Below are 114,163 nucleotides of genomic sequence, written 5' to 3'. Positions count from 1 at the left end.
CGGCGGAAACGGCGCCGGCGGCGGCGACGGCGCGGCGGCGTCGCACAACGGATTGCAGCGTGGTCATGGCCGAAGGCTATCGGGCGCCCGTGTCCGACCGCCCACGCGGGGTGCGGCGTGCCCGGTTCGTTACGCCGCGCGTGCCCGCGGCCGGGCCTCCGGTACCCGATCGTTACGCCACCTGGGCCCGGGCCCGGGTGCCGTGCCGGGCCGAGGCGAGCAGGCCACGCAGGGTGCTCAGCCAGCCGACGGCCACGAACGCGGCGCCGGTCAGCAGCCCCACCGTGCCGTTGAGCGGCATCACTATGCCGACCGCGCCGCCGAACACCCACGCCATCTGCAGCAGCGTCTCGGAGCGGGCGAACGCCGAGGTCCGCACCGCCTCCGGCACGTCCCGCTGGATCAGCGCGTCGAGCGCCAGCTTGGCCAGCGCCTGCGCGAACCCGGCGACCGCGGCCAGGCAGGCCACCAGGAACGCCCCGAAGAACACGGCGGCGATCACCGCGGCGCCGAGGACCACCGCGACCACGGTCACGATGATGATCTCCGGGGCGCGCGACTTCAGCCACGCCCCCACGGCCGTCCCCAGCGCGTTGCCCGTGCCCGCCGCGACCCCCACCACGCCCAGCGACACCGCCGCGCTCTCCCCCGTCAGCGGGTGCTCACGCAGCAGGAACGCGAGGAAGAAGATCAGGAAGCCGGACAGGCAGCGCAGGCCGGCGTTGGCGCCGAGCGCGTGCGTGACGGCGGGCCCGACGGTCCGCAGTCCCGGCCGCTTCGGCGGGGTGCGGCGCGAGCTGTGCCGGTGCTCCTCGTCGGCCGCCAGCAGCGCCCTGCTCTCGCCCTTGGCCGAGTCGACCGAGGTCGGCAGGGAGAACGACAGGATCGTTCCGCCTACGAAGATCACGAAGGCGCCGTACAACGGCCACGGGTCGCCCATGGCGTGCAGCCCCGCCCCGACCGGCGCGGCGGCACCGGTGGCCAGCAGCCCGGCGAGCGTCACCCGGGAGTTGGCCTTCACCAGCGAGAACCCGCGCGGCAGCAGCCGGGGCACGACGGCGCTTCTGACCACGCCGTACGCCTTCGACGCCACCAGCACGCCCAGCGCCGCCGGATACAGCTCCAGGCTGCCGGTCGCCACCGCGCCCGAGATGATCAGCGCGAGCAGCGCCCGCGCGAGCATCGCCCCGGCCATCGCCGCCCGCCGCCCGTGCGGCAGCCGGTCGAGCAGGGGTCCGATGACGGGGGCGAGCACCGTGAACGGCGCCATCGTGATGGCGAGGTACAGCGCGACCCGCCCGCGTGCCTCGTCGGTGGGCACGGAGAAGAACACGGTCGAGGCGAGCGCGACGGTGATCATCACATCGCCGGCGCCGTTCACCGCGTGCAGTTCGATCAGCTTGCCCAGGCCCGACTCGCCGGCCCCGTGCGCGTGCGTCACCTTGCGGATGCCGCGCGCCGTACCGGTGACCGGTAGGTGCAGGGCACGCCCCATCGAGCGGACGGCACCTCCCACCCGGCCCGAACCGCCGCCCCGATCCTCTACCTTGTCCGCGGCTGCCACGACGTTCATAGTGCCCCGAGATCGGCTTTGATAGTGCCCTCCGTACGCGTGTGGCGGCGTACAAAGCTCTGATCGCGGCCCGCCGGGGCTTCGGAAGGGGGTCCCGCGACCGGCACTCGGCCCCGGCGGGTGGCCGGGTCGGGGAATCGACGAATCCCGCCCGGTGTAGCGTGCCTATCTCAGCCATAACGCAGAATGGATGGCAGAGGTGCGCCCGGGCGCGCGGATGCAGACGTCGATGCGGTCCCCTGGTCCGCTCCGTAGGCGAAACCGCCGGAGGCAGCCGCACTCGATGAGACGGCGTAGGAGAGAAGCGATACCTGTGAGCGCAGCGACCACGCGAAGCCGCACCCCCGACCGCCTGTGCGCCGAGGCCGTCGACCTCGCACGTGCCGCCGCCGAGGAGGCCGCCGCGCCCGGCGTGGTCGGCGAGCACAGCGGCCTGGTGTCCGAGGGCGACCGCGTTGTCACGCACTTCTTCGACTGCGAGGAGCTGGGCTACCGGGGCTGGCGCTGGGCCGTGACGGTGGCCCGCGCCTCCCGCGCCAGGGCCGTCACCCTCGACGAGGTCGTCCTCCTGCCCGGACCCGATGCCCTCCTGGCCCCCGAGTGGGTCCCGTGGAGCGAGCGCCTGCGTCCCGGCGACCTCGGCCCCGGCGACCTGCTCCCCACCGACCAGGACGACCTGCGCCTGGAGCCCGGCTACACCGGCGAGGAGGAGCCGCTGCCCACCGCGGCGGTCTCCGAGGAGATGCGGGAACTGGCCGAGGCGGAGGACGCCGACGTCACCCCCGGCACCCCCGCCGTCCAGCAGGCCGTCCCCGCGCGGGGGACGATCGCGGCCGTCGCCGAGGAACTCGGCATGCGCCGGGCCCGCGTCCTGTCCCGCTACGGCCTGCACAGCGCCGCCGACCGATGGGAAGAGGCCTTCGGTCCCAAGACCCCCATGGCCGAGGCGGCCCCCGCCAGCTGCGTCAGCTGCGGCTTCCTCACCCCCATCGGCGGTTCCCTCGGCCAGGCCTTCGGCGTCTGCGCCAACGAGTTCTCGCCGGCGGACGGCCGCGTGGTCTCCCTCGCCTACGGCTGCGGCGGCCACTCCGAGGCGGCGGTCATGCCCAAGCCCCCGCAGCCGGCCGCGCCGGTCATCGACGAGACCCGCGTCGACCCCTTCCCGCTCCGCCCCGCCCGCGACTCCGGCTCCGTCCCGGACATCGGCGACGACGAGACGGCGGAACTCGGGCACTCCTGATCCGCGGCCGCCGCCGGGCAGCCCCCTGACCGCAGGCACACCTGCGCCCGCGCGGTCTTCCCCGGCGGCGGCCCCGGCGTCGGCAGCGATCCGGCACCAGCCGCATCCGCGACGCCGAGCGGACCGGCGGAGCCGTCCTGGCCGTGGCGCCCGCGGCCCGGACCGACGTCGTCGGGCACGCGGCCGCCGGCTGAACTACCCGCGTGTCAGGGTGGTTTCGTGCGCCGTGCGCAACTCCGCCTCCGCAGTGGTCAGTTCCAGGCGGAGGTGGGCAGCGCGGCCGCGCAGGGTCAGGGTCATGAGCTGGTTGCCGAACCACGGCCCGCCCTGCTTGCGCCAGGTGACCGGAGGCCGGTCACAGCGGCCGTGGCGGGCGAGGAGGCGTCCCAGCAGGCGGGCCGGGGCGCTCCAGCCGAAGCGGAAGCCGACCCGCATCGACCGGGGCACGGAGTTGTGGACGGGTGAGCAGGTGAGCTGGACGACGGGGATGCGGGGTCCGTCGGTCGGCCAGGAGGCCCGGGCGAGGTAGCCGTGGTGCACGTCCCCGGAGAGCACGCACACGCTCGCGGGGGCGTCCGGCGCGGTCCCGGTCTCGGCGATGAGCGCGGCGAGGGAGGCGAAGGAGCGGGGGAAGGCGGCCCAGTGCTCCAGGTCGGCGCGGCGGCGCAGGTACTCGCCGAAGCGGGCCCAGCGCGCCCCGCGTTCCCCGGCGCACAGGGCGGCGTCCCAGTTCTCGGCGTCGTGCACGAGGTGCGGGAGCAGCCAGGGCAGGGACGTGCCGATGAGCAGGTGGTCGTACGACCCGGGGTCGGACAGCACCTGGTCGCGCAGCCAGTCGGCCTCGCCGGGGGTGAGCATGGACCGGCGGTCCTCGTCCAGGACGCGTGCCGCCCGGGAGTCCACCATGACCACCCGGACGCGGCCGAAGTCGCGCCGGTAGCTGAAGCGGACCGCGGCGGGGTCGGCGTCCGCCCGGGTGGCGAGGTCGCGCAGCGCGTCGGTGCCGTCCGGGGTGGCGCGTACGGCGGCGTAGGCGGGGTCCTCGGCCAGTTCGGCGGGGGAGAGGTTGCCGAGGTGCTGGTGGACCCAGTAGGACATCAGGCCGCTGAGGATCCGCTCCTGCCACCAGTCGGTGGCGCGCATGTCGGCGAGCCAGGCGGCGGAGGTGTTCCAGTCGTCCACGATGTCGTGGTCGTCGAAGATCATGAAGCTGGGCACGGTGGACAGCAGCCAGCGGATCTCGGGGTCGAGCCAGGACTCGTGGTAGAGGTGGCAGTACTCCTCGTAGTCGGTGACCTCGCTGCCGGGTGCCTTGTCCAGATCGCGGCGGCCGGCCAGCCAGCGCCGGGTGTCCTCGGAGGTCTCGTCCGCGTACACCTGGTCGCCCAGGAGCAGCAGGACGTCGGGGCGCCGGGCGCCGGGGTCGGCCGCCAGCCGGGTGGCGAGGGTGTCGAGGGCGTCCGGGCCGACCGGGTCGGTGCCGTCGGCCGGGGGCGCCGCCCAGCGGCAGGACCCGAAGGTGACCCGGACGGCGTCGCCGGCTCCGGGTGCCCGGATCACGGAGGGCGGGAAGCGGGAGTCGGGCAGGGGCCACACCGGGGCGTCGTCCAGGAACACCTCGTACGACGGTGAACCGTCCGGCCGCAGCCCGGTGACCGTGACGAGCGCGTAGTGGTGTCCGGCGACCTGGAAGGTGGGGGCCGTGCCGCCCGCACCGTCCGAGCAGCGCACCCGCACCGTGCAGGGCCGGCCCGTCTCGACCCACACGGTCGCGCATGAGCCGTCGGTGTACCTCAGCACTGGTCCCAGAAGCAGTTCCGGCACGTGAGGGCCCTCCGGTCTCGCACTGTACGGATAGGAACGACCGTAGCGACCGTACAGGGCGCCCCCGGCGGCGGTCGGCCCCCGGGGTCAGGTCGTGCGTCTGGGTCCGGTCTTCGCGGGCACGTGGGAGAGGACCGCGACGGGGTCCGGCGGGGTGGCCCCGGCGAGTGGCCAGGCGGGAGAGGCGGTCCATGGCCGAGCACGAGCAGGTGACGGAGACACGGGACACCCACGGCCCGGCGCGGGAGGACGACCTGCTGCGGGGTCTGGAGGTGGACGACCGGCAGCCGGAACGCCCGGTGCTCCTGGGCGCCGGCGGCGGGCCGGTCGAGACCTGGCGGGAGAACCACCCCTACGACAGCAGGCTCGGCCGGCGCGAGTACGAGCGGACCAAGCGGATACTCCAGATAGAGCTGCTCAAACTCCAGCGCTGGGTGAAGGAGACGGGCCGGCGGATCGTCGTGGTCTGCGAGGGCCGGGACGCGGCCGGCAAGGGCGGCACCATCAAGCGGATGACCGAGCGGCTCAACCCCCGCGGGGCCCACGTGGTGGCGCTGGACAAGCCCACCGAGCGCGAGGCGGGACAGTGGTACTTCCAGCGGTACGTGACGCACCTCCCGGCCCGCGGCGAGATCGTCTTCTTCGACCGATCCTGGTACAACCGGGCCGGAGTGGAACGGGTCATGGGCTTCTGCACGGACGCCGAGTACGAGCAGTTCCTCGCGCAGACCCCGATGTTCGAGCGGCTGCTCACCGACGACGGCATCCTGCTGGTGAAGTTCTGGTTCTCGGTGTCCCGCGCCGAGCAGCGCACCCGGTTCGCGATCCGCCAGGTCGACCCGGTGCGCCGCTGGAAGCTCTCGCCCACCGATCTGGCCTCCCTCGACCGCTGGGACGACTACACGGCGGCCAAGGTCGAGATGTTCCGGGCGACGGACACGGCCCACGCGCCCTGGACGGTCGTGAAGAACAACGACAAGCGGCGGGGCCGGCTCGAAGCGATGCGCAGCCTGCTCGACCGCTTCGACTACCTCGCCAAGGACGCCGCGGCGGTAGGCACCCCCGACCCGCTGATCGTCGGTGCGGCGGACACCCTGCTGGAGCCGGGTGAGGAACCCACGGCACTGTCGCCGACACCGCTGGCCGGGCCCGGCAACGGCCCCGGGAACCATCCGGACCCGCGGTGACGGCCGGCCGCTTCCACACCTGAGGAGACGCAGACCATGGGGACGGTGGTCCACGTCCCGCAGACGCGGGACATGATCGGGGAGGAACTCTCCGGCGACGAGGCCTTCACCGCGCTGCGGCGCTACGGAGGCGTACGGCTGCTGCTCGACGCGTTCTCCCGGTTCCGCTACGCCGACGGTTTCACCAACGCGCGGGCCCTCGGCTTCCAGATCGTGCTGGGCATGGTGCCGCTCCTCATCGCGCTGGTCGGCCTCGCCACGGCCGCGCACACGGAGAGCGTGGGGCGCGTCATCGAGCTGACCCTGCGCAGGATCGTGCCGGGGGGCGGCTCGGACGTCATCCAGGACGCGCTGCGCGGCACCCGCCGCACGGCCGGCTCCGACCTGTGGGGCAAGGTCGCGCTCTGCCTGGGCCTGGCGTTCTCCGTCCTCAACCTGGCCTCGGCGATGGGCCAGGTCGAGCGGGGCGCCAACCGCATCTACGGCATCGAACGGGACCGGCCATTCCCCCGCAAGTACGGCAGAGCCGTGCTCCTCGCGTTCGCGGCCGGGGTGCCGATGGTGCTGGGCTTCCTCGTCCTCGTCGCGGGCGAGGCCGTCGGCGCCGCGACGACCGAGGCGCTCGGCCGGTCCGCGCCCCCGGCGTGGTGGGGCGCCCTGGAGGTGCCCGTGGGCACGGCCCTCGCCTGGGTGGCGTCCGCCGTCATCCTGCGCTGGTCGCCGCGCCGGGACCAGCCCGGGTACACCTGGCTGGCGTTCGGTTCCGCCGTCCACCTGGTGCTGTGGGTCGTCGCGACCTGGCTGCTGGCCCTCTACGTCTCCCGCAGCGGCTCCTTCGGCGCCGTGTACGGGCCTCTCACCGCCTTCGTGGCCCTGCTGCTGTGGGCCAACCTGACGGCGGTCGCCCTGTTCCTGGGTATCGCGTTCGCCGCCCAGCTGGAAGCCGCGCGCGCCGGTCTGAGCCGGGCCGTCAACCCCGATCCGGGGCCGGGACCCTGACGCGGAGGCACGGCAGCGCCGAGGGGTGTTCCCCCTGGCCACCGGCGTTCCCGTGCCCGGGCGACCGGCCCCGGCCCGGTGGCCGCCCCGCCCCTTCGGCCTCCCGCCCGCCGGCGCTGTACCTTCGACCTCACGTCGACGAGGAGAGTGAACGTGAGCAAGTTCGTCCGGCCGGCGGCCGAGGGCGCCGACCCCTTCGGCACCGCCCGTCTGCGCCGCGGGGTTCTCGACGCCTGGGCGACCAGCCCCGCCCGGTTCCGTGAGGACGCCAACGCCGAGGAGGACCTCGTCCTGGGCGGCTACCGCGACCGGCTCGTGGTGGAGCTGGCCCAGAACGCCGCCGACGCCGCCGCCCGGGCGGGCGTGCCGGGGCGGCTGCGGCTCACCCTGCGCGACGGGGTGCTGGTGGCCGCGAACACCGGCGCGGCCCTGGACGCGGCCGGTGTCGAGTCGCTGTCCACGCTGCGGGCCTCCGCGAAGCGGGACGCCGGGAGCACGCACGGCGCCGTCGGCCGGTTCGGCGTCGGTTTCGCCGCCGTCCTCGCGGTGACGGACGAACCGGCGGTCGTGGGACGGCACGGCGGGGTGCGCTGGTCCCTCGCCGAGGCGCGGGAGCTGGCCGCCGGCACCGCCCGGCACAGCCCGGGACTCGGCGACGAGGTGCGGCGCCGCGACGGACACGTGCCGCTGCTGCGGCTGCCCTTCGCCGCCGAGGGCACGGCCCCGGACCCGTACGACACCGCCGTCATCCTGCCGCTGCGGGACGCCGCCGCGGCCGGTCTCGCCGAGCGGCTGCTCGACGCCGTCGACGACGCGCTGCTCCTCGCCCTGCCCGGCCTGGAAGAGGTCGTGATCGAGGTCGAGGCCGCACCGGCCCGCACCCTGCGCCGGCGCGCCGAGGGCGGCCTCACCGTCGTGGAGGACTCCCGGCAGGGCGCGACGGCGTGGCGGACCGCGTCCGCGCACGGCCCGCTCACCCCCGACCTGCTCGCCGACCGGCCCGTGGAGGAGCGGCTGCGGCCCCACTGGTCGGTGACCTGGGCGGTGCCCGCCGACGAGCGGGGACGGCCGGTGCCGCCCCGCACGAGCGCCGTCCTGCACGCGCCGACCCCCAGCGACGAACCGCTGGGCGTGCCGGCCCTGCTCATCGCCTCCTTCCCCCTCGACACCACCCGCCGGCACGCGGCGCCCGGCCCCCTCACCGACTTCCTGGTGCAGCGCGCGGCCGACGTCTACACCGAACTCCTCGCCGGCTGGCGGCCGGTGACCGACGCGGTCATCGGCCTCGTGCCCGGGCCGCTGGGCCGCGGCGAGCTGGACGGGGCGCTGCGGCAGGCGGTCCTGGAGCGGCTGCCGCGGACCGCCTTCCTGCCGCCGGCCGTGGAGGCGGACGGCGACGACGAACTGCCCGAGGCCTTGCGGCCCCGGGACGCCGAGGTCGTGGAGGGCGCCGGGGCCGGCACCGTACGCGTCCTCGCCGAGGTGCTGCCCACGCTGCTGCCCGCCGGGCTGGAGCGGCGCGCCGAACTGCGCACCCTCGGGGTCGCCCGGCTGCCGCTCGCCGACGCCGTCGACCGGCTCGCCGGGCTGGAGAAGGAACCCGACTGGTGGTGGCGGCTCTACGACAGCCTCGCCGGCATCGACCCCGACCGGCTCTCCGGCCTGCCGGTGCCCCTCGCGGACGGACGTACGGCCGTCGGGCCCCGGCAGGTCCTCCTGCCCACCCCCGACGCCGCGCCCGTCGACCCCGACGTCCTCGGGCGGCTCGGACTGAAGGTCGCCCACGAGGACGCCGCGCACCCGCTGCTGGAGAAGCTGGGCGCGCTGCCCGCGTCACCGCGCGCGGTGCTGACGACGCCGCAGGTGCGGGCCGCCGTGGCCGGTTCCCTGGACGAGGGCGGCGGGGCCGGCTGGGAGGATGACGCGCCGGACGCCGAGGAGCTGGCCGAGACCGTGCTCGCCCTGGTCCGCGACGCCGGGCTGGAGCCGGGCGACGAACCCTGGCTGGGTGCCCTGGCGCTGCCCGACGAGGACGGGGAACTCGCGCCCGCCGGTGAACTCGTCCTCCCCGGCAGCCCGTTCGCCCGGGTGATCCGGGAGGACGAACTGGCCGCCGTGGACGCGGGCCTGGCCGAGCGGTGGGGTGCGCAGCCGCTGGCCGCGTGCGGGGTGCTCGCCGACTTCGCGCTCGTGCGCGCCACCGACGTCGTCCTCGACCCGGACGAACTGGAGCCCCGCGAGGGCGACTACGCCGAACCCGACGACGCCGGCCTGCTGGACGCCGTCGACGTGTGGTGCGAGGACATCCTCGACCGGTTCCCGGACAGCCCGGTGCCGCCGGTCGCCACCGAACTCGTCGCCGTCCGCGACCTGGACCTGGTGGACGACGCCCACTGGCCCGAGGCGCTGGCCCTGCTGGCCCGGCCGCCGCTGCGGGACGCCCTGACCCAGCCGGTGCGGATCCTGCTGCCCGACGGCACCCACGAGGCCGTGCGGCCGTACACCGCCTGGTGGCTGCGCGGGCACCCCGTCCTGGACGGGCGGCGCCCGGCCGGTCTGCTCGCCGCCGGCGGGGACCCGCTGCTGCGCGGGCTGTACGACGAGGCCGACGCCACCGGGTTCGAGGACGAGCAGGTGCTGCGGGCGCTCGGCGTGCGCACCTCCGTCGGCGCGCTGCTGGACGAGCCCGGCGGCGCCGCCGAACTGCTGGACCGGCTCGCCGACCCGGACCGCCCGGTCACGGCCGCCCAACTGCACGGTCTGTACGGGGCGCTGGCGGACCTGGACCCCGAGCAGGTGACGCTGCCGGACGAGCTGCGGGCCGTGGTCGACGGGCGGGTGGAGGTCGTGGACGCCGGTGCGGCCGTCGTGGTCGACTCCCCGGACCTGCTGCCGTTCACCGCCGGGGTGCCGCTGCTGCCGGTCCGGCCCGCGCGGGCCGCCGAGTTGGCCGAGCTGCTCCAGGTGCGGCGCCTGAGCGAGTCCGTCACCGGCGAGGTGCACTCGGAGGGGACCGAGCACGAGGTGCCCCGCCCGGTGCGGGTGCTGCTCGGACCGCGGACGCCCGGCACGTACGTCGAGCACGGCGAACTCGTCGTGGACGGCGTCGGGATCGACTGGCGGCTCACCGACGACGGCGTGCTGCACGCGGCCACCCTGGAGGGCGTCGCCGCGGGACTGGCGTGGGCGGCGGGACAGTGGCCGCGGCGGTTCGAGGTGGCCGCGCTGCTGGAGGACCCGTCGCGGACGGAGGAACTGGCGCGGGACCGGTGGTTCGACTGACGGTGGCCGTGCCGGCCTCGACGGGCCCGCTGGAAGAATCCGAGCAGTAGTACAACCTTTCACGATGTCCCCACGTCACATGTCCGGAGTCACACGACTCCCCTGATCCGAACGTGGGGACACCACATGCGCATCCGAGTCTCTGCCGCCGTCGTCGGCGGTGCTCTGGCCTTGACCGCCCTCGCCGTGCCGGCCGCGCAGGCCGACGGCAGCCAGGGCGACACCAAGATCACCAAGGTGGTCGTGGACGGGGACAACAAGGTGTCGGTCGGCACCTCCAGCGCCGTCACCGTCAAGGTCAGCGTGACCGCCACGGACGCCTCGGGGATCAAGGGCGCCGACGAGTTCGACCTCTACGGCCCCGACAACGGGTACGCGACGACCGCCAAGCCCACCTGCGCCAAGGTGAGCACCACCACCTCCACCTGCACCGCCTCGGTGACGATCGATCCGAAGACGGACTACCTCACCGACAAGAGCGCCGGCACCTGGTACGTGGACGCGTGGGTCGACGCCAACGACGACGGCTACATCTGGAAGGAGAAGGCCGGCTCCTTCTCCTTCCAGCGCGCCGCCAAGCTCACCGCCGACGCGGCCCCCGAGCCGGTGGCGAAGGGCAAGACCCTCACCGTCACCGGCGCCCTCACCCGCGCCAACTGGGAGTCCCTGAAGTACGGCGCCTACGGCTCGCAGGCCGTCAGGCTCCAGTACCGCAAGAGCGGCTCCAGCACGTACACCACGCTGAAGACGGTCACGGCGGACTCCAAGGGCAACCTGAAGACCACCACCACCGCCTCGGCCGACGGCTACTACCGCTACTCCTTCGCGGGCAACTCGACCACGGCCGCGGTCAGCGCCACCGGCGACTTCGTCGACGTGCGGTAATCGCCGCTCGCCCGGGCCGACGGCCGCGCCACCGGAGTCGTACCGGTGGCGCGGCCTTCGCCTCAGGTGGCGTCCCGCTCGGACAGGAAGGCGAGCAGCAGGGCGAACAGGTGGCTCACGGCCTGCTGTTGCCGGTCGTCGGTCAGCTGCGACCAGTGGCGGATACCGGCGTCGGGGAAGGCGTCCTCGAGGACGAGCAGGATCCAGACGAAGCTGCTCTCCTCACCCTTGCGGGCCAGCAGCCATTCCCGGAATCCGTCCAGCAGCCGCCCCGACCTGCCCAGGTCGATCCCTGCGACGAGCATGGCAGCCGCGTAGTAGCTGCCGTCCAGGCAGTACATCCCCGGCCGGTCACGGATGCTCGCGATCAACTCCGTGTCAGTCACGGACCACCTCAGAATCCGAAGTCGATGACGTCGTTGTACAGCCACTTGGACTTGTACTCGGCTATGGTCTCGCCGCCCTTCGGGCCGAAGCCGTCATAGACCCGGCCGTTGTACACCAGGACGACGTGCTCGCCCCAGAACGTGTCCTGGTCACGGTACTTGCCAAGGGCATTGAAGCCGGGCTTGGGCCTGATCACCTTGAGCTCGCCGCCGCCGAGGTTCTCGCGGATCCGTTCCGCACAGGCACGGCAGTCCGAGCTGTCCGGGATCTTGCTCGTGGGCCGGGGCAGCCCGGGGACCTTGTGCTCCCCGCACGGTATGCCGCCCGACCGGGCGGCAGAGAGATGCACCGACGCGGAACGGACCGACGAGGCCGACCGCAACGGCGCCTTGTCCAGGATCCGGCAGCCCTTCTTCAGCACCTTGATCTTGTCGTACAGCCGGTCCAGGAGCTTCAGCTTGCCACTCAGCAGGGCATCGACCGCCAGGCCCTTGCAGGAGTCGAAGTCCTTGTTCCGCATGCACTCCTCGTACTGGCCGAGGCCCAGCAGTTCCTTCTCGACGTTCCAGATGCTGTCCGCGGCGTCGCTCAGCTCCTTGGAGTGGGCGAGGATGTCGCAGTACGTCTCCTGGTGCTGGCACCAGCGGGCGAAGCCCTGCGGGTCACAGGGGATGAGGCCCTGCCCGCAGCGGTACATCTCCCGGGCGCGCGCGCCGGCTTCGTCCTTGGCCTTCTCCTTGGCGTCGACGGCCGCCTTGCGGCGGGCCTTCTCCTCCTCCTGGTACTTCTTCAGAGACACCTCGTACGCGTCGGTCAGCGCCTTCAGTGCCGCGTCGGAGTCCTTGCCCGCCTCGACGGCGGACCTGTAGGCCTGATCGGCGTAGTACTGCGCCTCCGACGCCGCGGCCTGCGCGGTCTCCGAGGACAGCGTGGCGTCCGCCGCGGACCTGGCGGCGTCCGACGCGGCGGCGTCGGCACGGTTCGCCGCGTCCCGGGCGGTCTTCGCGGACGCGGCCGCCTTGGCCGCCGACGCCTCGGCGTCCTTGGCGTACTGGTCGGCCTGCTTGGCGTAGGTCTGCGCGTCGGAAGCCGCGGCGTTCGCCTTCTTCGACCATTCGGCGGCCTCGGTGTCCGCCCTGCGGGCGGTCGCGGCGACCTTCTGGGCGGCGGCGGCGTCCTTCCGGGCGGTGGCCGCCACCTTCGCCGCGTCGGCGATCATCTTCTGCACCTGGGCCGCGTGGGTGGCGGCCAGGTTGTCCTTGCGCAGCGCCGTGTACTGCCCGGAGACGATGAACGCGTGCAGCGCCTGCGGCGAGCCCTCCAGGGCGATCCGCGCGGCGGCCTTCACCTCGGGCGGGCCGCTGTCGATCAGCTGCGCCGCCCGGACGCGTTCGTCCTGGGTCCGCGCGGTGTGCTGCGTGTCGAGCAGGAACCGGCTGTACTGCTTCGGGTCACCCGTGCCAAGTGCCTTGCGCCCGGCGTCCGTGAGTACGGGACCGGCGCCGTCCAGCGTCTGGGCGATGGCTACGCGCATGCCCTCGGCCGCCACCTGGTACTGGCCCTTGTCCACGAAGTCGGCGACGGCGGCCGCGTCACCGTCCAGGGCCTTCTCGGCCGCGTCGCGGACCGCCTTGTCCTCGCTCTCCTCGGCGAGACGCGCGACGTAGGACCGCTGGTCCTGCTCCTCGGCCGTCCTCCAGCCGTTGCGCAGGTAGTCGACGACCGTTTCATCGGTGCCGCCGAGAGCGGCCTCCGCGGCGGCGCGTGCCCACGCCGTACCGCCGTTCTTCATCACCCGTACGGCCAGGGCGCGGCCCTGTGCGGCCACGGCGCCGAGATCGGCGCCGGGTTCGGCGGCCCGGGCCACCAACCGGTCCCGCTCGGCGCGCTGGTCTCCGGCCTCCTTCTGCTGCGCGGACTGCTCGGCGGTCCTGGTGTCGTCCTCCGCCTTGTCGTCCTTGGCGCGTTCGATGCCGGCGTTGGTGCGGGTCAGCAGTTCCGCGGACTCGACCTCGCGGGCGAGCTTGTAGATCTGCTGTGCCTTGGTGACGGCGGCCGTGGCCTCGTTGGCCGCGTCGGTGGCGGCGTTGGCGTGCTGCGTGGACCTGGTCGCCGCCTGGCCCGCGTTACCGGCCTGCTCCGCCGCCTCCCGGGCGGCCTTGCCGGCGTTGCGCGCGTGGGTGGCGGCGGACGTCGCGGCGTCCCGGGCGTCCCGGGCGGCGGTGGCCGCCTTGCGCGCGAGGGCCTCGGCGTCGGCCGCGGCCCGGTTGGCCTCCGCGGCGTGCCGACGGGCGGCCGCCGCGGCGGCGCGTGCCTCGGCGGCCTCGGCGCTGGACTGGCCGGCGTAGCTGCCGGCCTCGTCGGCGGCGTCGGCGGCGGCATTGGCGTTGGCACCCGCACTGGCCGCCGAGTGCGCGGCGTCACCGGCGGCGTCGGCGGCCTTGGCGGCCTGATCGGCGGCCTGGGACGCCTTGTCGGCGCCCTGCGCCGCCTTGTCGGCGGCCTCGGCGGCCTTGCGGGCCGCGTCCGCGTTCTTGGCGTCCACCGCCGCGTCGGCGGCGGCGTTGCGGGCGCGGGTGGCGGCCTGTGAGGCACCCGCCGCGGCGGCGGCGGCCTGCGCGGCGGCGTTCGCGGCCACCCGGGCCGAGTTGTTCGCCGCGTTGGCTGCTTCGATCGCCCGCTGGGCGGAGGCCGCGGCCTGGGACGCCGCCGTGGCGGCCCGCTGGGCGGCGCGTCCGGCCCGGGCGGTGTCGTTCTTGGCGGCCTTCGCCTCGGCCTGAGCCTCCAGTGCGGCGTTCTTGGCCAGCTCCGCCGCCTTGACGGCCTTGGCCGACTCGGTCTTGGCGGCGGCGGTCTCCTTGGCGGCCTGCCGGCCCGCCTCCTTCGCCTGTTCGGCGAGCTCGGCGACCGAGGCGTTCTCCTCGTCCTTGTCCCGGGCGACGAACTGGCCGACCTGGAGGAACTCGTGGATGTCCGCGGCGGTGCCGTCCAGCGCGATGCGGCCGGCGGCCCGTACGTTGGTCCCGCCCACGCTGATGATCTGGACGAGCTGTACCCGCTCGTCCTCCTGCTGCTGGGCGTACTGGCCCGTGCTGAGGAACTTCTGTACGTCGTCGGAGGTCCCGGAGAGTGCGGCCCGGCCCGCGCTCTGCACATTGGGGCCGCCGGTGTCGATGATCTGGGCGACGCGGACCCGGTTGTCCTCCTGCAACGGGCTCTCCCAGCCCCAGCTGAGGAAGCTCTCCAGATCCTCCCGCGTCCCGGCCAGCGCGGTGCGCGCCGCGGTCAGCAGCTCCGGGCCGCCGACGGAGGCGAGTTGGGCGGCCGAGACCCGTTCGTCCTGGAAGGAGAGGTCGTCGGCGACGGCCAGGAACGCCTGGACATCGGCGTCACTGCCGGTGAGCGCGGCCTCGGCCGCCGCCTTGACGCCGGGGCCGCCCCGCTCCCAGTAGTCGACGACCAGACCGCGCTGCTCCGCGGTGGTCACCGACTGCTGCGCGGCCGCCCGCACGCCTGCTCCGGCAGCCTGGGCCCCCGCGGCGGGTGCCGCGCCCAGCAGGCCGGCGGTGAGCGCGAGCGGCAGGAGGCCCAGTGCCGTCCGGCGTATCAGACGCGACGTTTTTCCGGTGTGATCGAGCTGGTCAGTTCTTCGATTCACTGAACACCTGTCATGGTCCTCGGCGACTTCCCCGAATATGAGTCGCCGAATGATGGAGAGGGCAGCATAACTTGGCGTTAGTTCGAGCTTCGATCGACTTCTCAGCCGTTGCGGCGGCGACGTGCGGGGCACCGATCACCTGTCCCATTTGAGCCGATACGCGGGGTAACGCGGCGTAGATAAAGGGGTGTTGGTGTGGAGCATGTGAAGCTACGGCGTTGACGTGACCGCGACGCTTTGTCTAACCTGTGCACTGCCTTTACCGCTGCCTGACCAGCAGTGTGTCGTTCATTCCAAGGCTTTTTTGCCCACGCCTTCCTGTCTGTGAAGCGTCGGCTCCGGGGGCCTTTCATTTATTACGGGGGTTTGTTTTTGGCGTCTTCATCAGCCTCGGAATGAGGCAATCGCCGTGACGAACAATGATTTCTGAAGGGGCTCCTCAGTGCCTTTCCCTGCCCGAAAACTCCTCGTGTCCGCGGTCGTGGCCTCCGTCGCCACACTGGCCGGCGTCTCCGTGGCCGTCGCCGACGACCCGCCCCCTCCTCCGGCTCCGTCGGCCCCGCCCGTCGCCGTCGAGGACTACGGATATCCGCAGGCCGACCGGATCCTGACCGAGAAGGGGATCAAGCTGAAGAAGGGCGACGGCCACATCCTGCTCGCCGACTGCGACCAGGCGGCCCAGCAGATCCGGGTGCTCACGGTCCAGGACGACTCCGTCGGGCGGAAGGGTTCCTACTGCTTCCGGGCGACGGCCAAGACCGGTCGCCTCACCCTGGAACTGCCCCGCGTCTTCGCCGTCGAGGCGGCCGACCACCCGGTGAGCGCCGACCTGACCGCGGACGGCAGGACGACGACGGTCAACGTCCCTCAAGGCGGTTTCGAGTCCGTCGGTGAAGGAACCGTCGGCGGTGCCAGGTCCGTGCTGGTCGAACTCCGGGTGACCGGCTGACCGGCTGCTCCGCACAGCCACCGCCCCCTATCCGCGTGTCGGACGACCCGCGGACCCGACACCTTCTGTACGCGCAGAACAAGCCTTGTGATGAGGGAAACGTGACACATCCCCGTTCGCGCGGGACGCGCATGGCGTGGACCGCCGGGATCCTGACGGCCGGTCTGGCGACCGGGCTCCTGGGCGCCGTGCCGGCCCAGTCCGTCAACGGCGACCAGAGCCAGGACGGCACCGACCAGTTCGCCGTGAAGCTCCACATCGGCTACGGCACCGACAACGAGCGCGCCTGCTCCGGCACTCTGGTCGACGCCCAGTGGGTGCTCACCTCGGCCAGCTGCTTCGCGGCCGACCCTCAGCACGCCACCAAGCTCTCCGCGGGGAAGCCGCCGTACACGACGGTGGTGACCCTCGACGGTAACCATCCGTCCGCGGAAGCGCTCGTCAAGCAGAAGGTGCAGGAGATCGTCCCGCACCCCGACCGCGACCTGGTCATGGCACGTGTGTCCGACCCGGCCACCATGGACAACCCGCTGGACGGGCCTTTCCGCGACAACCCGGAGGCCACCGTCGGCACGACCGCGCCGACCGCGGGTAACGAGTTCAGGGCCGTCGGGTTCGGCCGCACCCGGGGTGAGTGGGTGCCCGGCCGGACGCACACCGGCTCGTTCCGCGTGGACGCCGTCGGCAGCTCGACCCTGTCCGTCTCGCCGGCCGGCGGTGGCGGTGCCCTGTGCCAGGGCGACGCGGGTGGCCCTGTGCTGGACGCGACGGACCACCTGGTCGCTGTGGTCACCGCGTCCTGGGGCGGCGGCTGCTTCGGCACGGACGAGACCCGCACCGGTGCCGTCGCCACCAGGGTCGACGACATAGCGGACTGGGTGCAGCGGGTCCGGCTGAAGAGCCGGCAGGACTACGTCACCGACGCCGTGACGGCAGCCGACTTCAACGGTGACGGGCGCACCGACATCGCGGCCGTCCTGACCCGCGGTCCCGCGCACGTCTTCTACGGCCGTGCCGACGGCACCCTTCAGTACGGAGCCTCTCTGCCCGGCCTCGGCCGCACCGGCCAGCGGCAGATCGTCGCCGGTGACTTCAAGGAGGGTGCGGGCCTCGAGGTGGTCACCGTCGAGGACGAGGGCAAGCTCTACCTCGGCCAGAGGAACTCCTGGGCCCACAACCTGTGGACGCTGGCCGGCCTCTGGAACGACGCCACGTGGAAGGACGGCCTTCCCGTCGCCACCCTGCACAGCGCTGCCCCCGGGCACGACACTCCGCTGTTCCAGTGGCCCGACGGCTCCCTCTACACGTACAAGAGGGACGCCGACGGCAACCTCGTCAACCAGAAGAAGTCCATGTGGCCGGACAAGACCTGGAAGAAGAAGTACATCGCCACGGGTGACTTCAACGGCGACGGCCGTGACGACATCGCCGCCGTCGCCACGGACGGGTCGCTGAGCCTCTACCCGGGCAAGGCCGACGGCACCTTCGACAAGGCGCGCTCGATGTCCACCAGCAAGTCCTGGGCGGGCAACCGCGCGGTGCTGGGCGGTGACTTCGACGGTGACGGCAAGGACGACCTCGCCGCCCTCGGCAGTGACGGTGACCTGCGCTGGTACGCGGGTGACGGCAAGGGCGGGCTGGCGGCCGGCAAGTCCATGTGGCCCAAGGTGTGAGTCCGGTGACGGGCCCCGGGAGCGACGGTGCTCCGGGGGCCCTCCACCGTGAGGCGGTGTCGTCTCAGGCCGGGAACCGCCGGCCCACCCACCGCCAGGCGAACTCCAGCAGCGCCGCCGCCCCCGCCGCCACCCCCGCCGCCGTCCACGGCATCGGCACGCCGACCAGGTGGAGCGCGAAGAAGTCCCGCAGGGCCGGTACCACGAGGACGAGCAGGAACGCCCCGCCCATCGCCGCCACCAGCGCCAGCCGCCACCAGGTGTAGGGCCGCGCGATGATCGCCAGCACCCACAGGCAGACCAGGAACAGGGTCAGGGTGGCCGCGCTGGTCTCCGCCGCCAGGGCGCCCGGGCCGGTGTAGTGGTGGCGGGCGAGCAGGTACGTCACGAAGGTCGCGCCGCCGGCCACCACGCCGCCGGGGACCGCGTACCCCATCACCCGGCGCACGAAGTGGGGCTGTGCCCGCTCCTTGTTGGGTGCCAGGGCCAGGAAGAAGGCCGGCACGCCGATGGTGAGGGTGGAGAGCAGGGTCAGATGCCGGGGCAGGAAGGGGTACTGCACCTGCGCGCACACCACCAGCACCGCCAGCAGCACCGAGTAGACGGTCTTGACCAGGAACAGCGTCGCCACGCGCGTGATGTTGCCGATCACCCGGCGGCCCTCGGCGACCACCGAGGGCAGGCTCGCGAAGCTGTTGTCCAGCAGCACGATCTGGGCCACCGCCCGGGTGGCCTCCGAACCCGAGCCCATGGCGACGCCGATGTCCGCGTCCTTCAGCGCCAGGACGTCGTTCACGCCGTCCCCGGTCATCGCGACCGTGTGCCCGCGTGACCGGAGCGCGCCGACCATGTCCCGTTTCCGGCGCGGGCCGACCCGCCCGAAGACGGTGCCCGTGTCGAGGGCCTCCGCCAGGGCCGGCCGGTCGTCGGGCAGCTGCCGCGCGTCCACCGCCGTGCCGTCCAGCCCCAGTCTCGCGGCGACCGCGCCGACCGACACCGCGTTGTCCCCGGAGACGACCTTGGCGCGGACGCCCTGCTCGGCGAAGTAGCGCAAGGTGTCGGCCGCGTCGGCGCGCAGCCGCTGTTCCAGCACGACGAGCGCGGTGGGGCGTGCGCCCCGGGCCGGCTCGGCGTCGTCCAGGTCGCGGCCCGCCCGGGCCAGCAGCAGCACCCGCAGCCCCTGCTCGTTCAGCCGCCCGGTCTCGGCCAGGGCCGGGGTGCCGGGGTCGAGCAGGACGTCGGGGGCGCCCAGCAGCCAGGTGCTGACCTCGCCGTCGCCCTCGCTGAACGCGGCGCCGCTGTACTTGCGGGCCGAGGAGAACGGCAGCGACTCCACGCACCGCCACTCCTCGGTGTCGGGGCAGGCGTCGATGATCGCCCGGAGGGAGGCGTTGGGGTGCGGGTCGGACTCGCCGAGCGCGCCGAGGACCTTGCGTACGTACGTCTCGTCCGCGCCGTCCAGCGGCCGCAGCCCGGTGACGTTCATACCGCCCTCGGTGAGCGTGCCGGTCTTGTCCAGGCAGACGGTGTCGACGCGGGCCAGCCCCTCGATGGCCGGCAGCTCCTGCACCAGGCACTGTCTGCGGCCCAGCCGGATGACGCCGATCGCGAAGGCCACGGAGGTGAGCAGCACCAGCCCCTCCGGGACCATCGGCACGATCCCGCCGACCGTGCGGGCGACGGCGTCGGCGGGGGTGTCGCTCTTGACGACGAGCTGGGTGACGACGAGTCCGACGGCCGCGGGGACCATCATCCAGGTGACGTACCTGAGGATGGTGGAGATGCCGGTGCGCAGCTCGGAGTGGACGAGCGTGAACCGGGACGCCTCCTCGGCGAGCTGGGCGGCGTAGGCCTCACGGCCGACCCGCGTCACGCTGAAGGCGCCGCCCCCGGCGACCACGAAGCTGCCGGACATCACCCGGTCACCGGGGCGCTTGCCGACGGGGTCGGCCTCGCCGGTGAGCAGCGACTCGTCGATCTCCAGGCCGTCCGCCTCCGCGCACACCCCGTCGACCACGACCCGGTCACCGGGGCCGATCTCGACGACGTCGTCCAGGACGATCGCGTCGGTGCCCACCTCGGTGGCGGCCCCGTCCCGCCGCACCGTCGGCCGCGCCTCCCCGATCACCGCCAGCGAGTCCAGGGTCTGCTTCGCCCGCCACTCCTGCACGATGCCGATACCGGTGTTGGCGATGATCACGAAGCCGAAGAGGCTGTCCTGGAACGGCGCGACGCACAGCATGATCAGCCACAGGACGCCGATGATCGCGTTGAACCGGGTGAGGACGTTCGCCCGGACGATCTCCCGCAGCGACCGGCTGCCGCGCACCGGCACGTCGTTGACCTGCCCCCGGGCGACGCGTTCCGCGACCTCGGCCCCGGTCAGCCCGCCCGGCCGGGGCGGGGGTGCGGGCGCGGGCGCGGGGTGCGCGGGGTCGAGTTCCGCACCCGCGTCCATGGGGGTCATGTTCCCGACGGTACGTGCGGTCGTGTCCCGTCGCCCGCCGGACCGGGCGGTTACCCGGCGGCGGCGCGCTTGAGTGCCGCGTCCCGCCCGCGCACGTACCAGACCCCGATCAGGCCCAGGCCGCCGCCCGCCAGGCACGTCCACAGCCACCACAGGTGCCCGTGGTCCTGGAGCCAGCCGTAGAAGGGCAGCTGGACGAGGAAGAGCACGAACCACGCGATCGTGATGCCGGTGATGGTGGCGACCACGGGCCCCTCCAGGGGCTCCGGCGCTTCGTGCTGAGGGGTCCACTTGGCCATGGGGACAGCTTACGAGGCGGTGGGGACGCGACGGCCGGTACGGACGCGGTCACCGGACCCGATCAGTTCTACGCGCGGAGATAGCGATCTTCTCTCTCATACCTTCATACTGAAACCGTTTGTCTCTGACCACTTCCGCTCGTACGAAACTCCAATGGGGCTCGGGGGAACCCCGCTGGTGATGAGGTTGCGCATGTCCACCTCGGCCCCCGCCAAGGTCCCCACCCCCGAGAAGCCGGGCGGTGCGTCCGGCTTCGGTCCCCTCGACCGCTACTTCAAGATCTCCGAGCGCGGCAGCTCCGTCGCCCGTGAGGTCCGCGGCGGCTTCGCCACCTTCTTCGCGATGGCGTACATCATCGTGCTGAACCCGATCATTCTGGGCAGCGCGAAGGACATGTACGGCCACCACCTGGACAACGGCCAGCTGGTGACCGCCACCGCGCTGACCGCCGCGTTCACCACGCTGCTGATGGGTGTCATCGGCAACGTGCCGATCGCGCTCGCCGCCGGCCTCGGCGTGAACTCCGTCGTCGCGCTCCAGCTGGCACCCCGGATGTCCTGGCCGGACGCCATGGGCATGGTCGTCCTGGCCGGATTCGTGGTCATGCTGCTGGTCGCGACCGGTCTGCGCGAGCGGGTGATGAACGCCGTGCCGTTCGGCCTGCGCAAGGCGATCGCGATCGGCATCGGCCTGTTCATCATGCTGATCGGCCTGGTCGACTCCGGGTTCGTCACCCGGATGCCGGACGCGGCCCAGACCACCGTCCCGCTCCAGCTGGGCACCGGCGGTCACCTCACCGGCTGGCCGGTGCTGATCTTCATCCTGGGCGCGCTGCTCACCTTCGCGCTCATCGTCCGCAAGGTGCCGGGCGCCATCCTGATCTCGATCGTCGGCATGACCGTCCTCGCGGTCGTCATCAACGCGGTCGCCACCGTCCCGTCCTGGGGCCTGACCGTCCCGAAGTGGCCGGGCAACCCGGTCTCCACGCCCGACTTCGGCCTGGTCGGCCAGGTCAGCCTGTTCGGCGGGTTCTCCAAGGTCGGCGTGCTGACCGGCATCCTCTTCGTCTTCACGGTCCTGCTGTCGTGCTTCTTCGACGCGATGGGCACGATCATGGGCATCGGCGACGAGGCCAAGCTGACCGACGCCCAGGGCTACATGCCCGGCATCAACAAGGTCCTCTTCGTGGACGGCCTCGCGGTCGCCGCGGGCGGTGCCAGCTCCTCCTCGGCCACCACGGCCTTCGTGGAGTCCACGGCCGGCGTCGGCGAGGGCGCCCGCACGGGCCTGGCGAACGTCGTCACGGGCGGCCTGTTCGCGGTGGCGCTGTTCCTCACCCCGATCGCCACGATGGTCCCGTCCCAGGCGGCCACCCCGGCGCTGATCGCGGTCGGCTTCCTGATCCTGTCGAACTCGGTCAAGGAGATCGACTGGGCCGACTACACGATCGCCATCCCGGCCTTCGTGACGATGCTGATGATGCCGTTCACGTACTCGATCACGAACGGCATCGGCATGGGCTTCATCACCTTCACGGTGCTGCGCCTGGCCGCCGGGCGGGCCCGGGAGATCCCGGTGGCGATGTACGCCGTCTCGGCCGTCTTCGCGTTCTACTACCTGATGCCGGCGCTGGGTCTCACCTGAGTCCTCGCCTGCCTCAGGTGACCCCGTAGAACCTCTCCGTCTCCTCGACGGCGGCCCGGAACCGCTCGTCGAAGTCACCGTGAATGAGCGTCCGGACGACATAGTCCTGGACGCTCATTCCTCTTTTCGCCGCGTGCTGCCGGAGCCGTTCGAGCAGCTCCCCGTCCATCCGCAGGCTGAGCACACTGGTCCCCATGCGTACGAGGGTCGCCACAGGCGGCCCGCCGGTGCGCCGCTTTCCGCGAGCGGCTCACCCGTACGGGTGATGGATACGCGCAGTGGCGGGCGTCACGGCCGGCACGGCGGTCCCGAGTGGTCTTTAGCTAGAGTAATGAGTTACGCTAAAGAACATGCCGGACCTTACCCATGGCGACGACGCTGCCGCCGTGAACTCCCTGCGCTCCGCCGTGATGCGGCTGTCCCGTCGGCTCAAGCACCAGCGGGTCGACGAGTCGCTGAGCCCCACCGAGATGTCGGTGCTCGGCACCCTCGCCCGCTGCGGCTCGGCCACCCCGGGTGAGCTGGCCCGCAAGGAGCACGTCCAGCCGCCGTCGATGACCCGCATCGTCGCGCTCCTGGAGGCCAAGGGGCTGGTCCGGCTCGAGCCGCACCCCGAGGACCGGCGGCAGAAGGTCGTCACCCAGACCGAGCAGGCCGAGGCCATGCTCGAGGAGAGCCGCCGCAAGCGCAACGCGTTCCTGGCAGGCCTGGTCGAGGGACTCGGCGAGGACGAGTGGGCCGCCCTGCGCGCCGCCGCCCCCGTACTGGAGAAGCTCGCACATCTGTAAGCAAGTCACCGGAGGAGGCGAACCCTTTTGAGTACGGGATCCGGAGCACCTTCCGCCCCCGCACCGACCGCCACTACTGCCCCAGCTCCTCGCGCGACGTCGATGTTCAGCTCCCTGAAGATCCGGAACTACCGCCTCTTCTTCATGGGCCAGGTCGTCTCCAACACGGGCACCTGGATGCAGCGCATCGCCCAGGACTGGCTGGTCCTCTCGCTCACCGGCTCCTCCGCGGCGGTAGGCATCACGACCGCCCTGCAGTTCCTGCCGATGCTGCTGTTCGGCCTCTACGGCGGAGTCCTCGTGGACCGCCTGCCCAAGCGGCCGACCCTGCTGGGAACCCAGTCCGCCATGGCCGTCACCGGTCTGGCACTGGCCGCGCTGACCCTCTCGGGCCACGTCCAGGTCTGGCACGTCTACGTCGCCGCGTTCGCCGTCGGCCTCGCCACCGTGCTCGACAACCCGGCCCGCCAGTCCTTCGTCTCCGAGATGGTGGGCCCCGACCAGCTCCAGAACGCGGTCAGCCTGAACTCCGCGAACTTCCAGTCCGCCCGGCTCGTCGGCCCCGCCGTCGCCGGCCTGATGATCACCGGCGTGGGCACCGGCTGGGCGTTCCTCGCCAACGGCCTGTCCTTCGCCGCGCCCCTCGCCGGCCTGCTGCTGATGCGGGCCCGCGAGCTGCACGTCGTCCAGCGCGCGCCGCGCGGCAAGGGCCAGCTGCGGGAAGGGCTGGACTACGTCGCCAAGCGGCCGGAGCTGATCTGGCCGATCGTGCTGGTCGGCTTCATCGGCACGTTCGGCTTCAACTTCCCGGTGTGGCTGTCGGCCTACGCGGACGACGTCTTCCACGCCGGCGCCGGCGCCTACAGCCTCTTCAACACCCTGATGGCCGTCGGCTCCCTCGTCGGCGCCCTGCTGGCCGCCCGGCGCGGCACGGCCCGGCTGCGCGTCCTGATCGGCGCCGCGCTGGCCTTCGGCACGCTGGAGGCGGTGGCCTCCGCCGTCCCCCAGTACTGGCTGTTCGCGCTGCTCATGGTGCCCATCGGCGTCTGCGGCCTGACGGTGAACGTCACCGCGAACACGGCGGTCCAGATGGCCACCGACCCGGCCATGCGCGGCCGGGTGATGGCCCTGTTCATGATGGTCTTCATGGGCGGTACGCCGCTCGGGGCGCCGGTCGTCGGCTGGATCACCGACACCTACGGCGCCCGGATCGGCTTCGCGGCGGGCGGTGTGGTGTCGGCCCTCGCGGCCGGTGCCGTCGGACTGGTCCTGTCCCGCATCGGCGGCCTGCGCCTGTCGGTGGGCTGGCACCACGGCCACCCGCGGGTCCGTTTCGTCCCGCGCGAGCCGGAACGGCTGGCTACGGCGGCCTGAACGGCCCCGGGGGCCCCGGGGCGGCTGAGGGCTCCCGGGGCCTACAGGACCCGCCGGGCCAGCACCTGCCCGGGCCACGCGTCCTCACCGTAGGTGAAGGGCTCGGTCCGGATGAAGCCGTTGCGCTCGTAGTAGGCGACCAGCTTGCCGTCGTCGCCCGCGTAGCAGTCCACCCGCAGCAGGGAGATCCCCTCCGCCCGGGTCGCCCGGGCCGCGTGCGCGAGGAGGGCGGCCCCGGCGCCCCGCCCCTTGAAGCGGCGGTCGGAGGCGAGCAGGTTGATGTACCGCTCGGGTTCGTCGGCGGGCTCCAGGTACGGGCCGGGGGCGTCGGTCAGGGTGAGGGTGGCGGCCGGGACGCCGTCCACCTCGGCCACGTACGGCCGGCCCCGGGTGGCGTACCGCTCGACCATGGCGACGGCCCGGGGATTGTCCGACCACGGCTCGGTGCCCCACTGCCGGGTACGGCCCTGTGAGACCAGCCACTCCACGGAGCTGTCCAGCATGCCCAGGATCAGGGGAACGTCGTCGGGGCCGCCTTCGCGGATCGTGATCGGCATCGGATCATCATGCCCCCCGGGATTTGGGATCGTGAAGACATGAGACTCTTCGCCGCCGTACTGCCCCCGGAGGTCGCCACCGAGGAACTCGCCGTCGTGGCGGCCCGGTTGGGGGAACTGCCGGGTGCCGGCGGGCTGCGCTGGACCGGCCGCCCCGGCTGGCACCTCACCCTCGCCTTCTACGGCGAGGTCACCGACGACCTGGTACCCGCCCTCTCGGACCGCCTGGCCCGCGCCGCCCACCGTACGGCCCCCTTCGCCCTGAGCCTCGCGGGCGGCGGCCGGTTCGGGCAGGGCCGCGCGCTGTGGACGGGCGTCCGGGGAGACGTGCAGGCCCTGCGGCTGCTGGCCGGGCGGGCCGAGGCGGCGGCACGGAAGGCCGGGGTGCCGATGGGGGAGCACCGGCCCTACAAGGCCCATCTCACGCTGGCCCGCGGCCGGGAGGCGGTGGACGTACGGCCCTTCGTCACCGCGCTCGCGGAGTTCGCCGGCACCCCCTGGACGGTCGCGGACCTCGCCCTCGTGCGCAGCAGCCTGCCGAGGTCCGGCGTGCCCGGCGAGCAGCCCCGCTACGAGGCGGTCGCCCGCTGGGCACTCGGCGCGGGCAGCTAGGCTCGACGGCGTGGACCCGAAGACGCGGAACCGGATCATGGCCGGTGTGCTGGTGCTGATGTTCGTGGTGGTGGCCTTGGCGGCGGCCGTCAGGTAGTGACCCCTGCGACCGTCCGGCACCCCGCCGGCTGCCGGGAGGTGACGGCGCCGCGGTGACCGCCGGGAGGCGGCGGCGCGATGACTGCCGGGAGGCGGCGGCCGCCGGCCGTCCCGGGGCCCGCAGCCGCCGATCCCCGTGCCCCCGGCGGAGCACCGGTGGCTGTCACCAGGCGAAGGCCTCCGGGGACGGGCCCGGCCCCGGGAAGATCTCGTCCAGGCCGGACAGCACGTCCTCGCTCAGCTCCAGCTCCACCGCCCGGAGCGCCGACTCCAGCTGCGCGGCCGTGCGCGGGCCCACGATCGGGCCGGTGACCCCGGGCCGGGTCAGCAGCCAGGCCAGGGCGACCTCGCCGGGCTCCAGGCCGTGCTTGTCCAGCAGGTCCTCGTAGGCCTGGATCCGCGCGCGGGCGGCCGGGTCACCGAGGGTGTCCGAGGCCCGGCCGGAGCCCCGGCGACCGCCCTGGACCTCCTTCTTGAGGACCCCGCCCAGCAGGCCGCCGTGCAGCGGCGACCACGGGATGACGCCGAGGCCGTAGTCCTGCGCGGCCGGGATGACCTCCATCTCGGCCCGGCGCTCGTACAGGTTGTACAGGCACTGCTCGCTGACCAGGCCGATGGTGCCGCCGCGGCGGGCGGCCGTCTCGTTGGCCTGGGCGATCTTGTAGCCGGGGAAGTTGGAGGAGCCCGCGTAAAGGATCTTGCCCTGCTGGACGAGGACGTCGATGGCCTGCCAGATCTCCTCGAACGGGGTGTTCCGGTCGATGTGGTGGAACTGGTACAGATCGATGTGGTCCGTCTGGAGCCGCCTCAGGCTGGCGTCCACCGCGCGCCGGATGTTCAGCGCGGAGAGCTTGTCCTGGTTGGGCCACACGGACGCGCCGTCCTGCCCCATGTTGCCGTACACCTTGGTGGCGATGACGACCTTGTCGCGCCGGTCACCGCCCTTGGCGAACCAATTCCCGATGATGGACTCGGTGCGGCCCTTGTTCTCGCCCCACCCGTAGACGTTCGCGGTGTCGAAGAAGTTGATGCCCGCGTCCAGCGCCGCGTCCATGATCGCGTGGCTGTCGGCTTCGTCCGTCTGCGGGCCGAAGTTCATCGTCCCGAGGACGAGCCGGCTGACCTTGAGTCCCGTGCGTCCGAGCTGTGTGTACTTCATGGTTCACCAGCCAACGACCTGGAGTGCGCTCCAGGCAAGGCCCCGGGCCGCGAGTCCGGCGCCGTGGTCCACGACGCGCCTGGCCGCGGGAACCCGGTCAGGCCGTTTCGGCCGCGTACGGCTGTCCGACGCCCCACGCCTGCCACATCGCCGCCGCGAACGCCCCCGCGATCCGGTGTTCCCCGTGCGCGTTGGGATGGGTGCCGTCGTACGTGTCGGTGTGGATGTCGTACGCCTCCGGCGGTGAGGCCGACAGCAGGTGCGAGCGCGGTTCGTCCAGGTCTGCCACGGCCTTGGCGAGCAGTTCGTTGAACCGGGCCACCTGCTCGGCGAAGGCCGGGTCGGCCGCGGCCCGGATGTTCGGGATCACCGGCAGTAGCACCATGCGGATGTGCGGGTCGGCCTCGCGGGCCGCGGCGACGAAGGCCCGTACGTTGTCCGCCGTCTGCTCGGCGTCGGTGTAGAAACCGAGGTCGATCAGGCCGAGGAAGACGAGGAGGACGTCGGGGCGGTGGGCCCGCACGGCGTCCCCGATCAGGGGGACCATGTGCAGCCAGCCCTCGCCCCAGCCCGCCAGGTGCGCGCGGGGAAAGTCGGGCTCGGCGTAGGCGAGGGACGTCGGGGCGTCGTCCTGTTTGTCGTACAGCGTCTCGCGCGGGCCGACGAAGGTGAACGGGCCGCCGTGCGACGCGCACAGGTGCCGCCACAGCCGGTAACGCCATGTGTGGTCGCCCGAGCTCCCGATCGTCATGGAGTCGCCCACGGGCATGAACCTAAGCATCCGGTCATGATGGACGATCGCGGGAGCCCGCGGGATCCGGGGAGCGTGTGAGGCGGGCCACGTCCCCCGAACACCCGGCGGGGATGGCAGGCTTGGGGCATGCGTCGATCGTTCGCCGTCCTCGCCGGGGTGCTGCTCGCCGGCGCCTGCGCGCTGCCCGCCTCCGCCGCCGACGGCACCGGTGACCGGGGGTTCACCCTCAAGGATCCGCGGATCACCGAGTCCAGCGGGCTCGCCGCCTCCCGACTGCACCCCGGTGTCTACTGGACCCACAACGACAGCGACGACGGGCCGTACCTCTACGCCGTCGACAGCGCCACCGGCAGGACCGTCGCCCGGATCACCCTGCGCGGTATCGGCTCCCCGCGCGACGTCGAGGCCGTTTCCGTCGGGCCGCACAACGAGATCTACGTCGGGGACATCGGCGACAACTTCGGCGGCCGGTGGCCGTACGTGTGGATCTACAGGTTCCCCGAGCCGAAGCGGCTGACGGACCAGGCGGTCACGGCCACGCAGTACGTCGTGAAGTACGCGAACGGGCCGCGCGACGCCGAGTCGCTGCTCGTCCACCCGAGGACCGGGCGGGTCTACATCATCGACAAGAAGCAGGACGGCGGGCACCTGTACGAGGGCCCGGCCACCCTCTCCGCCTCCGGCGCCAACGTCTTCCGTCCCGTCGCCGCCGTCGATCTGTGGGCCACCGACGCCGCGTTCTCCCCGGACGGCCGGCAACTCGCCGTCCGCGGGTACTTCGGCGGCGTGTACTACGGCTTCGACGGCGGCCGGATCAAGCGCGAGGGCACCCTCGACGTGCCGTTGCAGGGGCAGGGCGAGTCGGTGTCGTACTCCGCCGACGGCACCAAGCTGATGTACGGCAGCGAGGGCGCCGACAGCGCTGTCCGGGCGGAGGACGCCCCGGCCCGCCCCGGAGCGAAGTCCCCGTCGGCGAACGGCGGTTCCCGCGCGTCGCAGGACAACGGCGGCGGTGCGAGCCTCAAGGTCGGCGCCGGGATCGTCGTGGCGGGACTGGCGGCCCTGTTCGGCCTGCGGTGGCTGCGACGCGGCTGAACGCGGTGGGCGGAGGGAAAACAGCCCGTCCGGGTTCTCCTCCGCACGTCCATTTCCGCCTCCTCCGTGAGGTGGAGCAAGACTGTTCCGCAGATGGATCCGATGGCATCCGCGACACGAAATGGTGTTCCCGTCCCGGAAGTTGACGGAAAGGAACGGCCATCGTGCGGAAAGGACGCTTGGCGCCCATGCTTGCCGTGGGCGTCACGGCAACGCTGGTCCCCGCTCTCGCGCCGGCGCAGGCCTCCGCGGCGGAACCGCTGGGGAAGTACGAGAACCAGAAGCCCGCGTGGCACAGATGCGACGCGTCCGAGCCCGCCGCGTACCAGTGCGCGACGATCAGGGTTCCGCTCGACTACGGCCGCCCGAACGGCAGGACCATCAAGCTGGCCATCTCCCGCATACGGACCAGCGTCCCCGGCAAGCGGCACGGCGCGCTCCTCTTCAACCCCGGAGGCCCGGGTGGCGAGGGCCTGGGCATGCCCGTCATGATGAAGGACGCGCTGCCCAAGAAGGTCCGCGAGCAGTACGACCTCATCGGGTTCGATCCGCGGGGCGTGGGGCGCAGCAGCCCGGTCACCTGCCGTCTCACGGAGACGGAGCAGAACACCGAACACCCCTACAAGCGCGAGACGTTCAGCCACGACGTCAAGTGGGCCCGTACCGTCGCCGACAAGTGCCGTACCCGCAACGGCGACAAGCTTCGGTACATCACCACGCGCAACACCGCCCGCGACATGGACGTCGTCCGCGCCGTCCTCGGCGAGAAGAAGATCTCCTACCTGGGTTACTCCTACGGCACGTACCTGGGGGCCGTCTACGCGCAGTTGTTCCCCGGGCGCACCGACCGCTTCGTGCTGGACAGCGCGGTCGACCCGGCACGTGTCTGGCGCGGCATGATCCAGATCTGGGCGGAGGGCAGCGAGCCGGCGTTCACCCGCTGGACGAAGTGGACCGCGCAGCACCACCGCACCTACAAGCTCGGCACCACCCCGGCCCAGGTGCGCAAGACGTTCTGGGATCTGGTCGCCCGGGCCGACCGCACCCCCATCGACGACGGCGGCGCGAAGGTCACCGGTGACGACATCCGCGCGGGCCTGCGCGGTGCGTTCTTCAGTCCCAAGTACGCGGCTGAGGCCGTCGTCCAGCTCGAGAAGGCCGCCGACGGCCATGCCCCCTCCCGCCACGCCCTCCTCCCGGGCGGGCAGCAGCCGCCGCGCTGGTCAGCGACCCACGCGGGCTCCGGGGCTGCCGCCGCCTCCGCCGCGCAGCCTCCGGCCGACAACGGCAGCGCCGCCTTCTGGACCGTGGTCTGCGGCGACACCGGGGCCTGGCCGCGCGACCCGGAGCAGTACCGGCGTGACGCCATCCGGGACAAGGCCAGGTACCCGCTCTACGGCGACTTCGCCTCCAACATCACGCCCTGCGCGTTCTGGGACCAGCCGGCCGAGCCCGTCACCTCCGTCCGCAACCACGTCGGCCTGCTCACCGTGCAGAACCAGTGGGACCCCCAGACGCCCCTGGCCAGCGGCCTGGGCATGCACCGCGCCCTGAGGGGATCGCGCATGGTGTACGTCAAGGGCGGTGAGGGCCACGGCGTCTACTCCATGGACCCGCGCTCCTGCGCCGACCGCACCGTCAACGCCTACCTGAGCACCGGGAGGCTCCCGGCACGGGACGTCACCTGCGCGGCGTCCGGGAGCCAGGGCCTCGGTGGGAAACCGCAGATCGTCCCGGCACCCCGCCAGACCCCCGGAAACCCCCGCTTCTGACCCGTCGGTGCACATAGGGCGCCCGGTGGCCACCGGGCGCCCTTCCCCGTCAGACGCCCAGCGGGCACGGCAGGGTGGGGAGCTGACGGTTCGGGGCGCAGCTCACCAGCGCCAACGAGAGGTACGCGGGACGTTCGAGGTAGAAACCGAGCGAGACGTCGCCTCCCGCTTCCAGCCGCTCGGCCGCGGAGGCGACGAGGGCGCTCAGACGCGTGCCGCTGCGCTGCGACTCGGAGGCGAACCGGGGTGCGTACTCGGTGAGACGGTCACTGAGCCAGGCTGCCGCGGCCTTCGCGTCCTGCCATGTCCCCCGGACCAGCGAGCCCGGTTTGACCAGCCAGTACGCCGTCTCCAACGGGGGCAGGTCGCAGGCCGGGAACTCGACGGCCGCCGTGCGGTACCGCTGGATCAGTTCCGCGCTGCTGCCGGGCGGGGGCGGCTCGGCATGGGGAGGGCGCCGCAGGGCCTCCTGGTCGAAGCGGGCCTTGGGGCCGGTCCAGAGGTAGGCGTGGTGGTGCATGGGGTGTCCCACTCGGTGCGTAGGAGGAGGGCAGCCGGTCCCTGGTGGGGCTGTGCCACGTGGGGACCGGCTGGTGGCTCAGACCGACAGGCCGAACCGCGCCGGGTCGAGGCCGGCGGCCTCCAGTTCGGCCGAGGTGAAGCGCAACGGCTGCGCGTCGGGCCGCTTGCTGTCACCCAGGGCCCAGGCGTCCTCGCCGATACGGGCCAGGGTCACGCAGGCCTCGCCGTCCGGATGGGTGTTTCCCCCGCACGCCTTCACGAACGAGGCGCCGTCGAGGTCGAGCGCGTACAGGTCACTTCCGTTCACCATCGGTGCACCTTCCTGCTCCGCTGTCGCGGCCGTGTCCGACCGCCGCCGCCCTGGACGGGCGGGAGTCGATGGGGGAGAGGGGCGGTCGTGGACGCCCTGCGGGTGGTCCCGGATCAAGTACGCCGAGTGCGTCGGCTGTGCGTTCACCGTGGGCTTCACCGTGTCTCCCCAGTGGGTGTGGCTTCGGGGATGACCGTAGGGACGGGAAGGGGGCCGAGGAGTCGAATATTCTCCAATATTCTTGCGCAGTCACTCAGAATGCATGGACATTCACTCTCAGGTACCGACATGCTGGCGCACGAACATCGTCGACACACAGGGGTGGTTCGCGTGGCACGCAGGTTGCGGTTCAACGGGACGGGCAGTGGCGTTACGGGATGCCCGGCAGTGCACGAGGATGTGGATAGTGGGGAGGTGATCGTCCACGGTCCTCCGCTCACCGACCCGGAGGACGTCGCACAGCTTCAGCGCCTCTCGGAGGGGGAGGTCGCCGTGGTGGTGCCGCGGGACCTTCTGGTGGACTGGACGCCGAAGGAGCGGACACGGCAGGTGCGGACGATCGACCTGGAAGAGTTCCACACCCTGTTCGAGAAGTTCGAGCACACGGCGTGGCGGCTGGAGACGCGCCGTCGGTACGCGAGTGACGAATCGGGCGACCGGTGGGCTCGGTTCATCGAGAACGGAACGATCGGCGAGGACGCGGACTCCGGCTCGGTCTACAGCTGGTGGGCCGAGACGATTCGCGCGCACACCGCACAGGGCAGGCGGATCGAGCGCGTACGCATCGTGGATCAGCCCGCCACCACAGGCCAGCGGTATCTTCTCGACAGTGCCAGGTGGAACGTCGGTCTCGGTGAGGACATCCGCAATATGTGGCGCGCCGACGCGGACCGACTCCGTCTGCCTGCCGAGGACTTCTGGCTGTTCGACAGCCGCCTCATCGCACTCCTGCGCTTCGACGACGACGACCAGCTCACGCACGTGGACCTGATCACCGAGCCCGCAGAGGTGGTGCGCTGCTGCATGGTGCGGGATGCTGCTTGGCACCACGCCGTAGCGTGGGAACAGTTCATGGGTGAGATGCGCGACGACGCATAGGAGCAAGAGCGGATACCGGTGAGCACGGACTATCAGAGGGCGCGCGAGGAACTGGGTCGCAAGCTCAGGGAACTGCGTGTCGAAAGTCCAGACGGCCGGCTCACCGGTATCCAGCTTGCCCAGCGCTTGGGCTGGCCCCAGTCGAAGGTCAGCAAGCTGGAGAACGGCAGGCAGACCCCTACGGACAACGACCTGCAGGCATGGGCCGACGCCGTGGGGCAGCCGGCTGCGTTCCCCGAACTCCGCGCTCGGCTCAGGGGCTTTGAAAGCCATATCCGCTCCTGGCGTCGCCAGTTGTCGGCTGGTCACCGTCCCGTGCAGGAGACCTGGAACGCGCTCGTTGCCGAGTCCCATGTCCTTCACATGTGGGAGAACAACTTGGTCAGCGGCATGCTCCAGACCGCTGAGTATGCCCGGTACGTCTTCGAGTGCTACACGGATCTCCGCTGCTCCCCACAAGATATGGACGAGGCCGTGAGGGCTCGCATGAAGCGGCAGGAGTGGCTGTACAGGCGTGGCAAACGGCTGAACCTGCTCATGTGGGAAGGGGCGCTACGGGCCCAGGTCTGTCCGGCGGAGGTGCTGATCGCCCAACTGGACCGCCTGCTGGGCGTAGTGGGTATGGATACGGTGCGGCTTGGCATCCTGCCCCTCGATGCCGAACTGCGCATCCCTCCGGGCAACCCCTTCTCCATGCTTGACGACCGCCTGGTCGTGGTCGAGGACTGGCACGCCGAACTCTGGCTGGATGACGCAGAAACGATCGCCCTGTACCGCCGCGTCTGGGACACCCTCGCCGAGTCGGCCGTCTTCGGGGCCGACGCCCAGCAGGTGATCGCCCGTGTCCGCCGGAGCATCAAGGTCTGAGGACGTACGGGCGTACGACCTCGTCGGATGTCTCCCACAGAGGTGCCGGTGCCGGGCGCGGAGTCTGCCAGCACTCCTCGTCGCGGAGATGCGGGAGCCGGTGGCCGGCCGCGCGGGAGCGTCTGGCCCAGCGGCGCCAGCGGGCGTCGTGGGGGTTCGGCAGCCGCCATACGTAGGGGTCAGGAAGGCGCACCTCCCGCCCGAGGTCCTGCCGGCTGGGCGCGGCGCCGGGGGAGAGGCGGGCGAGGGCGTTACGAACAGTCCGGAACACGGGTCGCCTCCGCAGGGATGAGCGTGAAGCGGGCCCACACGGTCTTGGTGTACGGCCCCTGCCGATGCCCCCAGGCGTCGGCCAGCGCGGCCACCATCGCGAGTCCGCGTCCGCCCTCCTCGTCCGGGCCGGGGTCGCGGGGCAGGGGGAGCCGGTCCCGGTCCGGGTCGGAGACCTCCAGGACGAGTTGCGGGCCGCAGAGGATGAGCGTGACGCGGACCTGGGCGGAGGACACCCGGCAGTGGCTCACGGCGTTGGTGACGAGTTCGTTCGCCGACAGGGCGGCGTGGTCGGCGACTTCGCCGGTGAATCCCCAGGCCGCGAGAGTCGTGTGTACCCGCTGCCGGGCCAGGGGCACGTGTCGTCGGTGCTTGGGGATGCAGAAGGTTGCCATTGCGAGCATGCGGTGAAGCTACGAGCGCATTCACGGACAGTGCAATAGAAAAAGGCGAATACATGCAGATGTCTCACTCGTTAGTGTGATGTCTGCCCAATCGGATATGCCCGTGTGACATGGTTCCGCCTGGAGAGGGGAGATCTCATGCCCGCAGGTGGACGGCCGACCGTACGTAGTAGGCGCCTTGGCACGGCACTCAGGCAGTACCGACAAGCGGCGAAGCTCGACCAGTTGGAGGCCGCCGAGGTCATCGCGACGAGCCAGGCCAGGGTCAGCCGCCTTGAGAGCGGACACGTCACCGCCCGCGTCATCGAGGTACGGCTCCTGCTGGACGCGTACGGCGTCACCGACCCCGAAGTGCGCGACAAATTGGAGGACTTGGCCAAGCACAGCAAGAATCGAGGCTGGTGGCTGGAGCACGCCGCACATCTGCGGCCCGATTACCTCGACCACATCGCGCTGGAGGACGACGCGACGTACATCCGACAGTGGCAGCCCGCTCTGGTGCCGGGCTTGTTGCAGACGCCGGCTTACGCGGAGGCGGTCATCGCGGCGGGGCCTGATTATGTGGCCCCGGAGGTGCTCGAACAGCTGGTGAAGGTTCGCGAGGGACGCCAGGTGAAAATCGGTGAAGGGGGTGCTTCGTACACCGCCATCTTTTGGGAGGCGGCCGTCGCACACCCCATCGTGAGCGCCGAGGTCCACAGGGAGCAGTTGGCCGCCATCCTCGCTGTCGCCAAGAGGAAGAACGTCACCGTGCAGGTGCTGCCCTTCAGCGCGGGTGTCCTGGTGGCCTCGATCCCTGCTTTCTCCTCCTTCAGCTTCGACTCCGAACCGGCCGTCGAAGCCGTGTCGATGGAGAATCTGCGTGGCACCTCGGTCCTGGAAGCGCCCGAGGACCTCGCGGCTTACGGCAACGCGTACGACCTACTACGATCGGCGGCGTTGGCGCCGGACGCGAGCGCGAGGCTCATCCGGGACATACTGCGGAACACGAAAGAAGAGTGACGTGACCGAGGTTGTGGGCACCTTCCGAAAATCGTCTTACTCCGCACAGCAGGGCGATTGCGTAGAGGTGGCCGACACAACCGACCACGGCCGCGCCGTCCGCGACAGCAAGTGCCATGGCGGTCCCCTCCTTACCGTCTCCCGCGGAAGCTGGGACGCCTTCCTGGGGCAGTTCCGGCACAAGCCCTGACGGCCGTGCGGTAAGCACCCGTCCCCCCGGCCTGTCGGCGTCTACGGTGGCGACCAGCGAGAACGAGACTCAACGGCGCTGGGTACCGCAATGCCGGGCTCATCGCCCCGTGTCCCGTGGTGAGGCCGCCACCCGGCGGGAGCGGGCTACGACTGACGCAGGAACGGGTCGATCGCCGCCCAGGTGGCGTCCGGTGCTTCGAGGTGCGGGAGGTGTCCGGCCAGCTGGATCTCGGTGAACCGCGCACCGGGCACCGCGTCGGCGACGGCTCGCCCGTACGCGGGTGTGGCGATCCGGTCGCTTTCGCCCCACACCACGAGCGTCGGGACGTTCACCGCGCCGAGCCGTCCGAGCAGCGTCGGGTCGCTCATGCTCGTACCGGCGATGACCGCCATGGTGTGACGGTTCGCCTGCTGGATCGCGCGCTGCTCATCGGTGAACCGGGCCGGGTCCACGTATCCGCGCTCGGGGTCGTGCCAGGCGGCCTCCGCGAGCCCACGGGCGTCGAGGGCGAAGAAGTCCGCGACCGGCTCACCGGCGACGACCACGCCGACGCCGTCGATGTCGACCACGGCCCCGATCAGTCCTGCGTACCGCTCGTCGTGCGCTGCCTGCACCGCCATCTCCAGGGCGATCCAACCGCCGATCGAGGAGCCGACCAGCACGACGTCATGCTCCCCCTGGTCGAGCAGGCGTGTGAGGTAGCCGGTCGCGAGGTCCGCGACGGAGGTGATGGAGTCGGGGCGCGTCGTGCCGTCCCAGCCGGGATGGGTCGGGGCGCACGCGTGCATGGAGGCTGCGAGATGTCCCACGATGGGCGCGACGGTCTGCGGACCGCCGCCGCCGTGCAGCACGAGCGCCGTACGCGACGCGGGGTCGCCGGCTTGGATGACAGGAAGGTCGTCGGGGAGGGCGGTGTTCATGAGACTCCTTCTCAACATGTTTATATAACGGTGTTGATAACGTAGCACCATGACAACGGACCTGGAAACCCTCGGGCAGGCGATCAAGCGCGCGCAGTACAGGAATCACCGCGCCGCTGATACGGCCCTGCGTGACATCGGGGTCAGCCTTGTGCAGTGGGACGCGCTACGCGCTGTCGACCGGATGCCTGGCGCCTCCGGGCATGAACTCGCCGTCGCGACGTTCCAGAGCGACCAGGCGTTCGGCACGCTGGCGAGCCGGCTCGTCGCTCGTGGGCTCATCGCTCGGTCCGCCGGTCGCGGGCGCCGCCTGGAGCACACCCTCACCGACACGGGGCGCGCCACGCTGGAGGCGGGCCGGCAAGTGATGGGCGGCGTGCTTCAGGGGCTTTTCGCGCAACTCGACGAGGCGCAACGTCTGGCGCTGCTTCAGACGCTCCAGGTCCTCACCGAGGACGCGTGACACGCGAGGGGCGCCCGGCCGATGCCGGGCGCCCCTCGTCGTCGTGAGCGGGTGACGGCTACAGCTTCTCGATCACGTAGTCGACGCACTTCGTGAGCGCCTCGACGTCCGCCGGGTCGATCGCCGGGAACATCGCGACGCGCAGCTGGTTGCGGCCCAGCTTGCGGTACGGCTCGGTGTCCACGATGCCGTTGGCGCGCAGCACCTTGGCGACGGCGGCCGCGTCGATCTCGTCGGAGAAGTCGATGGTGCCGATGACCTGCGAGCGCTCGGCCGGGTCCGCGACGAACGGGCTGGCGTACTTGGAGTCCTCCGCCCAGCCGTACAGACGGGTCGAGGAGTCCTTCGTGCGGGCCGTGGACCAGGCGAGGCCGCCCTGGCCGTTGAGCCACTCCAGCTGCTCGTTGAGCAGGAACAGCGTGGCGAGGGCGGGGGTGTTGTACGTCTGGTTCTTGCGGGAGTTGTCGATCGCCGTCGGGAGGCTGAAGAACTCCGGGATGTGGCGGCCGGAGGCGTGGACGCGCTCGGCGCGCTCGATCGCGGCCGGGGAGAAGACGCCGATCCACAGGCCGCCGTCGGAGGCGAAGGACTTCTGCGGGGCGAAGTAGTAGACGTCCGTCTCGGCGATGTCGACCGGCAGGCCGCCCGCGCCGGAGGTGGCGTCGACCAGGACGAGGGCGCCCTCGTCGGCGCCGGCCACGCGCCGGATCGGCATGGCCACACCGGTGGAGGTCTCGTTGTGGGTGAGGCCGTAGACGTCCACGCCCTCCTCGGCCCGCGCCTCGGGGTGGGTGCCGGGGTCGGCGGCCACGACGGTGGGTTCGGCCAGCCAGGGGGCGAGCTTGGCCGCCTTGGCGAACTTGGAGGAGAACTCGCCGAAGGTCAGGTGCTGCGACTTGTTCTCGATCAGGCCGTGGGTGGCGATGTCCCAGAAGGCGGTGGAGCCGCCGTTGCCGAGGACGACCTCGTAGCCCTCGGGGAGGGAGAACAGCTCGGAGATGCCCTCGCGGACCTTGCCGACCAGGTTCTTCACGGGCGCCTGCCGGTGAGAGGTGCCCAGCAGGGAGGTACCGGTGGCGGCGAGGGCGTCCAGCGCCTCGGTGCGCACCTTGGAGGGGCCCGCGCCGAAGCGTCCGTCGGCGGGCTTGATGTCAGCGGGAATCTGGATGTCGGCCACGGAACGAGGTTAGCCCGTGGCCCGGGCTGGGGGAGGGCCGTGTCCGTCGGATGAGACGAGACGCACCGGACACGGGCTTGTGGGCTTGTACGACGATACGGGTGGGGTTGTGGAAAAGAGGCGGTGACTGTGCGTGATCGGATGCATCCTGGACGCATGACAGATCTTGCGGGTGAGCTGCGCGGGGCCGTCCGGGGCGAGGTCCGCTTCGACGCCGGGGCACGGGCGCTGATGACCATGGACGCCTCCAACTACCGGCGCGTTCCCTTGGGCGTGGTGGCCCCCCGGGACGCCGACGACGTCGCCGCCGTGCTGGAGGTGTGCCGGGCGCGCGGGGTGCCGGTGGTGGCGCGCGGCGGGGGTACGTCGATCGCCGGGCAGGCGACCGGAACGGGCGTGGTGCTGGACTTCACCCGCCACATGAACGCGTTGCTGGGGCTGGACCCGGTCGGCCGTACGGCCGTCGTGCAGCCGGGGCTCGTGCTCGACCGGCTCCAGGAGGCCGCCGCCCCGCACGGACTGCGCTTCGGCCCCGATCCGTCCACACACAGCCGCTGCACGCTCGGCGGAATGATCGCCAACAACTCCTGCGGCTCCCACTCGGTCGCCTGGGGCACGACCGCGGACAACGTACGGGAGCTGTCCGTCCTCACCGCGCGCGGGCAGCGGCTGCGCCCCGGCCGGGACTGGGCGGGCGCCCCCGACGGTCTGCGGGAACTGGTGGCGGGCGAGCTGTCCCGGCTGCGCACGGGCTTCCCGGACCTGCCCCGCCGCATCTCCGGCTACGCCCTGGACGCGCTGCTGCCCGAGCGGGGCGCGGACGTCGCCCGCTCCTTCTGCGGCTCCGAGGGCACCCTCGGCATCCTCACCGAGGCGGTGGTCCGCCTGGTCGAGGACCCGCCGGCGCGTGCCCTGGCGGTCCTGTCGTACGCCGACGAGAGCGCCGCCGCCGAAGCCGCCGCGGGCCTGCTGCCGTTCGGCCCGCTGACCGTGGAGGGCATGGCCGCCGACCTCGTCCCGCCCGGGGCCGGGCTGCCCCCGGGCGGCGCCTGGCTGTTCGTGGAGAGCGGCGGGGAGACGGCGGCGCAGGCCCACGCGCGCGCCCGGGAGATCGTGCGCGCCGCCGATGTCGTGGATGCCCTGGTGGTCACCGACCCGGCGGCCCGGCGCACCCTGTGGCGCATCCGTGAGGACGCCGCCGGCACGGCCACCCGGATGCCGGACGGCACGGAGGCGTGGCCCGGCTGGGAGGACTGCGCGGTGCCGCCCGCCCGGCTCGGCGCCTACCTGCGCGACTTCCGTGTCCTGCTGACCGCCCACGGGCTGCGCGGCACGCCGTACGGCCACTTCGGCGACGGCTGCATCCATGTCCGCATCGACTTCGACCTGCTCACCGGCGTCGGTGTCGGACGCTTCCGCCGCTTCTCCGAGGAACTGGCCGACCTGGTGACACGGCACGGCGGTTCGCTGTCCGGGGAGCACGGGGACGGCCAGGCCCGCGCGGAGCTGCTGCCGCGGATGTACGGCGCGCAGACGGTCCGGCTCTTCGAACGCGCCAAGTCCCTCTGGGACCCGGACGACCTGCTCAACCCCGGCATGCTGGTCCGCCCGGCCCCGCTGGACAGCAACCTCCGCTTCTCCGTCCTGCCCCGCCGGCCGGTCGACGTGACCTTCGGTTACCCGGCCGACGGCGGTGACTTCCGCTCGGCCGTCAGCCGCTGCGTCGGCGTCGCCAAGTGCCGTACGGCCTCCGTGGCCGGCCCCGCCGTCATGTGCCCCTCCTTCCGGGCCACCGGCGAGGAGGAGCACTCCACCCGCGGCCGGGCCCGCCTGCTGCACGAGATGCTCGCGGGCGAACTGATCACCGACGGCTGGCGCTCCACGGAGGTCCGGGACGCCCTCGACCTCTGCCTGTCCTGCAAAGGCTGCCGCTCGGACTGCCCGGTCGGCGTCGACATGGCCACGTACAAGGCGGAGTTCCTCCACCACCACTACGCCGGCCGCCGCCGCCCGGCCGCCCACCACAGCATGGGCCGGCTTCCCGAGTGGCTGCGCTGGGCCGCCCGCACCCGCACGGTTCCCCTCGTCAACGCGCTCGCCTCGATACGGCCGCTCGCGGCCCTCGGTAAACGGCTGGGCGGGATCGCGGCGGAACGGCAGATCCCCCGGCTGGCGGCACGGACGTTCACCGCGTGGTGGCGCCGCAGGAAACCCGCCCGGGGCACCGGGGACCCGGTCGTCCTGTGGCCGGACACCTTCACCGAGCATCTGACCCCGTCCGTCGGCCGGGCCGCCGTCCGCGTCCTGGAGGACGCCGGCCTGCGGGTGGCCCTCCCGCCGACGCTGCCACCGCACCGGGGAGTCATCGGCGACGGCCGGACCAGGGCGGCGACCGCACTGCTCACGGCCCGCCGGGCCCGGGTCTGCTGCGGTCTGACCTACATCTCCACCGGCCAGCTCGACCGCGCCCGCACGGTGCTGCGCCGCACCCTGGACCTGATGGAACCGGTGCTGCGGGCCGGGCTGCCGGTCGTCGTGCTGGAACCGAGCTGCGCCGCCGCCCTGCGCGGTGACCTCCCGGAACTCCTCCACGACGACCCGCGTGCCGCCCGGCTGGCCGCCGCGGTCCTCACCTTCGCCGAGGTGCTGGAGCGGCACGCCCCGCAGTGGACCCCACCCGCCGTCGACCGCCCGGCGGCCGGCCAGACCCACTGCCACCAGCACGCGGTGCTCGGCGACACGGCCGACCGCCGGCTGCGCACCGCCGCGGGCCTCACCGGCGACCTGAGCGGAGGCTGCTGCGGCCTCGCGGGCAACTTCGGTTTCGAGAAGGGCCACTTCGAGGTATCCCGGGCCTGCGCGGAGGAGCAGCTCCTGCCGGCCGTACGGGCGGCGCCCGAGGGCACGGTGATCCTCACGGACGGCTTCTCCTGCCGGACCCAGCTGGACCAGCTCGCGGGAGTCCGGGGCAGGCACCTGGCGGAGGTCCTGGCGGAGGCGTTGGACAGGAGAACGGGAGCGACGAGACCGGCACCGTGACCGGAGCACGGCCGCACGGCCCGCCGGTCACCCGGCGCGGCCCGGCTGTGCTCCATCCCCTGGGGGTCGCCTCGCCGGGGTCGGTCGCCCGGGTCCGAGCGTGCCGAGGCAGCCCTGTCCCGGGGCGGGGGCGACCGGGGTCGGTCGCCCCGGGGGTGGTGTGCTCGGGGTCGATCACCTGGGGGTGTCGCCTGCCCGGCGTCGGTCGCCCGGGGGTGGCCTGCCCGGCGTCGGTCGCCTGGGGGTGGCCCGGCCGGCTCGGTCGCCTGGGGGCGGCCTGCCCGGGGTCGGTCACCTGGTGGGGCCGAGTCAGGCGGGCGTCACTGCCCCTCGACGGGAAGAGGCGGGAGTTTGCCTCGGGCTACCTGGGTGCGTACCGCGCCGATGCTCGCCGCGATGACCAGGGCGATCGCGGCGGCCTCCGTGGCGGACAGGGCCTGGCCGAGGATCAGGAAGCCGGCCGTGGCCGCGATGGCCGGTTCCAGGCTCATCAGGATGGCGAAGGTGGAGGCGGGCAGCCGGCGCAGGGCCAGGAGTTCGAGGGTGTAGGGCAGGACGGACGACAGCAGCGCCACCGCCGAGCCGAGGGCGATCGTGGTGGGGTTCAGCAGGCGGGTGCCCGCCTCGGCGATGCCGATGGGGAGGAACAGCAGGGCCGCGACCGCCATGGCCAACGCCAGGCCGTCCGCCTGGGGGAAGCGGCGCCCCGTACGGGCGCTGAAGACGATGTAGGCCGCCCACATGGCACCGGCGCCCAGGGCGAAGGCCACACCTGTGGTGTCCAGTTCGCCGAAGCCTCCGCCGCCGAGCAGGAAGACGCCTCCGAGGGCCAGGCCCGCCCAGAGCGCGTTGACGGCACGGCGGGAGGCCAGGACGGACAGGGTGAGCGGGCCGAGGACCTCCAGGGTGACCGCAGGGCCCAGCGGGATGCGGGCGACCGCCGAGTAGAACAGCCCGTTCATCGCGCCCATCGTGACACCGAAGACGATCACCGTCCCCCAGTCGGTGCGCGAGTGTCCGCGCAGCCGGGGCCGGCAGACCACCAGGAGGACGATCGCCGCCGCGAGCAGGCGCAGGGTCACCACACCCAGCGCGCCCGCCCTGGGCATCAGGGTCACCGCCAGCGCCCCGCCGAACTGCACCGAGATGCCGCCGGCCAGGACCAGCCCGACGGGGCCGAGCGTGCCGAGGCGGCCCTGTCCCGGGGCGGGAGCGACCGGGGTCGGTATGGCAGTGCTGGATCTGGCGGTCACGGGCTGTCCTGTGGCTCGGCTCGGGGAGCGGGTACGTTCGCGGAGGTGCATCTCGATGTACTTTCTCGTCCAGGGTAATGGACTTCGACAGGTGCGTGAACCCCTTAAGGGACTGTCCCGGATGCTGGGATCGGGGCCGGGCCGCTACGGATCAGCTGCCCGGCGGCCGGCGTCGGCTCCGATGCGGGCACCCGTCCCCATTTTCCCGCATATGTGACGTCATGCGCGGCTCGCCCATGCCCGGCATGGCGTCGATCCGGCGGGGAGGGGACTCAGCGTCGGGCCATGTAGACGTTCAGCGCCTTGTGCAGCAGGCGGTTCAGCGGGAAGTCCCACTCACCGACGTACTCCACGGCCTCGCCGCCCGCGCCCACCTTGAAGCGCAGCAGGCCGAGCAGATGGTCGGATTCCTCCAGGGTGTCGGTGATACCCCGGAAGTCGTAGACGTGGGCGCCGAGTTCATGGGCGTCGCACATCATGCGCCACTGCATGGCGTTGCTGGGCTGGACCTCGCGCTTACGGCTGGTGGAGGCGCCGTAGGAGTACCAGACGTGGCTGCCGACGACCAGCATGGTGGCCGCGGCGAGCACATCCCCGTCGTGGTGGGCGAGGTACAACCGCATCCGGTCGGGATGTTCCGCGGTGAGCGCGCTGAACATGCGCTGGAAGTACGGCAGCGGGCGCGGCAGGAACCGGTCGCGCTCGGCGGTCTCGGTGTACAGCTCGTAGAAGGCCGGCAGGTCCTCCGCACCGCCCCGGACGACCTTCACGCCCGCCTTCTCGGCCTTCTTGATGTTGCGCCGCCACTGCTGGTTGAGCCCACGCCGGATGTCCTCCAGCGGCCGTCCGGCGAAGGGGACCTGGCACACGTACCGCGGCTGCCCGGCGGCGAAGCCCCCCTCGCCGCCCGGTTCGCTGCGCCGCCAGCCCATGCGGCGCAGCCGGTCGGTGAGATCGATGCCACCCGGCTCCTCGGACGTCGCGGGCACGTCGCGCAGGCGGTGCGCGTCCGGGTCGGCGATCGCCGCCTTCACCGCCTCGGGGCTCCACCGCCGGGTCACCACGGGCGGCCCCATCTTCACCGAGAAGGCGCCCCGGTTCCTGAGGTGGGCCAGCATCGGTCCCAGCCAGCGTTCCAGGTCGGGCGAGTGCCAGTCGATGACCGGACCCTCGGGCAGATAGGCCAGGTACCGCTTCGTCCGGGGCAGCGGGCGCAGCAGCGCCAGGCCGACCCCGGCGAGCCGCCCGTCCTCCTCGAACCACCCCAGGCTCTCGGCCTGCCAGTCGGGCTTCACGTCCCCCCAGGACGGCACCTGCATATGGCTGGCCGAGGAGCGCTCCGCCACGAACGAGAGGTGTTCGGCGCGGGACACGGGGCGGACGGTGAGGCGCATGCGCGGGCTCCTTCGGTTCGGCTCCTCCGGTCACTGTAGGAGTGCGCCGGCGCCGACCTCGGTTCCGCTCGCCCACCTGGAGCACCGCCCGCGCCCCCGGCGGCCGCCTGGCCAAATTAATGCAAGCATGCTTGATTGTTTCTCCCCCCGCTGCCATGCTCCCCCCATGTCCGATCCGACGCCCGTCTTCGGTGATCTGCGTGAGGAAGGCGAGCAACTCGACCTGCTGGTCGCCGAGTTGCCCGAGGACCGGTGGGCGCTCGACACGCCCGCCCCACGCTGGACCATCGCCCACCAGATCGCCCACCTGCACTGGACGGACCGGGCCGCGCTGCTCGCCGTGACGGACGAGGTGGGGTTCCAGGCGGTCCTCCGTACGGCCGTGACGTCACCCGACGCCTTCGTGGACGAGGCCGCCGAGGAGGGCGCCCGGCTGCGGCCCGCCGAACTGCTGGCCCGGTGGCGGGAGGGCCGGGCCGCGCTCGACACGGCGCTGCGTGCCGCCCCCGGCGGCAGCCGCTTCCCCTGGTTCGGGCCACCCATGTCGGCCGCCTCTATGGCCACCGGTCGTCTTATGGAGACCTGGGCCCATGGACAGGATGTGGCGGACGCCCTGGGTGTGGTCCGCACACCCACCGACCGGCTCCGGCATGTGGTCCGCATCGGGGTGCGAGCCCGGGACTTCGCCTTCGGGGTACGGGGGCTGCCCGTACCGGCGGAGGAGTTCCGCGTCGAGGTGACCGCACCGTCCGGGCAGGTGTGGGCCTACGGTCCGCCGGACGCCGCCCAGCGGGTCACCGGCCCCGCCCTCGACCTCTGCCTCCTCGTCACCCAGCGCGCCCACCGCGCCGACCTCGCCCTGCGCGCCGAGGGCCCCGACGCCGACCGCTGGCTCGGCATCGCCCAGGCCTTCGCGGGCCCCCCGGGCACGGGCCGCCCGCCGAACCACCCCGGCCACCCCCGCGCCGCGCCCAGGGACTCCGGCCGTTCCCCCGGTGCGTGCGGCCCCCGCCCGGACGAGGGGACCGCCCCCTGCCCGGACTCTGGGACCGTCCCCCGCCCGGACGAGGGGACCGCCCCGTGACCGTGTCAGGCGGGTCCGAGCCCGCGGCCCCGGCCGTGCCCGGCGCGCCAGAGCCGGTGGGGCCCCTGCGCGTCGGCAACTTCTCCGGCTTCTACGGTGACCGCGCCGACGCCCTGCGCGAGATGCTCACCGGTGGCGACGTGGACGTCCTCACCGGTGACTACCTCGCCGAACTCACCATGCTCATCCTCGGCCGCGACCGCCTGAAGGACCCGGCCGCCGGGTACGCCCGCACCTTCCTGCCCCGGCTGGAGGACTGCCTCGGCCTCGCCCACGAGCGCGGGGTGCGGATCGTCACCAACGCGGGCGGCCTGAACCCGGCCGGACTCGCCGGGGAGATACGGAAGCTGGCGGACCGGCTGGGCATCCCCGTGCGGGTCGCCCATGTCGAGGGCGACGACCTGGGCGCGGCCCACCCCGGGACGCTCGCCGCCCACGCCTACCTCGGCGGTTTCGGGATCGCCGCGTGCCTGCGGGCCGGCGCCGACATCGTGGTCACCGGCCGGGTGACCGACGCGGCGCTCGTCACCGGACCCGCCGCCGCCCACTTCGGCTGGCGGCCCGGGGAGTACGACCGCCTCGCCGGTGCCGTCGTCGCCGGACACGTGCTGGAGTGCGGCACCCAGGCGACCGGCGGCAACTACGCCTTCTTCACGGAGGGCGACGTGCGCCGGCCCGGCTTCCCGCTCGCCGAGATCCACGCCGACGGCACCAGCGTCGTCACCAAGCACCCCGGCACCGGCGGCTTCGTGGACGTGGGCACGGTCACCGCCCAGCTTCTCTACGAGACCGGCGGCGCCCGGTACGCCGGTCCCGACGTCACCACCCGGCTGGACACCGTACGGCTCGCCCGGGAGGGGCCGGACCGGGTGCGGATCGAGGGGGCACGCGGGGAGGCGCCCCCGCCCACCCTCAAGGTCGGGCTCAACCGGCTCGGCGGCTTCCGCAACGAGGTCGTCCTCGTGCTCACCGGACTCGACATCGAGGCCAAGGCGGCCCTGGTGCGCGAGCAGCTCGACGAGGTGCTCGCCGCGTCACCGCCGCGGGAGGTCCGGTGGGAGCTGGTGCGCACCGACCGGGCCGACGCCGGCACCGAGGAGACGGCCAGCGCGCTGCTGCGCCTCGTCGTACGGGACCCGGACCAGCGGGTGGTCGGGCGTGCGCTGACCGGGGCCGCCGTGGAGCTGGCACTCGCCAGCTACCCCGGCTTCCACCTGCTGTCCCCACCCGGAAAGGGCGCCCCTTACGGGGTCTTCGAGGATGTGTACGTGCCCCATGGGGCCGTAGACCATGTGGCCGTCCTCCATGACGGGCGCCGGATCCCCGTGCCGCCGCCCCAGGAGACGCGCCCGCTGGACGCCGTACCGCCCCCGCCCCTCCCGGAGCCCCTCCCGCCCGGCCCGGTCCGCCGCGCGCCCCTCGGCCTGGTCGCCGGGGCCCGCAGCGGGGACAAGGGCGGCAACGCCAACGTCGGCGTGTGGGTACGGACGGACGAGGCCTGGCGGTGGCTCGCGCACACGCTGACCACCGACCGCCTGCGCCGGCTGCTCCCCGAGGTCCGGGACCTGCCCGTCACCCGGCACGTGCTGCCGCACCTGCGCGCCGTGAACTTCGTCGTCGAGGGCGTCCTCGGCGCCGGCGTCGCCGCACAGCACCGCTTCGACCCGCAGGCCAAGGCCCTCGGCGAATGGCTGCGCTCCCGCCACCTGGACATCCCGGAGACCCTGCTGTGACGGTTCTGCGAACGGCCCTCGACCCCACCGGCCCCGACTACCGGGCCCACCGCGAGGCGATGCTCGCCAAGCTCGCCGACCTGGACGCCGAACACGCCAAGGCGCTCGCCGGCGGCGGCGAGAAGTACGTCAGGCGGCACCGGGAACGCGGCAAGCTGCTGGCCCGCGAGCGCGTCGAACTGCTGCTGGACCCCGACACCCCGTTCCTGGAGCTGTCCCCGCTGGCCGCCTGGGGCAGCGCGTACCCCGTCGGCGCGTCCCTGGTCACCGGCATCGGTGTGGTGGAGGGCGTGGAGTGCCTGATCACCGCCAACGACCCGACCGTACGCGGCGGCGCCAGCAACCCCTGGAGCCTGAAGAAGGCCCTGCGGGCGAACGACATCGCGCTCGCCAACCGGCTGCCCTGCATCAGCCTGGTCGAGTCCGGCGGCGCCGACCTGCCCTCCCAGAAGGAGATCTTCATCCCCGGCGGCGCCGTCTTCCGGGACCTCACCCGGCTCTCCGCCGCCGGCATCCCGACGATCGCGGTCGTCTTCGGCAACTCCACCGCCGGCGGTGCCTACGTCCCCGGCATGTCCGACCACGTGATCATGGTCAGGGAACGGGCGAAGGTGTTCCTCGGCGGGCCGCCGCTGGTCAAGATGGCCACCGGTGAGGAGAGCGACGACGAGTCCCTGGGCGGCGCCGAGATGCACGCGCGCGTGTCCGGCCTCGCCGACCACTTCGCCGTGGACGAGCCGGACGCGCTGCGTCAGGCCCGACGGGTCGTGGCCCGCCTCCACCACCGCAAGGCCCACCCGGACCCCGCCCCGGCCGAGCCGCCCCGCCACGACCCGGAGGAGCTGCTGGGCATCGTCCCCGGCGACCTGAAGGTCCCCTTCGACCCGCGCGAGGTCGTCGCACGGATCGTGGACGGCTCCGACTTCGACGAGTTCAAACCGCTGTACGGCACGAGCCTGGTCACCGGTTGGGCGGCCCTGCACGGCTACCCCGTCGGCATCCTGGCCAACGCCCAGGGGGTGCTGTTCAGCGCCGAGTCCCAGAAGGCCGCCCAGTTCGTCCAGCTCGCCAACCAGCGCGACATCCCGCTGCTCTTCCTGCACAACACCACCGGCTACATGGTCGGCAGGGAGTACGAGCAGGGCGGGATCATCAAACACGGCGCCATGATGATCAACGCGGTCGCCAACAGCCGGGTCCCGCACCTGTCGGTCCTCATGGGGGCGTCCTACGGTGCCGGGCACTACGGCATGTGCGGCCGGGCCTACGACCCCCGGTTCCTGTTCGCCTGGCCCAGCGCCAAGTCCGCCGTCATGGGCCCGCAGCAGCTCGCCGGCGTGCTGTCGATCGTCGCCCGGCAGTCGGCGGCGGCGAAGGGGCAGCCGTACGACGAGGACGCGGACGCGGCGCTGCGCGCCATGGTGGAGCAGCAGATCGAGTCGGAGTCGCTGCCCATGTTCCTGTCCGGGCGGCTGTACGACGACGGCGTCATCGACCCGCGCGACACCCGCACCGTCCTCGGCCTGTGCCTCTCCGCCCTGCACACCGCCCCCTACCAGGGCGTGCGCGGCGGCTTCGGCGTCTTCCGGATGTGAGGGATCCCGTGATTTCCAGTGTGCTCGTCGCCAACCGGGGCGAGATCGCCTGCCGCGTCTTCCGTACCTGCGCCGGACTCAGCATCCGCACGGTCGCCGTGCACTCGGACGCCGACGCGGACGCGCTGCACGTGCGCGTGGCCGACACGGCGGTACGGCTGCCGGGGGCGGCGCCCGCCGACACCTACCTGCGCGGCGACCTGATCGTGGAGGCGGCACTGAGCGCCGGCGCGGACGCCGTGCACCCCGGGTACGGCTTCCTGTCGGAGAACGCCGGCTTCGCGCGCGCCGTCCACGACGCCGGCCTGACCTGGATCGGCCCGCCCCCGCAGGCCATCGAGGCCATGGCGTCCAAGACCCGCGCCAAGCGGCTGATGGGCCTCGCCCCCCTCGACGCGGACCGGGTCGCCGGCGCCGACCTGCCCGTCCTGGTGAAGGCGGCGGCGGGCGGCGGGGGGCGCGGCATGCGGATCGTGCGCCGTCTGGAGGAGCTGCCGGCCGCGCTGGAGGGCGCACGCGCGGAGGCCGCGAGCGCCTTCGGTGACGGCGAGGTGTTCGTGGAGCCGTACCTCGAACACGGCCGCCATGTGGAGGTGCAGATCCTCGCCGACACCCACGGCACCGTGTGGCCGCTCGGCACCCGCGACTGCTCCCTCCAGCGCCGCCACCAGAAGGTGATCGAGGAGGCCCCGGCGCCGGCCCTGCCGGCCGCGCTCACCGAGGAGCTGTACGCGCTGGCGGTGCGCGCCGCCCGGTCCGTCTCCTACGTCGGCGCCGGCACGGTCGAGTTCCTGGTCGCCGACGGCCGCGCGCACTTCCTGGAGATGAACCCCCGTCTCCAGGTCGAACACCCCGTCACGGAAGCGGTGTTCGGGCTCGACCTCGTCGCGGAGCAGATCCGGATCGCCGAGGGGCACGCCCTGGACACCGTGCCGCCCCGCGCGAGCGGCCACGCCGTCGAGGCCCGCCTGTACGCCGAGGACCCCGCCCGCGACTGGACCCCCCGGACCGGCGTCCTGCACCGCCTCGCCGTACCGGCCGGCGTCCGCCTGGACACCGGCTACACCGACGGCGACCCCATCGGCGTCCACTACGACGCGATGCTCGCCAAGGTCGTCGCCCACGCCCCCACCCGCGCCGAGGCGATCCGCCGGCTGGCCGGCGCGCTGGAGCGGGCCACCGTGCACGGCCCGGTCACCAACCGCGACCTGCTGGTGCGCTCCCTGCGGCACGAGGAGTTCACGTCCGCCCGCATGGACACCGGCTTCTACGCCCGCCATCTCGCCGCGCTGACCGCGTCCGCCCCCGACCCGTACGCGCCCCTGGCCGCCGCCCTCGCCGACGCCCGCGGCCGCTCGCGCTTCGGCGGCTGGCGCAACGTGCCGTCGCAACCCCAGGTGAAGCGGTACGCGATGGCCGGCGAGGAGCACGAGGTCCGCTACCGGCACACCAGGCAGGGCCTCACGGCGGACGGGGTGGAGGTCGTGCACGCCGACGCCCGTCTGGTCGTCCTCGAAGTGGACGGTGTCCGGCGCCGGTTCGAGGTGTCCGTCTACGGCGACCAGGTGCACGTGAACGCCACCGCCCTCACCGCCCTGCCCCGCTTCCCCGACCCCGCCGCCCGGCTCGCTCCCGGCTCCCTGCTGGCCCCGATGCCCGGCACGGTCGTACGCCTCGCCGACGGCCTCGCGGAGGGCGTGGCCGTCGAGGCGGGCCAGCCGCTGATCTGGCTGGAGGCGATGAAGATGCAGCACCGGATCTCCGCGCCGGCCGCCGGAACGCTCACCGCCCTGCACGCCAGGCCGGGACAGCAGGTGGAGCCGGGCCTGCTGCTCGCCGTCGTCCGAGAATCCTAGGAGCGCCATGACCGCCGTCATCGAATCCGAAGAGCACCAGGCCCTGCGGTCCGCCGTCGCCGCCCTGGGCGGGCGCTACGGCCGCGACTACCTCACCCGGACCATCGCGGCGGGCCGCCACCCCACCGAACTGTGGTCCGAGGCCGGGAAACTCGGCTACCTCGGCGTCAACCTGCCCGAGGAGTACGGCGGCGGAGGCGGCGGCATCGCGGAACTGTCCATCGTGCTGGAGGAACTGGGAGCGGCGGGCTCGCCGCTGCTGATGCTCGTCGTCTCGCCCGCGATCTGCGGAACGGTGATCTCCCGCTTCGGCACGCGGGAACAGAAGCGGGCCTGGCTGCCCGGGCTCGCCGACGGCACCCGCACCATGGCCTTCGGCATCACCGAACCCGACGCCGGGTCCAACTCCCACCGCATCACCACCACCGCCCGCCGTGACGGCGCCGACTGGCTCCTGACCGGCCGCAAGGTGTTCGTCTCCGGCGTGGACCAGGCGGACGCCACGCTCATCGTGGGCCGCACCGAGGACGCCCGCACCGGCACCCTCAAACCCTGCCTGTTCATCGTCCCGCGCGACACCGCGGGGTTCGCGCGCCACCCGATCGACATGGAACTCACGGCCGCGGAGAAGCAGTTCGAGCTGGTCCTGGACGACGTACGGCTGCCCGCGCAGGCACTGGTCGGCGACGAGGACGCCGGACTGCTCCAGCTGTTCGCCGGGCTGAACCCGGAGCGGATCATGACGGCCGCGTTCGCGATCGGCATGGGCCGCTACGCGCTCGCCAAGGCCGTCGCCTACGCCCGCGACCGCACCGTGTGGAAGTCGCCCATCGGCGCCCACCAGGCCGTCGCACACCCCCTGGCACAGGCGCACATCAGCCTGGAACTGGCCCGGCTGATGATGCAGAAGGCGGCCCGTCTGTACGACGCGGGCGACGACGCCGGTGCGGGCGAGGCCGCCAACATGGCCAAGTACGCGGCCGGCGAGGCGTGTGTGCAGGCCGTCGACCAGGCCGTGCACACCCTCGGCGGCAATGGGCTCACCCGGGAGTTCGGGCTCGCCTCCCTCGTAACGGCCGCACGCGTGGCCCGTATCGCCCCCGTCAGCCGGGAGATGATCCTCAACTACGTCTCCCACCAGACCCTGGGCCTGCCCAAGTCGTACTAGGCGTCGCCGTCCTGGAGGAACCGTGTTCCGCAGTGAGTACGCAGACGTCCCGCCCGTCGACCTGCCCATCCACGACGCCGTCCTCGGCCGGGCCGCCGCCCACGGTGACCTCCCGGCCCTCGTCGACGGCATCGACGGCACCACCCTCACGTACGGGCAGGTGGACCGGCTCCACCGGCGCCTGGCCGCCGGGCTCGCCGAGGCGGGTGTCCGCAAGGGCGACGTCCTCGCCCTGCACAGCCCCAACACCATCGCCTTCCCGACCGCGTTCTACGCGGCCACGCGCGCGGGTGCCACCGTCACCACCGCGCACCCGCTCGCCACCGCCGAGGAGTTCGCCGGGCAGCTCGGCGACAGCGCGGCCCGCTGGATCGTCACCGTCTCCCCGCTGCTGGAGACCGCCCGCCGGGCCGCCGGGCTCGCCGGCGGCGTACGGGAGATCCTCGTGTGCGACAGCGCGCCCGGGCACCGCTCGCTGACCGACCTGCTCGCCACCACCGCCCCCGGACCCCGCGTCGCCGTCGACCCGGCCGAGGACATCGCCGTGCTGCCGTACTCCTCCGGCACCACCGGCACCCCCAAGGGCGTCATGCTCACCCACCGGCAGATCGCCACCAACCTCGCCCAGCTGGAACCCGCCGTCCCGGCCGGCCCCGGCGACCGCGTCCTCGCCGTCCTGCCGTTCTTCCACATCTACGGTCTGACCGCCCTGATGAACGCGCCGCTGCGCAACGGCGCCACCGTCGTCGTCCTGCCGCGCTTCGAACTGGAGACGTTCCTCGCGGCGATCGAGAAGCACCGCATCACCGGCCTGTACGTCGCCCCGCCGATCGTCCTCGCCCTCGCCAAGCACCCCGCCGTCACCCGCTACGACCTCTCCAGCCTGAAGCACGTCATCAGCGCCGCCGCCCCGCTGGACGCACGGCTCGCCCTCGCCTGCGCCGCCCGCCTCGGCCTGCCCCCGATCGGCCAGGCCTACGGCATGACGGAACTGTCCCCCGGCACCCACGTCGTCCCCCTGGACCGGCTGCGCGAGGCCCCCGCGGGCACGGTCGGCAGGCTCATCGCCGGCACCGAGATGCGGATCGTCTCCCTGGACGACCCCGCCACGGACCTCGGCACCGGCGAAGCGGGCGAGATCCTGATCCGCGGACCCCAGGTGATGAAGGGCTACCTCGGCCGCCCCGACGCCACCGCCGCGCTGATCGACGGCGACGGCTGGCTCCACACCGGGGACGTCGGGCACGTGGACGCGGACGGCTGGCTGTTCGTCGTGGACCGGGTGAAGGAACTCATCAAGTACAAGGGCTTCCAGGTGGCCCCCGCCGAACTGGAGGCCCTCCTGCTCACCCATCCCGGCATCGCCGACGCCGCCGTCGTCGGCGCCCGCACCGAGGACGGCAACGAGATCCCGCACGCCTTCGTCGTCCGCCGCCCCACCGCAGGTGACCTGAGCGAGAACGACGTCCTGCTGTACGTCGCCGAACGCGTCGCCCCCTACAAACGCGTCCGACGCGTCACCTTCACCGGCACCGTCCCCCGCGCCGCGTCCGGCAAGATCCTGCGCCGGCAGCTCAGGGAGCACACATGAGCGCACCGCTCGGACGCACGCGCGCGCGTGGCGTCGACACCCTCAGCCTGGACGCCACCGCCACCCGCAACGCCCTCTCGGCGCCCTTGGTGTCCGCCCTCGCCGAGGCCCTGGCCGACTGCGGCCGGGACCCGGACGTACGGGCCGTGGTCCTCACCCACACCGGTACGACGTTCTGCGCCGGCGCCGACCTGCGCGATCCGCCGCACCCCGACGCCCTGGTGGCCCTGCTGCGGCAGATCGTCGAACTGCCCAAACCGGTCGTCGCCCGCGTCACGGGACACGTCCGCGCCGGCGGCCTCGGCCTGCTCGCCGCCTGCGACATCGCCGTCTCCTCCACCGCGGCCACCTTCGCCTTCACCGAGGTACGCATCGGCGTCGCCCCCGCGGTGATCTCCCTGCCGGTGCTCCCGCGCGCCGACCCACGCGCCCTCGCCCGCCACTACCTCACCGGCGAGCGCTTCGACCCCGCGGAGGCCGTCCGCACGGGCCTGCTCACGGCGTGCGCCGACGACGTGGACGACGCCCTCGCCCGCGTCCTGGACGGTCTGCGCCGCTCCTCCCCCGCGGCCCTGGCCGCGACCAAACGGCTGCTCACGGCTAGGGTGCTGGAGACGTTCGACCGGGACGCGGCGGAGCTGACCGCGCTCTCGGCTCGGCTGTTCTCCTCCGCCCACGCCCGGGAGGGGATGACGGCCTTCCTGGAGAGACGGGACGCGGCATGGGTGGTGTGAGTACGACGGAACGCGAGCGCGTGCCCAAGCAGGACCGCAGCCGGGCCACCCGGCAGCGGCTGCTGGAAGCCGCCGTGTCCTGCCTCGCCGAGCACGGCTGGGCCGGCTCCACGGTCGCCGCCGTCGCCGAGCGGGCGGGTGTCTCCCGGGGCGCCGCCCAGCACCACTTCCCCACCCGCGAAGACCTGTTCACCGCCGCCGTCGAATACGTCGCCGAAGAACGCTCCACCGCTCTCAGAGCCCTCTTCCCCGACGGCCCCGCCGACCGCCGCGCCGTCGTCGCCGCCCTCGTCGACCTCTACACCGGCCCCCTCTTCCGCGCCGCCCTGCACCTGTGGGTCGCCGCCTCCAACGAGGAGCAGCTGCGTGGCCGGGTGACCGAGCTGGAGGCCCGCGTCGGCCGCGAGACCCACCGCATCGCCGTCGACCTCCTCGGCGCCGACGAGACCCGCCCCGGCGCCCGCGAGAGCGTGCAGGGCCTCCTCGACATGGCCCGCGGCCTCGGCCTCGCCAACCTCCTCACCGACGACACCGCCCGCCGGCAGCGGGTCGTGGCCCAGTGGGGCGCCCTGCTGGACGAGAGCCTGGGCGCGAACGCGGGCTGAGACCCGGGCCGACGGGCCCGGACGCATCCGCGGCGCCGGGGGTTACCCTTGGGCCCATGCCTCCGATGCTCGTCCGCCGCCGCCACGTGGACTACGTGCGCGTCACGAGCATGGGCTGTCGGCGCTTCTCCGCCTGACCCAGCCCCCTTCTCCCTTCCTTTTCCGGCACCCGGGGGCCGCTCTCCACCCCTCGGCGGCCACCCGTGCCCCGTACACCCTGCGGACGCACCATGACGATCCACCCCGCGACGGCGCACACCCCCGCGACCCCGTCGTACGACCAGCTCCCGATCATCGACCTGTCGGCGGCCGGCCGCGGCCCCCAGGCCCGCGCCCTGCTCCACGCCCAGCTGCACAGCGCCGCCCACGACGTCGGCTTCTTCCAGCTCACCGGGCACGGCGTGACCCCGGCCGAGACCGACGCCCTGCTCACCGCCATGCGCGCCTTCTTCGCCCTCCCCGAGGCCGACCGGCTCGCCCTGGACAACGTCAACTCCCCGCACTTCCGCGGCTACACGCGTACCGGCGACGAGCGCACCGGCGGCTCCCGCGACTGGCGCGACCAGCTCGACATCGGCGCCGAACGCCCCGCCCGCGTCCCAGGCCCCGGCGAACCCCCGTACTGGTGGCTCCAGGGCCCCAACCAGTGGCCGGCCGCCCTGCCCGCGCTGCGCACGGCCGCCCTGGCCTGGATCGACCGGCTGAGCGCGGTCGCCCAGCGCCTGCTGCACGAACTGCTGACCGCCATCGGCGCCCCCGCCGACTTCTACGACCCCCTCCTCGGCGCCCACGCCCACCCGCACCTCAAACTCGTCCGCTACCCCGGCAGCGCGGCCGACGGCACCGGCCAGGGCGTCGGCGCCCACAAGGACTACGGCTTCCTCACCCTGCTCCTCCAGGACACCGTCGGCGGCCTCCAGGTGCAGCGCGAGGACGGCCGCTTCCACGACGTGCCGCCCATCGAGGGGGCCTTCGTCGTCAACCTCGGCGAACTCCTGGAGGTGGCGACCGACGGCTACCTCCTGGCCACGAACCACCGGGTCGTCAGCCCGCCCGGCGCCACCGAGCGGTTCTCCGTCCCGTTCTTCTACAACCCGCGCCTGGACGCGAAGGTCGAGCCGCTGCCCTTCCCGCACGCGCCGAAGGCCCCCGGCGTGACCGACGACCCGGCCAACCCGCTGCACGCCGAGTACGGCTACAACGAGCTGAAGGGCAAGCTCAGGGCCCACCCGCTGGTCGCCGGACGGCACCACGCGGACCTGCTGACGCCGGCGTGACACCACGCCCCGAAGGGCGCGGAGCCGCACCGCCGGGCGGCTCCGCCCTCTAGCGGGTGATGTCCGCGATATCCGCGTACCCCTCGATCTCCCGCGGGCGGCGCGGCCCCGGGCCCACGTACCGTGCGGAGGGCCGCACCAGCCGCCCCGTGCGCTTCTGCTCCAGGATGTGCGCAGACCAGCCCGCGGTCCGCGCACACGTGAACATCGACGTGAACATGTGCGCCGGCACCTCGGCGAAGTCCAGCATGATCGCCGCCCAGAACTCCACGTTCGTGGCGAGCACCCGGTCCGGGCGGCGGTTGTGCAGCTCCTCCAGCGCGGCCTTCTCCAGCGCCTCCGCGACCTCGAACCGCGGCGCCCCCAGCTCCCGGGCCGTGCGCCGCAACACGCGCGCCCGAGGATCCTCGGCCCGGTACACCCGGTGCCCGAACCCCATCAGCCGCTCGCCGCGGTCGAGCGTCCGCCGGACGTACGCCGCCGCGTCCCCCGTCCGCTCGATCTCCTCGATCATCCCGAGCACCCGCGACGGCGCGCCGCCGTGCAGCGGCCCGGACATCGCACCCACCGCGCCCGACAGCGCGGCGGCGACGTCCGCTCCGGTGGAGGCGATCACCCGGGCGGTGAAGGTGGACGCGTTCATGCCGTGCTCGGCGGCGGACGTCCAGTACGCGTCCACGGCGGCGACGTGCTTGGGGTCCGGCTCCCCCCGCCACCGGATCATGAACCGCTCCACCACCGAGTGCGCCTTGTCGATCTCCCGCTGCGGCACCATCGGCAGCCCCTGCCCGCGCGCGGACTGGGCGACGTACGACAGGGCCATCACGGCGGCCCGCGCCAGGTCCGCCCGCGCCTGCCGCTCGTCGATGTCGAGCAGCGGCCGCAGGCCCCACACCGGAGCGAGCATGGCCAGCGCCGACTGCACGTCCACCCGGATGTCGCCGGAGTGCACCGGGATCGGGAACGGCTCGGCGGGCGGCAGACCGGGGTTGAACGCACCGTCGACCAGCAGCCCCCACACGTTCCCGAACGAGACGTGCCCGACCAGGTCCTCGATGTCGACGCCCCGGTAGCGCAGGGCGCCGCCCTCCTTGTCGGGTTCGGCGATCTCCGTCTCGAACGCGACGACTCCCTCGAGTCCGGGTACGAAGTCGGACATCTGGCGGCTCCTCGTGATGTGCGGCCGGCGGTCACCCCGGTGATGCCCCGATCGGTGGGTGGTCACCCGTGGTGAACCCAACCGCAAGGGGATCAGCACGATAGCTCCCGGTGCCGCGCTTGGGGAGACCACACGACACCCGGTGCCATACCCGTTCGATACGGCAAGATGACCGCGTGACCGACCGCGACCCGTTCCTGGACCCCGTCCTCGATCCCGCCGCCATGCGCAAGCAGTACCGGGCCGACGGCCTCGCCCTGGAGGACCTCGCCACCCACCCCATGGACCAGTTCGCCCGCTGGTTCGAGGAAGCCGCCCGGGCAGCCGTCCACGGCACGCTCTACGAGGCCAACGCGATGGTCGTCTCCACCGTGGACCCGACGGGCCGGCCCAGCTCGCGCACGGTCCTGATGAAGCACTACGACACCGACGGCTTCGTCTTCTACACCAACTACGACTCGCCCAAGGCCCGGGACCTCGCGCACAACCCGCGCGTCGGTCTGCTCTTCCCGTGGCATCCGCTGGCCCGCCAGGTGATCGTCACCGGTACCGCCCGCCGCACCGGCCGCGACGAGACCGCCGCCTACTTCCGCACCCGCCCGCACGGCTCCCAGCTGGGCGCCTGGGCCAGCGCGCAGTCCGCGGTGATCGCCTCCCGTACCGAACTGGACACCGCCTATGCCGCGCTGGAGGCGCGCTACCCCGAGGGCGAACAGGTCCCGGTCCCGCCCCACTGGGGCGGCTTCCGCGTGGCGCCGGAGACCGTCGAGTTCTGGCAGGGCCGCGAGAACCGCCTGCACGACCGCCTGCGCTACGCCGCCCGGCCGGACGGCACCTGGCGCGTGGAACGCCTCAGCCCCTGAGGAGAGCGGCACGTGGAACGCGGACGACCCGCGGGCTGGGTTCCTCGGGGAGGAGCCGGCCGGACGTACCGGCAGCCCGCGGGTCGGGTGACTGCGTTGGATTGGCCGGCCGCGTGGTGCACACGCCGGTCCGGCACCGCACTGGGTGTGGTGGCGGGCCGCTAGCCCGCAGCCACCTCGCGCGTCCGGGTTTCACTCATGTACCCGATCACCTCCTTTCCTACGTGGCTCCAGAGTAGGAAGGCGGGCCCGGGGGACTCAACTGTTTTTCCGGCGTCTCGCGCACCCGGTCCCGTGCGCCGGGACGGGGAACTTCCCGGGGCCGGGATTTCCGCTGACAGGCGGGGGGCACGGATGGTAGACGTGCCTGCGTGACCGGACTCCGGATCGTCGCCGTCGACGGCGACGACATGCTCGAACACTGGCGGTACGTCCACAACGCGGTCGTCCCGCCCGCCGCCCTGTCCCCGGAGGACGCCCGGCGGCGGTCGCAGTGGTACCGGCTGGCCAACGCCTACCTCGGGGACGTGGTCGTCGGATGTTCCACGGTGCGGCCACCGGCGGACCGGGGCGGCGTGGCGACCGTCATCGCACGCGTGCTGCCCGCGTTCCGGGGGCGCGGGTTCGGGACGGCGGTGTGGGAGGACGGGCGGGCCCACGCGCGCGTGCTCGGCGCCGCCGTGATCGAGACGTGCGTGCTCGCGGCGAACACCGACGGGCTGCGGTTCGCCCTGCGGCGCGGGTTCGTGGAGGTCGAGCGGTACGTGCTGGACGGGGAACGGGACGAGTGGGTGGACTTGCGGCTCCCGCCGGACGGGACCGCGGATTGATTGCCGCAATCTTGCGGGAACAGGATGTGGGCTGTGTCACGTTCCAGTTGAATGAAGGCCAGTGAGCGGACCGAGCGCCGTACGTGCGCGGACGCAGCCTCCAGGGGGTCCAGGTGAGTGCTTCGCGGCGGAGTGGGACCACGGACGAGCTGGGGCCGGACGAGCCCGGTGAGCCCGGGGGGGCCGACCTGCTCGCCGCGCTGCTGGACGGCATGGACGCCGCCCTGTGCGCCTTCGACGCCGACGGCGTGGTGACCCATTGGAACCGGGAGGCCGAGCGGATCCTCGGCTGGACGGCCGGCGAGGCCGTCGGCAGGCACGGGTTCGCCGGCTGGGCGGTGCGCAGCGCCGACGCCGAGGACGTGCACGCCCGGCTGATGTCGGCGATGCGGGCGCCCGGGCGGCAGGTGCACGAGTTCGCGTTGGTGACCAAGGACGGCGGCCGGGTGCTGGTGCGGACCCAGTCCGCCGCCGTACGCGGACCCGACGGGAAACCCGCGGGCGTGTACTGCGCGTTCAGCGAGGTGCACGCGCAGATCGACCTGGAGCGGTCGATCGCGTTGAGCGAGGCCCTGTTCGAGACCGCGTCCTGGGGTGTCGTGCTCGTCGACGCCGACCTGCGGCCCGCCGTGGTGAACGCGCACGCGGCGCGGGCCCTGGGCGTGGGGCGCACGTCCGTGCTGGGACGCCCGCTGGGCGAGCTGCTGGGGCGGGGCGTGGAGGAACTGGAGGCGGCGCTCACCCACGTCCTGGCCGAGGGCGCGCCGCCCGCGCCCGCCGACCTGTGGGTCGGCGTACGCACACCCGAGGGCGAGAAACGGCGCTGCTGGCGCAGCGGGTTCCTGCGGCTGGCGTCCCCGCTCGCGGAGGAGCCGGTGCCGCTCGGCGTGGCCTGGCTGTTCCAGGACGTCACCGAGGCCCGCCAGGGCGAGCAGGAGGCGGCCCTGCTGCGGTTCCGGGCGAACCAGCTGCACCGGGCGGCCCGGGCCGCGGCCGAGTGCGAGGACCCGGCGGAGGCGGCGACCGTCCACCTGGACTTCGCCCTCGCCGGCTTCGCCGACCACGCGCTCATCGACCGGGTGGCGGGCACCCCGCGCGCGGAGGGCGACGGTGCGCCGGATGAGGTCCGGCTGGTACGGCTCGCCGCCACGCCCGCCGGCGCACCGGGCCCGAGCGTGCCGACGGGCGCGGCGGGACTGCCCGTGCGGTACGGGGAGGGGCATCCGGCGCTCCAGTGCGTGGAGCGGGCGGGGATCGTGCGTGCGGACGCCGGGTCGGTGCCGGCGGCGCGGGCCCGGGAGTGGGCGCTGGAGCGGCGGTGGCCCGGTGACGCGGTGCACGCGCTGTGCGCGGTGCTGCGCAGCCGGGGGCGGACGCTGGGCGTGTTGACGTTCCTGCGCGGGGCCGGCCGGAACCGCTTCGAGCGGTCCGACACGGCCTACGCGGAGGACGTGGCCGTACGGATCGCGGCGGCCATGGACCTGGCGGAAGCGCTGCGCCAAGGGCCGCAGGAGTAGGTTCCGGCTCAGCGGCGGTAGAAGATCCGGTCGGCGTACTCGTCCATCACCCGGCCGTTCCACTCGTGTCCGCCGTCGACGTTGCCGGAGCGCAGCAGCGGGGGCTCGATGCCGCGGTCGGCGAGGGCCGCGGCGGCGGTCGCCATGACCGCCTGCACGAGGGCGGTGGTGACGACGGTGGAGGCGGGGGCGAAGGGCGCCGGGATGGTGTCGAGGGTGAGTTCGGCGTCGCCGACGGCGATCTTCGAGTCGAGGACGATGTCGCAGTGGTCCTTCAGGAAGGTGCCGGAGGAGTGGCGGGACGTGGTGTCCGTGGCGTACGCGACGGAGGTGACGCCGATGACCTTCACACCGCGGGCCCGGGCGCCCTGGGCCATCTCCACGGGCAGGGCGTTGCGGCCGGAGAGGGAGATGACCAGCAGGGCGTCTCCGGCGCGGACCGGGGAGGTGCCGAGTACGGCGCTCGCGAGGCCGTCGACGCGTTCCAGGGCGGAGCCGAGGGTGGCGGGGGTGACGTCGACGCCGACGACGCCGGGGACGGCGAGCAGGTTCATCAGGGCCAGGCCGCCCGCGCGGTAGACGACGTCCTGGGCGGCCAGGGAGGAGTGTCCGGCGCCGAAGGCGAACAGGCGGCCACCGGCCGCGACGGTGTCGGCGAGCAGGGTGCCGGCCGCAGTGATCGCCCCGGCCTCCTCGTCACGGACCCGTTGCAGCAGGCCGACGGCGGCGTCGAAGAACAGGTCGGCAGGCGTGCCGTCGCTCATGCGGTGCCCCTTCGCAGCGTCTGTGTCGCGGATCACCGTGCGGTCTGGACCAGCGCGGTGTCAATACGGCCGACGGCGCCCGTACCGGTGCCCGCCCCGGCCGGGCGGGGCACGTTTCCGCGGCGCCGCACGCTTGTCAGTGGGATCCGGCAGAATTGGGTGCAGGGCCAGCGCACGCGTCGGGCTGCCGGCCGAGGTAATCGAGGGGCACGTATGTCCGGACTGATCGACACCACGGAGATGTATCTCCGCACCATCCTCGAACTCGAAGAGGAAGGCGTAGTCCCCATGCGCGCCCGCATCGCGGAGCGGCTGGACCAGAGCGGGCCCACGGTGAGCCAGACGGTGGCGCGGATGGAGCGCGACGGCCTGGTGTCCGTGGCCACCGACCGGCACCTGGAGCTGACGGACGAGGGGCGCCGGCTGGCGACACGCGTGATGCGCAAGCACCGGCTGGCCGAGTGCCTCCTGGTGGACGTGATCGGCCTGGAGTGGGAGCAGGTGCACGCGGAGGCGTGCCGCTGGGAGCACGTGATGAGCGAGGCGGTGGAGCGCCGCGTGCTGGAGTTGCTGCGGCACCCGACCGAGTCGCCGTACGGCAACCCCATCCCGGGCCTGGAGGAGCTGGGCGAGAAGGACGGGGCGGAGGCGTTCCTGGACGAGAGCATGGTGTCGCTGGCCGACCTGGATCCGGGCACGGACGGCAAGACGGTCGTCGTGCGCCGCATCGGTGAGCCCATCCAGACGGACGCGCAGCTCATGTACACACTGCGGCGGGCGGGCGTGCAGCCCGGTTCGGTGGTGAGTGTGACGGAGTCGCCCGGCGGGGTGCTGGTGGGCAGCGGCGGTGAGGCGGCCGAGCTGGCGGCGGGCGTCGCCTCCCACGTGTTCGTGGCCAAGCGCTGAGACGGAGAGGGCCCCGGCGCCGTGCGGCGCCGGGGCCCGACCTCCCCTGTGCTGACCCGGAGCCCCGAGCTCCCAGGGTCATTTCCCCTCGGACCGTTCTTCCCCGAGCGGTCCGCCTCCTGACAGAAGAGATCCCCTCGGCCACGACGATCATTCCTTGAGAGGTGTCACTCGAACGAGGGTTGTTGTCCGCGGAGACAGAATTTTCGAATAACTATTCGATAGCCTGAAACAAGTGGACGGCGAGCAGGCGGAGCTGGGGGGTACCAGGCCGATGGCACGGCGTATCGACGTGACGGGGGCGGGCGGGGTGCGCCTGGCCGCCTGGGAGTTCGCGGACCCTCCGAAAGCGGATCCTCCGCAACCGGCGGGACAGCCGGACGCGGCGGCGGAGTCCGACGCTCCGGGCGTGCTGTTACTGCACGGCCTGATGGGCCGCGCCTCCCACTGGGCGGCCACCGCCCGCTGGCTCGCGGGGCGCCACCGCGCCGTGGCCCTCGACCAGCGCGGCCACGGCCGGAGCGACAAACCCGCCCCGGCCGCCTACACCCGCGAGGCCTACGTCGAGGACGCCGAGGCCGCCGTCGAGCAGCTCGGCCTCGGCCCGGTCCTCCTCGTCGGCCACGCCATGGGCGCCCTCACCGCCTGGCAGCTCGCCGCCAAGCGTCCCGACCTGGTGCGCGGGCTGATCATCTGCGACATGCGGGCCTCCGCGCTCGGCGCGGCCTCGCAGCGCGAATGGACCGACTGGTTCCGGACCTGGCCCCTGCCCTTCGCCAGCCTCGCCGACGTCCGCGCATGGTTCGGCGAGCACGACCCCTGGGTGGAACGGCCGAACCCCGCGCGCGGCGCGTTCTACGCCGAGGTGATGCACGAGTGCGAGGACGGCTGGCGCCCGGTCTTCGAGCCGGAGCAGATGCTCAGCTCCCGCGAGGCGTGGGTGTACGACGCCCACTGGGAGGAACTGGCCCAGGTCCGGTGCCCCGCGCTCGTCGTCCGCGGCCTCGACGGCGAACTGGGCCGCGCCGAGGCCCAGGAGATGGTCCGGGTCCTGCCCCGGGGCGCCTACGCCGAGGTGCCCGACGCCGGCCACCTCGCCCACTACGACCACCCGGAGTCCTGGCGCGCCGCGGTCGAACCCTTCCTCGGCCAGGTATTCACCGGCTGACCGGCCGCCCCGCCCCTGCCCACAGCGAGGACCGCGTATGAGCACCCAGGCCCAGGAGAGCTTCCTGAAGGGCTTCCACGCCGGCCGGCCGGCGGTGACCACCGAGGTGTTCGCCGCGGCCCGCGCCGCCGGCGCCCGCACCGGCTACGAGGTCCTGCGGGACCGCGTCACCGGCCGCCACCGCATCCTGGACCTCGGCTGCGGTGACGGCCTGCTGCTGGAGCTGCTGGCCGCCGTCCCGGGCCGCCGGCTCGCCGGAGTCGACCTCTCACCGCAGTCGCTGTCCCTGGCCCGCCGCCGTCCGGCGCTGTCCGCGGCGGCCCTGCTGGAGGCGCGGGCCCAGCGACTCCCGTTCCGCACCGGTGCCTTGGACGCCTGCGTCTCGCACCTGGCGCTGATGCTGATGGCCGACCTCGGCCAGGTCCTCGCCGAGCTGTCCCGGGTGCTGGCGCCGGGCGGCCTGCTGGCCTGCGCCATCGGGGCCGGTGGCGGCGGGACGGCGTACGAGCTGTTCGGCGAGCTGCTGCCGGAGGCGCTCGCCGGGGCGCCGGCCGGCCGCCGGATGCCGGCGCTGGGCGACCGCCGGGCCCGGGACCCCGAGGCGCTGGGCGCGCTGGTCGCCGCGGCCGGTTTCGCCGGCGAGCCGGAGTGGGAGACGGTGACGGTCGACATGAGCGGGCCGCCCGAGCGGGTCTGGAGGGCGCTGTCCGGCATGTACGACCTCGCCGCGCTGGACCCCGCGGCGCTGGCCGTGCTCGGGCGGACCTTCCGCACCCGGGCCGCCGTCCACACCGACGAGGGTGAGGACCTCGACTGCCACTTCCGCCTGCGCGTGCTGACGGCCCGGCGCCCCTGACCCGTCCGGTCCCCGACCGACCCGGCGGCTCCGACCCGGCACGGTCCCGGCCTGCCCCGCGGTCCCGGCGCCGCACGGTTCCAGCCGCCTGCGCCGCGCCCCCGGTGGGGCCGGGCGCCCCGTCTCCGTCGACGCCGCGGCTAACGGTCCCGGCCGCACGCGTAGGTCAGCGGGGAGATCAGTTCCTCCGCGTCCGGCAGCCAGCGGTTCGCCGGGGTCGGCCGGCGGACCCACTGCACGGCCCCCCGGGAGCCCACCCGGGTGGGCGGCGCGGCGACGTACGCGCCCTCGCCCAGCGCGAGCAGATCCAGGGACGGCAGCGACCACCCCAGCTTCCGCACCAGGTCCGGCACCTTCGCGCCGGCCCCCGGCAGCACGAAGAAGTGCATCCGCCGGTGGGGAGTCAGCGTGACCGGCCCCAGCGTCAGCTCCATCCGCTCCATCCGGGCGAGGGCCAGGAAGCCCGTGCTCTCCGGAACCGACAGCGTGTCGAACGTCCGTCCCGTCGGCAGCAGGATCGACGCCGCCGGCTGCTGCTGCCACATCCGGCGCACGACGGTCGCGCTGCCGGTCGCCTGGTCGGCCCAGTCGGGGCGGGCGGGGTGCGCCCCCGGCGCGGGGCAGGAGAAGTCACGGCACGAGCAGTGCGGCACCCCGTCGACCGCTTCCAGCCAGGTGCCGGGGATCACGTCCCAGTGCCGTTCCTCGGCGTACCGTACGGCGGTCTCCAGCAGCGATTCCCGCTGCTGCGGGACGTGACCGGCGGTCTGAGTGTCCTGGGCGTCCGTGATCGTCTCTTCCACGTTCCTCTCAACTCCCCCGCCCACCCGGGGTTACGGCCGCGGCGCGCGCGGGGGAGGAGCACCGCTCCGCCGGTCGGGGCGCATGGGTGCACGTGCGGGGGCGCGCGGGAGGAAGCGAGGCGTGGGATGGGTAGCCAAGGAGGGGGGAGGGCACCCGTCATTACCCCGGCAAACCGTACATGTCGTGCATTGACGGTATGTCAGCTGGGCAGTGATCTTCCCGGCCTGAACTTCACGCTCCAGGGGATCGCAACGCAGGGGGTAGCACATGGCCGCAAGGCCGCTCGTGGCGAGGCAGCCGAACGAACGCCTCCAGACACTCATCCAGGAAGCGGGGTGCTCGAACGCCGGGCTGGCCCGGCGGGTCAACATGTGCGGCGCCGAGCACGGTCTCGACCTGCGCTACGACAAGACGTCCGTGGCCCGCTGGCTGCGCGGCCAGCAGCCGCGGGGCCGGGCACCGGCGATCATCGCCGAGGCGCTCGGGCGCAAGCTCGGCCGTACGGTCACGATCGACGAGATCGGCATGGCCCACGGCAAGAACCTCGCCTCGGGCGTCGGTCTCCAGTACTCGCCGACGGTACTGGGAGCCATCGAGCAGGTCTGCGAGCTGTGGCGCAGCGACGTGGGACGCCGGGACTTCCTGTCCGGCTCCTCCGTCGCCGCCTCCGCACTGGTCGAACCCAGCCGCGACTGGCTGATCTCGGCGCCCGACGCCCAGGTCGCCCGGCAGGCGGGCCCGCGCGTGGGCCGGTCCGACGTCGCCGCCGTACGGGCCATGACCCAGTCGCTGACGGACCTCGACCACCAGTACGGCAGCGGGCACGTGCGCCCGGTCGTCGTGCACTACCTGAACAGCGTCGTCTCCGGACTGCTCGCGGGCTCCTACCGGGAGGCCGTCGGACGGGAACTCTTCGCCGCCGTCGCCCGGCTGACCGAACTGGCCGGGTACATGGCCGTCGACACCGGACAACCGGGCCTGGCGCAGCGGTACTACATCCAGTCGCTGCGGCTCGCCCAGGCCGCGGGGGACCGCGGGTACGGCGGTTACGTCCTCGCCGCGTCCATGAGCCACCTCGCCGCACAGCTCGGGAACCCCCGGGAGATCGCCCAGTTGGCGCGGGCGGCGCAGGAGGGGACGCGCGGGCAGGTGACCCCGCGCGTGGAGGCCATGTTCCACGGGGCCGAGGCACGCGGGCACGCCCTGCTCGGCGACGCGCGCGCGGCGCATGCGTCCACCGGCCGGGCGGTCGCGGCGATGGAGCGGGCCGACGGGTCCCGCGACGACGACCCGGTGTGGATCCGGCACTTCGACGAGGCCTACCTCGCCGACGAGTTGGCGCACTGCCACCGTGACCTGGGACAGGCCGAGCAGGCGGCGCGGTACGCCGAGCAGTCGCTGGCCGGGCATCCCGAGTCCCGCGCCCGCCGGCGTGCCATCGGCTATGTGCTGCTGGCCACGGCCCAGGTGCAGCAGCGCGAGATCGAGCAGGCCTGCAGCACGGGCATGAAGGCGGTCGAACTGCTGGAGACCCTGCGGTCCAACCGCGGCGCCGAGTACCTCGACGACCTCCAGCAGCGGCTGGAGCCGTTCCGGGACGAGGCGGTGGTGCGGGAGTTCGGGGCCCGCCTGGAACTCCCGCAGGCCGCGTGAACACCCGCCCGGCCAGGGGGTGAACGGACGGCGAACGGCGGCCGGGCGTGCACCCGGTGCCGTGAGGCGCGCGTCGCCGGCGGCGCTGTTATCGCCGTCACAGGAAAGGAGGTTGCGTCCTGAGCTGCGTGGCACCCGGCTCGGGGGACCCGGTAGCGTGAGCCGACGATTCACAAGGTCCCCCATTAGTAGGAGTCCCGGTGACGCAGAGTGGACAGGGCGAGGAGCCCTCGGCGCGGCCCGCGCGCGAAGGCATCGTGCTGCCCTCCGACGGAGGCGAGCCCCTGCTGCCGGGCGCGACCGGAACGCCCGCCCCCGCGGCCCCGGCCGACGGCCGGGCGTGGGGCGGCTCCCGGGGCCCGGAGCAGCACGCACCCCAGGCGGGCCAGGGGCAGCCCCCGGCGGCCCCCGGGTGGGGCACCCCGGACGGTTCCGGCCCGCAGCCCCCGTCCGCCGGGAACCCGGGCCCGCTGCCCCCCGAGGGCGCCCCGGCCCCGTCGTACGGACAGACCCCGTCCTACGGCGCCCAGCCGCCGTCGTACGGCCCCGGCGGCCAGACCCCGTCGTACGGCGCCCCGGCCGGCCCGGACGCGCAGTACTACGGCGGCCAGGGCGGCCAGGCCGGGCAGCAGTACGGCGGCCAGGGCGGCCAGGCCGGGCAGCAGTACGGCGGCCCGCAGAGCGGTGGCTACGGCGTGCCCGAGCAGCCCGCGTACGGCGCACCCGGCCCCTACGGGCAGCCCCAGCAGCAGCCCCAGTCCTCGCAGTACCCGCAGCAGTACCCGGCGCAGTCCGCCCCCGGCGCGCCGCTGCCGCCCGCCGCCCCGGGCGCCGGGTATCCCGGCGCGGGAAGCCCGCTGCCGCCCACGGCGGACGGCGCCACCCAGTACCTCCCGCCGGTGCCCGCCGGCCCCGCCGACGAGGGTGCCACCCAGTACATCCCGCCCGTCGCGGCGACCCCCGCGGACCAGGCCGCCACCCAGTACCTCCCGCCGGTGCCGCCCGAGTCGGCCGGCGAGCAGACGCGGTACCTCGGCCACGGGCCCCGGCCCGCGGCGCCCGCGCACTCCGACGCGGAGGCCACGCAGTACATCCCGCCGTACGCCGGTCAGGCCCAGGCGGCCGGCGGGGACCGGCAGCCGCCCGCCGAGTTCGACAACCTCTTCCGCGGCGGCCCGGCGGGCGACGACGGCCCGGCCGGGTCCACCCAGCAGCTGCCGCGCGTGCCCGACGCCCGCCCCGGCCCGGCGCAGGCCCCTTACCGCCCGGCGCAGCCGTCGTACGGGCCCGAGGCGGACGACGAGGGCGGGCGGGGCCGGAGCCGGTCGCGGCTGCCGCTCATCGCCGCCATAGGCATCGGCCTGATCGTGCTCGGCGTGGGCGCCGGCGCGCTGCTGAGCGGCGGGGGCGGCAAGGACGGGGGCACCGACGACAAGACGGCCGCCACGGCGTCCCCCACCACCCAGGGCTCCGCCTCGCCCACCGTCGACGCCGCCCGGCAGCAGGCGGTCGACCTGGACAAGCTGCTCGCGGACAGCGGCAGCAGCCGTGCCTCGGTGATCCAGTCGGTGACCGACGTCCGGCAGTGCGACAACCTCGACCAGGCCGCCGCCGGCCTGCGGGACGCGGCCAAGCAGCGCGGCGGGCTGGTCACCCGGCTCGGCACGCTGTCCGTCGACAAGCTGCCGGGCAGCGGCGACCTGACGGCCGCGCTGACCAGAGCCTGGCAGGCGTCCGCCGCGGCCGACAACCACTACGCGGCGTGGGCCGACCAGGCCAAGGGCCGCAAGATCTGTCACAAGGGCCACGCCCGCACCACGGGTGAGACCCTGGCCGGCAACCGGGAGAGCGGCACCGCCAGCGCGCAGAAGGCGAAGGCGGCGGCGCTGTGGAACGCGATCGCGCGCAAGTACGGCCTGACCCAGCGCCAGCCCACCCAGCTGTGACCGGCCGACGGGTCCCGGCCGCCGGACCCGTCATGGCACGTCGGCGTGCTCCAGGGTCGATGTCATGTCGGTGGTCCCGCTGTCGCCGCCGACGCCCTTGCGGGCCGCGACCAGCCTGCCGTCCCGGACGACCTGGAGGGTGACGTCGGCGTTGACCAGCCGAGGGAAGCCGACCGCGGCGAGCCTGCTCTCGTAGGGCCAGCGCAGGGTCGGGGTGAGGCCGCCGGTGGAGACGCGCAGGCCGCCACCGAGGGTGCGCCGCACGGTGTCGGCGCTCACCTCGCCGTCGCCGATCCGCTCCAGGGCGGCCCTGAGGACGGTGTAGGCGATCCAGGTGGTCTGCACGCCGGCGTCCGCGGGGTCGATGCGGTTGTCGCCGAAGGCCTCCTCGTTGATCACCTTCTTCATCGGGGCCCACCGCGGGTCGGAGGCGACCGGGTACCAACCGGTGATGTACGACCCCTCGTACGGCCCCGACGCCCCGCCGGTGGCGTCGATCACGGTCTGGTCGACGCTGCCCAGCACGGTCGCCGTGCGCACCCGCGGGAAGTCGTCGCGGGCCCGCCGGAAGGAGTCCATGAAGGTGTCGGTGCGGTCCCCGAGCGCGGGCACCACACAGCCCTTGCCCGCCGTGTCCCGGGTGGCGAACCGCAGCGCCCGCTCGGCCTGGCCGCCGTACTCGGTGGCGTCCTCCGCGGCCAGCTGGTCGCCGGCGTCCCGGTGTCCGGCCGCCCGCAGCCCCGAGTCGAGCATCGTGGGCAGCTGGTCGCCGGCGATGCTGTCGGGACGGACCAGGGCGATATTGGCGCACGCGTCCGCGAGGGCCTCGCCGAGACCGGCCAGGAGGGCGGGCTGGCCGCCGTTGACCGGATAGGACATGGCGCCGGTGAACTCGTCGTTGGTGACGCCGTAGCCGCCGATGTAGGGGATGCCGGCGCCCTCCAGCGGGGCGAGGAAGGAGTCGCCGAACTGGCTGTAGGAGCCGACGACCGCGACCACGTTCTCGTCCACCGCCCGCCGCGCGCACTTCGCGGCGCCCACGCTGTCGTTGTGGTCGTTGCAGGTCAGCACCTGGAGCCGGCGGCCGTGGATGCCGCCGCGTGCGTTGATCCACCGGGCGTAGGCGCGGGCCATCGCCGGCATGCCGGGCTTGTTGGTCGCGTCGGTGTCCTGCGGCGCCCAGGTCATCACCTTGACCGGGCCGTCCCCCGAGCCCCCCGTGGCACCGGGGACGACCCCGCACGCGGCGGTGAGCGACGTACACAGAGCCATGGCGCCCGCCGCGAGGGCGGTGGCTCTGACAGCACGGGACGGTGCGGAAGGAAAGGTGCTGCGGGTGCGTCGCCTGCCGGTCATGCGCACACACGATTCCCTCACACCGCTAACCCGGAAGTGACCCACGGTCGACAAAGGGTGACAGTGCGATGAATTGCGGGGGCCGGTGGGACCCGCGGCGGGCGGAACGTACGATCGATGACCGTGCAAGGTTCGGAGAACACTTCCCGTCGCGGCCGTCGCTCCTCCACCATGGGCGGCATGCCCCTGAACGACATGCCGTGGTGGCGGTGGCGCAGCAACGTGCGCTCGGCGCTGCACATGCTCTCCGACCCGGTGTTCCAGCGGGACGTCTGGCTGGCCGGCCTGGACGGCTTCGGTGACGTCACCGACGCCGTGTACCGGCTGGTGGAGGACACCTGGCTGGACAACTGGTCCGCGGAGAAGTACGTCGGCACCGTCTTCCGCGACTCGCAGGAGGCGGCGCTCGTCGACACCGCCGTGCTGCGGGTGCTCCGGATCATGCACCAGGTCGGGCCGGACGCGCCGGTCGCCGCGTACCTGGAGCACGCCGGGTGGCCGGAGGCGGTGCGGGCGGCCCGCGACGCGCACGTGCGGATGTCGGTGAGCGACGGTGACGACCCGGACACGCCTCCGAAGAGCCTGGAGTTCCTGCGCATCCAGACCCGGAGCGCGTAGCGCGGGTCCGGCTGGCGGACGGCCGGGGGCGGCGGGCCGCCGGTATGGGACCCTGTGGTGCATGAACGAGCAGTCCGCCTCCTCGGCCGCCGCGCCGGCCGACCAGTACGTCCTCACGCTCTCCTGCCCGGACAAGCAGGGCATCGTGCACGCCGTGTCCAGCTACCTGTTCATGACGGGTTGCAACATCGAGGACAGCCAGCAGTTCGGCGACCACGACACGGGTCTGTTCTTCATGCGCGTCCACTTCTCGGCCGAGGCGCCGGTGACGGTGGAGAAGCTCCGGGCGAGCTTCGCCGCGATCGGTGACTCCTTCCACATGGACTGGCAGATCCACCGGGCCGACCAGAAGATGCGGATCCTGCTGATGGTCAGCAAGTTCGGGCACTGCCTGAACGACCTGCTGTTCCGTGCGCGGATCGGGGCGCTGCCCGTGGACATCGTCGGAGTGGTGTCGAATCACACCGAGTTCCAGGAACTGGTGGGTTCGTACAACATCCCCTTCCACCACATTCCGGTGACGAAGGAGAACAAGGCGGAGGGCGAGGGCAAGCTGCTCCGGATCGTTCGCGAGGAGAACGTCGAACTCGTCGTCCTCGCCCGCTACATGCAGGTCCTCTCGGACGACCTCTGCAAGCAGCTCAACGGGCGGATCATCAACATCCACCACTCCTTCCTGCCGAGCTTCAAGGGCGCGAAGCCCTACCACCAGGCGCACGCGCGGGGCGTGAAGCTGATCGGGGCGACGGCGCACTACGTCACCGCCGACCTCGACGAGGGGCCGATCATCGAGCAGGAGGTCGAGCGCGTCGGGCACGACGTGACGCCGGACCAGCTCGTGGCCGTCGGACGGGACGTGGAGTGCCAGGCGCTGGCACGGGCCGTCAAGTGGCACGCCGAGCGCAGGATCCTGCTCAACGGCCGGCGGACGGTCGTCTTCGCCTAGGGCTCGTCGTTCGGATCATGCCGGGCTGGCGGGCCTGATCCGGCCTGATCCGAACGACACACGCGGGCCACGGACACGACCCGGGCGCCGCCGCGGTCACTCGGCGACCGTGAAGTAGCGCGCGAACGCCGGCACGATCTCCGCCTCGCCGACGCTGCCGTCGCCGTCGGTGTCGAGGGCGGCGACGACCTGCCGGGCGACCTCGTCCGGCACGCGCAGGACCCGCAGCACGCGCGCGGTGTCGGCGGTGCCCAGCCGGCCGTCGTCGTCGGCGCCGGCCACGGCCAGGGCGGCGTGCAGGAAGGGGCGGGCGATCTCGGCGAAGCGGCCGGGGTTGTCCCGCAGCCGCTTGACCGCCCCGGTGACGAACTCCTCGCGGGTGATGCGCTGGTCGCCGTCCCGGTCGGCGATGCCGGCCATGCCCTGCCAGAACGCCTCCGCGCCGGCGTACAGCGCCTGTCCCCGGTCGGAGCGGGCGGGCACGGTGAACTCGGCGAGCAGGGCCTTGGCCGCCGCGTTGAAGTCCGCGCGGTCGATGGAGCCGTTGCCGTCCTGGTCGAAGGTGGCGAACCGGGCGGCGATCCTGCGCTCGTACTCGGTGCTGACCATGTCTGTTCGGGCCGCCTTACGTGTGGGTCGTCCATGTGGGCCGCGCCTGTCGGTGGGGCCGGCCTGGCAGGGAGCGTACGACGCGGGTGGCCGCGGGGTGGCGGGAAACCGGCAGTTGTGCCAAGACCGGGGGAATTCCGGGACGACGGTGCGGCCGAGTCACCCGGCCGTGCGGGTCGTTCAGGCGGAGAGGGGGCCGGCCTCGTCGGTGGTCGCCGTGTCGAGGTCGGGGCGGACGTCGAAGAGGCGGCGGACGCCGAGCGCGCCGAGGACGCGGTTGACGTGCGAGCCGTCCTCCGCGCCGCGGTCGGGCAGGATCAGCCGGAGCCGGCCCTGGCAGGAGCGGATCAGCCGGCGGGACGCGATGAGCACGCCGACCCCGCTGGAGTCGCAGAAGAAGACGTCGGAGAGGTCCACGACCAGGCTGTGGTGTCCCTCGGCGACGACGTCGTGCACCCGCTGGCGCAGCAACGGGGAGGTCATCAGGTCCAGCTCCCCGGAGACCCGGAGCACGGCCCACTCGCCCTGCTCGACGCCGGTCACGTTGAATGCCACGGCCCTGCCCCTCCGTTCGCCGGATCTCCCGGAACCGCCCGGAACCGGAAGCAGTTCCTACGTTCGCTTCGGGGCGGCTGCCCAGCGGCCGTTCCCTGAAACGCGAAGGGGTAAACGGCAGGTGATCGACAAGAGGCTTATTTCGGTCACCAACGATCATGTTCGATCAGATTCGCGCGCGGCAGGCGTGAAGGATATGTGAAGAGGGCACTATCACCTGCGGTGCACCGGGGGGCGCACATTGACACAAAGGGGCGTGCACTGCCGGACGTGCCGACTACATTCGGGACGGCAGGGACGACAGGCTGGTCGGGCCGGACACGCGCGAGGGGAGGGGACGGCATGGCCGGGAAGGACGTACCACCCCGCTGGGACCGGAAGATGCAGCAGCGGCTCGCCCGCGGTGAGGCCGCGGCCCTCGGCGAGCTGTACGACCGGTTCGCCTCTCTCGTGCACGGCCTCGCCCATCGCGTCCTCGGCGCCGAGGAGGCCGCCGACGCCGTCACCCGCGAGGTCTTCGCCCACGTCTGGGAACACCCCGAGACCTACGACCCCGGGCAGGGGCCCCTGCGCACCTGGATCGCCGACCTCACCCACCGGGCCGCCGTCCGGCGGCTGCGCGACCGGGAGGAACGGGAGCGGTCGCGGCCCGAGGAACTGGAGAACACCGTCCGCCGTGCCTCGGTCGCCGCCCGCGCCGACTACATCGTCCACTCCATGCCGGCCCCGCTGCGCGCCGCCCTGGACCTCGCCTACTCCCGGCGCCGTGACTACCGCCAGACCGCGGCCGACCTCGGCGTCACCGAGGAGGAGGCCCGCCGCCGGCTCCGCCTCGGCCTCCAGCTGCTGTCCACCGCCCACGACGCCGGGACACCGCCGGAACACGGAGGTGCGGCGTGAGCGGCGCGGACCGGTCCGAGGCGCACGACGACCGCGCGGCGGGGGAGCGGCACGCGCGCGAGCCCGAGGGCGAACCGCCGGACGGCGGCACCGGCGCCGACCCCGGACGCCCGGCCCACCACGGCACGGACGCCGGGGGCGGCGCGGGGAGCACGGCGCCCGGCGCCGGCGGTTCTGGGGGCGGTGCGGGGGACGCGCCGCACGGCACCGGCCCCGCCCGGCAGCCCCGCATACCCACGCCCCGCGCGTCCGTCGAGGACGGCGGCCTCCCGCTGCCCGGCCTCAGCGACCCGGCGGACCACACCCCCGCGGACCATGCCCCCGCCCCGCCCGGCCTGTCGCACGGTGTCCTGAAGTCGCTCCTCGGCGCCTGGGCGCTGGCCGCCTGCTCGGCGGCGGAGACGGCGGCCGTCGAGGAACACCTGGGCGACTGCGGCGGCTGCGCCGACGAGGCCCGCCGGCTGCGCGAGGCGGTCGGCCTGCTGTACCAGCCGGAGAGCCTCGACCTGAACCCCGCACTGCGCACCCGCGTCCTGAAGGGCTGCCTGAGCCGCCGGCCCCCGCGTATCCCGGTGCCCGACTGGGCCGTGCCCTACGACGCCGAGACCGCCCGCCTGGACGCGCTGCTCCAGGACTTCGGCGACGCGGAGTGGCACGCGCCGGTGCGACTGCGCTGGTTCGACGACGACCGCCCGACGAGCCGCCGTACGACCGTCGCCGGGGTCATCGCGCACCTGCTGTCGGTCGACGGGCTGGTCGCGACGGCACTCGGCCTGGAGGACCCGCTCCCCGCCGCACCCGGGCGGGGTGACGGCGCCGCCGGCCCGGCCGGGCGCACGGAGGCGTACTGGCGGGCCTCCCGGTTCCCGCCGACCCGCACGGTGCGCGGGCCCTGGCGGGAGCAGAGCCACGGCCTGGTGCGGACGGTGTCCTTCACGGGCAGCCACGCCGGCGGACTGCCGGTGGCGTACGGCGACTTCGCCCTGCCCCTGCACGACGCGATGCTGGACCGCGCCTTCGAGTGCTGGGTGCACGCAGCGGACATCGCGGAGGCGGTGCACTACCCGTACGAGCCGCCGGCCCCCCACCACCTCAACCGGATGATCGACCTCGCGGCCCGGCTGCTGCCGGCGGTACTCGCCGAACGCCGCCGCGCGGGCCTGTCCGCACCGGGTGACCGGACACCCCACCTGGTCCCGGCCGGCGCCCCCGGACGCAGCCTGCGCCTGGAGATCGAGGGCGCGGGCGGCGGCGAGTGGCTGATCGCGCTCGACTCACCGGCGGCGGTGGGCTCCGCCGACCACGAGGTGGCCCACGTCGCCCTGGACGGCGTGGAGTTCTGCCACCTGGCCGCGGGCCACATCTCCCCGGAGGACGCCGCGGCGGGCCAGCACGGCGACCGCCGGGCGGTCAGGGACGTACTCTTCGCCACGGCAAGCCTGAGCCGGATGTGACCGGAAGCAATGGGGGACATCTTCATGGGCCGTCCGTCCGGCGAGCTGTTCCGGCCCGCGCCGCCGTGACCGCGTCGGTCCTGGCCCTCGCGTCCTGCAACCAGGGTCCCGGTCGGTCACGCTGTCGGTCGGTCCACACTCGCCAGGGCGCCACGGGCGTTCTCGCCCGGCGGATCAACACCCTCTGACCGCCACGGCCGGGGTGGTCAGAGGCTGAGACGAGCCGGAAGCTTTGGCCTTGGATGTCGCGGATCGTGGCGTGTCGGCATCACGGAGCGTTGATACCGGGTTGTGTCCATACCGCGACTTGTCACGGCCTGGAGTCGAGCGTCCGCTCCGGTACCTTGTGCGGGATGCGAGTGGCTGCGCGGACGAGCCGGGCCGGTGATGCCCCTGGGGCGACGCCGGGCCGTGCGGTGCGCGCCGCTGCTGGCGGGGCGGTCGGCCCTTCGGGCGCCGCCTGTTCGACTCCCCGGCACGAGCGTCGCACAGTATGCCTCACGCGTACTCCTTCGCGCGGGAATATGCCCGAAGCGCTTGTTGGGGTGACTGTACGTCAACCATGCTGTCTCGCACGGGAGTCACACAACGTGACCCTTGCTCTGGCCGTTGTCCTGGCCATGCAGAAAATGGCTACGATCGTGGCCCTCGTCGTGATCGCCGCCGCGGCTGACGCCGTGACGCGCGGCCGGCGCGGGGTCATGTGTCCGCCGGTTCGGATGGTGTGAGCGGTGCAGGTGCTTCAAGTGCAGCTGGAGATCCGGCCCGACCCCGCGGAGGTGGGACGGGCCAGGAAGTGGGCCCGCTCGCGGCTCGCCGGGTCGGGGATAACGGCCGACGAACCGCTGGCCGAGACCCTGATCCTGCTCGTCTCCGAGCTGGTGACCAACGCCGTGGTGCACACCGGCCGTCCGGCCGTGCTGCGCCTCTGCCTGCCGGGCCCGGTGGCCGGGAAGACCGCGTCGGCCACGGTGCGGGTGGAGGTGGCCGACACCAGTTCCCGCGCACCCGTGCCCCGTTGCGTCGGCGGCAACGCCACCGGTGGCCGCGGCCTGGCCCTCGTGGACTGTCTCGCCGACCGCTGGGGCTGGAGTCCCGACGGTGCCGGGAAGAGTGTCTGGTGCGAACTGGACCGCTGTTCCAAGCCGCGGGACAGTGCGGCGATGGCGTACGGGGGCGCACTGCCCGCGTACGACGGCTTCGCGTTCGAGGCGGTGTAATCCGCCTGCGCGGTGATGCGCCGGCGGTGCACCCGTGCGCGGGGTGGGCGCACAGGGCGCGGACAGCCCGCGGCCGTACCGGCGTTGACGTCCGCCGGCTCTCTTACCAGGCTGGTGGGCGTCGATCCGCCGCGAGGGGACGGCGAGGGCCCGGGTGACGGCGGCCCTCGCCGAGCGTGGGTCGCATCGGAGGGCGGCGCGCGCGAGACGCTTGGGGGCGCGCCGCCGACCGCACCCCGGCGACCGCGTCCCGCCGACCGCCCCCCCGGCTGCGCCCCGGCGACCGCATCGCCGACCGCACCCCGGCGACCGCGCCTCCCCGCCCACGACCCGGCGACCGCATCCCGTCAACCGCACGTCGCCGACCACGCCCCGCCAACCGCGCCTCCCCGGCCGCGCCCCGGCCTCCGCCCCCCTGCCGTCATGCGTGTGCCGGGCGCGGGGCCGGCGTCCCAGGGGCGCCGCCGGTGCCGCCGGTGATCACCGTCGGCACGCCGCACGCGCGCCGTCTCGTTTCTCCACAGGCTGTGGACAACTTTTGGCCGTGCGGCGGAGCGGTGCTCACGTCCGGGTGCCGCCACCCGCCCGGAACGTCCGCCGGTACGCCGTCGGCGTCACCCCCAGCGCCTGCTGGAGGTGCTGCCGCATCGACTGGGCCGTGCCGAAGCCCGCGTCCCGCGCCACCTGGTCCATGGACAGACCGGTGGATTCCAGCAGATGCCGGGCGCGTTCCACGCGCTGCCGGGTGAGCCACTGGCCGGGACTGACGCCGACCTCCTCCCGGAAGCGACGGGTGAACGTGCGTACCGACATGGCTTCCTGGCCGGCCATGTCCCGCAGCTGGATCGGTTCGTGCAGCCGGGTCAGCGCCCAGGCGCGGGCGGCGGCCGTCGTGGACACCTGCGGGTCGGGGACGGGGCGGTGGATGTACTGGGCCTGGCCGCCGTCGCGGTGGGGCGGTACGACCGTGCTCCGGGCGACCTCGTTGGCGACGGCCGTGCCGAAGTCGCGGCGGACCATGTGCAGGCACAGGTCGATCCCGGCGGCCACGCCGGCCGAGGTGAGCACGTCGCCGTCATCGACGAACAGCACGTCCGCGTCCACCCGGATCCGCGGGAACAGCCGCTGGAGGTGCTCCGCGTGCGCCCAGTGCGTGGTCGCCGGGCGCCCGTCGAGGTAGCCGGCGGCGGCGAGGACATAGACGCCGGTGCAGATGGAGGCGAGCCGGGTGCCGGGACGGACGCGGGCGAGGGCGGCGGCCAGGTCGTCGGTGAGCCGGCCCTCGTCGTGGACCGGGCCCAGTTCGTACGACGCCGGGACGATCACCGTGTCGGCCGTGGCCAGCGCCTCGGGGCCGTGGGCGACGTGCACGGCGAAGTCGGCGTCCGTCTCGACCGGGCCGGGCGGCCGCACGGAGCAGGTCACGACCTCGTACAGGTGCCGCCCCCGTGCGTCCCGCGGGCGGCCGAAGATCCGGTGCGGGATGCCGAGTTCGAAGGGCAGCAGGCCGTCCAGGGCCAGGACGGCGATCCGGTGCGGCCGGGAATCCCCTGTGGGCGTCATGGCCCGATCCTAGTGAAGGCTGTCCTCCGGGCCACTCGTCGCCCGCGCGCGGGAACCCCAGGCTGGGTGACGTGACTCGGACAAGCCCAGCCCCCGCCCCGGACGCCGTCCCCGCCCCGGACGCCGTCCCCGCCCCGGACGCCGTCCCCGCCCCCGTCCAGGCCCCGCCCACCCGGCACCACCGCGTGCACCGCGCCTGGTTCGTCGCCGCGGTCACTTTCGTCACGATCATCGGCGCGGCGGCCTTCCGCTCCCTGCCCGGCCTGCTCATCGACCCGCTGAACCAGGAGTTCGGCTGGTCGCGCGGCACGATCGGCGCTGCCGTCTCCCTCAATCTCGCGCTGTACGGCCTCACCGCGCCGTTCGCCGCCGCGCTCATGGACCGCTTCGGCATCCGGCGCGTGGTCGCCCTCGCGCTCCTCGTGATCGCGGCCGGCTCCGGGCTGACGGTGTGGATGACGGCGGCCTGGCAACTGTGGCTGTGCTGGGGACTGCTGGTCGGCCTCGGCACCGGCTCCATGGCGCTGGCCTTCGCCGCGACCGTGACCAACCGCTGGTTCACCGAGCGGCGCGGCCTGGTCAGCGGCATCCTCACCGCGGCCTCCGCCTCCGGACAGCTGGTCTTCCTGCCGCTGCTGTCGCGGATCGTCGAGCGGCACCACTGGCGTCCCGCCGCGGTGACCGTCGCCCTGGCCGCGCTCGCGGTGGTGCCCTTCGTCTGGCTGCTGCTGCGCGACCACCCGGCCGACGTGGGCGCGGCACCGTACGGGGCGCGGGAGTTCGTGCCGAAGCCGCCGCCCGTCACCGGTGCCGCCCGCCGCACGCTCGCCGTCCTGTCCGCCGCCGTCCGGACGGGCACCTTCTGGCTGCTCGCCGGCACCTTCGCGATCTGCGGAGCCTCCACCAACGGGCTGATCCAGACCCACTTCGTGCCCGCCGAGCACGACCACGGGATGCCCGTGACGACGGCGGCCTCGCTGCTCGCGGTGATCGGAGTGTTCGACGTCGTCGGCACGATCGCCTCCGGCTGGTTCACCGACCGCTTCGAACCGCGCCGCCTGCTCGCCGTCTACTACGCCCTGCGCGGCCTGTCGCTGCTGTTCCTGCCGATGCTGCTGGGGCCCGCCGTGCACCCGCCGATGCTCTTCTTCATCGTCTTCTACGGCCTGGACTGGGTGGCCACCGTCCCGCCCACCCTGGCCCTGTGCCGCGAGCGGTTCGGCGAGGACAGCGCCATCGTCTTCGGCTGGGTCCTCGCCTCCCACCAGATCGGCGCGGCCCTCGTCGCCTACCTGGGCGGCCTCGCCCATGACGTCCTCGGCTCCTACGACCTGGTCTGGTACGCCTCCGGCACCCTGTGCGCGGCGGCGGCCCTCATGTCCCTGGTCATCCGCCGCACCCCGGGCGCCCGCACGGTCGCCGCGTGAGGGCGCCCGGCGGGGTCACCGCGGGGCGGAGAGGCTCTTGGCGACGGCCCGTGCGATCCGGCGCGCGTCGATCGCCAGCTCCCGCAGCATCCCGCTGATCGGGTTGGTGAAGCCGGTGAAGTACAGGCCGGGCGCCTGCGCGGGCGTGCGGCCGCCGTGCACCACCGGCCGCCCGCGTTCGTCCAGCACACCGAGGTGCCCGACGAGCCCCTCCAGCGCCCGGACGTACCCCGTTGCCGCGATCACCGCGTCGGTGGTGATCCGGCTGCCGTCGGCGAGGACACCTTCCCGTCGTCGAACGCCTCGACGGCGGCGACGATCTCCACCTTGCCCCGGCGCACGGCGTCGGTCAGGCCGACGTCCTGGACCGGGATCGCGCCCTGCCGCACCCTGCTGTACAGGCCGGTGCCGGGGCGCGGCAGCCCGTGCGCGGACAGGTCCGGGGTACTGAGCCGGGTCACCGGCCCGGCGAGCAGGTCCACGAGCCGCACCGGCAGCCGCCGGACCAGTACGCCCGTGTACTGAGCGGCCCAGCCGAGGGTCGACCGGCGCAGGATGTGCGGCGCCGTGCGCACCGCCAGCCGCACCCGCGCGGCTCCGCCCTCCACCAGGTCGACGGCGATCTCCGCGCCGGTGTTGCCGATGCCGACGACGAGTACGTCCCGGCCGGTGTACGGCCCGGCGGTGCGGTAGTCGCCCGCGTGCAGGAACTCCCCGGTGTACGTCTCGCGGCCGGGCCAGTCGGGGACCCGCGGGGTGTGGTTGTAACCGGTGGCGACGACCACCGCGCTGCCGGTCAGCTCCCGGCCGCCGGAGGCGTGCAGCAGCCACCCGGTGCCGTCCCCGGTCCGCTCGACGCGGTGCACCTCCACCCCGGTGACGATCTCCAGCCGGTGGTGTTCGGCGTACTTCTCCAGGTAGCGCACCACGTTGTCCCGGGCCACCCAGCGCCCGAACCGGCGGGGGACGGCGAGGCCGGGCAGCGCGGACAGCCGCCGGGTGGTGTGCAGCCGCAGCCGGTCGTAGTGCCGGCGCCAGGAGGCGCCCACCTGGTCGGACTTCTCCAGCACCACGGCCCGTACGCCCCGTGCCCGCAGCGCGTGGGCGGCGGCCAGGCCGCCCGGACCCGCGCCGATGACGTAGACCGGGCGGTCGGCGGGGGTCGGCGAGAGGGGGACGGGGGAGGGGCGGGAGGCGGCCATGAGCGGGAGCGTAACCACCCACCAGATTGATGGGTCTCGGTCAAGACCGGAATCGGTTGCGACTTGATCACGGGACCCGGTCCGCAGCGTGCCCGCAGCCGCCCGCACGCCCCGGCGCACCCGTCCTTCAGCGCGCGGCCGGCGCCCTCACGGCCACAGCAGGCCCCTGCTCCAGCCGAACCCCGTGCTGCGGTACTCCAGCCGGACGTGCTGCCGTCGCGCGTCCCCCTGGAAGAACTCCACCGTCTCCGGGCGGACCCGGTACAGCGTCCAGGTCGGCGACGGCTCGTCCGGGTTCTCCCGCGCCCTCTCCCACGCCGCCTCGGAGGCCTCCCGCAGCTCGGCCGCCGAGGACAGTTCCTCGCTCTGCCGCCCGGTCAGCGCGGCGGCCAGCGCGCCCGTGGAGCGCGCGTGCAGATCGGCCTGGCTCTCCGGCGACGGCGCCGCCGCCACCGGCCCCCGCAGCCGCACCTGCCGTCCGAGCACCGGCCAGTAGAAGGTGAGGGCGGCGTACGGCCGGACGCTCAGGTCGCGGCCCTTGCGGCTCGTGGCGTGCGTGGCGAAGGACCAGCCGTCCGCGTCGGCGCCGTGCAGCATCACGATCCGCGCATCCGGCCGGCCCTCCTCGTCCGCGGTCGCCAGCGTCATGGTGTGCGGCTCCGGCTGCCCCGCCGCCACCGCCTCCGCGAACCAGTCCGTGAACAGGGTCAGCGGGGTGGGAGGGGCCGTGTCCGGATCGAAGGGCCGCAGCTCCGTCACCGCGGGGTCCCAGACGCGCAGCGAGCGGAGGAGTGTGTGGAGATCCTTTTGTGCCATGGGGCGAGTATCACCGGTGGGCGCGGTCTCACTCCCGCACGGCACCACCGCCCCCGGGGCACCCCGTGGCGCGGGGACCCTAGAGCGTCGCGAGCCGTTCCACCAGCAGCAGAGCGCCGATGCCCAGCATCGCCGCTCCGGAGGTGCGGGTCACCGCGCGCGCCGCCGCCGGGCGGGCGGCGAGCAGGGTGCGGGCGAGGACGCCGACGGTGAGATAGACGGCCGCGCAGCACGCCATGTGGAGCAGCCCGAGTGCCGCCGTCTGCGCGGGGACGGGGAGGTGAGCGCCCCGCAGCGTGAGGAACTGGGGGAGGACCGAGAGGTAGAGCAGCAAGCCCTTGGGGTTGAGGCCGCTGATCGCCGCGCCGCGCAGGAACGGCCGGCCGGCGGGCGGGGGAGTGCCGGCGGCACCGGGGACCGCCGGGCGGCGCAGGACGCCCCAGCCCAGCCACAGCAGATAGCCGGCGCCGGCCACGGTCAGCGCCGTCAGCAGCCGGGGGGAGCCGGCCACCAGTACCGCCAGGCCGGCCGCCGCCAGGGTCGTGTGCAGGGCGTATCCGCAGACCAGGCCCGCCACCGCGCGGGGGACCGGGCTGCCGCGCAGGGCGCCCGCGATGACGTACGCCCAGTCGGCGCCCGGTACGCACACCAGCAGCAGGTCCACCACGAGGAAGGAGAAGAGCAGTCCCGAGTCCATGCCGGGGACATTAGGCGCGAATGGCCCGAAAGTGTTCCCGAAGTTTGCTCATGATCGCGCGGTCTGAGCAAATATTTTCTTCATGGACGACGTGGACCGAAAAATCCTTGCGGAGCTGCAACAGGACGGGCGGCTGACCGTGACCGAGCTGGCGGCCCGGGTGCGGCTGAGCGTCTCGCCCTGCCACCGGCGGCTGCGGGAGCTGGAGCGGTCCGGCGCCATCCAGGGCTACCGCGCGGTGGTGGACGCGGCGGCGCTCGGGCTGAACTTCGAGGCGCTGGTCTTCGTGTCCATGCGGCAGGAGGACCGGGACACGGTCGCCGGGTTCGAGCGGGCGGTCGGTGAGCTGGAGCATGTGCTGGACGCCCAGCGGCTCTTCGGGGAGCCGGACTATCTGCTCCGGGTCGCCACCGCCGACCTGGCCGCCTTCCAGCGGCTGTACGACGAGCGGCTGGCGACCCTGCCGGGGGTGCAGCGGCTGACGTCGACGCTGGTGATGAAACACGTGGTGCGGGACCGGCCGTTGCCGGCATGACGGAACAGGCGGTGGTCCACCTCGGGTGGTCCACCGCCTGCCGGACAGGACGTGCACGGGAAAAAGGGAGTGGCGCTACTTGGTCGGCTTCCGGCCGGTCACGCCCAGGTGTACCAACAGTGCCAGGGCGGGCTTGAGTTCGGCCGCCTTCACGCCCGAGGAGGGGCCCTTCTGGTGGCCCGCCACCGCCGCGAGCATGGCGACCAGCGCACCGGCCACCGCCGCCGGGCTGACGTCCTTGTCGACCCGGCCCTTGGACTGGAGTTCGGCGATGGAGCCGGCGAGGGAGGTGTTCACCGAGTTCAGGATCCTCGTGCGGATCTTGGAGAATCGTTTGTCCCCCTCGGCCGCGCCGAGGTCGATCACCCGCAGGATCGCGTCGTTGCGGCGCCAGAAGTCCAGGAAGCCGTCCACGAGTTCCTGGGCGGTCTGCCAGCCCGACCGGCCGGCCCAGGTGCGTCCCTCGAGCAGCTCGGTCAGTCCCGTGCTCTCGGCCGCCATCTGCTCGGCGACCTCCAGGACGGCGCCCTCGACATCCGGGAAGTACTGGTAGAAGGTCGCGGGCGACGTCCCCGCCTTCCGGGCGACATCGATGACCTTGACGTCCCGGTAGGGGGAGGAGCTGAGCATCTCGCTGAGGCAGTCGAGCAGCTTCTGCCGGGTCGCCTGCCCACGCCGGCCGGCCACGCGGCCGTCGACGGTACGCACTTGTCCTGTCATGTCGTCAGCTTACCGAGGGGTGATGGGAGCGCTATTCGGCCGACTGCAAATGGGGTGCGCGGGGGGATCGGGGAAGGTGTGCCTGGTCTGCGCGGTGCGCGCGGTCCGGTTACTTTGACCGCATGGCCGAAAACAGGGCATCCACGAACGAAGAGGTGTACGGGGAGGGCGTCCCCTGCTGGGTGGACGCCCAGCTGCCCGACGTGGCGGCGGGCAAGCGGTTCTACGGCGGGCTCTTCGGGTGGACCTTCGAGGAGGCGCACGGCTCCGGCGTGTGGGCGCGGCTGGACGGCGGACTCGTCGCCTCCCTGGCCCCGAAGTCCGACGGCCGCATGCCCACCGTCTGGACCGTCTCCTTCGCCACCTCGGACGCAAAGGCCCTCGGCCGGCGGATCACGGCGGCCGGCGGGCAGGTGGTCATGGCCCCCTTCCCGGTGGGCGACCTCGGGACCGCCGCCCTGGCCGCCGACCCCGAGGGCGCGGTGTTCGGGCTGTGGCAGCCCGGCACCCACCGCGGCTTCGACCGGCGGCACGAGCCCGGCACCTTCGTCTGGGCCGAGCTGTACACCCGGGACACCGCCGCTGCCAACGCCTTCTACGGCGGCCTCTTCCACGACGCGCTGTTCGGCGGCGGCGAACCCGATTTCGGGCGTGCGGAGGTCACCGAGGTGTTCGCCGCCGAGATGCCCCCGCACTTCCTCACCCACTTCCGGGTGGCGGAGCTGGCGGACGCCCTCGGGACCGTGGGACGGCTCGGCGGACGGGTGCAGGCGCCACCCTTCGAGACGTCGTACGGGCGCGTGGCCGTCGTCACCGACAATCAGGGGGCGTCGTTCGCGCTGCTGGAGCGCTGACGCGTCCGCTTTGGTGTGAGACACCCCGATATCTGACCGGGTTCGCAACCAGCCGCCCGGCCAGGAAGAATCAGGGTGCGTGCCGCCATGGCGGTGCGGTGGTGAGACGCTGCACTTCGGTCGCGTACATATGTGGATGGCGCGGCTCGTACGGGGAGGTGGCAGGCAAGTGGTGGATCAGCTGACGCAGCACGATCCGCGGCGGATCGGGCCGTTCGAGGTGCTGGGCCGGCTGGGGGCCGGCGGCATGGGGCTGGTCTATCTCGCGCGCTCGGCGTCCGGCCGGCGCGTGGCGATCAAGACGGTGCGCACCGAGCTGGCCGAGGACCAGCTCTTCCGCGTCCGCTTCACCCGCGAGGTCGAGGCGGCCCGCGCGGTCTCCGGCTTCTACACCGCGGCCGTGGTCGACGCCGACCCGCGTGCCGCCGTGCCCTGGCTGGCCACCGCCTACGTGCCCGCGCCCTCGCTGGAAGAGATAGTGAACGAGTGCGGGCCGCTCCCGGCGCAGGCCGTGCGCTGGCTCGCGGCCGGCGTCGCCGAGGCCCTCCAGTCCATCCACGGGGCGGGCCTGGTCCACCGCGACCTCAAGCCGTCCAACGTCCTCGTCGTCGAGGACGGCCCCCGGGTGATCGACTTCGGTATCGCCTCCGGTGTCTCCAACACCCGGCTGACGATGACGAACGTCGCCGTCGGCACCCCCGCCTACATGTCCCCGGAGCAGGCCAAGGACTCCCGCAGCGTCACCGGCGCCAGCGACGTCTTCTCGCTCGGCTCCACCCTCGTCTTCGCGGCCACCGGCCACCCGCCCTTCCACGGCGCCAACCCGGTCGAGACCGTCTTCATGCTGCTCCGCGAAGGCCCCGACCTCACCGGCCTCCCGGACGAACTGCGTCCGCTCATCGACGCCTGCATGGAGATGGAGGCCACCGGCCGCCCCAGCCCGGCCGACCTCCAGGCGCAGCTGGCCCCGCACTTGTTCGGCTCCGGCTCCGACGACAGCGGCACCGCCTCCGCCTGGCTGCCGGAGAAGGCGGTCGCGCTCATCGAGACCCGCCGCGGCGGCCGTACGGCCGTCAAGGCCGTCCCGGTCACCACCGGCGGCCCCCGCGGCGGCGGCCGGCCGGCCATCCCCCCGCCGCCCCCCTACGACCCCCCGGTCCCGGCGCCCGTGCACACCCCGGCCGGCGCCCCCGACACCGGCCCCGTCCACCTGGCCGGCGCCAAGGTGCCCATCGGCCCCGGCCCCCGGGTCGCCGACGCCCGCGCCGCCGCCGTCAAGGCGCCCCCGCCCGAGGCCGGACTGGTGGCCGGCTGGTCCCGGCCCCGTCCCGGCGTGGCCGGCGCCGACCCCGCCGTACCGCCCGTGCCGCCGGCGCCCCCGGAGACGCCGGGCGGCTGGCGCCCCTGGCGTTTCCGCATGTCCAACGACGTCTGGGGCACCCCGTCGGTCGACGGCGACCTGGTCTACGTCACCTCCTTCGAGGTGCATGCCCTGGACGTGGCCACGGGCCGGCGCCGGTTCAAGACCCGGGACGTGGCCTGGTGCATGGCGGTGGCGGACGGCCGTGTCCACGCCTCCGACGGCCCCACCCTGTTCGCCCTGGACGCGCGCGAGGGCACCGACCTGTGGCGGCTGTCCACGGACGCCTGGGTGTACTCCCTGAACGCCGACGGCGGCACCGTCGTCACCGGGACCCGGGGCGGCGGCGCGCAGGCCTGGGACGCGTCCAACGGCCGGAAGCTGTGGGAGATCACCGGCTGCCAGACCGACTTCGAGTCCCCCGAGGCGGGCCCGGTCGTCCACGACGGCACGGTCTACGTGTGGCAGGACGCCCGGCTGCGCGCCCTGGAGGCCCGCACCGGCGAGGAACGCTGGTCGTACCCCATCGGCGACGCCGCCTCCTGCGGCGGTGTCCCCGTCCGTCTCGCCCCGGCCCCCGACGGCTGCGTCTACCTCTCCGCCGGCACCCGGGTCCTCGCCGTCGAGGCGGCGAGCGGCATGGTCCGCTGGCACTTCGAGGCCCCCGCGGTCTTCCTGTGCCCGCCCACGTACGCCCCGGGCCCGGCCGTCACCGGCGGCGGCGTCTACCTCGCCGACTACCTGGGCACGGTCTACGCCCTCGACGCCGCCGACGGCCGCGACCGCTGGCGCATCGCGACGGAGGGCCGCTCCTCGGTGGAACCCGTCCTGGTGGCCGCCGGGCACGTGCACGTCGGCAGCGGAAAGGGCCTGTACACCCTGGACGCGGTCACCGGCACGCCCAAGTGGCGGTTCCAGGCGGGCGGTGACGTCGTGGGCGCGCCCGCCGTGGCGGAGGGCCGCATCCACTTCGGTTCCACCGACCACCTGCTGTACACCCTCAAGGCCGACGACGGCCGGCTGCGCTGGAAGCTCGCCACGGGCGGCGAGATCACCGGCTCACCGGTCGTGCGGGACGGGGTGGTGTACGCGTGCAGCAAGGACCGGTGCGTGTACGCGCTGGACGCGGAGAAGGGCACGGGGACCGCGCGGACCGCGTAGCGCGCGACGGCCGTCGCACCGGTGTGCACGGAAGGGTTCCGGACGGCGGCCGTCCACGGCCGACGCTACCCCCGGCGTCCGGCACCCGCCAGGTGCGGGCTGTTCCCGGACATGCCTCGGCCGCGACGGCTCCCCCTCCGCGCCGCCGCGGCCGATTCCCCCGTCGGATGAGAGGCCGGTCAGACCGTCTCGTCGGTGGCGTGGACGTTGTCCGTCGTGGCGGTGCCGGTGGACTCGCCGGACAGCTTCAGCGGTTCGACGGTGGCGTGGACGTTCTTGATGGTGACGGGCTCGCTGGTGGCGTGCACGTTGTCGGTGGTGGCGACGCCGGTGGGCTCCCCCGTCGCGTGGACGTTGTCCGTGCTGGTCTGGTCGCTCATCTCGCTGGCTCCCCTGGCAGTGCTGTGCGATGAATAGGCGGGATCCGCCCGGCATCTCCCCCGAGTGCTGTCGGGTGGATCCCGCTGGGCCGGTTCACCCTAGAGGGCCGGCCGCGTGCCGTACCGCCGGCCCCCCCATGCGACGGCTCGGCAGGAACGACAGTGCCGGACAGCGATAAACGAATGATGAACGTCTCTCTCCGGATCCCGGGCCCGGCCCGCGTCGCGGGGCGTGCGCGGCCGTCCCCCACGCCGCCGTCGGCCGTCCCTCACACCGCCGTCATCGGCTTGAGCAGGGTCCTGACCCGGTCCGCCTCCGCGGTGCCCAGTGCCTCGAAGATGCCGAGGGCCTCGCTCCAGCAGACCTGGGCCCGGTCCAGCTGGCCGATGCCGTTCAGGGCCTGGCCCAGCACCGTCAGGACGTTGCCGCACCGCCACTCCCCGCCGATGTCCCGGAGTACGGTCAGCGCCGACTCCGCGTTCACCGCGGCCTGGGCGGGGCGGCCCCCGGCGAGGTCGAGCTCGGCGAGACGGAAGAGCGTCATGCCCTCCCACAGCCGTTGCCTGCTGTCCCGGAACACCTGCAGGGCCCGCTGGAGGCAGTCGGTGGCGTCGGCCAACCGCCCGCTGTGGGTGAGCGCCAGTCCCAGCGCGTAGCGGCCGTTGGCGCCCTTGAGCGCATGCTCCATGTCGTCGTACATGGCGGTGCCCTGCCGTGCGAGTGCCACCGCGCTGTCCGTCCGCCCGGTGGCCAGGTGTATGCGGGACAGGTTGCACAGCGCGCTGGCCTCACCCGGGCGGTCCCGCAGCGCACGGAAGTTGTCGATGGCGCGCTCGAAGTGCTCTTCGCCCACCTTGTGCCGGCTCTGGTACAGCGCGATGACGCCGCTGATGTTGGCCGCCCAGCAGCCGGTGAGCGGATCAGCGGCCTCCCGCGCCAGCCCGGTCGCCCGTTCCGCTTCCTCCAGTGCCACGTCGAACCGGCTCCCGGAGATGTGGTGCACGAACGCCAGCGTGGTGAGGGCCCGTCCCTCGCTCCGGCGGTCGCCGGTGCTTCGCGCGGCGTCCCGCAGCAGCTCCGCGACCGCCTCGTACTCCTTGGAGTTGGCACCCGACTCGGCCAGGTCCACCGCGGCCCACAGGGCGTCGACCGCACGGCGCAGCGTCCCCGGTCCGGCGGACTGCCGTACGCAGGCGAGGAGGGACACGGCCTCGGAGTACAGCCAGTCCCGGGCCGCCCGCCGGTCCGGGAACCGCAGCCCGGCGTGCTCGGCGCGCTCCAGATGGTCCACGAGGCGGTCACCGGGCCGTTCGATCAGATAGGCGTCGCCCGCCGTCGCCAGGTAGAAGTCCAGCAGCCGGGACAGCGCCGCCTCCCGTTCGCTCGGCGGCTGTTCGTCGCGCTCCGCGCAGGAGCGGGCGTAGAGCCGGACCAGGTCGTGGAAGCGGTAGCGGCCCGGCGCCGCCGACTCCAGCAGGGACGTGTCCACCAGGGACTCCAGGAGATCCTCGGTGTCGTCCGCCGGGAGGTCCAGGACCGCTGCCGCCGCCGCCAGGGAGAGGTCGGGGCCGTCGGCCAGGCCCAGCAGGCGGAAGGCCCGGGCCTGGGCGGGTTCCAGCTGGCCGTAGCCCAGTTCGAAGGTGGCCTTCACGGCGAGGTCGCCGGCCTGGAGTTCGTCGAGGCGGCGGCGTCCGTCGGCGAGCTTGGCCGCCAGGACGGACACCGTCCAGGTGCGGCGGGCCGCCAGCCGGGAGGCGGCGATGCGGATCGCCAGGGGCAGGAAGCCGCAGGCGGCGACGACGTCCAGGGCGGCCTCGCGTTCCGCGGCGACCCTTTCCTCGCCGACGATCCGCGTGAACAGGCACAGCGCCTCGTCGGGAGACATCACGTCCAGGTCGATCAGGTGGGCCCCGGCGAGGTCGAGCATGCGGACCCGGGAGGTGACCAGGGCGGCGCAGCCCTCCGTGCCGGGCAGCAGGGGCCGTACCTGGGCCGCGTCCTTGGCGTTGTCCAGCAGGACCAGGACCCGGCGGCCGTCCAGGACCGAGCGGTACAGGGCCGCCCGTTCGGCCAGGGAGTCGGGGATCGCCGACTCGGCGGTGCCGAGGGCGCGCAGGAAGGAGCCGAGGACGGTCTCCGGTTCGGCGGGGCGGTGGCCCGCGCCCTGGAGGTCCACGTACAGCTGGCCGTCGGGGAAGGCGGTGCGGGCCCGGTGGGCCACGTGGACCGCCAGGGTCGTCTTGCCGACACCGCCGATGCCGGCCAGCGCCGACACCGCCATCACCCGGCCCTCCGCCTCGGACGCGGAGGACAGCACCTCGCTGAGCTCCGACACGAACGCGTCCCGGCCGGTGAAGTCGGGCACGGACGCCGGGAGCTGGGCGGGGCGGACGGACATCGCGGCGGGCTCCGCGACGGGCGCCGAGGGCTCGGCGAGGGCCGGGTCCGCCCGGAGGATGCGCTGCTGGAGTTCCCGCAGGCCGGGGCGGGGATCCACGCCGAGTTCCTCGGCCAGCAGGCGGCGGGTGTCGGCGTACACGGCGAGGGCCTCCGCCTGCCGGCCGCTGCGGTACAGGGCCAGCATCAGCAGCTCGCGCAGGCGTTCGCGCAGTGGGTGCGCGGCGGTCAGGGCGGTCAGTTCCGAGACGGCCTCGGCGTGGCAGCCCTGTTCCAGGTCCATGTCCAGGCGCGCCTCCAGCAGGCCGAGGCGCCATTCCTCCAGCCGGGCCCGCTGGGCCTCGGCGTACGGGCCGGGGACGCCCGCGAGCGGTTCGCCGTCCCAGAGCGCCAGCGCCCTGTTCAGCAGGGTGCGGGCGTGGGAGAGGTCTCCGGCGCCGCGGGCCTTCTCGGCCTCCGTCGCCAGGTCCTGCGCGACCGTCGCGTCCAGGGCGCCCTCGCCCAGCCCGCGGACGGCGTAGCCGCCGGACTCGCTGACCAGTACGTCGGGATCCAGGCTCTTGCGCAGCCGGGACGCGTAGGTGCGGACCGCCGCCAGCGCCTGGGACGGCGGCTCGGACCCCCAGAGGGCATCGATCAGTTCCGCCGCCGTGGCCGTACGGCCCGCGCGCAGCAGCAGTGCGGCCAGCAGGGCGCGCTGCTGGGGGGAGCCCGTGCTGAGCGCCTCCTCGCCGCGCCAGGCCCGTACCGGGCCGAGCACGCCGAAGCGCAGCGGGGCCGCCTCCGCGGTCCTCACGGAGCCGGCGCGCCGCTGCTCGGGTACTCGCGGCCGACCGTCCATGCGTTCGTCCCCCTCGGCGTCGCGAACAACCCCGTCAGTTTGCCTTGTTCCGGGGGGTTGCGTCAGCCGGGGGAGACGCCGATCACAGGTGACGGGTTCCGGTCCACAAGGCCCTCACACGGTCTCCGCATCCGGTCCGCCCGGAGGTCACCACTGACACAGCGTCAAGAGGCGCGCTGGTAGGGGCTATGGGGCCTCGGGCCGGTCCGTCAGGTCCACCCGGATCGTCAGCAGGTCCGTGCCCAACGCCCGTACCGCCGTGCTGTTGAGGCGCGGCAGGGAGCGCAGCCGGGCCACGGCGTCGTCGCCGGGCAGGAGATGGGCGGTGCCGTGGTGCCAGCGGCCGGCGACGCGGACGCGGACGCGGGGGTCGGCCTCGATGTTGCGCACGTACTGCGACCTGCGGCCGAACTCCGAGACCAGCCAGAAGGAGTCGCCGATCCGGCGTCCGCCCACCGGGGTCGGCCGGGGCAGGCCGGACGTGCGGCCGGTGGTCTCCAGCAGGGTCTGGAACGGCAGGCGCCGGTTCAGTGGATTGGCGACGTACCGCTGAAAACGGGTCACGACGCGGTGCTTGAGATCGGCGCGGCCTGACATGTCCGACGGTTCTCCTGCTCCGGGCGGGCACGGGCCGCGCCGCGGGAACGCCGGCCCGGCCCCGTGCGGGGCGTGTCACGCGCCGACGGTCGCGCGGCGCACGCCTGCCAGCGTCCCCCGCGGCCCGGGCGGACGCAACGGGGGCGCCCGGGGAGCGGGACCGGCCCGCTCCGGCCCGCGTCCCGGGCGAGAGCCGCCGGGGGTGGCAGCGCCGGCGCGCCCCGCCGCCGGTCCGCGTCCTGGGGAAGCGGGACGGCGGAAAGGACCGGCGCGCCCCGGGGCCGGCCGGTACGACGCGCAAGGAGGGACCGGCGCCCCTCCACTGCCCGATTCCGACCAGTCGGTATGGACAGATGGGCCGGCGCCCGGTACAGATGCCCCATGCGTATCTCCGTCACGGTCTTCCTCACCGACGAGACCGTCGCCCCCACCCGCCTCGCCCGTGAACTCGAGGCCCGCGGCTTCGCCGGCCTGTATCTCCCGGAGCACACCCACATCCCCGTGGAGCGCACCAGCCCGTACCCCGCCGGCGGTGAGCTGCCGCGCGAGTACGGCCGTACCCTCGACCCGTTCGTCGCCCTCGGCCAGGCCGCCGCCGTCACCGACCGCCTCGGCCTCGGCACCGGCATCACCCTGGTCGCCCAGCACGACCCGATCGGCCTCGCCAAGCAGATCGCCACCCTGGACCACCTGTCCGGCGGCCGGTTCACCCTCGGCCTCGGCTACGGCTGGAACGTGGAGGAGGCCGCCGACCACGGGGTGCGCTGGGCGACCCGGCGCGAGCTGGTCCGGGAGCGGATGGCGGTGATGCGCGCGCTGTGGACGCCGGAACCCACGGCGTACGAGGGGGAGCTCGCGGCTGTGCGGGCCAGCCTCGCCCACCCCAAGCCCGTCCAGGAGCCGCGGGGACCGGTCACCGGTCCCCGCACGCTGGTCGGCGGGGCCGCGGGGCCCAAGCTGTTCGCGCACATCGCCGAGTTCGCCGACGGCTGGCTGCCGATCGGCGGGCGCGGGCTCACCGAGGCGCTGCCCGTCCTGCGCTCGGTGTGGGCGGACGCGGGCCGCGACCCGGCCGCCCTGCAGATCGTCCCGTACGCCGTCCGGCCCACCCCCGGCAAGCTCGCCCACTACGCCGAGCTGGGCGTCGAGGAGGTCGTGGTCCAGCTGCCGCCCGCCGGGGAGGCGGAGGTGCTCCGCGCGCTCGACGAGTACGCGCCGCTGCTGTAGTCCCGAGGGCCCCGTGGGGGTGATCAACGCGAACGTATGCTCAAGAGATGACGACTTCCGCGACCCCCGGAACCGGCCCCACCGAGAACTCCATGCGTCGCGCCCTCAAACGTGCCCGCGACGGCGTCGCCCTCGACGTGGCCGAGGCGGCGGTCCTGCTCCAGGCGCGCGGCGAGGCGCTCACCGGCCTCGCCGCGTCGGCCGCCCGGGTGCGGGACGCGGGGCTCGGGGCGGCGGGCAGGCCCGGCGTCATCACGTACTCGAAGAGCGTCTTCGTCCCCCTGACCCGGCTGTGCCGTGACAAGTGCCACTACTGCACCTTCGCGACCGTGCCGGGCCGGCTGCGCCGCGAAGGGCACGGGATGTTCATGTCCCCCGACGAGGTCCTGGACATCGCCCGCAAGGGCGCCGCCCTCGGCTGCAAGGAAGCCCTCATCACCCTCGGCGACAAGCCCGAGGACCGCTGGCCGGAGGCGCGCGAATGGCTCGACGCGCACGGCTACGACGACACGATCGCCTACGTCCGCGCCGTCTCCATCCGCATCCTGGAGGAGACGGGCCTGCTGCCGCACCTCAACCCGGGCGTCATGAGCTGGACGGACTTCCAGCGTCTGAAGCCGGTCGCGCCGAGCATGGGGATGATGCTGGAGACGACGGCGACGCGGCTGTGGTCCGAGCCGGGCGGCCCGCACCACGGCTCCCCGGACAAGGAGCCGGCCGTACGGCTGCGGGTGCTGGAGGACGCCGGCCGTTCCTCCGTGCCCTTCACCTCCGGCCTGCTCATCGGCATCGGCGAGACGTACGAGGAGCGCGCGGAGTCCCTGTTCGCCCTGCGCAAGGTCGCCCGCGCCCACCACGGCATCCAGGAACTGATCATCCAGAACTTCCGCGCCAAGCCGGACACGGCGATGCGCGGCATGCCGGACGCCGAACTGGACGACCTCGTCGCCACCATCGCCGTCGCCCGGCACATCATGGGTCCCACCGCGTGCCTCCAGGCGCCGCCGAACCTGGTCGACAGCGAGTACGAGCGGCTCATCGGGGCCGGCATCGACGACTGGGGCGGCGTCTCCCCGCTCACCATCGACCACGTCAACCCCGAACGCCCCTGGCCGCAGATCGAGGAGCTGGCGCGCAGGTCCCGGGCGGCGGGCTTCGAGCTGCGCGAACGGCTCTGCGTCTACCCGGAGTTCGTGCGCCGCGGCGAGCCCTGGCTGGACCCGCGGCTGCGCCCGCACGTCGACGCCCTCGCCGACCCGGCGACGGGCCTGGCCCGCCCCGACGCGGTCGTCGAGGGCCGCCCGTGGCAGGAGCCCGACGAGGTCTTCACGGCGACGGGCCGCACCGACCTGCACACGTCCATCGACAGCGAGGGCCGCACGGCCGACCGGCGCGGGGACTTCGACGAGGTCTACGGCGACTGGGAGGCCCTGCGCGAGGCGGCGGCCCCCGGCATGGCGCCGCAGCGCATCGACGCCGACGTGCGCGCAGCACTGCGCACCGCGGCCGACGACCCGACGCGCCTGACCGACGCCGAGGCCCTCGCCCTGTTCCACGCGGACGGCCCGGCGCTGGACGCGCTGTGCCGGGTGGCCGACGACGTCCGCAGGACGGTGAACGGCGACGACGTCACCTACATCGTCACCCGCAACATCAACTTCACCAACGTCTGCTACACCGGCTGCCGGTTCTGCGCCTTCGCGCAGCGCCGCACGGACGCGGACGCGTACACGCTCTCGCTGGAGCAGGTGGCGGACCGGGCGCAGCAGGCGTGGGACGTCGGCGCGGTCGAGGTGTGCATGCAGGGCGGCATCCACCCGGACCTGCCGGGCACGGCGTACTTCGACATCGCCAGGGCGGTGAAGGAACGCGTCCCCGGCATGCACGTGCACGCCTTCTCCCCGATGGAGGTGGTCAACGGCGCGAGCCGGACGGGGCTGTCGGTGCGCGAGTGGCTGACCGCGGCGAAGGAGGCCGGTCTGGACTCCGTCCCCGGTACCGCGGCGGAGATCCTGGACGACGAGGTCCGCTGGGTGCTGACCAAGGGCAAACTGCCCGCGGCCACCTGGATCGAGGTGATCACGACGGCGCACGAGCTGGGCATCCGCTCGTCGTCCACCATGATGTACGGGCATGTGGACCAGCCCCGCCACTGGCTCGGCCACCTGCGCACCCTGGCCGGGATCCAGCGGGAGACGGGCGGCTTCACGGAGTTCGTGACGCTGCCCTTCATCCACACGAACGCGCCGGTCTATCTGGCGGGCATCGCCCGCCCGGGTCCGACGACGCGGGACAACCGGGCGGTGACCGCGATGGCCCGGCTGCTGCTGCACCCCTGGATCCCCAACATCCAGACGAGCTGGGTGAAGCTGGGCACGGAGGGGGCGGCGGAGATGCTGCGTTCCGGCGCGAACGACCTGGGCGGCACGCTCATGGAGGAGACCATCTCCCGGATGGCGGGCTCCTCCTACGGCTCGTACAAGTCGGTCCGCGATCTGGTGGCGGTGGCGGAGGCGGCCGGCCGCCCGGCGAAACCGCGCACCACCCTGTACGGCGAGGTCCCCGGGGAGCGGCGGCGGGCGGCCGAGGCGTCCGACGGGCACCTGCCGGAACTGCTGCCCGTCCTGGACTGAGTACGATGATCCGACCCCCGATCCCAGAAGGGGCCCCGTAGCGGAGGAGATGCGTACCCGTGGCTGCCCTACTGCCCTCGTGGGCCTGGGTCACCGGTCTGACGGCGGGGGCGACCGCGGTCGTCATCGCCCTCGCCGTGCAGGCGGACCACGCGCCGCGTCCCACGGCCGCGACAGCCCGGCCCGGCCCCTCGGCGTCGGCGAGCGCCCACGCCTCCCCGACCACCGGGGCGCCGGCCGCGCCCACCCTGCCGGACGCGTCCGGCGAGGGCCGCCGGATCGTCTACTCGCTCGGCGCGAAGCGGGTGTGGCTGGTGGACGCGACCGGCCGGCCCGGCCGCACGTTCCCCGTGTGGCCGGGCACGGTCGACCCGCGGCCCGGCCGCTACTCGGTCACCCTGCGCACCCAGTCCCTCAAGGGCTCGGACGGCGTGGAGATCGAGCACGTCATGTACTTCACCAAGGCGTCCGGCGTGAACATCGCCTTCTCCAACGCCCTGGACGGCGCCTCGCCGCCGCCCGCGAACGGCCAGAAGCTGGGCGGCATACGGATGCGCAAGGAGGACGGCGCCGCGCTGTGGGCCTTCGGCGACCAGGGCACCAGGGTCGCGGTCGTCAACTAGCGTCCGGGCGCCCGCCGGGCAGGTGGTTGACGATGAGGGCGACCCCGCTGATCAGGAACACCCGGGTCGCCGCGTCCAGCCCGTTCCAGCTCTTCGACTGCCACATCGCGAACCACTCGCCGCCGATCGCGATGAACCCGGCACCGAAGAGCAGCAGCAGCATCAGCAGCCCGTAGGTGGACACGCGCCGCGCGAGACCGTGCCGCCCCCGCGCCCAGAGGTACGTGCCCCACACCAGGAGCACGGCCGCCACCGTCTCCCAGGCGATGATCAGGACGTAGGCGGTGTCCTGGAGGCCGGTGCTCGTGATGGCCCGCCACATCAGGGCGTCGTCCCGGAACGTCGTGTCCATCGCCAGTACGTGCCGCACGAACTGCTGGTTCGTGCCGAAGTCGGTGATGTTCCCGACGGCCACCAGGGCGATGTACAGGGCGAGGATGCCGGTCACGATGCCGGCCGCGGTACTGGCGGTGCGCGAGGGGCGCGTGGTCATGTCCATGGCTGGCATCTTGCCCGACCGCGGGCGGCTCCCGTGGGGGTGCCGCGATCCCCGCGCACGGAATGCGCCACCCCGCGCCGCCCCCGTCCCCTTCGGCCCGCTTCGCCCCACTGAACGGACCGTCCCCGGTCGATTACAGTGCCTAGCGTCGTACGGATGGACGGTGCCGTGAGGAGGCCTGGTGGGTGCGACGTCCGGCGCCGTCTGGGGCCGTGCCGAACAGCAGGACTTCCGCAGCAGGGTGCGCGGCACCCTCCTCGGCACCGCCGTGGGCGACGCGCTGGGCGGCCCGGCGGACGCGCTGTCCCTGGACGAGATCCGGGCGGCCTACGGCCCCGAGGGGCTGCTCGACCTCGCCTTCGGACACGGGCGCCGGGGCGCGGTCACCCACCACACCCAGCTGACCCTGTTCACCGTCGACGGGCTGATACGCGCCCAGGTGCGCCGCGACACCGGCGCCTGGCACCCGCCGACCGACCTGCACCGGGCGTACCGGCGCTGGGCCGCCACCCAGACCGACTGGGGGCCCGACGAACGCCGCGAGGACGACGGGTGGCTGGCCCGCGAGGAGTGGCTGTACGCCCGCCGCGAGCCGACCCGGGCGCTGCTCCTCGGGCTCGGCGACGCCGCCATGGGCACGCTGGAGCGGCCCAAGAACCCCGGCGAACTCGGGCCGGAGGCCGTTGCCCGGTCCGCGCCGTTCGGGCTGCTGGTCGGCTGGGAACCGCAGCTCGTCGTCCAGCTGGCGGTGGAGTGCGCGGCCCAGACCCACGGCCACCCCCTCGCCTGTCTGTCGGCGGGCGCGTACGCCGTGATCGTGCACGGGCTGGCCCGGGGCGGGAGCCTGGACGGCGCCGTGCGGGCGGCCCTGGACCTGCTCGCCGCCCGCCCCGGCCACCAGCCGGTCACGGACGCCCTCCGGCACGCCCTCGGCGCCGTACGGCAGGGCGTCCCGGGCCCGGCCCGGGTGGAGGAGCTGGCCGGGGACGGCACGGCGGACGGGCTGCTGGCCGCGGCCGTGTACTGCGCGCTGGTCGGGGAGGACGTACGGCACGGGCTGTGCCTGGCGGTGAACCAGAGCGGCCCCTCGGCCGCCGCGGGCGCCCTGACCGGCGGCCTCCTCGGCGCCCTGCACGGCGAGACGGCCCTCCCCCCGGCCTGGCTGGCCGAGCTGGAGGGCCGCCCGACGATGCTGGAGCTGGCCGACGACTTCGCGATGGAGATGACCCAGGGCCCCGCCCTGCACGGCCCCGCCGGCTCGTCCCCGGGCTGGCTGGCCCGGTACCCGAGGGCGTGAGCCGGGCCCGTACTCCCCGAAGCGGCAGCCCCCCGACACGGCAGCCCTACGGCGCCCCCACCACGTCGTCCCCCGCCGCGGCCGGCGCCGGGACCCGCGCCATCGCGTCCCCGTCCGTGTTGACCTTCTCGATGACGGCCAGCCGCGCCGGGGTGTCCTCCGGCTTCAGGTGGCCGATCAGGACGTACAGGACCAGGGAGACCGCCAGCGGCACCGAGACCTGGTACTGGAGCGGGACGCCGCCGTCGATGTTCCAGTTGATCGGGTAGTTGACCAGCCAGAAGGCCAGCAGGCCAGCCGCCCAGCTGGTGAGGGCGGCCGTCGGGCCGGAGCGGCGGAACGGGCGGAGCAGACCGAGCATCATCGGGATCGCGATCGGCCCCATCAGACCGGCCACCCACTTGATGACGACCGTGATGATGTCCTTGAACGCGGGTGAGTTGACCTGTGTGGCCACCGCCATGGACAGACCGAGGAAGACGACCGTGGTCACGCGGGCCGCGACCAGCCCCGACCGCTCGCCCCACGCCCGTGCCCGCGCCGACAGCACCGGCGCCACGTCCCGGGTGAACACCGCCGAGATCGCGTTGGCGTCGGAGGAGCACATCGCCATGGTGTGCGAGAAGAACCCGACGATGACCAGGCCGAGCAGGCCGTGCGGCAGCAGCTGTTCGGTCATCAGGGCGTAGGAGTCGGAACCGTCCGGCTTCTGCGCGTGCACCAGCAGTGGGGACATCCACATCGGGAAGAACAGGACCACCGGCCAGATAAGCCACAGGATCGCCGACAGCCGCGCCGAGCGCTCGGCCTCGCGCGCGCTGCCCGTCGCCATGTACCGCTGGGCCTGGTTGAGCATGCCGCCGTTGTACTCGAAGAGCTTGATGAACAGGAACGCCAGCAGGAACACCGTGGTGTACGGGCCGATCAGCGGCTTGCCGTGGCCGTGCAGGGCCGGCTGGTCCCAGGCGTCGAGGAAGCCGATGCGCCGGTCGCCGAGCTTCATCACAACCGCGACGAACATGGAGACACCGGCCATCAACTGGATGACGAACTGGCCGAGTTCGGTCAGCGCGTCCGCCCACAGCCCGCCGATCGTGCAGTAGACCGCCGTGATGGCGCCGGTGATCAGGATGCCCTGGTTCAGCGACACGCCCGTGAACACCGACAGCAGGGTGGAGATCGCCGCCCACTTCGCGCCGACGTCCACGATCTTCAGCAGCATGCCGGACCAGGCGAGCGCCTGCTGGGTGCGCAGGTCGTACCGGTTCTTCAGGTACTCCAGTGGTGAGGCCACATGGAGCCGGGAGCGCAGCCGGTTGATCCGCGGCGCGAACAGTTTCGAGCCGATGGCGATGCCGAACGCGATGGGGAAGGACCAGGTGACGAACGAGGTGACGCCGTAGGTGTAGGCGATGCCCGCGTACCCGGTGAACATCACCGCGCTGTAGCCCGACATGTGGTGCGAGATGCCGGACAGCCACCAGGGCATCCTGCCGCCGGCCGTGAAGAAGTCCGAGACGTTGTCCACGCGCTTGTGCGACCAGACGCCGATCGCGACCATCACGCCGAAGTAGCCGATGAGCACGGCCCAGTCGAGACTGTTCATGTGCCCGATCGTGAGTCCGACCACATGAACACGACAAGCGAGCGTTCGGTCAAGTCGAGGCAAAATCGTCCGGAGTGGTGACCTACGTTCACCCATGTGAACGCGAAGGGGCAGTCCCGCCCAGAAAACGCCGACGGCCCGGCACCGCGCCACCACGGCGCCGGGCCGGACCGCTCACGAGCGACCGCGGGACCTGGATCAGGCGGGCGGACGGACCCCTGCGCGGCCCACCGCCCCGACCCTCAGGGCGTCTTCAACTCGTCCGGACACGGCGTACCGCGCGGCAGCTGATACGGCGCGGCCAGCCGGTACGTCCCCGTGTGCGGCGCCAGCAGCACCGTCCACCGGTCCCCGTTCGCGTCCTCCGGCGTCTGCATCAGGCACCCGTCGACATTGCGGTACGTCCTCGGCGCGTCCGGGGACGGCTGCGGCGGCCGCACACTCTTGCCGTGCGCGTCGACGACGCTCAGCCACGGCGAGTACGGGATCCGGATCAGGATCCGCCCCGCCCTGCGCACCTCCAGCGTCATCTCCCCCTGCTCGGCCCGGTCCACCACCGCGTTCGGCTCGGCCATCGGCGCCGGATCGGTCACCTTGAACAGCTGCCAGTTGGCGTCGCCCCAGATCTGCTCCAGATACGGCATCCCGCGCCGCAGCAGCTCCCGCTCGCGCTCACCGCCGTCCCCGTCCGGGTTGTCCCGGGGCAGCACCACGAAGTGGACGGCCCACCGCTGGAGCCACTCGTGGTAGTTCGCGGAGTTGAGGGTGTCGTCGTAGAAGAGCGGGTTGCGCTCCATGTCGGCCTGCCGGTTCCAGCCGCGGGCCAGGTTCACGTACGGCGCGAGGGCCGAGGCCTCGCGGTGGGAGCGGGCCGGGACCACCTCCACGCGGCCCTTCTCGGCGCCCGCCTCCTGCAACTCGTTGACCAGCGGCGCCAGCTCCCGCGCCCAGGACGCGGCCGGCGTCGTGTGGACGATGTCGTCCACCGTCTTGAAACCGAGCCAGCCGGTGAAGCCGAGCAGCGCGAGCACGGTCACGTACCACCGACGCGACTTGCGCACCGTGTACGGCAGCACGGCGATCAGCGTCGCGCCCGCGAACAGCATCGGCAGCCGGGAGATGTTCGAGCCGATCTGTGAGTTAATCAGCCACACCAGGACGACACCGAGGCTGTAGACCGCCGCCGTCAGCCGGACGGTCACCCACTCCTTGGGCGCCAGGAACAGGCACAGCAGGCCGTACAGCAGCGGCAGGATCACCGAGCCGATACCCATCGGCTGGGTGCCGGAGAACGGGAACAGCCAGGCCGACACCGCGACCACCGCCGTCGGCGCGAGCCCCAGCGCCCACGCGCCCGGCCGCCGCTTCTGGAGGAACAGCGCCGCCGCGACCAGACCCAAGAACAGTCCCGCGACCGGCGACGCCATCGTGGCGAGCGCGGCCAGCGGGGCGGCGACCAGCGCCTTCGCCCAGCGTCTGTACCGCCACCGGTGCGGCCAGCAGAACACGGCCGCGACCGCGCCGAGCGCGAACATCATGCCGAGCCCGAAGGTGACCCGCCCGGAGATCGCGTTGCACAGCAACGCGACGACCCCGGCGAGCGAGGCCCACAGCGGGTTCCGCACCCCCCGGCTGCGGATCAGCACCAGCGTCAGCAGACCCGCCGACACCGTGCCCGCGATCATCATCGTCGTACGGACGCCGAGGACCGACATCAGGTACGGCGACACCACGCTGTACGACACCGGGTGCATGCCCCCGTACCAGGCGAGGTTGTACGCCGAGTCCGGGTGCCGGCCGACGAACTCCGCCCAGGCGTCCTGCGCCGCGAGATCGCCGCCACTGTTCGCGAACGTGAAGAACCAGATGATGTGCAGCACACCCGACAGCACGGTGAGCGACAGCACCGGGTGCCGCAGCATCCGCTGCCGGAGGGCCTCGACGGCTCCGGACGCGGTCCTGCCCGCCCGCGTCCCGGCGGCGGATCCGCCCGCGACGGCCGCGCCGGGCGTCTCCGCGTCAGGCGCCGGGCGGCGTATTCGCGGCCCGGGGCCCGGCCCCGGATCGGTGTCGTCGGCGTGTGTCGGCTCCACTGTGGCCACCTGAAGGCACTCCCCGTGTCCCGTCTTCTGTTCTCGGCCGCTTTCCACGGTGGTCCCGGCCGCTTCCCGTCCAGTTCGCCACCGTGTCCCCGACCGGCGGCCCGCCCCGATTCGCGACGCTAGCACGCACCCCGCCACGGGGCGCCCGGGCGGGGCTCCGTCGACGGGGTGCGGGCGGGCACGGCCGGCCGGTACGGGTCAGCCGATGCGGGTCAGCTTCGCGGCGAGCCCGGGCTCGGCCAGGTCCTTCGCCAGGGCCACCGGAACCCTCACCCCACCGGCCGAGCCGTCACCCACGGTGAGCGAACCGACCTGGGTGCCGGTCTTCGCGGTGTGCGGCACCGTACCGGAGGTGAAGGACAGGCTCACCTTCAGGCCCGACCAGCCGACGGCGGAGACGTCCTTGGTGACCACCACCGGGGTACGGCCGCCGAGCCGGTCGTCCACGTAACCGACCACGTCGCCCTTCTTCAGGATCCTCGACGGGGTCAGCGCCTTCTGGGCGGCGAGCAGCGCGGTCTTGCTGACCTCGTTGGCCGTGGTGAGGATCGGCGGCTTCTGCTGGTCCAGTATCGCGCCGACGACGGTGACCGTCTGCCCGCCGACCTGCTTGCGCGAGGCGAACAGCAGGTTGCCGCCGGCCGCGGTGGTGGTGCCGGTCTTGATGCCGATCGCACCGATCCGGTACGGCAGCTCGTTGTAGTTGGGCCAGTTGCGGCCGGAGGGGTCCGTCCAGCTGGCCGCGCTGGTGATGTCGACCAGCGCCGGAACCTTCACGACCGCGCGGCCCAGCTTCACCTGGTCCCGGGCCGTCGAGACGGTGGTCTCCTTCAGGCCCGAGGGATCGGTGTACGTCGTTCCGGTCATCCCCAGCTGCCTGGCGGTGGCGTTCATCTTCTTGACGAACGCCGCCTCCGAACCCGCGTCCCAGCGCGCGAGCAGCCGCGCGACGTTGTTGGCGGAGGGGATCATGACGGCCGACAGGGCCTGCTTCTCGGTGAGGTGGTCGCCCGCCTTGACGGTGTTCAGCGTCGACTCGCCGTCCTTGTCGTAGCCGCCCTCCTTCTCCGCCTTCGCGTCGACCTTGATCTTCGGACCTTCCTGCCCCCGCTTCAGCGGGTGGTCCCTGAGCACGATGTAGGCGGTCATCGTCTTGGCGACCGAGCCGATGGCCACGGGCGTCTGCTTGCCGAAGTGGCCCATCGTGCCGACGCCGTCCACGTCCACCCAGCCCTGTCCCTCGCCGGGCCAGGGCAGGCGCAGCGCGTCACCGTCGAACGTGTAGGCGTCCTCGGCGGTCAGCGCGAGCGTGGGGGGCGGCAGCGGGCGGAACGCCTGCACGACCGCGACCACGATCACCAGGAGCAGGACCAGGGGCGTCCAGATCTTGACCCGGCGCACCAGGGTACGGACCGGGGTCTCCGGGGGCGGCGGCGTGTTCGTCAGCTCCGCCAGCAGATCCAGCGGGGGCTTCGGCGGCAGGGGCTGCTGAGTGGTCCGCTCGGGACCGACCTGGGGGACGGTGGTGGTGGCGTCGGAGGCGGGGGTGGTGGCCTTGGGGGCTGTGGCGGGTGCGTCCGGCTCGGCGGCCGGGCGCATGTCGTCCCTCAGCGCGACGAATTTGCTGGTGCGCTCGGATTCGGACTCCGGGGGCCTGGGCCTGCCGCCGAGCTTGAGCATGGTCGTCGGCTGATCGACGGCGGGCTTCTTCGGCCGTACGGCCTTGAAGACGGCGGTCGCCTGATCGACAGCCGCGGCCCCGGCTCCCGTCTTGGCCTCGGCTTCGCCTTCGGCCCGCTTCGATTTCCCGCTCGCACCACCCGTGCGGCTCTCGTCGTCGGCTGCGGGTGACCCCTGCGGGTCGTCGCCGCCGTCGGCGGCCCCGGGCTCGTCGGTGGCCCCGGGCTCGTCGGCGTCGGCGGCTTCCGGCTCGCTCTCGGCGTCGGAGGCCTTGGGGGCGGCCTTGGCGTCGGCAGCCTTGGGCTCGGCCTTGGCGTCGGTGACTGAGGGCGCGGCCTCGGCCTCGGCGGCTTCCGGCCCGTCCTCGGTGTCGGTGTCGGCGGCCTTCGGCTCGGCCTTGGCGGCGCTGGTTCCCGGCCCGTCCTCCGTGCCGACGGAGTCGGCGACGGCGGCCTTCGGCTTCGTTCCGGCGCTGTCCGCCGCGGCTACGTCTTCCGCGGCCACGTCTTCCGCGGCGCCGGCCCGCACGCCGGCGGCGTCGGCATCCGCGGCCTCACCCTTCGAGGCGCCCGTGCTCGCGCCGGCCTGCGTCTTGGCACCGGGCCGAGCCTTGGTGCCGGCCGCGCCCTCCGTGCGGGTCTTGGGGGCGGAGGCTCCGGCGTCCGGGGCAACCTCCGCTCCGGCGGTTCCGGTGGCTTCGGGGGCCGTGCCGGTCTTCGCGGCCGCCTTTGCCCGCGACGCGGACTTCGGGGCGGCCTTCGCGCCGGTCCTGCCCTTCGGGGCGGCCTTCGCACCGGTCCTGCCCTTCGGGACGGCCTTCGCTTCCGCGCCGGCCTCGGCGTCCGGCCCGGCGCCCGCGTCGGCACCGGCCTCCGCGCCGGTGGCCGTACCCGCGCCCGGGGCGGTCCTGGCCTCCGCGGCGCCCGTCCGCTTGTCCGCGGGGGCCTCGAAGGCCGTGTCCTGCGCCCCGGCGCTCGCCGGCAGGCGTTCCGTGCCGGTGGGGTCCGGCTCGGCCGGGGTCGCGGGCTTCGCGGTGCCGGGGCCGGGTTTCGGGGTCTCGGCGCCGCGCACCCATGCCGACACCGCCGTGCGGAGGTCGGTGTCCTCGGCCGGGGTCGCCGAGGACTCGGCTCCGGGTTCCGCCGGCTCGGTGACCGTGGTCGGCCGTGCGCCCCGTACCGACAGGACCCTCGTCGCCGTATCCACCCGGCCGCCGCCGGAGGAATCCTCGTCGCGGGAGGCCGCGACGCGCGGATCACGCGCCTCGGGAACCGAACCCGAACTCCCCGACGTCGGTTCCGCCGACGACTCGCGCTGCTTCGACCTGTCGGGGGACTCGCCCGCCACCGATGCCTCCTCCATGCGCCGCACGCCCTCGGGCGCGCCCTGTCCGAACCATGTACCAGTGTCCTGTGTGAGGACTTGGCCCCTGCGGTAGACGAGAACGACATACCTGCCGGTTCCCTCACGAACCGGTCACGCGCCCTCGACAGACCAATGTGAGAGGGGTCACCCTGTCATTCATCCACGCGGGGAGGCATGGATGGGCAGGAGCCGCAGAACAATTCCGGAGGAGCTTCTGTTGCTCGCACTGGACCCGGCCACGGGTACCACTGCGCAGCCGCAGTCGCTCGACCTCGGTCTGGCCGGTGCGCAGCTAGTGGAGCTGGCGCTGGCCGGACGGATAGCCCCAGACGGGGATCGTATCGCCGTGGTAGTGCCACGGCCGACAGGAGATCCGACGTTGGACTGCGCGTTGGAGTTGCTGCGAAGGCGTGGCGCTCCGGTACGTGCCGTCCACTGGATCGGCGGGCCGCGCCTGGGGCTCCGCCAGACCTACCTCTCGCATCTGGAGAGGTGCGGCATGGTCCATGCCGTGGCCGGCCAGATGTGCGGGGTGCTGCCGACGACGCGTTATCAGGCGACCGACAACGAGATCAGCCGGGAGATCCGAGCCCGGCTGGATTCCGCGATCCGCACCGGCGTACCGCCGGACCCGCGGACCGCGGCGCTCGCCGCGCTGGCGCACGCCGTCGGGCTCGGCAAGCACCTGTATCCGGGGAACGAGGGACGCTCGTCCCGGTCCCGGCTGCGGGACCTGATCCGCCACGACCCCATGGGCGGACTGGTCGCGCACGCCGTGATGGACGTGCAGAACGGTGCGGGCGCACAGCCGCGCCGTGGCCCGGCGGTCCCGGCCGGCCGGCAGGCCGCGCCCGGCGTCCGCTCCGCGCCGGAACCCGCACACGGGGTTCCGATGCAGCCGCGCCACGGGTCCATGGCTCGCGCCGTGGCCCACTGAGCCGTAACTCCGGTTCCGTCCGACCCGGTTCGGGAGCCGCTGGTCCGAGCGGGGCGGTGAGACCCTTGTGGTCCGCCGCCCCGCTCGACTGTGTCCGGGTTCCGCGACGGCACCCCGCGCGCCGCATATCCACTGTTTCCCAGCGGCGGAAAGCGCCTTGGTGGCAGTCTGCTGAACAGCAGATACGGAAAGTCAAGTAACAGGCAGGCAGCCGGAGGTGCGCGTCCCGTGGCGTCCAATGTCAATCCCACCGTCAGGCGGCGCCGACTGGGCCAGGAGCTGCGCAGGCTCCGTGAGCTCAAGGGCATGACGGCCGAAGAGGTGGCGGAGCGGCTGCTCGTCTCGCAGTCGAAGATCAGCCGGCTGGAGAACGGCCGCAGGAGCATCAGCCAGCGCGACGTCCGCGATCTGTGCGGGGTGTACGAGGTCGAGGACCAGCGGATCGTCGACTCGCTGATGGAGATGGCCCGGGACTCGCGGCAGCAGGGCTGGTGGCACACCTTCGGGGACATCCCGTACAGCGTGTACATCGGCCTGGAGACCGACGCGGAGTCACTGCGCGTGTACGAACCCCAGCTGGTCACGGGCCTGTTGCAGACCCGGGCCTACGCCGAGGCGCTGGTGCAGGGGGCGTTGCCGGAGACGTCGACGGCGGAGATCCAGAAGCGCGTCGAGGTGCGGATGCGCCGACAGGAACGTATCACCGCGGAGAACAACCCCCTGCGGCTGTGGGTGGTGCTGGACGAGGCCGCCCTGCGCCGGGTCGTGGGCAGCAGGCTGGTGATGCGGGAGCAGTTGGAGCACCTGATGGAGATGTCCCAGCTTCCGCACGTCACCGTGCAGGTTCTGCCCTTCGAGGTGGGCGCGCATCCGGGGCTCAACGGCCAGTACGCGATCCTGGAGTTCGCCGACGCGGCCGACTCCAGCGTGGTGTATCTGGAGGGCGTCACCAGCGACCTGTATCTGGAGAAGGCGCAGGACGTGCAGAAGTACGCCGTGATGTACGAACATCTGCGGGCACAGTCCCTCAATGTGGAAGCATCCCGTCAGTACATCGCGAATGTGGCGAAAGGGTACGCCGACTGAGGCGTTCCACGTGAGGGCGCCGGAGCGTACACCACCGGTCCACTCCAGTGGAAGACACACCCTGGATATGCCATCCGGTCGAGTGAACGGCTCCTCCGGCGGCGGCAGTTGCCCGGTAGCGTCGATCACGCCAAGCAGCCGACATGGTTGGCGTGAACCGCACGACCGCAACTCGCAACAGGAGTGGACATGGCACTGATTCAGGGCGCTTCGGAGACGTGGATGAAGTCTTCCTATTCCGCGGGCAACGGCGCGTGCGTCGAGGTCAAGTCGCCCACCGCCGCCGAACTCGCCGTCCGCGACTCCAAGGACCTCCAGGGCCCGGTCCTGGCCTTCCCCGCCACCGCGTGGAACGCCTTCGTGGCCTCCGTCAAGGCGTGAGGGGTTCTCCCTGACCCTGACCCGACAACTGCACAAGCACCACAAGAGTCCCTGGCACCACAAGCATCACCGGAAGAGCCCTCTCGACCAGTCGCCGTCCTAGCCGAGAGGGCTCACGCCTTTCCCCGCGGACTCCGCCCCTGCCGATGGGGCCCGGTTCGGCTCAGCTCACCGGGAAGGCGACGTCACAGACCGGATCGTCGGCCCCCGCCGCCTCCCAGTCCGCGAAGTACACCTCCCGGCAGGGCCCCGCGATCCGCAGCCCCTGCCCGGCCACCCACCGCTCCACCGCCTCGAACGCGGCCAGGATCTGCGGATGTGCCACCTGCGCCTTGGTGATCCGGGTGCAAGCCAGCCGGGCCGGCGGCTGCACCCGTACCCCCGTCTCCCAGGGCCGCCCGTGCCGCCCGGCCCACGTCCGGGCCGCCACCTCGTCCGCCACGGGCACGCAGCACTCGGCCGGTCCGTCGCTGTCCATCGACACCTCGGAGTGGTAGACCACGAACGGCGGCCCGGTGACGCCACCGCACTCCCGCGCGGCGCCCTCCAGCCGCCCCAGCGACGCCCCGATCCAGGTCGGCAGCTCATCCGCCAGCGTGTGCCGCGACTCGGTGATCAGCACCTGCTCCGGCGCGTCCACCGTCTCGATCACGAACTTGTCGTACATCTCGCAGTTCCTCCCCGACAGCCGTCCACGGAGGTACTCGGCGAGGGTCCGCTGCCCGGCCAGCCGGGCCTCCACATCCGCCCAGTAGGCACCGAGCGACTCGGCGGCCCGCACGCCCTCCGCCCCGGTCACCTCGGCGATCCGGGCGAGCGGCATGTCCAGCCGCCGCAGCAGGGCCACCAGCCGCGCCTGTTCCACCTGGCCGGCGCGGTAGTAGCGGTAACCGCTGGCCTCGTCGACATGGGCCGGGACCAGCAGGCCCAGCCGGTCGTACAGCCGCAGCGCCTTGGCCGACAGCCGCGCCCGCGCGGCGAACGCGCCGATGCTGAGCAGTTCCTCGTCCACGCTGCGAGCCTCCTCGCTCACCGGCTCGGCGGACGGGGCGCCCGAGCCGGTGCCGGGCCCCGACCGCGCTCGGCCCTCAACGGCCGCCGTGCGCTCGCGCCCCGTCACCGACGGGCCCCCACGACTCCCTCGCTCCTCCGTCACCGGGCGGTTCCGTTCCGCCCGGCACGCAGGACGCTCGTCCTTGTCCCTGGGGCAAGGTCAAGCCGTACTCAGCCGAGCTGCGCCTCGATCGCGGCGGTGACCTCCTCCGAGTCCGGCTCGGTCTGCGGCGAGAACCGCGCGGCGACCTGGCCGTCCCGCCCGATCAGGAACTTCTCGAAGTTCCAGCGGATGTCCCCGCTGTGCCCCTCGGCGTCGGCGAAACCGACCAGCCGCTCGTACAGCGGGTGCCGGCCCGCACCGTTCACGTCCACCTTCTCGGTCAGCGGGAAGGTCACGCCGTACGTCGCCGAGCAGAACTCCGCGATCTCCTCGGCGCTGCCGGGCTCCTGCCCGAGGAACTGGTTGCAGGGCACGCCCAGCACGGTGAAGCCCTGCTCGGCGTACCGCTCCTGGAGCTTCTCCAGCCCCGTGTACTGCGGGGTCAGCCCGCACTTCGAGGCCACGTTCACGATGAGCACGGCCTTGCCCGCGAACCTCGGCAGATCGGCGGAGCCACCCTGGAGGGCCCCGATCTCGACATCCAGCACGGAGCCGTTGTGGTCAGTAGTCGTCATGGGCGGATGCTAGCCCCTGCGCTACGGCCGGCCGTCACCCTCCTGAGCCGGAACCGGAGCGGGAACGGGGGCCGGAGCGGGAGCCGGAGCAGGAGCAGGACCCGAAGCGGGAGCCGGAGCCGGCACAGGACCCGAAGCGGGAGCGGGAACCGGGGCGGCCTGGTCCTGGGCCTGCCGGGTCACACCGCGGTCGGCGTCGATCTTCTGCGCCGCCCGGTCGAAGTACCGCAGCAGTTCCACCGGGAACGGCATCACGAGCGTGGAGTTCTTCTCGGCGGCCACCTCGACGACGGTCTGCAACAGCCGCAACTGCATCGCCTCGGGAGTGTCCGACATGATCCGGGACGCGTTCGCGAGCTGCTGCGCGGCCTGGAACTCACCGTCCGCGGTGATGACCCGGGCCCGCCGCTCCCGCTCCGCCTCGGCCTGCCGCGACATGGACCGCTTGAGCGACTCCGGCAGCTGTACGTCCTTGATCTCCACGCGGTCGATGTGGACACCCCACCCGGCGGCCGGACTGTCGATCATCAGGGCCAGCCCCTCGTGCAGCCGCTCCCGGTCGCTGAGCAGGTCGTCCAGGTCGCTCTTGCCGATGATGGACCGCAGGGAGGACTGGGCGACCTGCCCGACCGCGAAAACGTAGTCCTGTACCTCGATGGCCGCGCGCACCGGGTCGGTGACCCGGAAGTAGACGACGGCGTCGACCTTCACCGACACGTTGTCCCGGGTGATGCCCTCCTGCGTGGGCACGGGCATCGTCACGATCTGCACGTTCACCTTGCGCATCCGGTCGGCGAACGGGATCAGGAAGGTGATGCCGGGCTGCCGGTGACTCGGCAGGGCCTTGCCCCAGCGGAACACCACCCCGCGCTCCACCTGGTTGACGACCCGCATCCCGCCCCTCAGCACGAGCAGCAGAACCCCGACCACGACCACCACTGCCACGACGGTGCCTTCCACGGCACTCCCCTCTCCGACGCGATCCGGACAACGGGGAGGACACCGCGACGGGGGCCGGCGGATCCGGCCCGGGCGTCAGGAAAGCGTCAAGAACGACGACCTGACCCTGCCGCCGTGTGATCCGGAGGAGCGGTCACGCCCCGGCCACCATCGACCCGGCTGACCCCGGCAACGGGCACGCCGAACGCTCGCAGGACGGCCTGGAACCGCGGGAACCTGTCCGGCGCGTGCGACAGCGAAGTACGGAGGCGCGGAGGCAGGGCACGGAGGCGCGGCGCGGAGGCACAGGGGACCTCTGCACGACAGCGCGTCGCCGCGCCGGGCACAGCCCTCAGGCCCTCGCATGCCGGTCAGGTCTGGGGCGCGTCGTCCGGCTGGGTGTCGGCGAATTCCCACCAGGCGAGCGGCAGCCAGTCACCGTCGACGAAGCCGTCGACGGACCCACCGGTGCCTCGTATGGTCACCGGGGTTCCTGCCGGATAACTGGTGCCGGACAGCCCTGACACCGGGACGAGCAGCTTGCCGAGACGTCGCGTCAAGGTTCTTGATCCTCTCTGAACCGTATGGGAACAGGACTTCGCAGTCCTTAGGTGCAAATCATCTCATCATGCGCCAGTCTGGAATATGAGGAAACGCACAGAAGGCCGACCGAGCTGCATGGATCGGGCCCGTTTCCGCGAAGGACGGCGAGATTCTCCCCGACCGCCGTCCCCCTGCGTGATCGAGCAAGCACACATAGTGGAGGTGCTCGACGATGAGGGCTGTTGTGTACAAGGGACCGTTCGAGGTGGCGGTCGAGCAAGTGGAGGATCCCCGGATCCAGCACCCGAACGATGTGATCGTAGGCGTGACCTCGACCGCCATCTGCGGCTCCGACCTGCACATGTACGAGGGCCGCACCGCCGCCGAGGCGGGGATCGTCTTCGGCCACGAGAACATGGGGACCGTCGAGGAGGCCGGTGAGGGGGTGACGACGCTGAGCCGCGGGGACCGGGTCGTCATGCCGTTCAACGTCGCGTGCGGCTTCTGCAAGAACTGCACGGCGGGCTTCACCGGCTTCTGCTTGACCGTGAACCCCGGCTTCGCCGGAGGCGCCTACGGTTACGTGGCGATGGGCCCGTATGTGGGGGGCCAAGCGGAGCACGTACGGGTGCCCTACGCCGACTTCAACTGCCTGAAGCTCCCCGAGGGCACCGAGAAGGAGACCGACTTCGTCCTGCTCGCCGACATCTTCCCCACCGGCTACCACGGCAACGAACTGGCCGACGTGCGCCCCGGCGAGAGCGTCGCCGTCTACGGCGGCGGCCCGGTCGGACTGATGGCCGCGTACTCGGCGATCCTGCGCGGGGCGAGCAAGGTGTTCGTGGTCGACCGAGTGACCGAGCGCCTGCAGAAGGCCGAGGAGATCGGCGCCATACCGATCAACTTCACCGAGGGCAATCCGGTCGAGCAGATCCGGGAGCAGAACGCGGGTGAAGGCACGGACAAGGGCATCGACGCCGTCGGCTATCAGGCCCAGGCGCGCGGCGAGGATCGCGAGGAACCGGCGACCGTGCTGAACTCGCTGGTGGAGACGGTCCGGCCGACGGGCGCTCTGGGCGTCCCGGGCCTGTACGTTCCGCGCGACCCGGGCGGACCGGACGAGCAGTCGAAGCAGGGCATGCTGATGGTCGCCATCGGCCGCCTGTTCGAGAAGGGGCTGCGCGTGGGCACCGGCCAGTGCAACGTCAAGCGCTACAACCGGCAGCTGCGTGACCTCATCATCGAGGGCCGCGCTCAGCCCAGCTTCGTCGTGTCCCACGAACTGCCCCTCGACCAGGCACCGACGGCATACGAGAAGTTCGACAAGCGAGTGGAGGGCTACACCAAGGTCGTTCTCCACCCACAGGCGTAAGAGCAAGCCATCGGGCACCGGAAAGGACGAAGGGCCGGTCCGGGAGGAACCCCTCCCGGACCGGCCCTTGGCTGCCGCTGGCCTTGGCGACCTCTAGTCGACGTCCACCCGGCCGTCCTTCGGCTTCTGCCCCTTGCGGGCAGCCAGTTGCAGCAGGCCGCCGTCCTCGCTCTCCTCGGAACGGCGGCCGTCGGAGTCGTGACCGTTCAGGTTCTGCCGGACCGAGTCGAGGATCGTCAGACCCTGGGACACCAGGCCGGCGGCGATCTCGCCGAGACCGTCCGCGCCGTTGAGGACGTTGACGTTGGCGCCGGCGAGGCCACCGGCGGCCTCCTTGACGATCTGCGGAAGCTGGTCGATCAGCATCCGGTCGAGCGCGACCCGGTCGTACGAGGCCGCCGCCTCTGCCTGGATCTTCATCCGCTGCGCCTCGGCGGCCGCGAGGATCCGGACTCGCTCGGCCTCGGCCTCGGCGGGCTTCACGATCTCGGCCACCAACTGCTGCTGACGCAACTCGGCCTGACGCAGGGCCAGCTCCGTCTGGGCGGCGAGCACCTCCTGCTGGGCGTCTGCCTGCGCCAGCGGCCCTGCCTGCGCGGCCTTCGCCTGGGCGCGGTCCACCTCGGCCGAGTACTCGGCCCTGACGATGGCCGTCTGCCGGGCGTACTCGGCCTGCTCACGGGCCGCCGCCTGCTCCGCCTGGGCCGCGGCCTGGGTGGCCTGCGCCTGGGCGATCTGGGCCTGCCGCTGGATGGCCGCCTTGTGCGGCGCCGACATCGCGTCGATGTAGCCGGTGTCACCGTCGTCGATCGACTGGATCTGAAGGGAGTCGACGGTCAGGCCGATCTTCGCCATCTCTGTCTTGGAGGTGTCCAGGACCTCCGCGGCGAGCTTCTGCCGCTCGGTGACGATCTCCTCGACCGTCATCGAGCCGATGATGGCCCGCAGATGGCCGGCGAAGATCCGGCCGGTGAGCACCGACATCTGCTCCTGGTCGGAGAGGAACCGCTGGCCCGCGTTGATGATGCTCTCGTGATCGTTGCCGACCTTGAAGGCGATGACCGCGCGGACGTGCAACGCGATGCCCTGCCTGGTCACACAGGTCTCGGTGACCTCGGACTCACACATGGACAGGGTGAGGAACCGGACCTTGCGGAAGACCGGGAGCACGAACTTGCCGTGCCCCGTCACCACGCGGAACGGTGCACCCCCGAGGCCCCGCCGGCCTCCCGAGATCAACATTGCCTCGTCGGGGGCGGGGACGCGGTATCCGAACATGCCTGTACTCCTCAGTCGGCGTCGGCGATGTCCTCGCCGAGCGCGTCCAATGGATCCACCCACTCGATGACGCCGACTTCACGGCATCCACGCGATTCGATCACGAGTACCGTCGCGCCCGCGGACAGGGGGTTCTCCGACCAGGCGAGGAAGGTCTCGGAGCCGCCCCTGACCCGCACCAGGATCTCGCCGGGACCTGCGGATCCGCGAGTCCCGATGAGCACCTTCCCTGTGCAGCCGACCACGGCCTCGTCCTGTGGCATCACCGGCGGTCCTCCTCGTCCTGCCCCCATGATTCCGACGATAGCCCCAGCCCGGCCGGGACCCAACGGGCAGGACGCCCCGCTCTGCGCCACCGGGCCCCGGCGCACATCCGCCGATCCTGCCTGCTCGGCGAGCCACTCGATCCGGCTCTTGCCACCCCGTATCGGGCAGTCCGCTCACGCATCGCTCATGCATCACTCACGCGCTGCCGGCTGCTGAGCAGCGCGTGGTCGGACCCGGCCGAGGTCGATCTCCACGGCGTGTACACGAGAGGGACGCCTGTCGCGCCCTGCTCGATCCGCCGGTAGAAGCCGATGCCTGCCTTGGCGTACTGGTCAACCTTCACGATCCGGCCGGTGGTCTCCGAGCCTGTACGCCCAGCGATTGACGACTTCCTCCCGATCAGCACGGTCGCGTCGTTCAGTCCAGACGGACGACGACTATGGCGATGTCGTCATCTGCGCCGCTGGCGAGGCCGAGGCGGGCGAGGAGGGCGTCGGCGAGGTGTTCCGCGCCGAACTCGGTGCAGGTGGCCAGGATGGAGGTCAGGCGGGTCAGGCCGGCGTCGATGTCCTCATCCCGGCGTTCGATCAGGCCGTCGGTGTAGAGGACGAGGGTGTCGCCGGGAGTGTAGGTCAGGTTGGTCTGGGGGCGGGGGACGTGGTCGGGGCGGGCGCCCAGCGGTGGGTCGGTAGCCTGGTCGAGCAACTCGCAGGAGCCGTCCGGGTGCAGCAGGACGGGCGGGGGGTGGCCGGCGCTGCTGTAGATGAGCAGGTGGCTGTGGCAGTCAACGAGGACCTGGACGGCGGTGGCGGCCAGCGCACCCTCGACGGAGCGGGCATACAGGCCCAGGACCTCCAGTGCCTGGGCGGGGCCGTGGACGGTGCGGGTGGCGGCGCTCAGTGCGCTGCGGAGCCTGCCCATGACGGTGGCGGCCATCAGCCCGTGACCGACGACGTCGCCGACCGTGACGGTGAAGCGGTTCCCGGGCAGGTCGACCGCGTCGTACCAGTCGCCGCACACGTTCAGCGATCCGGTCGCGGGCAGGTAGCGGACGGCGATATTCGGGTGCCGAGCGAGGTCAGGGGAGTCGAGCATGGCTTCCTGGAGGGCGACGGCGATGCGCCGTTCACGGGCGTGGGCCTGTCGCAGCTCCTCGTTCAGCTGCTGCAGTTGCCGCGCCCGGGCGTACAGCTCGGCTTCCATGGCCGCTTCCCGGCCGGGAGAGACCGCGGGCTGGTGCTGGGCGCGGCGAGCGTGGACGACGCCGGTCATGTCTTCGGACCGGTGGATGATCCAGGCGACCTTTCCGTCCGGGCCGAGGACGGGCACGTTGATCGCGGTCCACCACCGCTCCTTGAACACCTGGGGGTTGCCGGGGACCGGGATGTCGTACTTCTGCAACGCCATGTGATCGGTCCGGCCGGTGGACAGGACACGGTGGAGTGAGGCTTTCAGCGTCTCCACCCCGTCGGCCTCGGGGTCGGCGGGGTTGTCCGGGAAGGTGTCGAAGAGGTACTGCCCGAGCAACTCGGCGTGGCGTCGTCCGGTCACTTCGCAGAAGGCGCGGTTGGCGTCGGCCATCACCAGGTCCGTGCCGAGCACCAGGCACGGGCTCGGAAGGGCGGCGAACACCCCTGGGTAGTCGATCTTCGGTGTCACACGCATTCCACCGCCAGTCGCTCGCTCCTCAATCTACGGAAGGTCCGGCCTCCGCGCCCGCCGAGCGGGCTCCGGTCAGCGGGGATGCGGCGGGCGCACATCGGGCGTACGCCATGATCGAGATCGCTTGGTGCACTGAGGTTCTACCTGCGCTGGTGGCGGATGCAACGCCGTTTCCCGGGCTCATGTGCCCTGGACCCACATCCCGGTCGGTGTCGGTGCCCGGTGGGCGGACGACTGGGTCCCCGGCGTTCCCCGTGGTCCCCGCACGATCTGGCACACATCTGCCACGTACGGCCACCGGGGCTGAGAGGCTGAGCCGGTGACTGACGACGAGGTTGTTGAGGCGCTGCGGATCGTAGCCCGGGCAGGGACCTTGCCACCGCCCGCAACACCGGAGGCTGTCGTCGCGGCCACCGCGGCGCGAGGCCATCAGCCACACGGATCGGCTGCTCAAGAGACGGCCCGGTCGCGAGTGACCGCCCGCGGTGATGGCAACGTGGATGTCAAAGGCCCCGGACCATGATCGGTCCGGGGCCTTTTCCCTTGTGCCCCCGGCAGGATTCGAACCTGCGACACCCGCTTCAGGAGTTCGATCAACCGGGCGCTACAGCGTGCTGCGGTAAACGGTGCGGTGGCGTAGCGGGCCGCTGGGGACCGTGGGCGTACGCCGTCGTTGATGTCAGCTGTGGATGTCAAGCCGGCCGAGGCGCGATGCTCACCGCGCGGTAGTCGTACCCGTCCTGCTTGAAGCCAGGGGCTTCCCAGGTGAGGTCGACCTGCTGTCCGGGCGACAGCGTGCGGAAGCCGGTCGCCTGGATGACGGAGTAATGGCCGAAGCAGCCGCCGGGGGTATCGGGGGAGTCGAGAACGCCCCACCCTTCCTCGTCGTTCCACTCGCGGACAGTGGCAGTCACCATGGATGGAACCCTACGGCTTCCTCTGCGTCGACGCGCCGGCACCTCAGCTTGGGAAGCGACGGCGTCTCGGCGGCCAGACCGTCCCTGACATGGGCGTATGCAATCCGGTGAGGCTCTCGTGTGGGCGGGATGGCACCGCTGTTGACGGTAGTCGTCCGTTCTGCAGGGCACGCCAAGGGCACGACCACGTAAGAGCGTGTGAGGTCCTGCTCCTGCCCGCACATGCTGTGCCGATCCTTTCAGCGCATCGGTGAGAGGACCGGCTTCGGCAGGTTCTTTGCGCGTGTGCACGCGGACGAGTTCTCGCGCCGTTGACCCGTGACAAAGCTCACGGCCCCCAAACATGCCTTTGCTCGGCCTTGGCGCAGCTCGCGGACGTGAAGGGGCGCCTTCTCACTAGGATCGAATGCCCGGGCGGCCAACGGAGGGGGAGACGTCAAGTCATGGGTGGCAGCGGCGAGGTGCTCGACATCAAGATCGCCGACCTCAAGGCGGCAGCACCTCACTTTC

The 114,163-nt window shown here is 72.9% G+C and carries 98 protein-coding genes and 2 pseudogenes (2 of these 100 only partly in view); 54 read left to right on the top strand and 46 right to left on the bottom strand.

All coding sequences use genetic code 11. From position 1 onward, the window contains the following. Both ACGFT1_RS22485 and ACGFT1_RS22480 read right to left on the bottom strand, forming a co-directional pair. On the bottom strand, positions 1-67 hold the beginning of the coding sequence (locus tag ACGFT1_RS22485; RefSeq protein WP_373910716.1) for a DUF2771 domain-containing protein. It extends 407 nt beyond the left edge of the window; the window shows 67 of its 474 coding nt (coding positions 1-67); the start codon lies at positions 65-67; its stop codon lies off the left edge, out of view. Between the two features lie 105 nt (positions 68-172). Then, on the bottom strand, positions 173-1,516 hold the full coding sequence (locus ACGFT1_RS22480) for an MFS transporter (protein ID WP_373910762.1): 1,344 nt from the start codon (positions 1,514-1,516) through the stop codon (positions 173-175). Between the two features lie 370 nt (positions 1,517-1,886). On the opposite strand from ACGFT1_RS22480, the gene ACGFT1_RS22475 reads away from it, so the two are divergent. Continuing rightward, on the top strand, positions 1,887-2,813 hold the full coding sequence (locus ACGFT1_RS22475) for a DUF3027 domain-containing protein (protein ID WP_373910715.1): 927 nt from the start codon (positions 1,887-1,889) through the stop codon (positions 2,811-2,813). Positions 2,814-3,008: 195 nt separating this feature from the next. On the opposite strand, the gene ACGFT1_RS22470 is transcribed toward ACGFT1_RS22475, so the two are convergent. After that, positions 3,009-4,637: an alkaline phosphatase D family protein gene (locus ACGFT1_RS22470; protein WP_373910714.1), complete on the bottom strand. Its 1,629-nt coding sequence runs from the start codon at positions 4,635-4,637 to the stop codon at positions 3,009-3,011. Between the two features lie 191 nt (positions 4,638-4,828). Here ACGFT1_RS22470 and ppk2 point away from each other — a divergent pair, with 191 nt between their 5' ends. The 4 genes from ppk2 (at position 4,829) to ACGFT1_RS22450 (ending at position 10,990) form a co-directional block, all read left to right on the top strand. Next, entirely contained in the window at positions 4,829-5,824 is a 996-nt protein-coding gene (ppk2, locus tag ACGFT1_RS22465; protein WP_373910713.1) for a polyphosphate kinase 2, read from the top strand. Positions 5,825-5,860: 36 nt separating this feature from the next. After that, entirely contained in the window at positions 5,861-6,823 is a 963-nt protein-coding gene (locus ACGFT1_RS22460; RefSeq protein ID WP_373910712.1) for a YihY/virulence factor BrkB family protein, read from the top strand. A 153-nt stretch (positions 6,824-6,976) separates the two neighbouring features. Continuing rightward, positions 6,977-10,105: a sacsin N-terminal ATP-binding-like domain-containing protein gene (locus ACGFT1_RS22455; RefSeq protein ID WP_373910711.1), complete on the top strand. Its 3,129-nt coding sequence runs from the start codon at positions 6,977-6,979 to the stop codon at positions 10,103-10,105. Between the two features lie 126 nt (positions 10,106-10,231). Beyond that, a complete protein-coding gene (locus ACGFT1_RS22450; protein WP_373910710.1) occupies positions 10,232-10,990 on the top strand; it encodes a calcium-binding protein in 759 nt (252 codons plus the stop codon). Between the two features lie 62 nt (positions 10,991-11,052). On the opposite strand, the gene ACGFT1_RS22445 is transcribed toward ACGFT1_RS22450, so the two are convergent. Together ACGFT1_RS22445 and ACGFT1_RS22440 are read right to left on the bottom strand one after the other, a co-directional pair. Beyond that, the gene (locus ACGFT1_RS22445; RefSeq protein WP_373910709.1) at positions 11,053-11,376 is read right to left on the bottom strand and encodes a hypothetical protein; all 324 of its coding nucleotides are present in this window, start codon (positions 11,374-11,376) and stop codon (positions 11,053-11,055) included. An 8-nt stretch (positions 11,377-11,384) separates the two neighbouring features. Then, positions 11,385-15,035 carry an ALF repeat-containing protein gene (locus ACGFT1_RS22440; RefSeq protein ID WP_373910708.1) on the bottom strand — a complete coding sequence of 1,217 codons (3,651 nt, stop codon included), beginning with the start codon at positions 15,033-15,035 and terminating at the stop codon, positions 11,385-11,387. Positions 15,036-15,477: 442 nt separating this feature from the next. On the opposite strand from ACGFT1_RS22440, the gene ACGFT1_RS22435 reads away from it, so the two are divergent. After that, entirely contained in the window at positions 15,478-15,984 is a 507-nt protein-coding gene (locus tag ACGFT1_RS22435) for a hypothetical protein (RefSeq protein WP_393733828.1), read from the top strand. Between the two features lie 101 nt (positions 15,985-16,085). After that, positions 16,086-17,657 (top strand): FG-GAP-like repeat-containing protein, encoded by a 1,572-nt coding sequence (locus ACGFT1_RS22430; RefSeq protein ID WP_373910706.1) that lies wholly within the window; start codon positions 16,086-16,088, stop codon positions 17,655-17,657. 64 nt (positions 17,658-17,721) lie between these two features. Here ACGFT1_RS22430 and ACGFT1_RS22425 read toward each other — a convergent pair whose 3' ends face one another. Both ACGFT1_RS22425 and ACGFT1_RS22420 read right to left on the bottom strand, forming a co-directional pair. Then, positions 17,722-20,124 (bottom strand): HAD-IC family P-type ATPase, encoded by a 2,403-nt coding sequence (locus tag ACGFT1_RS22425; RefSeq protein WP_373910705.1) that lies wholly within the window; start codon positions 20,122-20,124, stop codon positions 17,722-17,724. Between the two features lie 50 nt (positions 20,125-20,174). After that, positions 20,175-20,423, bottom strand: a complete 249-nt coding sequence (locus ACGFT1_RS22420; protein ID WP_373910704.1) for a DUF2530 domain-containing protein — start codon at positions 20,421-20,423, stop codon at positions 20,175-20,177. Between the two features lie 193 nt (positions 20,424-20,616). Here ACGFT1_RS22420 and ACGFT1_RS22415 point away from each other — a divergent pair, with 193 nt between their 5' ends. Then, on the top strand, positions 20,617-22,068 hold the full coding sequence (locus ACGFT1_RS22415; RefSeq protein ID WP_373910703.1) for an NCS2 family permease: 1,452 nt from the start codon (positions 20,617-20,619) through the stop codon (positions 22,066-22,068). Between the two features lie 13 nt (positions 22,069-22,081). Here ACGFT1_RS22415 and ACGFT1_RS22410 read toward each other — a convergent pair whose 3' ends face one another. Continuing rightward, positions 22,082-22,264, bottom strand: a complete 183-nt coding sequence (locus ACGFT1_RS22410) for a ribbon-helix-helix protein, CopG family (RefSeq protein WP_373910702.1) — start codon at positions 22,262-22,264, stop codon at positions 22,082-22,084. Between the two features lie 154 nt (positions 22,265-22,418). Here ACGFT1_RS22410 and ACGFT1_RS22405 point away from each other — a divergent pair, with 154 nt between their 5' ends. Then, positions 22,419-22,856: a MarR family winged helix-turn-helix transcriptional regulator gene (locus tag ACGFT1_RS22405; RefSeq protein WP_373910701.1), complete on the top strand. Its 438-nt coding sequence runs from the start codon at positions 22,419-22,421 to the stop codon at positions 22,854-22,856. 27 nt (positions 22,857-22,883) lie between these two features. Further along, on the top strand, positions 22,884-24,230 hold the full coding sequence (locus ACGFT1_RS22400; protein WP_373910700.1) for an MFS transporter: 1,347 nt from the start codon (positions 22,884-22,886) through the stop codon (positions 24,228-24,230). A gap of 41 nt (positions 24,231-24,271) precedes the next feature. Here ACGFT1_RS22400 and ACGFT1_RS22395 read toward each other — a convergent pair whose 3' ends face one another. After that, a complete protein-coding gene (locus ACGFT1_RS22395; protein WP_373910699.1) occupies positions 24,272-24,787 on the bottom strand; it encodes a GNAT family N-acetyltransferase in 516 nt (171 codons plus the stop codon). A 39-nt stretch (positions 24,788-24,826) separates the two neighbouring features. Here ACGFT1_RS22395 and thpR point away from each other — a divergent pair, with 39 nt between their 5' ends. Beyond that, the gene (gene thpR, locus ACGFT1_RS22390; protein WP_373910698.1) at positions 24,827-25,399 is read left to right on the top strand and encodes an RNA 2',3'-cyclic phosphodiesterase; all 573 of its coding nucleotides are present in this window, start codon (positions 24,827-24,829) and stop codon (positions 25,397-25,399) included. Between the two features lie 262 nt (positions 25,400-25,661). On the opposite strand, the gene ACGFT1_RS22385 is transcribed toward thpR, so the two are convergent. After that, positions 25,662-26,657, bottom strand: a complete 996-nt coding sequence (locus tag ACGFT1_RS22385) for an aldo/keto reductase (protein WP_373910697.1) — start codon at positions 26,655-26,657, stop codon at positions 25,662-25,664. A 97-nt stretch (positions 26,658-26,754) separates the two neighbouring features. After that, a complete protein-coding gene (locus tag ACGFT1_RS22380; RefSeq protein WP_373910696.1) occupies positions 26,755-27,438 on the bottom strand; it encodes a GDSL-type esterase/lipase family protein in 684 nt (227 codons plus the stop codon). A gap of 99 nt (positions 27,439-27,537) precedes the next feature. Here ACGFT1_RS22380 and ACGFT1_RS22375 point away from each other — a divergent pair, with 99 nt between their 5' ends. Next, on the top strand, positions 27,538-28,506 hold the full coding sequence (locus ACGFT1_RS22375; RefSeq protein ID WP_373910695.1) for a WD40 repeat domain-containing protein: 969 nt from the start codon (positions 27,538-27,540) through the stop codon (positions 28,504-28,506). 188 nt (positions 28,507-28,694) lie between these two features. Then, a complete protein-coding gene (locus tag ACGFT1_RS22370) occupies positions 28,695-30,278 on the top strand; it encodes an alpha/beta hydrolase (RefSeq protein ID WP_373910694.1) in 1,584 nt (527 codons plus the stop codon). A gap of 49 nt (positions 30,279-30,327) precedes the next feature. Here ACGFT1_RS22370 and ACGFT1_RS22365 read toward each other — a convergent pair whose 3' ends face one another. Beyond that, positions 30,328-30,798 carry a hypothetical protein gene (locus ACGFT1_RS22365; RefSeq protein WP_373910693.1) on the bottom strand — a complete coding sequence of 157 codons (471 nt, stop codon included), beginning with the start codon at positions 30,796-30,798 and terminating at the stop codon, positions 30,328-30,330. Between the two features lie 78 nt (positions 30,799-30,876). Beyond that, on the bottom strand, positions 30,877-31,110 hold the full coding sequence (locus tag ACGFT1_RS22360; RefSeq protein WP_373910692.1) for a DUF397 domain-containing protein: 234 nt from the start codon (positions 31,108-31,110) through the stop codon (positions 30,877-30,879). 330 nt (positions 31,111-31,440) lie between these two features. Here ACGFT1_RS22360 and ACGFT1_RS22355 point away from each other — a divergent pair, with 330 nt between their 5' ends. Both ACGFT1_RS22355 and ACGFT1_RS22350 read left to right on the top strand, forming a co-directional pair. Further along, a complete protein-coding gene (locus ACGFT1_RS22355; protein ID WP_373910691.1) occupies positions 31,441-32,208 on the top strand; it encodes a DUF6879 family protein in 768 nt (255 codons plus the stop codon). An 18-nt stretch (positions 32,209-32,226) separates the two neighbouring features. Beyond that, positions 32,227-33,075, top strand: coding sequence for a helix-turn-helix domain-containing protein (locus tag ACGFT1_RS22350; RefSeq protein ID WP_373910690.1), 849 nt, complete (start codon positions 32,227-32,229; stop codon positions 33,073-33,075). Here the strand turns inward: ACGFT1_RS22350 and ACGFT1_RS22345 are convergent. Both ACGFT1_RS22345 and ACGFT1_RS22340 read right to left on the bottom strand, forming a co-directional pair. Next, a complete protein-coding gene (locus ACGFT1_RS22345; RefSeq protein ID WP_373910689.1) occupies positions 33,065-33,346 on the bottom strand; it encodes a hypothetical protein in 282 nt (93 codons plus the stop codon). The genes ACGFT1_RS22350 and ACGFT1_RS22345 overlap by 11 nt on opposite strands. Next, positions 33,327-33,749 carry an ATP-binding protein gene (locus ACGFT1_RS22340; protein ID WP_373910688.1) on the bottom strand — a complete coding sequence of 141 codons (423 nt, stop codon included), beginning with the start codon at positions 33,747-33,749 and terminating at the stop codon, positions 33,327-33,329. Before ACGFT1_RS22340 ends, ACGFT1_RS22345 begins: the two co-directional genes overlap by 20 nt. A gap of 138 nt (positions 33,750-33,887) precedes the next feature. On the opposite strand from ACGFT1_RS22340, the gene ACGFT1_RS22335 reads away from it, so the two are divergent. Further along, the gene (locus ACGFT1_RS22335) at positions 33,888-34,751 is read left to right on the top strand and encodes a helix-turn-helix domain-containing protein (RefSeq protein WP_373910761.1); all 864 of its coding nucleotides are present in this window, start codon (positions 33,888-33,890) and stop codon (positions 34,749-34,751) included. A 1-nt stretch (position 34,752) separates the two neighbouring features. Next, positions 34,753-34,941 (top strand): DUF397 domain-containing protein, encoded by a 189-nt coding sequence (locus ACGFT1_RS22330; protein WP_373910687.1) that lies wholly within the window; start codon positions 34,753-34,755, stop codon positions 34,939-34,941. 146 nt (positions 34,942-35,087) lie between these two features. Here the strand turns inward: ACGFT1_RS22330 and ACGFT1_RS22325 are convergent, their stop codons facing one another. Further along, positions 35,088-35,864, bottom strand: a complete 777-nt coding sequence (locus ACGFT1_RS22325; protein ID WP_373910686.1) for an alpha/beta fold hydrolase — start codon at positions 35,862-35,864, stop codon at positions 35,088-35,090. Positions 35,865-35,913: 49 nt separating this feature from the next. Here ACGFT1_RS22325 and ACGFT1_RS22320 point away from each other — a divergent pair, with 49 nt between their 5' ends. Then, a complete protein-coding gene (locus ACGFT1_RS22320) occupies positions 35,914-36,327 on the top strand; it encodes a MarR family winged helix-turn-helix transcriptional regulator (RefSeq protein ID WP_373910685.1) in 414 nt (137 codons plus the stop codon). A 58-nt stretch (positions 36,328-36,385) separates the two neighbouring features. On the opposite strand, the gene serC is transcribed toward ACGFT1_RS22320, so the two are convergent. Continuing rightward, entirely contained in the window at positions 36,386-37,504 is a 1,119-nt protein-coding gene (gene serC, locus ACGFT1_RS22315) for a phosphoserine transaminase (protein WP_373910684.1), read from the bottom strand. A 156-nt stretch (positions 37,505-37,660) separates the two neighbouring features. Between serC and ACGFT1_RS22310 the strand changes: the two genes are divergently transcribed. Beyond that, positions 37,661-40,543, top strand: coding sequence for an FAD-binding and (Fe-S)-binding domain-containing protein (locus ACGFT1_RS22310; RefSeq protein WP_373910683.1), 2,883 nt, complete (start codon positions 37,661-37,663; stop codon positions 40,541-40,543). A 320-nt stretch (positions 40,544-40,863) separates the two neighbouring features. Here ACGFT1_RS22310 and ACGFT1_RS22305 read toward each other — a convergent pair whose 3' ends face one another. Together ACGFT1_RS22305 and ACGFT1_RS22300 are read right to left on the bottom strand one after the other, a co-directional pair. Further along, positions 40,864-41,796, bottom strand: coding sequence for a DMT family transporter (locus ACGFT1_RS22305; protein WP_373910682.1), 933 nt, complete (start codon positions 41,794-41,796; stop codon positions 40,864-40,866). Between the two features lie 272 nt (positions 41,797-42,068). After that, positions 42,069-43,190 (bottom strand): lipid II:glycine glycyltransferase FemX, encoded by a 1,122-nt coding sequence (locus tag ACGFT1_RS22300; RefSeq protein ID WP_373910681.1) that lies wholly within the window; start codon positions 43,188-43,190, stop codon positions 42,069-42,071. Positions 43,191-43,356: 166 nt separating this feature from the next. Here ACGFT1_RS22300 and ACGFT1_RS22295 point away from each other — a divergent pair, with 166 nt between their 5' ends. The 9 genes from ACGFT1_RS22295 to ACGFT1_RS22255 all read left to right on the top strand — a co-directional run bounded on the left by ACGFT1_RS22295 (position 43,357) and on the right by ACGFT1_RS22255 (position 54,833). After that, positions 43,357-44,274, top strand: coding sequence for a TIGR03084 family metal-binding protein (locus ACGFT1_RS22295; protein WP_373910680.1), 918 nt, complete (start codon positions 43,357-43,359; stop codon positions 44,272-44,274). A 56-nt stretch (positions 44,275-44,330) separates the two neighbouring features. Further along, positions 44,331-46,007, top strand: a complete 1,677-nt coding sequence (locus ACGFT1_RS22290; RefSeq protein WP_373910760.1) for an acyclic terpene utilization AtuA family protein — start codon at positions 44,331-44,333, stop codon at positions 46,005-46,007. Further along, positions 46,004-47,602, top strand: a complete 1,599-nt coding sequence (locus ACGFT1_RS22285) for an acyl-CoA carboxylase subunit beta (RefSeq protein WP_373910679.1) — start codon at positions 46,004-46,006, stop codon at positions 47,600-47,602. The genes ACGFT1_RS22290 and ACGFT1_RS22285 overlap by 4 nt, the downstream gene beginning before the upstream one ends. Positions 47,603-47,610: 8 nt before the next feature. Beyond that, positions 47,611-49,458: a biotin carboxylase N-terminal domain-containing protein gene (locus ACGFT1_RS22280; protein WP_373910678.1), complete on the top strand. Its 1,848-nt coding sequence runs from the start codon at positions 47,611-47,613 to the stop codon at positions 49,456-49,458. A gap of 7 nt (positions 49,459-49,465) precedes the next feature. Then, positions 49,466-50,626, top strand: coding sequence for an acyl-CoA dehydrogenase family protein (locus ACGFT1_RS22275; protein WP_373910677.1), 1,161 nt, complete (start codon positions 49,466-49,468; stop codon positions 50,624-50,626). 22 nt (positions 50,627-50,648) lie between these two features. Next, positions 50,649-52,217, top strand: a complete 1,569-nt coding sequence (locus tag ACGFT1_RS22270) for a 4-coumarate--CoA ligase family protein (protein ID WP_373910676.1) — start codon at positions 50,649-50,651, stop codon at positions 52,215-52,217. Continuing rightward, complete coding sequence (locus ACGFT1_RS22265; protein ID WP_373910675.1) at positions 52,214-52,951, top strand: enoyl-CoA hydratase family protein; 738 nt, start codon at positions 52,214-52,216, stop codon at positions 52,949-52,951. The genes ACGFT1_RS22270 and ACGFT1_RS22265 overlap by 4 nt, the downstream gene beginning before the upstream one ends. Then, positions 52,939-53,556 carry a TetR/AcrR family transcriptional regulator gene (locus ACGFT1_RS22260; RefSeq protein WP_356817813.1) on the top strand — a complete coding sequence of 206 codons (618 nt, stop codon included), beginning with the start codon at positions 52,939-52,941 and terminating at the stop codon, positions 53,554-53,556. The genes ACGFT1_RS22265 and ACGFT1_RS22260 overlap by 13 nt, the downstream gene beginning before the upstream one ends. Positions 53,557-53,786: 230 nt before the next feature. Next, complete coding sequence (locus ACGFT1_RS22255; protein ID WP_373910674.1) at positions 53,787-54,833, top strand: isopenicillin N synthase family dioxygenase; 1,047 nt, start codon at positions 53,787-53,789, stop codon at positions 54,831-54,833. A 49-nt stretch (positions 54,834-54,882) separates the two neighbouring features. Here the strand turns inward: ACGFT1_RS22255 and ACGFT1_RS22250 are convergent, their stop codons facing one another. Further along, entirely contained in the window at positions 54,883-55,992 is a 1,110-nt protein-coding gene (locus tag ACGFT1_RS22250) for a citrate synthase 2 (RefSeq protein ID WP_373910673.1), read from the bottom strand. 176 nt (positions 55,993-56,168) lie between these two features. On the opposite strand from ACGFT1_RS22250, the gene pdxH reads away from it, so the two are divergent. The 3 genes from pdxH to ACGFT1_RS22235 all read left to right on the top strand — a co-directional run bounded on the left by pdxH (position 56,169) and on the right by ACGFT1_RS22235 (position 59,202). Next, on the top strand, positions 56,169-56,855 hold the full coding sequence (gene pdxH / locus ACGFT1_RS22245; RefSeq protein WP_373910672.1) for a pyridoxamine 5'-phosphate oxidase: 687 nt from the start codon (positions 56,169-56,171) through the stop codon (positions 56,853-56,855). Between the two features lie 371 nt (positions 56,856-57,226). Then, positions 57,227-57,685: a GNAT family N-acetyltransferase gene (locus tag ACGFT1_RS22240; protein WP_373910671.1), complete on the top strand. Its 459-nt coding sequence runs from the start codon at positions 57,227-57,229 to the stop codon at positions 57,683-57,685. A gap of 113 nt (positions 57,686-57,798) precedes the next feature. Then, positions 57,799-59,202, top strand: coding sequence for a PAS domain-containing protein (locus ACGFT1_RS22235; RefSeq protein WP_373910670.1), 1,404 nt, complete (start codon positions 57,799-57,801; stop codon positions 59,200-59,202). 8 nt (positions 59,203-59,210) lie between these two features. Here the strand turns inward: ACGFT1_RS22235 and ACGFT1_RS22230 are convergent, their stop codons facing one another. Continuing rightward, the gene (locus ACGFT1_RS22230) at positions 59,211-59,966 is read right to left on the bottom strand and encodes an SIS domain-containing protein (RefSeq protein ID WP_373910669.1); all 756 of its coding nucleotides are present in this window, start codon (positions 59,964-59,966) and stop codon (positions 59,211-59,213) included. Positions 59,967-60,179: 213 nt separating this feature from the next. Between ACGFT1_RS22230 and ACGFT1_RS22225 the strand changes: the two genes are divergently transcribed. From ACGFT1_RS22225 to ACGFT1_RS22215, 3 genes are all read left to right on the top strand, one after another. After that, positions 60,180-60,872, top strand: a complete 693-nt coding sequence (locus tag ACGFT1_RS22225) for a metal-dependent transcriptional regulator (protein ID WP_373910668.1) — start codon at positions 60,180-60,182, stop codon at positions 60,870-60,872. A gap of 274 nt (positions 60,873-61,146) precedes the next feature. Next, positions 61,147-62,040: an alpha/beta fold hydrolase gene (locus ACGFT1_RS22220; RefSeq protein ID WP_373910759.1), complete on the top strand. Its 894-nt coding sequence runs from the start codon at positions 61,147-61,149 to the stop codon at positions 62,038-62,040. Between the two features lie 37 nt (positions 62,041-62,077). Beyond that, complete coding sequence (locus ACGFT1_RS22215) at positions 62,078-62,896, top strand: class I SAM-dependent methyltransferase (RefSeq protein WP_373910667.1); 819 nt, start codon at positions 62,078-62,080, stop codon at positions 62,894-62,896. A 140-nt stretch (positions 62,897-63,036) separates the two neighbouring features. On the opposite strand, the gene ACGFT1_RS22210 is transcribed toward ACGFT1_RS22215, so the two are convergent. Next, positions 63,037-63,699, bottom strand: a complete 663-nt coding sequence (locus tag ACGFT1_RS22210) for a bifunctional DNA primase/polymerase (protein WP_373910666.1) — start codon at positions 63,697-63,699, stop codon at positions 63,037-63,039. Between the two features lie 268 nt (positions 63,700-63,967). Between ACGFT1_RS22210 and ACGFT1_RS22205 the strand changes: the two genes are divergently transcribed. Then, positions 63,968-65,353: a transcriptional regulator gene (locus tag ACGFT1_RS22205; protein WP_373910665.1), complete on the top strand. Its 1,386-nt coding sequence runs from the start codon at positions 63,968-63,970 to the stop codon at positions 65,351-65,353. A 200-nt stretch (positions 65,354-65,553) separates the two neighbouring features. Next, the gene (locus ACGFT1_RS22200; protein ID WP_373910664.1) at positions 65,554-67,299 is read left to right on the top strand and encodes a hypothetical protein; all 1,746 of its coding nucleotides are present in this window, start codon (positions 65,554-65,556) and stop codon (positions 67,297-67,299) included. Between the two features lie 30 nt (positions 67,300-67,329). Here the strand turns inward: ACGFT1_RS22200 and ACGFT1_RS22195 are convergent, their stop codons facing one another. Beyond that, on the bottom strand, positions 67,330-68,655 hold the full coding sequence (locus ACGFT1_RS22195; protein ID WP_373910663.1) for an ABC transporter substrate-binding protein: 1,326 nt from the start codon (positions 68,653-68,655) through the stop codon (positions 67,330-67,332). Between the two features lie 117 nt (positions 68,656-68,772). Between ACGFT1_RS22195 and ACGFT1_RS22190 the strand changes: the two genes are divergently transcribed. Together ACGFT1_RS22190 and purU are read left to right on the top strand one after the other, a co-directional pair. Next, positions 68,773-69,273, top strand: a complete 501-nt coding sequence (locus tag ACGFT1_RS22190; RefSeq protein ID WP_373910662.1) for a hypothetical protein — start codon at positions 68,773-68,775, stop codon at positions 69,271-69,273. A gap of 61 nt (positions 69,274-69,334) precedes the next feature. Next, positions 69,335-70,219 (top strand): formyltetrahydrofolate deformylase, encoded by an 885-nt coding sequence (gene purU, locus ACGFT1_RS22185; protein WP_373910661.1) that lies wholly within the window; start codon positions 69,335-69,337, stop codon positions 70,217-70,219. Positions 70,220-70,315: 96 nt separating this feature from the next. On the opposite strand, the gene ACGFT1_RS22180 is transcribed toward purU, so the two are convergent. Together ACGFT1_RS22180 and ACGFT1_RS22175 are read right to left on the bottom strand one after the other, a co-directional pair. Continuing rightward, positions 70,316-70,828 carry an EF-hand domain-containing protein gene (locus tag ACGFT1_RS22180; protein WP_373910660.1) on the bottom strand — a complete coding sequence of 171 codons (513 nt, stop codon included), beginning with the start codon at positions 70,826-70,828 and terminating at the stop codon, positions 70,316-70,318. A gap of 180 nt (positions 70,829-71,008) precedes the next feature. Beyond that, on the bottom strand, positions 71,009-71,383 hold the full coding sequence (locus ACGFT1_RS22175) for an STAS domain-containing protein (RefSeq protein WP_361987134.1): 375 nt from the start codon (positions 71,381-71,383) through the stop codon (positions 71,009-71,011). Positions 71,384-71,725: 342 nt separating this feature from the next. Here ACGFT1_RS22175 and ACGFT1_RS22170 point away from each other — a divergent pair, with 342 nt between their 5' ends. From ACGFT1_RS22170 to ACGFT1_RS22160, 3 genes are all read left to right on the top strand, one after another. Continuing rightward, a complete protein-coding gene (locus ACGFT1_RS22170) occupies positions 71,726-72,283 on the top strand; it encodes a sigma-70 family RNA polymerase sigma factor (protein WP_373910659.1) in 558 nt (185 codons plus the stop codon). Beyond that, positions 72,280-73,737, top strand: a complete 1,458-nt coding sequence (locus tag ACGFT1_RS22165) for an MDMPI N domain containing protein (RefSeq protein WP_373910658.1) — start codon at positions 72,280-72,282, stop codon at positions 73,735-73,737. The genes ACGFT1_RS22170 and ACGFT1_RS22165 overlap by 4 nt, the downstream gene beginning before the upstream one ends. A 746-nt stretch (positions 73,738-74,483) precedes the next feature. Continuing rightward, positions 74,484-74,957 (top strand): ATP-binding protein, encoded by a 474-nt coding sequence (locus ACGFT1_RS22160; RefSeq protein ID WP_373910758.1) that lies wholly within the window; start codon positions 74,484-74,486, stop codon positions 74,955-74,957. Between the two features lie 561 nt (positions 74,958-75,518). Here ACGFT1_RS22160 and ACGFT1_RS22155 read toward each other — a convergent pair. Further along, positions 75,519-76,520, bottom strand: coding sequence for a GlxA family transcriptional regulator (locus tag ACGFT1_RS22155; RefSeq protein ID WP_373910657.1), 1,002 nt, complete (start codon positions 76,518-76,520; stop codon positions 75,519-75,521). 71 nt (positions 76,521-76,591) lie between these two features. Between ACGFT1_RS22155 and ACGFT1_RS22150 the strand changes: the two genes are divergently transcribed. Next, positions 76,592-77,947 carry an MFS transporter gene (locus ACGFT1_RS22150; protein WP_373910656.1) on the top strand — a complete coding sequence of 452 codons (1,356 nt, stop codon included), beginning with the start codon at positions 76,592-76,594 and terminating at the stop codon, positions 77,945-77,947. Positions 77,948-77,962: 15 nt separating this feature from the next. Here ACGFT1_RS22150 and ACGFT1_RS22145 read toward each other — a convergent pair. The 3 genes and pseudogenes from ACGFT1_RS22145 to ACGFT1_RS22135 form a co-directional block, all read right to left on the bottom strand. Then, positions 77,963-79,149 (bottom strand): annotated as a pseudogene (locus ACGFT1_RS22145) (flavin-containing monooxygenase). A 147-nt stretch (positions 79,150-79,296) separates the two neighbouring features. Continuing rightward, a complete protein-coding gene (locus tag ACGFT1_RS22140) occupies positions 79,297-79,965 on the bottom strand; it encodes a pyridoxal 5'-phosphate synthase (protein ID WP_373910655.1) in 669 nt (222 codons plus the stop codon). 79 nt (positions 79,966-80,044) lie between these two features. Then, on the bottom strand, positions 80,045-80,662 hold the full coding sequence (locus tag ACGFT1_RS22135; RefSeq protein WP_373910654.1) for a LysE family translocator: 618 nt from the start codon (positions 80,660-80,662) through the stop codon (positions 80,045-80,047). A gap of 82 nt (positions 80,663-80,744) precedes the next feature. Here ACGFT1_RS22135 and ACGFT1_RS22130 point away from each other — a divergent pair, with 82 nt between their 5' ends. After that, complete coding sequence (locus ACGFT1_RS22130; protein WP_360083516.1) at positions 80,745-81,197, top strand: Lrp/AsnC family transcriptional regulator; 453 nt, start codon at positions 80,745-80,747, stop codon at positions 81,195-81,197. A 75-nt stretch (positions 81,198-81,272) separates the two neighbouring features. Here the strand turns inward: ACGFT1_RS22130 and ACGFT1_RS22125 are convergent, their stop codons facing one another. Then, positions 81,273-81,905: a TetR family transcriptional regulator gene (locus ACGFT1_RS22125; RefSeq protein ID WP_373910757.1), complete on the bottom strand. Its 633-nt coding sequence runs from the start codon at positions 81,903-81,905 to the stop codon at positions 81,273-81,275. Positions 81,906-82,039: 134 nt separating this feature from the next. Here ACGFT1_RS22125 and ACGFT1_RS22120 point away from each other — a divergent pair, with 134 nt between their 5' ends. Continuing rightward, positions 82,040-82,771 (top strand): VOC family protein, encoded by a 732-nt coding sequence (locus ACGFT1_RS22120; RefSeq protein WP_373910653.1) that lies wholly within the window; start codon positions 82,040-82,042, stop codon positions 82,769-82,771. A gap of 169 nt (positions 82,772-82,940) precedes the next feature. Next, entirely contained in the window at positions 82,941-85,292 is a 2,352-nt protein-coding gene (locus tag ACGFT1_RS22115; protein WP_373910652.1) for a PQQ-binding-like beta-propeller repeat protein, read from the top strand. A 179-nt stretch (positions 85,293-85,471) separates the two neighbouring features. On the opposite strand, the gene ACGFT1_RS22110 is transcribed toward ACGFT1_RS22115, so the two are convergent. From ACGFT1_RS22110 to ACGFT1_RS22100, 3 genes are all read right to left on the bottom strand, one after another. Next, positions 85,472-85,672, bottom strand: coding sequence for a hypothetical protein (locus tag ACGFT1_RS22110; protein ID WP_373910650.1), 201 nt, complete (start codon positions 85,670-85,672; stop codon positions 85,472-85,474). 269 nt (positions 85,673-85,941) lie between these two features. Next, positions 85,942-88,911, bottom strand: coding sequence for a BTAD domain-containing putative transcriptional regulator (locus ACGFT1_RS22105; protein ID WP_373910649.1), 2,970 nt, complete (start codon positions 88,909-88,911; stop codon positions 85,942-85,944). A gap of 186 nt (positions 88,912-89,097) precedes the next feature. Further along, on the bottom strand, positions 89,098-89,508 hold the full coding sequence (locus tag ACGFT1_RS22100; protein WP_373910648.1) for a nitroreductase/quinone reductase family protein: 411 nt from the start codon (positions 89,506-89,508) through the stop codon (positions 89,098-89,100). A gap of 381 nt (positions 89,509-89,889) precedes the next feature. Between ACGFT1_RS22100 and ACGFT1_RS22095 the strand changes: the two genes are divergently transcribed. From ACGFT1_RS22095 to ACGFT1_RS22085, 3 genes are read left to right on the top strand one after another with little or no spacing between them, the layout of a single operon-like run. Beyond that, complete coding sequence (locus ACGFT1_RS22095; protein WP_373910647.1) at positions 89,890-90,735, top strand: LLM class F420-dependent oxidoreductase; 846 nt, start codon at positions 89,890-89,892, stop codon at positions 90,733-90,735. A gap of 47 nt (positions 90,736-90,782) precedes the next feature. Then, positions 90,783-93,368 (top strand): bifunctional FO biosynthesis protein CofGH, encoded by a 2,586-nt coding sequence (locus ACGFT1_RS22090; protein WP_373910646.1) that lies wholly within the window; start codon positions 90,783-90,785, stop codon positions 93,366-93,368. Between the two features lie 59 nt (positions 93,369-93,427). After that, positions 93,428-93,991, top strand: a complete 564-nt coding sequence (locus ACGFT1_RS22085) for a hypothetical protein (RefSeq protein ID WP_373910645.1) — start codon at positions 93,428-93,430, stop codon at positions 93,989-93,991. Here ACGFT1_RS22085 and ACGFT1_RS22080 read toward each other — a convergent pair. After that, positions 93,984-94,484, bottom strand: a complete 501-nt coding sequence (locus ACGFT1_RS22080) for a DUF2165 domain-containing protein (protein ID WP_373910756.1) — start codon at positions 94,482-94,484, stop codon at positions 93,984-93,986. The genes ACGFT1_RS22085 and ACGFT1_RS22080 overlap by 8 nt on opposite strands. Positions 94,485-94,671: 187 nt before the next feature. Between ACGFT1_RS22080 and ACGFT1_RS22075 the strand changes: the two genes are divergently transcribed. Continuing rightward, positions 94,672-95,787, top strand: coding sequence for an ADP-ribosylglycohydrolase family protein (locus ACGFT1_RS22075; protein WP_373910644.1), 1,116 nt, complete (start codon positions 94,672-94,674; stop codon positions 95,785-95,787). Between the two features lie 46 nt (positions 95,788-95,833). On the opposite strand, the gene ACGFT1_RS22070 is transcribed toward ACGFT1_RS22075, so the two are convergent. From ACGFT1_RS22070 to ACGFT1_RS22060, 3 genes are all read right to left on the bottom strand, one after another. Next, positions 95,834-97,393, bottom strand: a complete 1,560-nt coding sequence (locus ACGFT1_RS22070) for a sodium:solute symporter family protein (protein ID WP_373910643.1) — start codon at positions 97,391-97,393, stop codon at positions 95,834-95,836. A gap of 242 nt (positions 97,394-97,635) precedes the next feature. Then, positions 97,636-99,495 (bottom strand): MFS transporter, encoded by a 1,860-nt coding sequence (locus ACGFT1_RS22065; RefSeq protein WP_373910642.1) that lies wholly within the window; start codon positions 99,493-99,495, stop codon positions 97,636-97,638. Between the two features lie 198 nt (positions 99,496-99,693). Beyond that, on the bottom strand, positions 99,694-102,537 hold the full coding sequence (locus ACGFT1_RS22060) for a D-alanyl-D-alanine carboxypeptidase (protein WP_373910641.1): 2,844 nt from the start codon (positions 102,535-102,537) through the stop codon (positions 99,694-99,696). Positions 102,538-102,718: 181 nt separating this feature from the next. Here ACGFT1_RS22060 and ACGFT1_RS22055 point away from each other — a divergent pair, with 181 nt between their 5' ends. From ACGFT1_RS22055 to ACGFT1_RS22045, 3 genes are all read left to right on the top strand, one after another. Next, a complete protein-coding gene (locus tag ACGFT1_RS22055; RefSeq protein WP_373910640.1) occupies positions 102,719-103,477 on the top strand; it encodes a GPP34 family phosphoprotein in 759 nt (252 codons plus the stop codon). Positions 103,478-103,705: 228 nt separating this feature from the next. Next, positions 103,706-104,563: a helix-turn-helix domain-containing protein gene (locus ACGFT1_RS22050; RefSeq protein ID WP_373910639.1), complete on the top strand. Its 858-nt coding sequence runs from the start codon at positions 103,706-103,708 to the stop codon at positions 104,561-104,563. Positions 104,564-104,752: 189 nt separating this feature from the next. After that, entirely contained in the window at positions 104,753-104,944 is a 192-nt protein-coding gene (locus tag ACGFT1_RS22045) for a DUF397 domain-containing protein (RefSeq protein ID WP_121788261.1), read from the top strand. 163 nt (positions 104,945-105,107) lie between these two features. On the opposite strand, the gene ACGFT1_RS22040 is transcribed toward ACGFT1_RS22045, so the two are convergent. From ACGFT1_RS22040 to ACGFT1_RS22025, 4 genes are all read right to left on the bottom strand, one after another. Next, on the bottom strand, positions 105,108-105,956 hold the full coding sequence (locus ACGFT1_RS22040; protein ID WP_373910638.1) for a MerR family transcriptional regulator: 849 nt from the start codon (positions 105,954-105,956) through the stop codon (positions 105,108-105,110). A 212-nt stretch (positions 105,957-106,168) separates the two neighbouring features. Beyond that, positions 106,169-106,675 carry a glutathione peroxidase gene (locus tag ACGFT1_RS22035; protein WP_373910637.1) on the bottom strand — a complete coding sequence of 169 codons (507 nt, stop codon included), beginning with the start codon at positions 106,673-106,675 and terminating at the stop codon, positions 106,169-106,171. Positions 106,676-106,696: 21 nt separating this feature from the next. Continuing rightward, a complete protein-coding gene (locus ACGFT1_RS22030; protein ID WP_373910636.1) occupies positions 106,697-107,635 on the bottom strand; it encodes a slipin family protein in 939 nt (312 codons plus the stop codon). A 350-nt stretch (positions 107,636-107,985) separates the two neighbouring features. Further along, positions 107,986-108,174 (bottom strand): hypothetical protein, encoded by a 189-nt coding sequence (locus tag ACGFT1_RS22025; protein ID WP_373910635.1) that lies wholly within the window; start codon positions 108,172-108,174, stop codon positions 107,986-107,988. Between the two features lie 215 nt (positions 108,175-108,389). Between ACGFT1_RS22025 and ACGFT1_RS22020 the strand changes: the two genes are divergently transcribed. Next, complete coding sequence (locus tag ACGFT1_RS22020) at positions 108,390-109,529, top strand: glutathione-independent formaldehyde dehydrogenase (RefSeq protein WP_373910634.1); 1,140 nt, start codon at positions 108,390-108,392, stop codon at positions 109,527-109,529. 93 nt (positions 109,530-109,622) lie between these two features. Here ACGFT1_RS22020 and ACGFT1_RS22015 read toward each other — a convergent pair whose 3' ends face one another. The 5 genes and pseudogenes from ACGFT1_RS22015 to ACGFT1_RS21995 all read right to left on the bottom strand — a co-directional run bounded on the left by ACGFT1_RS22015 (position 109,623) and on the right by ACGFT1_RS21995 (position 113,653). Further along, entirely contained in the window at positions 109,623-110,807 is a 1,185-nt protein-coding gene (locus ACGFT1_RS22015; RefSeq protein WP_373910633.1) for an SPFH domain-containing protein, read from the bottom strand. A gap of 11 nt (positions 110,808-110,818) precedes the next feature. Then, complete coding sequence (locus ACGFT1_RS22010; protein WP_356817722.1) at positions 110,819-111,070, bottom strand: hypothetical protein; 252 nt, start codon at positions 111,068-111,070, stop codon at positions 110,819-110,821. A 260-nt stretch (positions 111,071-111,330) separates the two neighbouring features. Continuing rightward, positions 111,331-111,441 (bottom strand): annotated as a pseudogene (locus ACGFT1_RS22005) (Uma2 family endonuclease); the annotation flags it as partial. A 50-nt stretch (positions 111,442-111,491) separates the two neighbouring features. Beyond that, complete coding sequence (locus ACGFT1_RS22000) at positions 111,492-112,733, bottom strand: SpoIIE family protein phosphatase (protein ID WP_373910632.1); 1,242 nt, start codon at positions 112,731-112,733, stop codon at positions 111,492-111,494. Between the two features lie 695 nt (positions 112,734-113,428). Further along, positions 113,429-113,653, bottom strand: a complete 225-nt coding sequence (locus ACGFT1_RS21995; protein WP_373910631.1) for a cold-shock protein — start codon at positions 113,651-113,653, stop codon at positions 113,429-113,431. A 443-nt stretch (positions 113,654-114,096) separates the two neighbouring features. Here ACGFT1_RS21995 and ACGFT1_RS21990 point away from each other — a divergent pair, with 443 nt between their 5' ends. After that, positions 114,097-114,163, top strand: the start of a protein-coding gene (locus tag ACGFT1_RS21990; protein WP_373910630.1) for a hypothetical protein. It continues 287 nt past the right edge of the window; only the first 67 of its 354 coding nucleotides appear in the window; the start codon lies at positions 114,097-114,099; the stop codon falls past the right edge of the window.

It is taken from the genome of Streptomyces sp. Y20 (assembly GCF_043195475.1).
In the GTDB taxonomy this organism is placed as follows: domain Bacteria; phylum Actinomycetota; class Actinomycetes; order Streptomycetales; family Streptomycetaceae; genus Streptomyces.
The sequence above is the reverse complement of the archived record's forward strand: the minus strand, read 5'-3'. Positions and strand labels throughout refer to the sequence as shown.

What these genes read in the sequence shown, in the direction of transcription:
- ppk2 (WP_373910713.1), top strand. Translation starts at nt 4,829, where the DNA reads ATGGCCGAGCACGAGCAGGTGACGGAGACACGGGACACCCACGGCCCG.
- ACGFT1_RS22460 (WP_373910712.1), top strand. Translation starts at nt 5,861, where the DNA reads ATGGGGACGGTGGTCCACGTCCCGCAGACGCGGGACATGATCGGGGAG.
- ACGFT1_RS22450 (WP_373910710.1), top strand. Translation starts at nt 10,232, where the DNA reads ATGCGCATCCGAGTCTCTGCCGCCGTCGTCGGCGGTGCTCTGGCCTTG.
- ACGFT1_RS22425 (WP_373910705.1), bottom strand. Translation starts at nt 20,124, where the DNA reads ATGACCCCCATGGACGCGGGTGCGGAACTCGACCCCGCGCACCCCGCG.
- ACGFT1_RS22420 (WP_373910704.1), bottom strand. Translation starts at nt 20,423, where the DNA reads ATGGCCAAGTGGACCCCTCAGCACGAAGCGCCGGAGCCCCTGGAGGGG.
- ACGFT1_RS22415 (WP_373910703.1), top strand. Translation starts at nt 20,617, where the DNA reads ATGTCCACCTCGGCCCCCGCCAAGGTCCCCACCCCCGAGAAGCCGGGC.
- ACGFT1_RS22410 (WP_373910702.1), bottom strand. Translation starts at nt 22,264, where the DNA reads ATGGGGACCAGTGTGCTCAGCCTGCGGATGGACGGGGAGCTGCTCGAA.
- ACGFT1_RS22405 (WP_373910701.1), top strand. Translation starts at nt 22,419, where the DNA reads ATGCCGGACCTTACCCATGGCGACGACGCTGCCGCCGTGAACTCCCTG.
- ACGFT1_RS22395 (WP_373910699.1), bottom strand. Translation starts at nt 24,787, where the DNA reads ATGCCGATCACGATCCGCGAAGGCGGCCCCGACGACGTTCCCCTGATC.
- thpR (WP_373910698.1), top strand. Translation starts at nt 24,827, where the DNA reads ATGAGACTCTTCGCCGCCGTACTGCCCCCGGAGGTCGCCACCGAGGAA.
- ACGFT1_RS22385 (WP_373910697.1), bottom strand. Translation starts at nt 26,657, where the DNA reads ATGAAGTACACACAGCTCGGACGCACGGGACTCAAGGTCAGCCGGCTC.
- ACGFT1_RS22380 (WP_373910696.1), bottom strand. Translation starts at nt 27,438, where the DNA reads ATGCTTAGGTTCATGCCCGTGGGCGACTCCATGACGATCGGGAGCTCG.
- ACGFT1_RS22375 (WP_373910695.1), top strand. Translation starts at nt 27,538, where the DNA reads ATGCGTCGATCGTTCGCCGTCCTCGCCGGGGTGCTGCTCGCCGGCGCC.
- ACGFT1_RS22370 (WP_373910694.1), top strand. Translation starts at nt 28,695, where the DNA reads ATGCTTGCCGTGGGCGTCACGGCAACGCTGGTCCCCGCTCTCGCGCCG.
- ACGFT1_RS22365 (WP_373910693.1), bottom strand. Translation starts at nt 30,798, where the DNA reads ATGCACCACCACGCCTACCTCTGGACCGGCCCCAAGGCCCGCTTCGAC.
- ACGFT1_RS22360 (WP_373910692.1), bottom strand. Translation starts at nt 31,110, where the DNA reads ATGGTGAACGGAAGTGACCTGTACGCGCTCGACCTCGACGGCGCCTCG.
- ACGFT1_RS22340 (WP_373910688.1), bottom strand. Translation starts at nt 33,749, where the DNA reads ATGCTCGCAATGGCAACCTTCTGCATCCCCAAGCACCGACGACACGTG.
- ACGFT1_RS22335 (WP_373910761.1), top strand. Translation starts at nt 33,888, where the DNA reads ATGCCCGCAGGTGGACGGCCGACCGTACGTAGTAGGCGCCTTGGCACG.
- ACGFT1_RS22325 (WP_373910686.1), bottom strand. Translation starts at nt 35,864, where the DNA reads ATGAACACCGCCCTCCCCGACGACCTTCCTGTCATCCAAGCCGGCGAC.
- ACGFT1_RS22320 (WP_373910685.1), top strand. Translation starts at nt 35,914, where the DNA reads ATGACAACGGACCTGGAAACCCTCGGGCAGGCGATCAAGCGCGCGCAG.
- ACGFT1_RS22310 (WP_373910683.1), top strand. Translation starts at nt 37,661, where the DNA reads ATGACAGATCTTGCGGGTGAGCTGCGCGGGGCCGTCCGGGGCGAGGTC.
- ACGFT1_RS22300 (WP_373910681.1), bottom strand. Translation starts at nt 43,190, where the DNA reads ATGCGCCTCACCGTCCGCCCCGTGTCCCGCGCCGAACACCTCTCGTTC.
- ACGFT1_RS22295 (WP_373910680.1), top strand. Translation starts at nt 43,357, where the DNA reads ATGTCCGATCCGACGCCCGTCTTCGGTGATCTGCGTGAGGAAGGCGAG.
- ACGFT1_RS22275 (WP_373910677.1), top strand. Translation starts at nt 49,466, where the DNA reads ATGACCGCCGTCATCGAATCCGAAGAGCACCAGGCCCTGCGGTCCGCC.
- ACGFT1_RS22265 (WP_373910675.1), top strand. Translation starts at nt 52,214, where the DNA reads ATGAGCGCACCGCTCGGACGCACGCGCGCGCGTGGCGTCGACACCCTC.
- ACGFT1_RS22260 (WP_356817813.1), top strand. Translation starts at nt 52,939, where the DNA reads ATGGGTGGTGTGAGTACGACGGAACGCGAGCGCGTGCCCAAGCAGGAC.
- ACGFT1_RS22255 (WP_373910674.1), top strand. Translation starts at nt 53,787, where the DNA reads ATGACGATCCACCCCGCGACGGCGCACACCCCCGCGACCCCGTCGTAC.
- ACGFT1_RS22250 (WP_373910673.1), bottom strand. Translation starts at nt 55,992, where the DNA reads ATGTCCGACTTCGTACCCGGACTCGAGGGAGTCGTCGCGTTCGAGACG.
- ACGFT1_RS22230 (WP_373910669.1), bottom strand. Translation starts at nt 59,966, where the DNA reads ATGAGCGACGGCACGCCTGCCGACCTGTTCTTCGACGCCGCCGTCGGC.
- ACGFT1_RS22225 (WP_373910668.1), top strand. Translation starts at nt 60,180, where the DNA reads ATGTCCGGACTGATCGACACCACGGAGATGTATCTCCGCACCATCCTC.
- ACGFT1_RS22220 (WP_373910759.1), top strand. Translation starts at nt 61,147, where the DNA reads ATGGCACGGCGTATCGACGTGACGGGGGCGGGCGGGGTGCGCCTGGCC.
- ACGFT1_RS22215 (WP_373910667.1), top strand. Translation starts at nt 62,078, where the DNA reads ATGAGCACCCAGGCCCAGGAGAGCTTCCTGAAGGGCTTCCACGCCGGC.
- ACGFT1_RS22205 (WP_373910665.1), top strand. Translation starts at nt 63,968, where the DNA reads ATGGCCGCAAGGCCGCTCGTGGCGAGGCAGCCGAACGAACGCCTCCAG.
- ACGFT1_RS22195 (WP_373910663.1), bottom strand. Translation starts at nt 68,655, where the DNA reads ATGACCGGCAGGCGACGCACCCGCAGCACCTTTCCTTCCGCACCGTCC.
- ACGFT1_RS22190 (WP_373910662.1), top strand. Translation starts at nt 68,773, where the DNA reads ATGACCGTGCAAGGTTCGGAGAACACTTCCCGTCGCGGCCGTCGCTCC.
- purU (WP_373910661.1), top strand. Translation starts at nt 69,335, where the DNA reads ATGAACGAGCAGTCCGCCTCCTCGGCCGCCGCGCCGGCCGACCAGTAC.
- ACGFT1_RS22180 (WP_373910660.1), bottom strand. Translation starts at nt 70,828, where the DNA reads ATGGTCAGCACCGAGTACGAGCGCAGGATCGCCGCCCGGTTCGCCACC.
- ACGFT1_RS22170 (WP_373910659.1), top strand. Translation starts at nt 71,726, where the DNA reads ATGGCCGGGAAGGACGTACCACCCCGCTGGGACCGGAAGATGCAGCAG.
- ACGFT1_RS22155 (WP_373910657.1), bottom strand. Translation starts at nt 76,520, where the DNA reads ATGACGCCCACAGGGGATTCCCGGCCGCACCGGATCGCCGTCCTGGCC.
- ACGFT1_RS22140 (WP_373910655.1), bottom strand. Translation starts at nt 79,965, where the DNA reads ATGGCACAAAAGGATCTCCACACACTCCTCCGCTCGCTGCGCGTCTGG.
- ACGFT1_RS22135 (WP_373910654.1), bottom strand. Translation starts at nt 80,662, where the DNA reads ATGGACTCGGGACTGCTCTTCTCCTTCCTCGTGGTGGACCTGCTGCTG.
- ACGFT1_RS22130 (WP_360083516.1), top strand. Translation starts at nt 80,745, where the DNA reads ATGGACGACGTGGACCGAAAAATCCTTGCGGAGCTGCAACAGGACGGG.
- ACGFT1_RS22120 (WP_373910653.1), top strand. Translation starts at nt 82,040, where the DNA reads ATGGCCGAAAACAGGGCATCCACGAACGAAGAGGTGTACGGGGAGGGC.
- ACGFT1_RS22110 (WP_373910650.1), bottom strand. Translation starts at nt 85,672, where the DNA reads ATGAGCGACCAGACCAGCACGGACAACGTCCACGCGACGGGGGAGCCC.
- ACGFT1_RS22105 (WP_373910649.1), bottom strand. Translation starts at nt 88,911, where the DNA reads ATGGACGGTCGGCCGCGAGTACCCGAGCAGCGGCGCGCCGGCTCCGTG.
- ACGFT1_RS22100 (WP_373910648.1), bottom strand. Translation starts at nt 89,508, where the DNA reads ATGTCAGGCCGCGCCGATCTCAAGCACCGCGTCGTGACCCGTTTTCAG.
- ACGFT1_RS22095 (WP_373910647.1), top strand. Translation starts at nt 89,890, where the DNA reads ATGCGTATCTCCGTCACGGTCTTCCTCACCGACGAGACCGTCGCCCCC.
- ACGFT1_RS22090 (WP_373910646.1), top strand. Translation starts at nt 90,783, where the DNA reads ATGACGACTTCCGCGACCCCCGGAACCGGCCCCACCGAGAACTCCATG.
- ACGFT1_RS22080 (WP_373910756.1), bottom strand. Translation starts at nt 94,484, where the DNA reads ATGACCACGCGCCCCTCGCGCACCGCCAGTACCGCGGCCGGCATCGTG.
- ACGFT1_RS22070 (WP_373910643.1), bottom strand. Translation starts at nt 97,393, where the DNA reads ATGAACAGTCTCGACTGGGCCGTGCTCATCGGCTACTTCGGCGTGATG.
- ACGFT1_RS22060 (WP_373910641.1), bottom strand. Translation starts at nt 102,537, where the DNA reads ATGGAGGAGGCATCGGTGGCGGGCGAGTCCCCCGACAGGTCGAAGCAG.
- ACGFT1_RS22055 (WP_373910640.1), top strand. Translation starts at nt 102,719, where the DNA reads ATGGGCAGGAGCCGCAGAACAATTCCGGAGGAGCTTCTGTTGCTCGCA.
- ACGFT1_RS22045 (WP_121788261.1), top strand. Translation starts at nt 104,753, where the DNA reads ATGGCACTGATTCAGGGCGCTTCGGAGACGTGGATGAAGTCTTCCTAT.
- ACGFT1_RS22035 (WP_373910637.1), bottom strand. Translation starts at nt 106,675, where the DNA reads ATGACGACTACTGACCACAACGGCTCCGTGCTGGATGTCGAGATCGGG.
- ACGFT1_RS22020 (WP_373910634.1), top strand. Translation starts at nt 108,390, where the DNA reads ATGAGGGCTGTTGTGTACAAGGGACCGTTCGAGGTGGCGGTCGAGCAA.
- ACGFT1_RS22015 (WP_373910633.1), bottom strand. Translation starts at nt 110,807, where the DNA reads ATGTTCGGATACCGCGTCCCCGCCCCCGACGAGGCAATGTTGATCTCG.
- ACGFT1_RS22010 (WP_356817722.1), bottom strand. Translation starts at nt 111,070, where the DNA reads ATGCCACAGGACGAGGCCGTGGTCGGCTGCACAGGGAAGGTGCTCATC.
- ACGFT1_RS21995 (WP_373910631.1), bottom strand. Translation starts at nt 113,653, where the DNA reads ATGGTGACTGCCACTGTCCGCGAGTGGAACGACGAGGAAGGGTGGGGC.